This window comes from Streptomyces sp. A0592, from assembly GCF_004795115.1.
Lineage (GTDB): Bacteria > Actinomycetota > Actinomycetes > Streptomycetales > Streptomycetaceae > Streptomyces > Streptomyces erythrochromogenes.
Genome location: NZ_SSBM01000013.1, coordinates 56,806 through 170,343, shown reverse-complemented (window position 1 = coordinate 170,343; position 113,538 = coordinate 56,806). Strand labels below are relative to the sequence as shown.

Genomic DNA, 113,538 nt, shown 5'->3' with positions numbered 1-113,538 from the left:
GCGGCGTTCCAGGAGCCGGCCCCCGTCGTGGACGTAGACGCACCGGACCGGATCCAGGTAGCCCGCCGCGGTCACCACGACGAGTCGGCGGTCCGTCCGGCCGGGGGCGGCCGCCTCCGCGTCGACTCGGGGCTCCGGGCCGTCCGTCCCCGTCGAGAGGAAGCCGGCGAGCAGCATCGCCGGGACGCCGAAGACGAGCACCAGGCCGGCCGGGGGCCCCTGCAGCTGGCACCGCGGCGGGCCCAGCAGGATGGCCCCGGTCAGCGCGGCCAGGGCCAGCCAGCCCAGCAGCACGAGGTGACCGTGCAGCCCGTGCAGCAGGACCAGGCCGCCGTCGCTGCCGGCCTCCACCGCGGCCACGACGGTGCAGCCGAGGCCGACGGTCGTCGCCAGCAGTAGACAGGCCGACGGTCTGCGGAAGCGTGTGAATTCCATGATCCCCCCGAACGATGTGGATCACGCAGCCTAGGCGGGTGGACGGGGCGGCGGCCAGGGCCGATAGGAGCCCGGTGCCCCCGGAGCGGTAGGGTCGCGCAGCGTGATCGAAACCCTTGTCTGGATCGCCCTGGCCCTGGCTGCCATCGGTGTCTACCTCAGCTGGACCGCCGGCCGGCTGGACCGGCTGCACTCGCGGATGGACGCCGCGCGGGCCGCTCTTGACGCGCAGCTCGTCCGGCGCGCCTCCGTGGTTGTGGAGGTGGCCACCTCCGGGGTGCTCGACCCCGCCTCCTCGCTGGTGCTGTACGAGGCCGCGCACGCCGCCCGGCAGGCCGAGGAGGACCACCGCGAGGTCGCCGAGAGCGAGCTGAGCCAGGCGCTGCGGGCGGTCTTCGCCGACGCCGACCAGGTCGAGGTGCTGAAGGCCGCTCCCGGCGGGGCGCAGGCCACCGAGGAGCTCGCGGCGGCCGTCCGCCGGGTGCCGATGGCCCGCCGGTTCCACAACGACGCCGTACGGGCCGCCCGCGCGCTGCGCCGCCACCGCAAGGTCCGCTGGTTCAGACTGGCCGGGCACGCACCGTTCCCGCTGGCCTTCGAAATGGACGACGAGCCTCCGGCGGACCTGGCGGACCGGCCGGCCTAGGGCCACGAGGGACAAATGAAAGAGCCACTGGCTCCACATTGGCCCTTGTAGTGGACTGGTCCCCTGGGGTTTCCTCGGCCCAGTAGTACGCGCAGTACCCCGTCTTCCTTTCGAGTGAGGTCAATCCGTGAGCACGCTTCCCACCTCCCCCCAGTCCGCCGAGTCGGCGATCGGCACCTCGCGCGTCAAGCGCGGCATGGCCGAGCAGCTCAAGGGCGGCGTGATCATGGACGTGGTCAACGCCGAGCAGGCGAAGATCGCCGAGGACGCCGGCGCCGTGGCCGTCATGGCCCTGGAGCGGGTCCCGGCCGACATCCGCAAGGACGGCGGCGTCGCGCGCATGTCCGACCCCAACATGATCGAAGAGATCATCGAGGCCGTGTCCATCCCCGTGATGGCCAAGTCCCGCATCGGCCACTTCGTCGAGGCCCAGGTCCTGCAGTCCCTCGGCGTCGACTACATCGACGAGTCCGAGGTCCTGACCCCGGCCGACGAGGTCAACCACTCCGACAAGTGGGCGTTCACCACCCCCTTCGTCTGTGGCGCCACCAACCTGGGCGAGGCCCTGCGCCGCATCGCCGAGGGCGCGGCCATGATCCGCTCCAAGGGCGAGGCCGGCACCGGCAACGTCGTCGAGGCCGTCCGCCACCTGCGCCAGATCAAGAACGAGATCGCCAAGCTGCGCGGCTTCGACAACAACGAGCTGTACGCCGCCGCCAAGGAGCTGCGCGCCCCGTACGAGCTCGTCAAGGAGGTCGCCGAGCTCGGCAAGCTCCCCGTGGTGCTGTTCTCCGCCGGTGGCGTCGCCACCCCGGCCGACGCCGCCCTGATGCGCCAGCTCGGCGCCGAGGGTGTCTTCGTCGGCTCCGGCATCTTCAAGTCGGGCGACCCGGCCAAGCGCGCCGCCGCCATCGTGAAGGCCACCACCTTCTTCGACGACCCGAAGATCATCGCGGACGCCTCCCGCAACCTGGGCGAGGCCATGGTCGGCATCAACTGCGACACCCTCCCCGAGGCCGAGCGCTACGCCAACCGCGGCTGGTAGTCCCGACATGACGAACACCCCCGTGATCGGTGTCCTGGCCCTCCAGGGCGACGTACGGGAGCACCTGATCGCCCTGGCCGCGGCGGACGCCGTGGCCAGGCCGGTCCGGCGCCCCGAGGAGCTCGCCGAGGTCGACGCCCTGGTGATCCCCGGCGGCGAGTCCACGACGATGTCGAAGCTCGCCGTGCTCTTCGGCATGCTGGAGCCGCTGCGCGAGCGTGTGGCCGCCGGCATGCCCGTGTACGGCACCTGCGCCGGCATGATCATGCTCGCGGACAAGCTCCTCGACGGCCGCGAGGACCAGGAGACCCTGGGCGGCATCGACATGATCGTGCGCCGCAACGCCTTCGGGCGTCAGAACGAGTCCTTCGAGGCGAAGATCGACTTCGCGGGTATCGAGGGCGGCCCGGTCGAGGGCGTCTTCATCCGCGCGCCGTGGGTCGAGTCCGTCGGCGCCGCCGCCGAGGTGCTCGCGACCTACGACGGCCACACGGTCGCCGTGCGCCAGGGCAAGGTCCTCGCGACCTCGTTCCACCCCGAACTGACCGGTGACGACCGCGTCCACGCGTACTTTGTCGAGATGGTGCGCGCCGGGCTGTGACGAGCTCCCGGTAGGATCGAAGACGAACACTGTTGGTGACGCGAAGGAGACAGGCGGATGTCCGGCCACTCTAAATGGGCTACGACGAAGCACAAGAAGGCCGTGATCGATGCCAAGCGCGGCAAGCTCTTCGCGAAGCTGATCAAGAACATCGAGGTCGCGGCCCGTATGGGCGGCGCCGACATCGATGGCAACCCGACGCTTTTCGACGCCATCCAGAAGGCGAAGAAGAGCTCGGTCCCGAACAAGAACATCGACTCCGCGGTCAAGCGCGGCGGCGGTCTCGAGGCCGGCGGCGCCGACTACGAGACGATCATGTACGAGGGCTACGGTCCGAACGGCGTCGCGGTGCTCATCGAGTGCCTCACCGACAACCGCAACCGTGCCGCGTCCGACGTGCGTGTCGCCATGACCCGCAACGGCGGTTCGATGGCCGACCCGGGCTCGGTCTCGTACCTGTTCAACCGCAAGGGTGTCGTCCTGCTGCCCAAGGGCGAGCTCTCCGAGGACGACGTCCTGGAGACGGTCCTCGACGCGGGCGCCGAAGAGGTCAACGACCTCGGCGAGAGCTTCGAGATCATCAGCGAGGCCACCGACATGGTCGCGGTCCGCACCGCGCTCCAGGCGGCCGGTATCGACTACGACTCGGCCGACTCCAACTTCCTGCCGACCATGCAGGTCGAGCTGGACGAAGAGGGCGCGCGCAAGATCTTCAAGCTGATCGATGCGCTGGAGGACAGCGACGACGTGCAGAACGTCTTCGCCAACTTCGACGTCTCGGACGAGGTCATGGAGAAGGTCGACGCGTAACGCCGCGGCGAGCTGAGCGGAACCGGCGGGCCGACAGGACACACCCTGTCGGCCCGCCGTCGCATTGTCAGTGCGGGCGGATAGCCTGACGGCGTCAACCGGGTGTGCGCCCGTTTTCGGACCGCAGCCATCAAGGGAGCAGCCACGACGGTGCTCAGCCACCTCCGCGGGAGCGGCGGCGGTTCAGCCGCAAAGAGGGGGCGCGGTGCGCGTACTGGGCGTGGACCCGGGGCTGACACGGTGTGGCGTCGGCGTCGTCGAAGGAGTCGCCGGCCGCCCCCTCACCATGCTCGGGGTGGGGGTCGTACGGACGCCCGCCGACGCGGAGCTGGGCCACCGGCTCGTCGCCGTCGAGCAGGGCATCGAGGAATGGCTCGACACGCACCGGCCCGAAGTCGTCGCCGTGGAGCGGGTCTTCAGCCAGCACAACGTCAGCACCGTGATGGGCACCGCGCAGGCGAGCGCCGTCGCGATGCTCTGCGCCGCCCGCCGCGGCATACCGGTCGCCCTGCACACCCCCAGCGAGGTCAAGGCCGCCGTCACCGGCAGCGGCCGGGCCGACAAGGCCCAGGTCGGCGCGATGGTCACCCGGCTGCTGCGGCTGGCCGAGCCGCCCAAGCCCGCCGACGCGGCCGACGCCCTCGCCCTCGCCATCTGCCACATCTGGCGGGCCCCCGCCCAGAACCGCCTCCAGCAGGCGGTCGCCCAGCACGCCCAGCACGTCCAGCACGCCTCGAAAGGCCGTACCCGATGATCGCCTTCGTCAACGGCGCGGTCGCCGCGCTCACCCCCACCCTCGCCGTGATCGAGGTCGGGGGAGTGGGCATGGCCGTGCACTGCACGCCGAACACCATCGCCGGCCTGCGCATGGGCGAGCAGGCCCGGCTGGCGACCTCCCTGGTCGTCCGGGAGGACTCGCTGACGCTGTACGGCTTCGCCGACGACGACGAGCGCCAGGTGTTCGAGCTCCTGCAGACCGCGAGCGGCGTCGGCCCCAGGGTCGCGCAGGCGATGCTCGGCGTGCACAGCCCCGATGCCCTGCGGGTGGCCTTCGCCTCCGGCGACGCGAAGGCGCTGACGGCCGTGCCGGGCATCGGGCCGAAGGGCGCGCAGAAGCTGCTGCTGGAGCTCAAGGGCAAGCTGGGTGCCCCGCTGGGCAGCAGCGGCCTGGTGGGCGCCCAGCGTGCCGTCGCATCCGCCCCGGCCCCGTGGAGCGAGCAGCTGTCCGCCGCCCTGATCAGCCTCGGCTACGCCTCCCGCGACGCCGAGGAGGCCGTCGCCGCGGTGACCCCGCAGGCGGAGGAGGCCATCGCCGCCGGTGGCGCGGCCCCCGTGCCGCAGCTCCTGCGAGCCGCGCTCCAGACCCTCAACCGGGCCCGCTGACCGGCTGCGGCTGCGCAGGCCCCGGGGGCGGGCCGCAGCCCCGTACGGGCGTTGCGCGCCGGGAGCGGCGCCGGCGGCGGCCGCCACCGCCCGGCGTCCGCGCGGGAGCCGCGTCCCGCAGGCACCCCGGACCGAATCTCTCCATGACGCAGAAGGCAGACTGACACCGTGAACTGGGACGACGAAACCGACACCACTGAGCCGGACCGGCTGGTAGCGGCGGCAGCAGACGGTGAGGACACCGCCGTCGAGGCGGCCCTGCGGCCCAAGGACCTCGGTGAGTTCGTCGGCCAGGAGAAGGTCCGCCAGCAGCTGGACCTGGTCCTGAAGGCGGCCAAGCAGCGCGGGGCCACCGCGGACCACGTCCTGCTGTCCGGCGCGCCCGGACTCGGCAAGACCACCCTGTCCATGATCATCGCCGCCGAGATGGGGGCGCCCATCCGGATCACCTCCGGGCCCGCCATCCAGCACGCCGGCGACCTCGCCGCGATCCTCTCCTCCCTCCAGGAGGGCGAGGTCCTCTTCCTCGACGAGATCCACCGCATGTCCCGGCCCGCCGAGGAGATGCTCTACATGGCCATGGAGGACTTCCGCGTCGACGTGATCGTCGGCAAGGGGCCGGGGGCCACCGCGATCCCGCTGGAGCTGCCGCCCTTCACCCTGGTCGGCGCCACCACCCGGGCCGGACTGCTGCCCCCGCCGCTGCGGGACCGGTTCGGCTTCACCGGCCACATGGAGTTCTACGCCCCCGAGGAGCTGGAGCGCGTCGTCCACCGCTCCGCCCGCCTCCTCGACGTGGAGATCGACGCCGACGGCGCGGCCGAGATCGCCGGGCGCTCCCGCGGCACCCCGCGCATCGCCAACCGGCTGCTGCGCCGCGTGCGCGACTACGCCCAGGTCCGGGCGGACGGCGTGATCAACCGCGAGGTGGCCGCCACCGCCCTCCAGGTGTACGAGGTGGACGCCCGCGGCCTCGACCGACTGGATCGAGCCGTTCTGGAGGCTCTCCTGAAGCTGTTCGGCGGCGGGCCCGTGGGCCTGTCCACCCTCGCCGTGGCGGTGGGGGAGGAGCGGGAGACCGTGGAGGAGGTCGCGGAACCCTTCCTGGTCCGCGAGGGCCTGCTCGCGCGCACCCCCAGGGGGCGGGTCGCGACCCCCGCCGCATGGGCCCACCTGGGCCTTGTCGCACCGCAGCACGGCGGAAGCGGATCAACGGGGCAACAGGGCTTGTTCAGGGCCTGACGGCGCGGAGGTTCGCCCCCTCAGGAACTGCGGTGCCATGCTGGGCGTTGTTCCATCGGTGCGGACTCGCCTAGACTCCGCCGATGCCGACCCTTCGGGTCGGCGTGCCCACCCCCGTAGAAAAGGCCGCCGTCCGCGTGCGGTCGTGCGAAGGATTTCCGTCCCGTGAATCTCGTGACACTCCTCCCGTTCATCGTGCTCATCGGGGCGATGTTCCTGATGACCCGCTCCGCGAAGAAGAAGCAGCAGGCGGCCGCGCAGATGCGCGACCAGATGACGCCCGGCACCGGGGTCCGCACCATCGGCGGCATGTACGCCACGGTGAAGGAGATCGGTGACGACACGGTCACCCTCGAGGTGGCTCCCGGCGTCCACGCGATCTACGCGAAGAACGCCATCGGCGCCGTACTGGACGACGCGGAGTACAACCGCATCGTCCACGGCATCGACGACGTGACGACCGACACGCCCGTCGTGCCGGACGACGCCTCCTCCCTCACCAAGGACGAGGGCGAGGCGCCGAAGCTGGACCTGGGCAAGAAGGACGAGCCCAAGGGCGACGACAAGCCCGAGGACGGCAAGACGGACGGCGAGGCCGGCGCGAAGTAGCGCGCGGCCGGGGACCGTGCGGGCGCCTGACCGGCGGTCGGCGCGGTCCCCGTCAGTGACACTTCTGCGGGGGGCAGGGGTCCCCACCACACATTTCGTGGCCGTCCGCGCGCTGACCCGGCGCGGGGCGGTTGGACAGGGAGAAACGACAAGGTGGCAGCACCGAAGAAGGGCCGGCGGCCCACGGGGGCTCAGGGGAGGCCGGGGCGTGCCCTGGCGATCATCCTGATCGCGATGGTGGCGCTCACCGCGGGGATGTTCATCTCCAAGCAGACGACTCCCCGGTTGGGCATCGACCTCGCCGGCGGCACGAGCATCACGCTCAAGGCCAAGAGCGAGGCCGGCAAAGAGAACGCCGTCAACGAGACCAACATGAACACGGCGGTCGGCATCATCGAGCGCCGTGTCAACGGGCTCGGCGTCTCCGAGGCCGAGGTCCAGACGCAGGGACGCGACCACATCATCGTGAACATCCCCAAGGGGATGAACGAGAAGCAGGCGCGCGAGCAGGTCGGCACCACCGCCCAGCTCTACTTCCGCCCGGTCATCGCGTTCGCGGACGGCGCCCCCGCCGCTCCCGAGGGCGCCCAGAGCCCGAGCCCCTCCGCGAGCGGCTCCGGCGCCCCCAAGGCCCAGGACGGGAACAAGACCAGCCCGTCCGCCACCCCGTCGTCCAGCGCCACTTCCCAGGGCCGCGCGCTCAGCGAGGGTCTCAAGGCCCCGAACGCGCCCACTCCCACGCCGTCGGCGGGCGAGTCGAAGAAGGCAGACGACAAGGCGGCTCCGTCGCCCTCCGCGAGCGCCCCCGCGCCCGACCCGGCCGCCGCGGACCTGCAGGCCAAGTTCGCCGCGCTCGACTGCACGAACGAGGAGCAGCGCGCCAACGTCGGCAAGGGCGTCAAGCCGTCCGACCCGACGCTCGCCTGCGGCCAGCGCGGTGAGCAGTGGGGCAAGTGGCTGCTCGGACCGGCCGCGGTCGAGGGCAAGGACGTGAAGAGCGCCAAGGGCGAGATCGACCCGCAGTCGGGTCAGTGGATCGTCACGATGAACTTCAACGACCACGGCGCCGACGCCTTCGCGAAGGTCACCGGCGAGCTGGCGGCCAAGCAGATGCCGCAGAACCAGTTCGCGATCGTCCTCGACGGCGACGTCATCTCGGACCCGTCCGTGAGCACCTCGATCACCGGCGGCAACGCACAGATCTCCGGTGGCTTCAACCAGCAGTCCGCGCAGGACCTGGGCAACATGCTCTCGTACGGCGCCCTGCCGCTGGCCTTCCAGGAGGACAGCGTCACCACCGTCACCGCCGCGCTCGGCGGCGAGCAGCTGCGCGCCGGCCTGATCGCCGGTGCGATCGGCCTCCTCCTCGTGGTCGTCTACCTGCTCGTCTACTACCGCGGCCTGGCCTTCATCGCGATCATCAGCCTCCTGGTCTCCGCGATCCTGACCTACACGATCATGGCGCTGCTCGGTAAGGGCATCGGCTTCGCGCTGAACCTGCCGGCCGTCTGCGGTGCGATCGTGGCCATCGGCATCACCGCGGACTCGTTCATCGTGTACTTCGAGCGCATCCGCGACGAGATCCGCGAGGGCCGCACCCTGCGTCCGGCCGTCGAGCGCGCCTGGCCGCGCGCCCGCCGTACGATCCTGGTCTCCGACTTCGTGTCGTTCCTCGCCGCCGCGGTGCTGTTCATCGTCACCGTCGGCAAGGTGCAGGGCTTCGCCTTCACGCTGGGTCTGACCACCCTGCTCGACGTGGTCGTGGTGTTCCTCTTCACCAAGCCCGTCATGACGCTGCTGGCGCGTACGAAGTTCTTCTCCAGCGGTCACCCGTGGTCCGGGCTGGACCCGAAGCGGCTCGGCGCCAAGCCCCCGCTGCGCAGCTCCCGGCGTACCGCCGCACCCGCCCCCGTCGAAGCAAAGGAGGCGTGAGAGATGTCGAAGCTGGGAGATCTCGGCGCCAGGCTGTACCGCGGTGAGGTCGGCTACGACTTCGTCGGAAAGCGCTTTCTCTGGTACGGCGTTTCCATCCTGATCACCATCACGGCGATCGTCGCCCTGGCCGTACAGGGCCTGAACATGGGCATCGAGTTCAAGGGCGGAGCCGTCTTCACCACCCCGAAGACGGCCGTCTCGGTCGCCAAGGTCACGGAGGACGCGGAGAAGGCCTCCGGCCACGACGCGATCGTCCAGGAGCTCGGCACAGGCGGCATGCGCATCCAGATCTCCGGTCTGGACACCGACGCCGCGGCCGACGTGAAGAAGCAACTGGCCGCCGACCTCAAGGTGACCGAGGCCGACATCAACGCCGACCTGGTCGGCCCCAGCTGGGGCGAGCAGATCGCGAACAAGGCCTGGACCGGCCTCGGCGTCTTCATGGTCCTCGTGGTGATCTACCTCGCCATCGCCTTCGAATGGCGCATGGCCGTCGCCGCGCTGATCGCCCTGATCCACGACCTCACCATCACCGTCGGCGTGTACGCGCTCGTCGGCTTCGAGGTCACCCCGGGCACCGTGATCGGCCTGCTGACCATCCTCGGTTACTCCCTCTACGACACCGTCGTCGTCTTCGACGGTCTCAAGGAGGGCTCGAAGGACATCACCAAGCAGACCCGCTTCACCTTCAGCGAGATCGCCAACCGCAGCATCAACGGGACCCTGGTCCGTTCGATCAACACCACGGTCGTGGCGCTGCTCCCGGTCGCGGCCCTGCTGTTCATCGGCGGCGGCTTCCTGGGCGCCGGCATGCTGAACGACATCTCGCTGTCGCTGTTCGTCGGCCTCGCGGCCGGTGCGTACTCCTCGATCTTCATCGCGACCCCGCTGGTCGTGGATCTCAAGGAGCGCGAGCCGGCGATGAAGGCGCTGAAGAAGCGGGTGCTCGCCAAGCGCGCGTCCGCGGCGGCCAAGGGCGAGTCCCCGGACGACGCCCAGGGCTCCGACGGCGAGCCGCAGGTCGTGTCGCAGGGCCGGCAGCAGCCGGGGCGGCGACGTTGACCGCACAGCTGTCGGACGACGTACGGGCCCTCCTGCTCAGCCGGATCAAGGACGTGGCGGACTACCCGAAGCCGGGGGTGATGTTCAAGGACATCACCCCGCTGCTGGCGGACCCCGAGGCGTTCGGTGCGCTGACCGGCGCGCTCGTGGAGCTGGCCGGGCAGTACGGCGCGACGAAGATCGTCGGGCTGGAGGCGCGCGGGTTCATCCTCGCGGCCCCGGTGGCGGTGCAGGCCGGGATCGGCTTCGTGCCGGTCCGCAAGGCCGGCAAGCTGCCCGGGGCGACGCTCGCGCAGTCGTACGAGCTGGAGTACGGCACGGCGGAGATCGAGGTCCATGCCGAGGACCTGTCGGCCGGTGACCGGGTCATGGTCATCGACGACGTGCTCGCCACCGGCGGTACGGCGGAGGCCTCCCTCTCGCTGATCCGGCGGGCCGGGGCCGAGGTCGCCGGCGTGGCGGTCCTGATGGAGCTCTCGTTCCTCCCCGGCCGCGCCAAGCTGGCCGGGTCCCTGGCAGGTGCTCCGCTGGACGCGCTGATCGTGGTCTGAGCGGTCCGACCGCGCCCACCCCGTACGAGACGGCGGGCATCCGGAATCCTCCGGGTGCCCGCCGTCCGCGTGCCCGGGCCGTTGCGAAGGGCTCGGCGAACGGGGTGACCGAACCCTCGCTACGATGGGTTATCCGGACCGGACACGGGCACCGGATCCTCCCCCAGACTCCGTCCGGGGGAACCCCGTGAGGAGCGCTCTTGCCAGACGAGGTCCAGCCAATCTCCGCCGCGCAGCCCGACCCGCAGGCCGAGCCGGCCACGGCGGCCGCCGCCACGCCCCCGCCGGCCCCGCCGGTCAAGCCCGCCCCGAAGCCGGCGCCGGTCAAGCCCGCGCCCGCGAAGTCGGCTGCGTCCTCCAACCGGGTGCGCGCCCGCCTGGCCCGTCTCGGCGTGCAGCGTTCGAACCCGTACAACCCGGTACTGGAACCGCTGCTCCGCATAGTCCGCAGCAACGACCCGAAGATCGAGACGTCGACGCTGCGCCAGCTCGAGCAGGCCTACCAGGTGGCCGAGCGCTGGCACCGCGGCCAGAAGCGCAAGAGCGGCGACCCGTACATCACCCACCCGCTCGCGGTCACCACCATCCTCGCCGAGCTCGGCATGGACCCCGCCACCCTCATGGCCGGTCTGCTGCACGACACCGTCGAGGACACCGAGTACGGCCTGGAGGACCTGCGCCGCGACTTCGGCGACGCCGTGGCGCTGCTCGTCGACGGCGTCACCAAGCTCGACCGGGTGAAGTTCGGCGAGGCGGCCCAGGCCGAGACCGTCCGCAAGATGGTCGTGGCGATGGCGAAGGACCCGCGCGTCCTGGTCATCAAGCTCGCCGACCGGCTGCACAACATGCGCACGATGCGCTACCTCAAGCGGGAGAAGCAGGAGAAGAAGGCCCGCGAGACCCTCGAGATCTACGCCCCGCTGGCGCACCGCCTGGGCATGAACACGATCAAGTGGGAGCTGGAGGACCTCTCCTTCGCGATCCTCTACCCCAAGATGTACGACGAGATCGTGCGCCTGGTCGCCGAGCGGGCGCCCAAGCGGGACGAATACCTCGCCGTCGTCACGGACGAGGTCCAGGTGGACCTCAGAGCCGCCCGGATCAAGGCCACCGTGACGGGCCGCCCCAAGCACTACTACAGCGTCTACCAGAAGATGATCGTCCGCGGCCGTGACTTCGCGGAGATCTACGACCTGGTGGGCATCCGCGTCCTCGTCGACACCGTCCGGGACTGCTACGCGGCCCTCGGCACGGTGCACGCGCGGTGGAACCCGGTCCCGGGCCGGTTCAAGGACTACATCGCGATGCCCAAGTTCAACATGTACCAGTCGCTGCACACGACGGTCATCGGGCCCAGCGGCAAGCCGGTCGAGCTGCAGATCCGCACCTTCGACATGCACCGCCGCGCCGAGTACGGCATCGCCGCGCACTGGAAGTACAAGCAGCAGACCGTGGCGGGCACCTCCAAGGTCCGCACCGACGTCCCGCAGGCCGCCAAGGGCAGCGCCGGCCAGGACACCGTCAACGACATGGCCTGGCTGCGCCAGCTGCTGGACTGGCAGAAGGAGACCGAGGACCCGGGCGAGTTCCTCGACTCGCTGCGCTTCGACCTCTCGCGCAACGAGGTCTTCGTCTTCACCCCCAAGGGCGACGTCATAGCGCTGCCCGCCGGAGCCACCCCGGTGGACTTCGCGTACGCCGTCCACACCGAGGTCGGCCACCGGACGATAGGGGCCCGGGTCAACGGCCGCCTGGTCCCGCTGGAGTCGACCCTCGACAACGGCGACCTCGTCGAGGTCTTCACCTCGAAGGCCGAGGGCGCCGGACCGTCCCGCGACTGGCTGGGCTTCGTCAAGTCCCCCCGCGCCCGGAACAAGATCCGCGCCTGGTTCTCCAAGGAGCGCCGCGACGAGGCCATCGAGCACGGCAAGGACGCCATCGCGCGGGCCATGCGCAAGCAGAACCTGCCGATCCAGCGCATCCTGACCGGCGACTCGCTGGTGACCCTCGCGCACGAGATGCGCTACCCGGACATCTCCTCCCTGTACGCGGCCATCGGCGAGGGCCACGTGGCCGCGCAGGGCGTCGTGCAGAAGCTGGTGGCGGCCCTCGGCGGCGAGGAAGCGGCCAACGAGGACATCGAGGAATCGATCCCGCCCGCGCGGGCCCGCAGCAAGCGGCGCAGCAACGCCGACCCGGGCGTCGTCGTCAAGGGCGTCGACGACGTGTGGGTCAAGCTGGCCCGCTGCTGCACCCCGGTGCCGGGCGACCCGATCATCGGGTTCGTCACGCGCGGCAGTGGCGTATCGGTTCACCGTGCGGACTGCGTCAACGTCGACTCCCTCTCCCAGCAGCCCGAGCGGATGCTGGAGGTCGAGTGGGCGCCCACCCAGTCCTCGGTCTTCCTGGTCGCCATCCAGGTCGAGGCGCTCGACCGGTCCCGGCTGCTGTCGGACGTCACACGGGTCCTGTCCGACCAGCACGTCAACATCCTGTCGGCGGCCGTCCAGACCTCCCGCGACCGGGTGGCCACCTCGCGGTTCACCTTCGAGATGGGCGACCCCAAGCACCTGGGGCACGTCCTGAAGGCCGTCCGCGGCGTCGAGGGCGTCTATGACGTCTACCGCGTCACCTCGGCCCGCAGGCCGTAGGAGACAGAGCGAGGGCCCCGGTACGGATCTCCGTACCGGGGCCCTCGTCGTGCACGGGCGGCCGAATCAGCCGCCGAACTCCTCCAGGCCCTTCAGCGCCTGGTCCAGGAGGGCCTGGCGGCCCTCCAGCTCGCGCGAGAGCTTGTCGGCCTTGGCGTTGTTGCCCGCCGCGCGCGCCGCGTCGATCTGCTCACGCAGCTTGTCGACGGCCGCCTGCAGCTGACCCGTCAGACCGGCCGCACGGGCCCGCGCCTCCGGGTTCGTACGGCGCCACTCGCCCTCCTCGGCCTCCTGGATCGCCCGCTCCACCGCGTGCATCCGGCCCTCGACCTTCGGCCGGGCGTCGCGCGGCACGTGGCCGATGCCCTCCCAGCGCTCGTTGAGGGAGCGGAACGCCGCGCGGGCCGCCTTCAGGTCCGTGATCGGGACGAGCTTCTCGGCCTCGTCGGCCAGCTCCTCCTTGAGCTTCAGGTTCTCGATCTGCTCGGCGTCACGCTCCGCGAACACCTCGCTGCGGGCCGCGAAGAACACGTCCTGCGCACCGCGGAAACGGTTCCACAGGTCGTCCTCGGCCTCGCGCTGCGCCCGGCCCGCCGCCTTCCAGTCCGCCATCAGCTCGCGGTAGCGGGCGGCCGTCGGACCCCAGTCGGTCGACTTCGACAGCGACTCGGCCTCCGAGACCAGCTTCTCCTTGACCTTGCGGGCGTCCTCGCGCTGCGCGTCCAGCGAGGCGAAGTGCGCCTTGCGGCGCTTGGAGAAGGCGGAACGGGCGTGCGAGAACCGGTGCCACAGCTCGTCGTCCGACTTGCGGTCCAGGCGCGGCAGGCCCTTCCAGATGTCCACCAGGGCGCGCAGCCGCTCGCCGGCACTGCGCCACTGGTCGCTCTGCGCCAGCTGCTCGGCCTCGGCGACCAGCGCGTCCTTGGCCGTCCGGGCCTCGTCCGCCTGCTTGGCCTTGGCGACCTTGCGCTCCTCGCGCCGGGACTCCACGGTCTCGACCAGCTTGTCCAGCCGCACGCGCAGGGCGTCCAGGTCGCCCACGGCGTGGTGCTCGTCGACCTGCGTACGCAGGTGGTCGATCGCCGTCTGGGCGTCCTTGGCGGACAGATCAGTGGTCCGCACCCGCTTTTCGAGGAGGCCGATCTCGACCACCAGGCCCTCGTACTTGCGCTCGAAGTAGGCCAGGGCCTCCTCGGGGGTGCCCGCCTGCCACGATCCGACGACCTGCTCGCCATCGGAAGTACGCACGTACACGGTGCCCGTCTCGTCGACTCGGCCCCACGGGTCGCTGCTCACAGCGCCTCCTCCACCTGATGCCTGCGAGGGGTTCACCCCCTGGGCATCGTCCACAGTTTCCTGGGGCGGGCAGCGCCCGCCCTGCACAACGCCAACATAGGCGACCGCCGGGCCGGCTGTCCGCATCCCGCACGACGGAATCTCGGCGCACGGGCGCGGGCCGGCCGGCCCCGGGGTCGCGTCACCCGTCAGTTCTGGGTGACCGTGCCCTTCTCGATCTTGACCTCGTTCTTCGGCGCACCGTCCTGGCCGCCGTCGACCGTGCCGGCCTTGGAGATCTCCTCCAGGACCTTCAGTCCCGCCGCGTCGATCTTGCCGAACGGCGTGTAGGTCGGCGTCAGCGGGCTGTCCTTGTAGACCAGGAAGAACTGGCTGCCGCCCGAGCCGGGCTGGCCGGTGTTGGCCATCGCCACCGTGCCGGCCGGGTAGATCACCTGGCCCTGCTCGTTGGCCTTGCCGAGGGAGTCCAGGTTCTCGTCCGGGATGTTGTAGCCCGGGCCGCCGCGGCCGGTGCCCTCGGGGTCGCCGCACTGGAGCACGAAGATCCCGCCGGCCGTCAGCCGGTGGCACTTGGTGTTGTCGAAGTAGCCCTTGTCGGCGAGCGACTTGAACGAGTTCACGGTCTGCGGGGTCTTCGCCGCGTCCATCGCGAAGTTGATGTCACCGGCGCTGGTCTTCAGCGCGAAGGTGTACTTCCCCTTCTGGTCGATGGCCATCTCCGGCGAGGGGGACTGCTTGGGCTCCGGCGGCGTTGCCGAGGCCGACGGGTCCGCCGCCGCGTCCTTCGTGTCCTTGTCCGAGTCGAAGACGCCGCCCACGATCAGGCCGACCAGCGTCGCGATCACCACGGCGACCACCGCGCCGATCACCGCCGCCCGCTGACGGCCCTTCTTCCGGGCCTCGGCGCGGCGCTTCTGCTGGCGCTCGTACTTCTCCCTGGCGAGCTGTCGCCGCCGCTGATCGCTCGTGACCACCGGGTCGTCTCCTTGTACGTGTCTGATACTGCTGTCCGGGCTGGGATAGGCCGTACCGTATATGGGTTCGCTGTGTAATGAGCGGCGCCGGTAGGCTCTGAGCAGCAGGATTGAAGACCTGCAGCCTCCCGCCGGACGACGATTGAGGACGAACGTGCTGATTGCCGGGTTCCCCGCAGGCGCTTGGGGCACCAACTGCTACGTGGTCGCCCCCGCCGCCGGCGAGGAGTGCGTCATCATCGACCCGGGCCACCAGGCCGCCCAGGGTGTCGAGGAGACGCTGAAGAAGCATCGGCTCAAGCCCGTCGCGGTCGTTCTGACCCACGGCCACATCGATCATGTGGCCTCGGTGGTCCCGGTGTGCGGAGCACACGACGTACCGGCCTGGATCCACCCCGAGGACCGCTACATGATGAGCGATCCGGAGAAGGCCCTCGGCCGCTCCATCGGTATGCCCCTCATGGGCGAGCTGACCGTGGGGGAGCCGGACGACGTCCGCGAGCTGACCGACGGCGCCGCCCTGAAATTGGCCGGAATGGACTTCTCCGTGGCGCACGCGCCGGGCCATACCAAGGGGTCGGTGACCTTCCGGATGCCCGAGCTGACCGACATCCCGCCGGTCTTCTTCTCGGGCGACCTGCTCTTCGCCGGCTCCATCGGACGAACCGACCTGCCGGGCGGCTCCCACGCCGAGATGCTCGATTCGCTGGCCCGCGTGTGCCTGCCGCTCGACGACTCGACCGTGGTGCTGTCCGGCCACGGTCCCCAGACCACCATCGGCCGTGAGCGCGTGACCAACCCGTACCTGCGGGAGGTCGCCGCCGGCCTGGCAGCGGACCCGACAGCCGCTCCACGACGAGGAATGTGACGAAAGCTTCGTGGCTACTTTCAAGGCCCCCAAGGGCACGTACGACCTGATCCCGCCGGTTTCGGTCAAGTATCTGGCGGTGCGCGAGGCCATTTCCGCGCCCCTGCGCAACTCCGGCTACGGCTACATCGAGACCCCCGGCTTCGAGGACGTCGGCCTCTTCGCCCGCGGAGTGGGCGAGTCCACCGACATCGTCTCCAAGGAGATGTACGCCTTCGAGACCAAGGGCGGCGACCAGCTCGCCCTGCGCCCCGAGGGCACGGCCTCCGTACTGCGCGCGGCCCTGGAGGCCAGCCTGCACAAGCAGGGAAACCTGCCGGTCAAGCTCTGGTACTCCGGTTCCTACTACCGCTACGAACGCCCGCAGAAGGGCCGCTACCGCCACTTCTCGCAGGTGGGCGCCGAGGCCATCGGTGCCGAGGACCCGGCGCTGGACGCCGAGCTGATCATCCTGGCCGACCAGGCCTACCGCTCGCTCGGCCTGCGCAACTTCCGGATCCTGCTGAACTCGCTCGGAGACAAGGAGTGCCGCCCGGTGTACCGGGAGGCGCTGCAGGGCTTCCTGCGAGACCTGGACCTGGACGAGGAGACCGTCCGCCGGGCCGAGATCAACCCGCTGCGCGTCCTCGACGACAAGCGGCCCGACGTGCAGAAGCAGCTTGTCGGCGCGCCGGTGCTGCGCGACTACCTGTGCGACGCGTGCAAGGCGTACCACGAGGAGGTGCGGGCGCTGATCACGGCGGCCGGGGTCGCCTTCGAGGACGACGAGAAGCTGGTGCGCGGGCTCGACTACTACACCCGCACCACCTTCGAGTTCGTGCACGACGGTCTGGGCTCGCAGTCCGCGGTGGGCGGCGGCGGCCGCTACGACGGCCTGTCCGAGATGATCGGCGGACCGGCGCTGCCGTCGGTGGGCTGGGCGCTCGGCGTGGACCGCACGGTCCTGGCCCTGGAGGCCGAGGGCGTCGAGCTCGACATCCCGGCGTCCACGTCGGTGTTCGCCGTCGCACTGGGCGAGGAGGCCCGCCGAGTGCTCTTCGGCAAGGTCACCGAGCTCCGCAAGGCCGGTGTCGCGGCCGACTTCTCGTTCGGAGGCAAGGGCCTCAAGGGCGCGATGAAGGACGCGAACCGCTCCGGCGCCCGCTTCGCCGTGGTCGCCGGCGAGCGCGACCTGGCCGACGGCCTGGTCCAGCTCAAGGACATGGAGTCCGGGGAGCAGTCAGCGGTGGCCCTGGCCGAGCTGATCGACACGGTCAAGGCCCGCCTGGCCTGACGGCTGCGGCGGGAACGCGTCAGGACGGGGCCGGGGATCCTTCCCCGGCCCCGTCCGTTCACAGGCTCGTACGGCACAATGGCCCGTGCTTGATCACCTTGCAGATGTGGAGCGGGCGGTATGACGACACGAAGCACGGACGCGGACACCGCCGGGGGGACGACCTTCGGGGCCAGTCGGGCGCTGGCCCTGCTGCTGGTGATCACGGGGGCCGCGGGCCTGCTCGCCGCCTGGGTGATCACGATCGACAAGTTCAAGCTGCTGGAGGACCCGAACTTCACCCCGGGCTGCAGCCTCAACCCGGTCGTCTCCTGCGGCAACATCATGAAGAGCGACCAGGCGGCCGTCTTCGGCTTCCCGAACCCCATGCTCGGCCTCGTCGCCTACGGCATCGTGATCTGCGTCGGCATGAGCATCCTGGCCGGTGCCCGGTTCCGCCGCTGGTACTGGCTCACCTTCAACGCCGGCACCCTCTTCGGCGTCGTCTTCTGCGCCTGGCTCACCTACCAGTCGCTCTACAACATCAACGCGCTGTGCCTGTGGTGCAGCCTGGCCTGGGTCGCCACGATCCTGATGTTCTGGTACGTCACCTCGCACAACGTCCGCGCGGGCCTGCTGCCGGCGCCGGGCTGGCTCAAGAGCTTCTTCGAGGAGTTCACCTGGGTGCTGCCGGCGCTGCACATCGGGATCATCGGAATGCTGATCCTCACCCGCTGGTGGGACTTCTGGACCTCCTGACGGCGGGCGGCCCTGTCGGTGGACTCGCTTAGGCTTCCCATGTGGAACCAGACCTGTTCACCGCCGCCGCCGAAGAGCGCCAGGAGAAGGACCCCGCGAGCTCGCCGCTCGCCGTCCGGATGCGCCCGCGCACCCTGGACGAGGTCGTCGGCCAGCAGCACCTGCTGAAGCCCGGATCGCCGCTGCGGCGGCTGGTCGGGGAAGGGGCCGGCGGCCCGGCCGGTGCCTCCTCGGTGATCCTCTGGGGCCCGCCCGGCATCGGGAAGACGACCCTCGCCTACGTGGTCAGCCAGGCCACGCAGAAACGCTTCGTGGAGCTCTCCGCCATCACGGCGGGCGTCAAGGAGGTGCGCGCCGTCATCGAGGGCGCGCGCCGCGCGGCCGGAGGCTACGGCAAGGAGACCGTCCTCTTCCTCGACGAGATCCACCGCTTCAGCAAGGCCCAGCAGGACTCCCTGCTGCCGGCCGTCGAGAACCGCTGGGTGACGCTGATCGCCGCCACCACGGAGAACCCGTACTTCTCGATCATCTCCCCGCTGCTGTCGCGATCGCTGCTGCTGACGCTGGAACCGCTGACCGACGACGACCTGAGCGCGCTGATGCGGCGCGCGCTCACGGAGGAGCGGGGCCTGGCCGGGGCGGTGACCCTGCCCGAGGACGCCGAGGCGCACCTGCTGAGGATCGCCGGCGGTGACGCCCGGCGGGCGCTGACCGCGCTGGAGGCGGGGGCCGGATCGGCCATCGCCAAGGGCGAGGACGAGATCACCCTCCGGACGCTGGAGGAGGCGGTCGACCGGGCGGCGGTCCGCTACGACCGGGACGGCGACCAGCACTACGACGTGGCGAGCGCGCTGATCAAGTCGATCCGCGGCTCCGACGTGGACGCCGCGCTGCACTACCTGGCGCGGATGATCGAGGCCGGCGAGGACCCCCGGTTCATCGCGCGCCGGCTGATGATCTCCGCCAGCGAGGACATCGGCCTGGCCGACCCCACGGCGCTGCCGATCGCGGTGGCCGCGGCCCAGGCGGTGGCCATGATCGGCTTCCCGGAGGCCGCGCTGACCCTCTCGCACGCCACGATCGCCCTGGCCCTCGCCCCGAAGTCGAACACCGCCACGACCGCGATCGGCGCCGCACTGGCCGACGTACGGGCGGGCCTGGCGGGGTCCGTCCCGACGCACCTGCGGGACGGGCACTACAAGGGCGCGGCGAAACTCGGGCACGCGGTGGGCTACGTGTACCCGCACGACGTGCCGGGCGCCATCGCCGCCCAGCAATACGCCCCGGACGAGATCCACGGGAAGCGGTACTACGAGCCGACCCGCTACGGCGCCGAAGCGCGCTACGCGGACGTGGTGGAGAAGGTCCGCGAGCGCCTGCGGGGGACCGACCGCGGCTGAGGCGTCCCCGGCGGGGCCGCCCCGGCCGGCGGTACTAGGCTGCCCGGGTGACCACGGACCTCCCCACCTGCGCCTGCTGCGGCGACGCGCTCGGCGACGAGCGCCGCATCGACTTCGGTTTCAACCTGCCCGACGCCGCCCTCGGGGCGCCGGAGGAGGACCTCCACCGGCTCGGCGTGCGCGCCCTGCTCCGGGTGGACGGGGTCGGCTCCTTCATCCGCTGCCTGCTGCCCGTCCGGCTGACCCACGACACCGAGCTGGTGCTCGGGGCCTGGGTGGAGGTGGACGACGCCACCCTGCGGCGCGCCCACGAGCTGTGGGAGCAGCCCGGCTACGCGGACCTGTCCGTCGAGGGCACCTTCGCCAACCGGATCCAGCCCTGGGGCGACGATCTGCTCGGCGCCCCGGTCACCGCGAAGGTCGCCGATCCGGAGGAGCTGCCCTGCGTCGTCGACGTGCGCCACCCGGTGGCCTCGCGCGTCCTGACGCGGACCTGGGACCGCGACCACGTCCTCAGCCGCTTCCCGTACCCGCTGCCGGTGGACGTGCGCACCGACCTCGGCGGCCGCTGGTCGGTCCTGCGCACCGCCGGTCTCAGCGCCTCCTTCGCCGACGGCGCGGACCACTTCACGGCCGAGGACCGCAGCGCCTCCGTCAGCCTGATGCGGGACGACGTTCCCGGCCGGGCCCCCGCGGACTTCCTCACCGCGCTGCTGGCCGGCGCCCCCGACACCCGGCCCGCGCAGCGCGTACGGGAACCCCTGGGCGGGGGAGTGCGGTACGCGTTCTGGCTGACCCCGCAGGACAGCGGCCGGCCGCGGCACGAGTTCTACGGCATGGCCGTCACCCCCGGCATCGCCGCCGGGCTCCACTGCTCCTTCGAGGACGCCGCCGACCTGGCCTGGGCCCAGCGGATCTGGCGCTCGCTCGACCACGCCGTGAACACCCTCTAGCCCGGCCCCGGCGCGCCCCGGCCGGGCCGGCGGCACGGGAACCTAGGCTCCCGGCATGGGTCCGTCCCGGCCGCTCGCCGTCGCCGTCGCGCTCGTCCTCGCCGGGCCCGCGGCGGCCGGATGCCATCACGAGGACACCGCCACGGCGCGGGCCAGCGCGGCCGCGCTGGTGGCGCAGGTGCCGCTCACCCGGCCCGGGTTCCCGCCCGACGGGGCGACGGCGAAGGCCCGGCTGGCCGCACTGAAGGTCGAGTGGGGCAGGAACTGGCAGACCTACCAGCGGGAGAAGTTCGGCCGGTACTGGTCCGACGAGACCGATGCCGTCGGCGGGCGCAACGGCTGCGACACCCGGGACGACGTGCTGCGCCGGGACCTGACGGAGCTGCGCGAGGGGGAACGGAACCGGTGCGTCGTCCTGTCCGGGGTGCTGCTCGACCCGTACACGGGCAAGCGGCTCCCCTACACCTACCGGCGCGCTTCGCAGATCCAGACCGACCACGTGGTGGCCCTCGGTGCCGCCTGGCGGGCCGGCGCGTACGCCTGGACCCCGCAGCGCAGGCTGGAGTACGCCAACGACCTGGACGTCCTGCTCGCCGTGGACAAGCAGACCAACCAGGACAAGGGCAGCCGGACCGCCGACAAGTGGCGGCCTCCGCGGCGTGCGTACTGGTGCGAGTACGCCCGCCGCTACACCGGCATCAAGGCCGAGTACGGGCTGTCCGTGACCGAGCCGGAGAAGCGGGCGCTCCAGGAGATGCTGGCCGACTGCCCTCAGTGAGAGGCGGCCGAGAAGAGGGCGCGCATCGCCCGGCGCAGGCCGCAGATGTCCGCCACCGGCTCCGGGAAGTCGAAGCGGGCGTCGAAGGAGGAGCCGGAGGCGCCGCCGGTGAAGCGGACGCGCAGGCCCACGCGGTCCAGGGCGAGCGGCACGGCGGTCATGCCCCGCCCCGCGCGGTCGCCGAGCAGGCCGCACAGCTCGCCGATCCGGTCGCCGTGGGAGGAGTGCAGGTGCTGGAGCAGCTCCGCCTCGTGCGGGGAGACCGGGTCCGGCTCCGCCGCGGCGAGGTCGTCGGGGTCCACCTGCTCGGCGCCCCACAGGTCGTCCACCGTGATCTCGCCGACCTCCAGGCGCAGCATCATCCACGCCGGGCGCCCACCGCCCTGGAGCAGATCCGCCGGGTCGTCGAGGGACTCGCCCAGGCCCAGCAGCTCGCCCACCGGGTGCCGCTCGGCGAGCAGCGCGGCACACCCGGCGCGGTCGTCCCCGCGCACCGGCGTCAGCCACCCGGCCAGCCACGCACGGCCTCGGATACGATGTGGGACGGACACCGGCGCCACATCCGTGATCTCGATCACGGCGGTGAGGTCGTCGTCCTGGGCGTGAGCGGCTGCCCTGGCAGCCGTGGATTCCCCGGAAACAAGGAGAATCACGTCCCCGTCCGGGGTGACGGTCCGCGCGACCGGCATCCCTGCCCCGAACTCCTCGGGCCCGTGACTGTCACGAGCACCGATCAGGGTGAGGGATACTGAGGCGTTGGACTCTACGAGGGTTCGTACGCGTTCGGCTCCGGTGAGCTGCCGAACGCCTTCCCTGGGACGCGGCTGACCTTGCTTATCGTCGGCGCAAGCGGATTCTGTTTCGTTGGAATCCGAACTGCGTTGCGCACTGGGCAGGGGGATCCCATGTGGTCGAGACATTACGTCCTCCTCGCTAAGGTAAGCCTCACCTAACTTACATGGAGGTAGGTTCCCCGTGAACCAGAAGCGACCCAAGGTCAAGAAGTCTCGCGCCCTCGGCATCGCCCTGACGCCGAAGGCCGTCAAGTACTTCGAGGCCCGCCCCTACCCGCCGGGCGAGCACGGCCGTGGCCGCAAGCAGAACTCGGACTACAAGGTCCGTCTGCTGGAGAAGCAGCGTCTGCGCGCTCAGTACGACATCTCCGAGCGCCAGATGGCCCGCGCGTACGACCGCGCCAAGAAGGCCGAGGGCAAGACGGGCGAGGCGCTGGTCGTCGAGCTCGAGCGTCGCCTCGACGCCCTGGTCCTGCGTTCGGGCATCGCCCGCACCATCTACCAGGCCCGCCAGATGGTCGTTCACGGCCACATCGAGGTCAACGGTGGCAAGGTCGACAAGCCGTCGTTCCGTGTCCGTCCGGACGACGTCATCACCGTGCGCGAGCGCAGCCGCGAGAAGGTTCCGTTCCAGGTCGCCCGTGAGGGTGGCTACGCAGGCGAGGGCGAGACCCCGCGCTACCTGCAGGTCAACCTGAAGGCCCTGGCCTTCCGCCTGGACCGTGACCCGAACCGCAAGGAAATCCCGGTCATCTGCGACGAGCAGCTCGTCGTCGAGTACTACGCCCGCTGATCCACCGGCAGGCGTAGCCCTCACAGGCTGGTGGAAACCCGCCGCTCCCTCCATGGGGCGGCGGGTTTTCCGCTTTTCCGGGTGCACGCGTGTGCCCCGGGTGAACCCGGGGCGCGAGGGTGACGGCGGCTACGGCTGGTCCGCCGCAGCCGTGCTGCGCGAGACGCGCGGGCCCGGCACCCCGCCCAGCCCGGCCGGACGCGGCACCCGCGCCGCCCCGCGCAGCGCCCGCACCACCACCGCGTCCCGGCACAGCTCCCGCCCCTCGGCCGCGTACGCCGCGTAGCGCTCGGCGCCCAGCACCTCGCCGGCCCGCTCCCGGCACATCAGCCTCGGGGCGTTGAAGTACCCCGAGCCGAACAGCTGCAGCCCCACCCCGCTCCACATCGGCTCCGCCGCGCCCTGGAGCACCGCGGCCTCGGCCGGATCGCCCTCCGCGACCGTGACCAGCGCGAGCAGCTCCAGTGCGAGGACCAGCCCGACCAGGTCGTTGAAGGCGTGGTTGATCTCCACGCACTCGGTCAGCAGCCGCCGGGCCTCCCGCGTGCCGCCCGCCTCCAGGGCCGCGTAGGCCAGCACGTAGAGGGCGTACGCCTTAGTCCAGCGCTCCCCGCGCTCCTCGCAGATCTCCCGGACCTCCCCGCACAGCGCGAGCGCGCCCGGCAGGTCCCCGAGGAAGGCCAGCGCCATCCCGAGCTCGACCTGGCACATCAGCACGTTGCTGTTCAGCTCGCCGGCCGCCCGGTACTGCTCCAGCGCCTCGCCCAGCAGCTCCCGGGCCCGGTCCATGTCGTCCGAGACCAGGGACAGGCAGCCCAGGCGGTGCACCGCGTACGCGGCCGCCACCCGGCTCCCGCTGCGCGCCGCCCCGTCCCGGCACTCGTACAGGGCGCACATCGAGGCCGTCGCGTCTCCCTGGAGGGCCGCGACATACCCCAGCACCCACAGGGCCTTCAGCCGTGAGCTCTCGTAGTCCGACGCCTGTCCGCCCGGCTGGTCCAGGGTCCGGTCCAGCCAGTGCCGGCCCTCGGTCAGGCGTCCGCAGCCCGCCCAGTAGAACCACAGGGTGCCCGCCAGGTACTGGCCCAGGTGCAGCTCGTCCGGCTCGTCCAGACAGCACTCCAGGGCGAGCCGCAGGTTCGGCAGCTCCGTCTCCACCAGTGCCGCCACCTCGTGCTGCCGGGGGCTGAACCAGTCCAGCTCGCACCAGGTCGCCAGCCCCATGTACCAGTCCCGGTGCCGGCGCCGCAGCCGCACCGCGTCACCCAGCGACTCCAGCCAGCCCGCCCCGTACAGCCGCACGGTCTCCAGCATCCGGAAGCGCACCCCGGCGGCCGTCTCCTCCCGGACCAGCAGGGACTGCGCGAGCAGCTCGCCCACCAGGTCCAGCACGCCCTCCACCGGCATGTCGGGCCCGGCGCACACGTACTCGGCGGCGTCGAGGTCGAACTGCCCCGCGAACACCGACAGCCGCGCCCACAGCAGCCGCTCCGCCGGAGTGCACAGCTCATGGCTCCAGCCGATGGCCGTACGCAGCGTCCGGTGCCTGGGGAGCCCCCCGCGCACACCGCCCGTCAGCAGCCCGAAGCGGTCCTCCAGCCGGGCGAGCACCTGGGCCGGGGACAGTGTCCGCAGCCGGCCCGCCGCCAGCTCCAGGGCGAGCGGGATCCCGTCGAGGCGCGCGCACACCTCCGCGAGCGCCGCCCGGTCGGCTCCGGTGGCCGCGAAGGCCGGATCGGCGGCGGACGCACGCGCCTCCAGCAGCGCCAGTGCCTCCTCCGGGACCGGCGGGGCCAGCGGGAACGTCCGCTCCCCCTCCAGGCCCAGCGGGCGCCGGCCCGCCGCGAGCACCTGCAGGCCGGGAGAGCGCAGCAGCAGCTCCCGTACCAGCCCCGCGGTCTCGTCCACCAACTGCTCGAAGCCGTCCAGGACCAGCAGCAGCCGCTTGTCCGCCAGGTGCTCGGCCAGCACGGTCCGGGGCGGCCGGGTGGTGTGGTCGGTCAGCCCCAGCGCCTCGGAGAGCGCCAGCTCCAGCAGCGCCGGGTCCCGTACGCAGGCCAGCTCGGCCAGCCAGACGCCGTCGCAGTAGCGTTCCTCCGCCGGAGCGTGCGCCCCTGGTGCCCCTGGCACCCCGTGAGCTTTCGGCGCCTCCCGCGCCTCCCGCGCCTCCCGCGCCTCCCGCGCCTCCCCGGCGGCCGACCGGGCCGCCGCGAGGACCAGCCGGGACTTGCCGACCCCGCCCACACCGGTCACGGTCACCAGCCGCGAGACCTCCAGCAGGCCCCCCAGCTCGGCGAGTTCGGCACCCCGCCCGATGAACCCGCTCAGCTCCGAGGGAAGATTGCCCCGGGCGGTACGTCGAAGGGGTCTCTGTCGCATGGGACACGGAGCGTACTGGTCCGGATGCGCTGCGTCCAAGACGCGTCGTCCCGACCCCGAATTCGGGTACGGCCGGGTATCCCCGGCGCGATAGGGTCGGAGGACCATTTGTAGGAATCGCTGCCGCCGGCGGTTCGGGTACAGACAGAGAGCGGTGTGACGTGTCCGGTGTAGAGGTGGCCGGGATCATCGTGGCCGTCTTCTGGGCCATCCTGATCTCCTTCCTCGCCGTCGCCCTGGTGCGGCTGGCGCAGGTGCTCAGGGCGACCACCAAGCTGGTGGCCGAAGTGACCGACCAGGCCGTACCGCTCCTGGCCGAAGCCTCCAGCACCGTCCGCTCCGCGCGCACCCAGCTCGACCGGGTCGACGCCATCGCGAGCGACGTCCAGGAGGTCACCTCCAACGCCTCCGCCCTGTCCTCCACCGTGGCCACCGCCTTCGGGGGACCGCTCGTGAAGGTCGCGGCCTTCGGCTACGGCGTCCGCAAGGCGCTGGGCAAGGGGGACGCCGCCCCGGGCAGCGTGCCGCCGAAGGCATCCCGCCGTACTGTGATCGTTGGCCGAACGGTGCCGGCCGCCCGGCGCCGGAAGCAGAAGGACTGAGACCGCCGATGTTCCGCCGAGCCTTCTGGTTCACCGCCGGCGCAGCCGCCGGCGTGTGGGCCACCACCAAGGTCAACCGCCGGCTCAAGAAGCTGACGCCGGAGAGCCTCGCGGCCCAGGCCGCCGACAAGGCAGTGGAGGCGGGCCACCGCCTCAAGGACTTCGCCCTCGACGTCAAAGCGGGAATGACGCAGCGCGAGGACGAGCTGAACGATGCACTGGGGCTCCACCAGGACCCCGACCGGCCCGACAACGTCACCGCCCTGCCCGGGCCGAGGCGGCTGCGGGCCATCGAGAACCACCAGATCGACAACCGACCAAAGCTTTCGTACAACCGGAATGAGGACCACTGATGGAGTCGGCTGAAATCCGCCGCCGCTGGCTGAGCTTCTTCGAGGAGCGCGGTCACGCCGTTGTCCCTTCGGCGTCGCTCATCGCGGACGACCCGACTCTGCTGCTGGTGCCCGCCGGCATGGTGCCGTTCAAGCCCTACTTCCTGGGTGAGACCAAGCCGCCGGCCCCGACGCTCACCAGCGTCCAGAAGTGCGTCCGTACGCCGGACATCGAAGAGGTGGGCAAGACCACCCGCCACGGCACGTTCTTCCAGATGTGCGGCAACTTCTCCTTCGGCGACTACTTCAAGGAAGGCGCCATCAAGTACGCCTGGGAGCTGCTCACCGGCTCCGTGGCGGACGGCGGCTACGGCCTGGAGCCGGAGAAGCTGTGGATCACCGTCTACCTCGACGACGACGAGGCCGAGCAGATCTGGCGCGACAAGATCGGCGTTCCGGCCGAGCGTATCCAGCGCCTGGGCAAGAAGGACAACTTCTGGTCCATGGGCGTTCCGGGTCCCTGCGGCCCGTGCTCCGAGATCAACTACGACCGCGGCCCCGAGTTCGGCGTCGAGGGCGGCCCGGCCGTCAACGACGAGCGCTACGTGGAGATCTGGAACCTGGTCTTCATGCAGTACGAGCGCGGCGCCGGCGACGGGAAGGAAGACTTCCCGATCCTCGGCGACCTGCCGTCGAAGAACATCGACACCGGTCTCGGCCTCGAACGCCTCGCGATGATCCTGCAGGGCGTGCAGAACATGTACGAGACCGACACCCTGCGCGTCGTCATGGACAAGGCCACCGAGCTGACCGGCGTGCAGTACGGCGCCGCCCAGCACACGGACGTCTCGCTGCGCGTGGTCGCCGACCACATCCGCACCTCGACCATGCTCATCGGCGACGGGGTCACCCCCGGCAACGAGGGCCGCGGCTACGTGCTGCGCCGCATCATGCGCCGCGCCATCCGCAACATGCGCCTCATGGGCGCCACCGGTCCGGTGGTCCAGGACCTGATCAACGTCGTGATCGAGACGATGGGCCAGCAGTACCCGGAGCTCATCACCGACCGCAAGCGCATCGAGACCGTCGCCCTCGCCGAAGAGGCCGCCTTCCTGAAGGCCATCAAGGGCGGCACCAACATCCTCGACACCGCCGTGACCGAGACCAAGGCCGCCGGCGGCACGGTCCTCTCCGGCGACAAGGCGTTCCTGCTCCACGACACCTGGGGCTTCCCGATCGACCTCACCCTGGAGATGGCCGCCGAACAGGGCCTCTCCGTGGACGAGCCCGGCTTCCGCCGCCTGATGCAGGAGCAGCGCGACCGCGCCAAGGCCGACGCCAAGGCCAAGAAGACCGGCCACGCGGACATGTCCGCCTACCGGGAGATCGCCGACGGCTCCGGCGCCACCGAGTTCACCGGCTACGCCACCACGCAGGGCGAGTCCACCATCGTCGGCCTGCTGGTCAACGGCGTCTCCGCGCCCGCCGCCTCCGAGGGCGACGAGGTCGAGGTCGTCCTCGACCGCACCCCCTTCTACGCGGAGGGCGGCGGCCAGCTCGCCGACCAGGGCCGGATCAAGCTCGACACCGGCGCCGTCATCGAGATCCGCGACGTCCAGCAGCCGGTCCCGGGCGTCTCCGTGCACAAGGGGTCCGTCCAGGTCGGCGAGGTGACCGTCGGCGCTTCCGCGTACGCCGCCATCGACGTCAGGCGCCGCCGGGCCATCGCCCGCGCCCACTCGGCCACGCACCTGACCCACCAGGCGCTGCGCGACGCGCTCGGCCCGACCGCCGCCCAGGCCGGTTCGGAGAACAGCCCCGGCCGCTTCCGCTTCGACTTCGGCTCCCCGAACGCCGTCCCCGGCTCGGTCCTCACCGACGTCGAGCAGAAGATCAACGACGTGCTCTCGCGCGAGCTCGAAGTGACCGCCGAGATCATGAGCATCGACGAGGCGAAGAAGCAGGGCGCCATCGCCGAGTTCGGTGAGAAGTACGGCGAGCGGGTCCGCGTCGTGACCATCGGCGACTTCTCCAAGGAGCTGTGCGGCGGCACGCACGTCGGCAACACCGCCCAGCTGGGTCTGGTGAAGCTGCTCGGCGAGTCCTCCATCGGCTCCGGCGTGCGCCGTGTCGAGGCCCTCGTAGGCGTGGACGCGTACAACTTCCTCGCCAAGGAGCACACGGTCGTCGCCCAGCTCCAGGAACTGGTCAAGGGCCGTCCGGAGGAACTGCCGGAGAAGATCGCCTCCATGCTCGGCAAGCTGAAGGACGCCGAGAAGGAGATCGAGAAGTTCCGCGCGGAGAAGGTCCTCCAGGCCGCCGCCGGGCTCGCCCAGAACGCCCAGGACATCAAGGGCGTCGCCCTCGTCGTCGGCCAGGTGGCGGACGGCATCGGTGCCGACGACCTGCGCAAGCTGGTCCTCGACGTCCGCGGCCGCGTCCCTGGCGACCGCCCGGCCGTCGTGGCCCTCTTCACCGTGGCGAACGACCGCCCGCTGACCGTGATCGCCACCAACGAGGCCGCCCGCGAGCGGGGTCTCAAGGCCGGCGACCTGGTCCGTACGGCCGCCAAGACCCTCGGTGGCGGCGGTGGCGGCAAGCCGGACGTCGCCCAGGGCGGCGGCCAGAACCCGGCCGCGGTCCCGGAGGCCATCAGCGCCGTCGAGCGCCTCGTCGTCGAGACGGCCTGACGATGACCCTGCGCCGCGGCCGCCGACTGGCCATCGACGTCGGGGACGCCCGGATCGGGGTCGCGTCCTGCGACCCCGATGGGGTGTTGGCCACACCGGTGGAAACCGTTCCGGGCCGGGACATCCCCTTCGCCCACCGGCGGCTGCGGCAGCTCGTCGAGGAGTACGAGCCCCTCGAAGTCGTGGTCGGCCTCCCCCGCTCGCTCAGCGGGCGGGAGGGGCCGGCCGCGGCCAAGGTGCGCGCCTTCGCGAACGAACTCGCCAAGGGAATCAAGCCGGTGACGGTCCGTCTGGTGGACGAGCGGATGACCACGGTCACCGCCGCCCAGGGACTGCGGGCCTCCGGCAGGAACGCGAAGAAGGGCAGGTCGGTCATCGACCAGGCCGCCGCTGTGGTGATCCTTCAGAACGCTCTTGAGACCGAACGGGTATCAGGTAATCCGCCTGGTGAGTGCGTCGAAGTGGTTGTCTGATCGCGATACGGTAACGTTCCGCGCGATGAGACGGCATTCGAACAGCCGTCGCCCACCGTCAAAGAGGCGGAACCGGGTGGCACGGACGACGGAGTCCGTGGCCTCGCGTCTCGCGGCTCTAGGGGACCGATGACTGAGTATGGCCGGGGCCGTGGCCCCGAACCCTGGCACCCCGAGGACCCCCTGTACGGGGACCAGGGGTGGACCGGGCACCAGACCCAGCAGGGCCAGGTGCCGTACGCCGGTGCCCCGCAGCAGGAGTACCAGCAGCAGCCCCAGTACCAGCAGCAGCACCCCCAGCAGCCGCAGTACCAGGAAAACCAGCAGTACCAGCAGTACCCCGATCACCAGCAGCAGTACGGGCAGCAGCAGTACGCCCAGCAGCCGCAGCAGGGGTACCCCCCGCAGCAGACCCAGCAGCCGTACCCGCAGCAGCAGTACGCGCAGCAGCCGGGCCAGCCCCAGCAGCCGGTGTACGACAGCCAGGGCTGGGACACCGGCCAGGGCCAGTACACGGCCGCGGTGCAGACCGACCCGTACGCGGGAGCGGACTACGCCCAGCACCCGTCCGCCGGGTACCCGGGGGAGGCCCCGGACCTCTACAGCACCGACGAGGCCTTCCCGCCCCCGCAGCCCCCGGGCCGGCGCCACCTGGAGCCGGAACCGGTCGAGCAGGAGGAGGAGCCCGAGAGCCTCCTCCCCGTCGGCGACGACGACGATCGCGACGACGACGGTGACGGCGACGAGCCCACGGGCCGCCGCGGCGGCCGCTCGAAGGGCGGCAAGCCCAAGCAGCGCAGCGGCATGGCCTGCCTGATCGCGGCCGTGGTCATCCTCGGCGTGGTCGGCGGTGGCGGCTACTACGGCTACAACTACATCAAGGCGAGGTTCGCCCCCGCCGAGGACTTCGCGGGCGAGGGCGCCGGCGAGGTCGTCGACGTCGAGATCCCCAAGGGCGCGGGCCTGGGGCAGATGGGCCGCATCCTCAAGGAGGCGGGCGTCGTCGCCAGCGCCCAGGCCTTCGTCGACGCGGCGAACGCCAACCCCAAGGGCAAGTCCATCCAGCCCGGTGTCTACCCGATGAACAAGAAGATGTCGGGTGCGGCCGCCGTCGCGCTGATGATCGACCCCACCAAGCTGAACGTCATCACCGTCACCGAGGGCATGCGCAACTCCAAGGTGTACGAGGCGATCGACAAGAAGCTGGGCAAGCCCGAGGGCACCACCAAGGAGATCGCCCAGCGCGAGGCCAAGAACCTGGGGCTGCCGGCCTGGGCCGGCAACAACCCCAAGCTCATCGACCCGCTCGAGGGCTTCCTGTTCCCGACGCGCTACGACCTCAGCAAGGACAGCACCCCCGAGTCGCTGCTCAAGCTGATGGTCAAGAACGCCTCCGACAAGTACTCGGAGCTGGGCATCGAGGCCAAGGCCAAGGAGCTGGGGCTGGAGAACCCGCTGCAGGTCGTCACGGTCGCCAGCCTCGTCAACGCCGAGGGCAAGAACCACGACGACTTCCGCAAGATGTCCGAGGTCGTCTACAACCGCATGAAGAAGACCAACGACGTCACGAACCAGAAGATCGAGTTCGACTCGACGTACAACTACGTCAAGAACCAGAGCGAGATCAACTTCAACCTCAAGGAAGCCCAGGCGTTCAACAACCCGTACAACACCCACTTCATCAAGGGTCTGCCGGTCGGCCCGATCGGGAACCCGGGCATGGACGCGCTGACCGCTACGCTCAACCCGGACCACGGCGGCTGGATGTTCTTCGTGTCGGTCGACGGCAACACGACGACCTTCACCAAGACCTACGACGAGCACCTCAAGCTCGTGGCCGAGTTCCAGGAACGGCAGAAGCAGAAGAACGGCGGGTAGCAGGACATGACACGGATACGGGCCGCGGTGCTGGGTTCGCCCATCGAGCACTCGCTCTCACCGGTACTGCACCGTGCCGCGTACCGGGAGCTCGGCCTCGTCGACTGGTCGTACGACCGGTTCGAGATCGACGAGGCCGCGCTCCCGGGGTTCGTCTCCGGGCTCGGCCCCGAGTGGGCCGGACTGTCGCTGACCATGCCGCTCAAGCGGGCGGTCATGCCCCTGCTGGACGGCGTCAGCGACACGGCGGCCTCCGTCGAGGCGGTCAACACGGTCGTCTTCACCGAGGACGGCCGGCGCCTGGGCGACAACACCGACATCCCCGGCATCGTCGCCGCGCTGCACGAGCGGGGCGTCGAGAAGGTGTCCTCGGCCGCCGTCCTCGGCGCCGGGGCCACCGCCTCCTCGGCGCTCGCCGCGCTCTCGCTGATCTGCACCGGCGAGGTCACGGCGTACGTCCGCTCGTCGGCGCGCGCCGACGAGATGCGGCAGTGGGGCGAGCGGCTCGGCGTGGCCGTCCGCACGGCCGACTGGTCCGAGGCGGCGGGGGCGCTCCGGGCGCCCCTGGTCATCGCGACCACCCCGGCGGGAGCCACCGACGAACTGGCCGCGGCGGTCCCGGATGCCCCGGGCACCCTCTTCGACGTCCTCTACGACCCGTGGCCCACGGCCCTGGCGGCAGCCTGGTCGCAGCGCGGGGGCAATCTGCTGGGCGGCCTGGACCTGCTGGTGCACCAGGCGGTCCTCCAGGTCGAGCAGATGACCGGCCGCTCCCCGGCGCCGCTCGAAGTGATGCGGCGGGCGGGCCTCGCGGCCCTTTCCGGAGCCCGCTGAGACTCCGTCCCCGCAGGCGGTCCCGCCGTGTCGGCCGATCGTGGCGGGATCTCTTCCACTCGCCGGTAATATCGCCCGCCACCCTGCCCACCTGCACTTTTACAGGGGGTTGGGATGGACGGGGCGGACACGGATCAGGCGCTTGCGTCGAAGTGGGACGTCCCGCCGGCGCTGTTCGGCATGATCAGGGTGGCCTTCGGAGACCTGCCGGTCCGGGCCAAGGCCGTCGTCCTCGGACTGGTGGGTTCCGTCGGCGTCTGGACGGCGATCAGCTGGTTCCGCGGGCGCCGCAGCCGGGTCCGCTGACCGGCAGGGCGTCCGACAGCTGGACCGGGGCCCAAGAAACCGCTCCGGACATGGGAGGATTCGGGTGAGGCGGGTCCGGGCCGCGCACCCGATCGCGCCGTCGCAGTACCAGGCGCGAGCATGAGGAGCATCGTTGAGCAGGTTGCGTTGGCTGACCGCGGGAGAGTCGCACGGACCGGCACTGGTCGCGACGCTGGAGGGTCTTCCCGCCGGCGTCCCGGTCACCACCGAGCTGGTGGCCGATCACCTGGCCAGGCGCCGGCTCGGCTATGGCCGCGGTGCCCGCATGAAGTTCGAGCAGGACGAGATCACTTTCCTCGGCGGCGTCCGCCACGGGCTGTCCCAGGGCGGCCCGGTCGCGGTCATGATCGGCAACACCGAGTGGCCCAAGTGGGAGACCGTCATGTCGGCCGACCCGGTCGACCCCTCGCTGCTCAAGGAAACCGGCCGCAACGCGCCGCTGACCCGCCCGCGCCCCGGCCACGCCGACCTCGCGGGCATGCAGAAGTACGGCTTCGACGAGGCCCGGCCGATCCTGGAGCGCGCCAGCGCCCGTGAGACCGCCGCCCGCGTCGCCCTCGGCGCCGTCGCCCGCTCCTTCATCAGGGAGGTCGCCGGCATCGAGATCGTCTCCCACGTGGTCGAGCTGGCCGCGGCCAAGGCCCCGTACGGCTTCTACCCGACCCCGGCCGACGTCGACAGGCTCGACGCCGACCCGGTGCGCTGCCTCGACGCCGACGCCAGCAAGGCGATGGTCGCCGAGATCGACCAGGCCCACAAGGACGGCGACACCCTCGGCGGCGTCGTCGAGGTCCTCGCCTACGGCGTCCCGGTCGGCCTGGGCTCGCACGTCCACTGGGACCGCCGGCTCGACGCCCGCCTCGCCGCCGCCCTCATGGGCATCCAGGCCATCAAGGGCGTCGAGGTCGGCGACGGCTTCGAGCTCGCCCGCGTACCCGGCTCCAAGGCGCACGACGAGATCGTCTCCACCCCCGAGGGCATCAAGCGCACCTCCGGCCGCTCCGGCGGCACCGAAGGCGGCCTGACCACCGGCGAACTGCTCCGCGTACGCGCCGCGATGAAGCCCATCGCGACCGTCCCGCGCGCCCTGGCCACCGTCGACGTCGCCACCGGCGAGGCGGCCGTCGCCCACCACCAGCGCTCCGACGTGTGCGCCGTGCCGGCCGCCGGCATCGTCGCCGAGGCGATGGTCGCCCTCGTGCTGGCCGACGCCGTCGTCGAGAAGTTCGGCGGGGACTCGGTCCCCGAGACCCGCCGCAACGTCCGGTCCTACCTCGACAACCTGCAGATCCGGTGACGGCCGGACCGCTCGTCGTCCTCGTCGGGCCCATGGGGTCCGGCAAGTCCACGGTGGGGGTGCTGCTCGCCGAGCGGCTCGGCGTCCCCTACCGGGACACCGATGCGGACATCGTCGCGGCCCAGGGCCGGCCGATCTCCGACATCTTCGTCGACGAGGGCGAGCCGTACTTCCGTGAGCTGGAACGGCAGGCCGTCGCGGCCGCCGTCTCCGGGCACACGGGAGTCCTCGCCCTCGGCGGCGGCGCCGTCCTCGACGCGGGCACCCGCGAGCTGCTGACCGGCCTGCCCGTCGCCTACCTCTCGATGGACGTCGAGGAAGCGGTACGGCGCGTGGGCCTCGGCGCCGCGCGCCCGCTGCTCGCCGTCAACCCGCGCCGCCAGTGGCGCGAGCTGATGGAGGCCAGGCGCCCCCTGTACACCGAAGTCGCGCGCGTCGTGGTGGCCACCGACGACCGCACCCCCGAAGAGGTCGCCCAGGCGGTCCTCGACGCTCTGGAGTTGAAGGACGTATGACAGACCAGGTGACGCGGATCCACGTCGGCGGAAGCGCCGGCCATGACCCGTACGACGTGCTGGTCGGGCAGCAGCTGCTCGGCGAGCTCGGCTCCCTGATCGGTACGAAGGCCCAGCGGGTCGCCGTCATCCACCCCGAGGCCCTCGCCTCGACCGGTGAGGCGCTGCGCGACGACCTCGCCGACCAGGGCTACGAGGCGATCGCCATCCAGGTGCCGAACGCCGAGGAGGCCAAGACCATCGAGGTCGCGGCCTACTGCTGGAAGGCGCTGGGCCAGTCCGGCTTCACCCGCACCGACGTCATCGTCGGCGTCGGCGGCGGAGCCACCACCGACCTCGCGGGCTTCGTCGCGGCCAGCTGGCTCCGCGGCGTGCGCTGGGTCGCCGTACCGACCACCGTCCTGGCGATGGTGGACGCGGCCGTCGGCGGCAAGACCGGCATCAACACCGCCGAGGGCAAGAACCTCGTCGGCGCCTTCCACCCGCCGGCCGGAGTGCTCTGCGACCTGGCGGCGCTGGAGTCGCTGCCGGTCAACGACTACGTCAGCGGCCTCGCCGAGATCATCAAGGCCGGTTTCATCTCCGACCCGGTGATCCTTGACCTGATCGAGGAGGACCCGCAGGCGGCCCGTACGCCCGCAGGCCCGCACACCGCCGAGCTGATCGTGCGCTCCATCCAGGTCAAGGCGGACGTCGTCTCCAGCGACCTCAAGGAATCGGGCCTGCGGGAGATCCTCAACTACGGCCACACCCTCGCGCACGCCATCGAGAAGAACGAGCGCTACAAGTGGCGGCACGGCGCGGCCGTCTCCGTCGGCATGGTCTTCGCCGCCGAACTCGGCCGGCTCGCCGGCCGCCTCGACGACGCCACCGCCGACCGGCACAAGGCGGTCCTCGCCTCCGTCGGCCTGCCGCTGACCTACCGGGGCGACCAGTGGCCCAAGCTGCTCCAGACCATGCAGGTCGACAAGAAGTCCCGCGGCAACCTGCTGCGCTTCATCGTCCTCGACGGCCTGGGCAAGCCGACCGTCCTGGAGGGCCCCGACCCGGCGCACCTGATCGCCGCCTACGGCGAGGTGTCGGCGTGAGCCGCCGCGTGCTCGTGCTGAACGGCCCGAACCTGGGCCGGCTCGGCTCGCGCGAGCCCGACGTGTACGGGGCCACCTCGTACGCGGGACTGGTGGACAGCTGCCGCTCGCTGGGCGAGGAGCTCGGCTTCGACGTCGAGGTCCGCGAGACCAACGACGAGGGCGAGATGATCCGCTGGCTGCACGAGGCGGCGGACGGGAAGCTCCCCGTGGTCATCAACCCCGGGGCCTTCACCCACTACTCGTACGGCATGCGGGACGCGGCCGCGCAGCGCACGGCGCCGCTGATCGAGGTGCACATCTCGAACCCTTACGCCCGCGAGGAGTTCCGGCACACCTCGGTCGTCGCGGCCGTGGCGACCGGGACCGTGGCAGGCTTCGGCATCGGCTCCTACCGGCTGGCGCTGCGGGCGCTCGCGGACGAGATCGACGCCTGACACACCCGCCCGGGGGCCTGGTGGACGGCCGGGCCTCCGCGGTCATATAACGTTCTCGCATCAGTCGCAGGAACGAGACGGAGTGGCAGCGGATGCACCAAGGAGTGGGTGGCGGGGCCTGGGGGCAGCCGGGGCAGCGTCCTTCGGCGCCCCCGCAGCCGCCGATACCCCCGGCGCAGGGCTGGCCGGGCTCGCCCCCGACCCCGCCCCCGCCGCCGTCCCAGCAGCAGGCCCCGCCCCCGCCGCAGGTGGCTCCCGTACCGGAGGCCACCGGGCACATCCCGCTGCCGCCCGCGGTGGCGGGAACCGGCGGAGCCGTGCTCTCCGTGCTGCTGATCGGGCCGGCCGGCGCCGGGAAGACCACCGTGGCCCGGCACTGGGCCAGCACCCGGCCCGTGCCGACCGCCCACATCAGCCTGGACGACGTCCGCGAATGGGTCTGCTCCGGCTTCGCAGACCCGCAGGCCGGCTGGAACGAGCACTCCGAGGCCCAGTACCGGCTCGCCCGCCGCACCTGCGGCTTCGCGGCCCGCAACTACCTGGCCAACGGCATCTCCTGCATCCTCGACGACGCCGTCTTCCCCGACCGGCCCGTGGTGGGCCTGGGCGGCTGGAAGCGGCACGTGGGCCCGACGCTGCTGCCGGTCGTCCTCCTGCCGGGCCTGGAGATCGTCCTGGAGCGCAACGCCGAGCGCTCAGGCAACCGGCGGCTCTCCGACGAGGAAGTCGCCCGCATCCACGGCCGGATGGCCGGCTGGTACGGCTCCGGGCTGCCGATCATCGACAATTCCCACCTCGACGTCGAAGGCACCGCCCGCGCCCTCGACGAGGCCCTGGCCAGGGCCATGCCGGCGCCCAGCGGCTGGTAGCCGCCCGGTGGGGGAGCGGGTCCACCGCGCCGCGCCCTCCCGGCCCACCGCACCCCGCCCTCCCGTACCCGCGCCCCGCCTCCGCCCTCCCGTACCGCGCCCCGTCCGGACGCGCTCGCCGGGCCGGATCCGCGGGGCGCTCGTACGCTCGAAGACATGTCAGACGTGTACGCCGCCCGTCGGGGCCTGCTTCGCGACCGATGCGCCGCCGCGGGGAACGCCGCCGCGCTGATCACGCGTCCGGCGAACGTCCGCTACCTCTCCGGGGCGTCACCGCTCGGCGCCGTACTCCTCGTCGGACCGACCGAGGACGCCATGTTCTGCGTCGGCGCACCGACCGGCGAGGCCGACGAGGGCCGCCTCGACGAACACCTCCGCGTCACGGTGCTCGCCGCCCGCGGTGGGGATCCCGCCGTCGCCGCGGCCGACGCCGCATCCTCCGTCCGCGCCGACTCGCTCGCCGTGGAGGAGCACCACCTCACCGTCGCCCGGCACCGGGCCCTGCGCTCCGTCGCGCCCAAGCTGCGCCTCGCGGACCTCGGCACGGCCGTGGAGCAGCAGCGCCTCGTCAAGGACGAGGGGGAGATCGCCTGCCTGCGCATCGCCGCCGAGATCGCCGACCAGGCACTGGGCGAGCTGCTGGAGTCCATCCTCGTCGGGCGCACCGAACGCCACCTCGCGCTGGAGCTGGAGCGGCGCCTCGTCGACCACGGGGCGGACGGCCCGGCCTTCCCGACCTCCGTCGGCACCGGCCCGCACTCCGGGCGCTCCCGGCACCGGCCCTCCGACCGCAGGGTGGAGGAAGGGGACTTCCTCTCGGTCTGCCTGGGCGCCAACTACCGTGGCTACCGTTGCGAGATCGGCCGGACCTTCGTCATCGGCACCACCCCCGCCGACTGGCAGATCGAGCTCTACGACTGCGTCTTCACCGCCCAGCGGGCGGGCCGCGAGGCGCTGCTGCCGGGGGCCGCCTACCGGGAGGTCGACCACGCGGCCCGGTCCGTACTGGACTCCGCCGGGCACGCGGAGGCCCTCGCTCCGTGGACGGGACACGGCGTCGGCCTCGAAATCGACGAGGACCCGCAGCTTGCACCTACGGCAATGGGTAAACTGGACGCTTGCGTGCCGGTCACCGTCGAACCGGGGGTTCACCTCCCCGGCCGGGGAGGTGTCCGGATCGATGACACGCTCGTCGTACGCCCCGAGGCGGACGGCGGTCCCGAGCTACTCACCATTACGACCAAGGAGCTGCTCGCGCTCTAGCCCGCACTGGCGGGTTGTGCGCGCACCCGTGGTCTTCCAGTGCAGGAGATTCCGCAACCGTGGCTTCCACGAACGACCTCAAGAACGGCATGGTGCTCAAGCTCGACGGTGACCAGCTCTGGTCCGTCGTCGAGTTCCAGCACGTCAAGCCCGGCAAGGGCCCGGCCTTCGTGCGCACCAAGCTCAAGCACGTGCTCTCCGGCAAGGTCGTCGACAAGACCTTCAACGCCGGCACGAAGGTCGAGACGGCCACCATCGACCGCCGTGACATGCAGTTCTCTTACATGGACGGCGAGTACTTCGTCTTCATGGACATGCAGACCTACGACCAGCTGATGGTCGACAAGAAGGCTGTCGGCGACACCGCCAACTTCCTCATCGAGGGCTTCACCGCCTCCGTGGCCCAGCACGAGGGCGAGGTGCTCTACGTCGAGCTCCCGGCCGCCGTCGAGCTCGTCATCGAGCACACCGACCCGGGCGTCCAGGGCGACCGCTCCACCGGCGGCACCAAGCCGGCCCGCCTGGAGACCGGCCACGAGATCCAGGTCCCGCTCTTCGTCACCACGGGCGAGAAGATCAAGGTCGACACCCGCACCAGCGCCTACCTCGGCCGGGTGAACAGCTAACCGTGGCTGCCCGGAGCAACGCGCGCAAGCGCGCCTTCCAGATCCTCTTCGAGGCCGACCAGCGCGGGGTGTCCGTCCGCGAGGTCCTCGCGGACTGGATCCGCCACGCGCGGTCGGACGACCGGCAGCCGCCGGTCAGCGCCTTCACGATGGATCTTGTCGAGGGTTACGCCGACAAGGTGAACCGCATCGACGACCTGATCGTCACCTACGCCGTGGACTGGGACCTCGACCGCATGCCGGTCGCGGACCGGAACATCCTGCGGCTCGGTGCCTACGAGCTGATCTGGGTGGACGACACCCCGGACGCCGTGGCCATCGACGAGGCCGTCCAGCTGGCCAAGGAGTTCTCGACGGACGAGTCCCCCTCGTTCGTCAACGGGCTGCTGGCCCGTTTCAAGGACCTGAAGCCGAGCCTGCGGCGCAGCGAGAGCTGACGCGCACGCCGCCGCCCGCAGCAGTACCGGCACCGCCTTACGGAAGGGCCCGCAGCGCACCCGCTGCGGGCCCTTCCGTTGTGTCGCGGGGAACGAAAAAACCGGTGGCTGCCGAACCCCCGCAAGGGTCCGGCAGCCACCGGTAACGTTTCTGCTGGTGTGCAGCGTGAGGATCAGACGTCCTCGTGCGCCACCGCGCGGCGGGCGTCCGCGTCCAGCACGCCCCAGCTGATGAGCTGCTCGGTCAGGACCGAGGGCGACTGGTCGTAGATGACGGCCAGGGTGCGCAGGTCGTCCTGGCGGATCGACAGCACCTTGCCGTTGTAGTCCCCGCGCTGGCTCTGGATCGTCGCCGCGTAACGCTGCAGCGGGCCGGCCTTCTCGGCGGGCACGCCCGCCAGACGCTCCAGGTCGAGGCGCAGCTTCGGCGGCGGCTCGGCCGCTCCGCCGGGAGTCGTGCCCGGCAGCAGTTCCTGCACCGGCACCCCGTAGAAGTCCGCCAGTTCGGCAAGGCGCTGGACGGTCACGGCGCGGTCCCCGCGCTCGTAGGACCCGACCACGACGGCCTTCCAACGGCCCTGCGACTTCTCCTCGACACCGTGGAGGGAAAGGCCCTGCTGGGTGCGGATGGCGCGGAGCTTGGCCCCGAGCTGTTTGGCGTATTCGCTGGACATAACGCTCCCGGACGCTGTGACGCTGTGGCTGCATGGACACTGCGACTACATAACTACGTGCGGCTCCGCCGCGCGGCTGGTAACTCACTGTGAGGTTACGCAGCGTTACTTGGGTGCGTCAAGCCGAATGGTCTCCGTCCCCCCGCGAGGGCGGCGCCAACAGCCCCGTGGACGCCCCCGCACCACCCCCGGGTGCCGACCCACCGCCGCCGCCCTGGTACCGTGGGAGACGTACATCAGACGTCCTTTAAGGTCCGTCCCGTGAGGCGGAGAAGGAGGTCCTTTTCATGGACGCCCAGCAGAACTCCGATTCCGCGCGCCCCGTGCTGGAGGCGCAGGACATCGCACGGGTCCTGACCCGTATCGCCCACGAGGTCGTCGAACGCGCCAAGGGTGCCGACGACGTGGTGCTTCTCGGCATCCCCACCCGCGGTGTGTACCTGGCCCGCCGGCTGGCCGCCAAACTCGAAGAGATCACCGGAACGAAGATCCCGGTCGGCTCCCTCGACATCACCATGTACCGCGACGACCTGCGGATGAAGCCCGCCCGCGCGATCGGCCGCACCGAGATCCCCGGCGACGACCTCGACGGCCGCCTCGTCGTCCTCGTCGACGACGTCCTCTTCTCCGGCCGCACCATCCGCGCCGCCCTCGACGCCCTCGGCGACCTCGGCCGCCCCCGCGCCGTGCAGCTCGCCGTCCTCGTCGACCGCGGCCACCGCGAACTGCCGATCCGCGCCGACTACGTCGGCAAGAACCTCCCCACGTCGCTGCGGGAGACCGTCAAGGTCCAGCTCCAGGAGGAGGACGGCCGTGACGCCGTGCTGCTCGGCCAGCGGACCGCCCGGGCAGCAGGGCAGTAGCCCCACCACGACGACGGACCCCCGCGGGGTCCGCGCCGAGTCCTGCCCTGCCCGCTCGCACCCCTGCACGTCAGTCCGCTGCACGTCAGTCCGCCTGCACCCCGCCCTCCCGACCTACGGAGCCATCCAGATGAAGCGCCACCTCATCTCGGCCGCCGATCTCACGCGCGACGACGCCGTCCTGATCCTCGACACCGCCGAGGAGATGGCCCGCGTCGCGGACCGGCCGATCAAGAAGCTTCCCACCCTGCGCGGCCTCACCGTCGTCAACCTCTTCTTCGAGGACTCGACCCGCACCCGGATCTCCTTCGAGGCGGCCGCCAAGCGGCTCTCCGCCGACGTCATCAACTTCTCCGCCAAGGGTTCCTCGGTTTCCAAGGGCGAATCCCTCAAGGACACCGCGCTGACCCTGGAGGCGATGGGCGCCGACGCCGTCGTCATCCGCCACCACGCCTCCGGCGCCCCCTACCGGCTCGCGACCTCCGGCTGGATCGACTCCGCCGTCGTCAACGCCGGCGACGGCACCCACGAGCACCCCACCCAGGCCCTGCTGGACGCCTTCACCATGCGCCGCCGCCTGGTCGGCCGCGACGCGGGCCTCGGCAAGGACCTCGGCGGCCGCCGCATCACCATCGTCGGCGACGTCCTGCACAGCCGCGTGGCCCGCTCCAACGTCCACCTGCTGCACACCCTCGGCGCCGAGGTCACCCTGGTGGCCCCGCCCACCCTGGTCCCGATCGGCGTAGAGACCTGGCCGTGCGAGGTCTCGTACAGCCTCGACGACGTGCTGCCGAAGTCCGATGCGGTGATGATGCTGCGTGTGCAGCGCGAACGCATGAACGCCGCCTTCTTCCCGACCGAGCGCGAGTACTCCCGCCGCTACGGCCTCGACGGCGACCGCATGGCCAAGATGCCCGAGCACGCCATCGTGATGCACCCCGGCCCGATGAACCGCGGCATGGAGATCACCGCCCAGGTCGCCGACTCCGACCGCTGCACGGCCGTCGAGCAGGTCGCCAACGGCGTCTCCACCCGGATGGCCGTCCTGTACCTGCTGCTCGGAGGCTCCGAGCCCGCCGTCACCACCGCCCGTACCGAGGAGAGCAAGTAACCATGAGCAAGATCCTTATCCGTGGCGCGAAGGTACTCGGCGGCGAGGCGCAGGACGTCCTGATCGACGGCGAGACCATCGCCGCCACCGCCCGGCAGGGCGAAATCGATCTCAGCGGCCTGGACCTGTCCGCCGAGGACGTCACCGTCATCGAGGCCGAGGGCCAGGTCCTCCTCCCCGGCCTCGTCGACCTCCACACCCACCTGCGCGAGCCCGGCCGCGAGGACTCCGAGACCGTCCTGACCGGCACCCGCGCCGCCGCCTCCGGCGGTTACACCGCCGTCTTCGCCATGGCGAACACCTTCCCCGTCGCCGACACCGCCGGCGTCGTCGAGCAGGTCTGGCGCCTGGGCAAGGAATCCGGCTACTGCGACGTGCAGCCCATCGGCGCCGTCACCGTCGGCCTGGAGGGCAAGCAGCTCTCCGAGCTCGGCGCCATGCACGAGTCCGCCGCCCGCGTCACCGTCTTCTCCGACGACGGCAAGTGCGTCGACGACGCCGTGATCATGCGCCGCGCCCTGGAGTACGTGAAGGCCTTCGGCGGCGTCGTCGCCCAGCACGCCCAGGAGCCCCGCCTCACCGAGGGCGCCCAGATGAACGAGGGCATCGTCTCCGCCGAACTCGGCCTCGGCGGCTGGCCCGCCGTCGCCGAGGAGTCGATCATCGCCCGCGACGTCCTCCTCGCCGAGCACGTCGGCTCCCGCGTCCACATCTGCCACCTCTCCACCGCCGGCTCCGTCGAGATCGTCCGCTGGGCCAAGTCCCGCGGCATCGACGTGACCGCCGAGGTCACCCCGCACCACCTGCTCCTCACCGACGAGCTCGTCCGCAGCTACAACGCGGTCTACAAGGTCAACCCGCCGCTGCGCACCGAGCGCGACGTCATGGCCCTGCGCGAGGCCCTCGCCGACGGCACGATCGACATCGTCGCCACCGACCACGCCCCGCACCCGCACGAGGACAAGGACTGCGAGTGGGCCGCCGCCGCCATGGGCATGGTCGGCCTGGAGACCGCGCTCTCCGTCGTCCAGCAGACGATGGTGGAGACCGGGCTGCTCGACTGGGCGGGCGTCGCCGAGCGCATGAGCTTCGCCCCGGCCCGCATCGGCAGTCTCGAGAACCACGGCCGTCCCGTCTCGGCAGGTGAACCCGCGAACCTGACCTTGGTCGATACCTCGTACCGTGGTGTCGTGGACCCCGCACACTTCGCCTCCCGCAGCCGCAACACGCCTTACGAGGGCCGTGAGCTGCCGGGACGCGTCACTTACACCTTCCTGCGGGGCCGGGCAACGGTCGTGGACGGGAAACTGGCGTGACACCTGCAGTAATCCAACTGGCCGCCGAGGCCGCCGAACGACAGTCGGCGGAGGTGACCAACGTGGGCGCCCGCATCGCATGGGTGGTCGGCCTGGTCGTCTTCATCGCGTTCGTGTACTGGCTGATGCGGCAGGGCTGGAAATGGCGAGGGGCCCTGCAGAACGATCTGCCCGAGCTCCCCGCCGCCCCCGACGGACTCCCCGAGCACCGGCTGGCACTCACCGGCCGGTACCACGGGTCCACCACCGCCGGGCAGTGGCTCGACCGGATTGTCGCCCACGGCCTGGGCGTCCGCAGCCGGGTCGAGCTCACGCTCACCGACGCGGGCCTCGACGTGGTCCGACCGGGTGCAGGCGACTTCTTCGTACCGGCCGCGCAGCTGCGCGGCGCCCGCCTCGACAAGGGAATCGCGGGCAAGGTACTCACCGAGGGCGGTCTCCTCGTCGTCACATGGGCGCACGGCGACAAGCTGATCGACTCCGGATTCCGCTCCGACCGCGCGGCCGAGCACGCCGCATGGGTCGAAGCGATCAACCTCATGAACTCATCCATCACGACGGAAGGCGCCGAACGATGACGACCTCCACCAGGGGAGCAGCCAAAGCTCCCGCCGTACTCGTCCTGGAGGACGGCCGCATCTTCCGCGGCCGCGCCTACGGCGCAGTGGGGGAGACCTTCGGCGAGGCCGTGTTCTCCACCGGCATGACCGGATACCAGGAGACCCTCACCGACCCGTCGTACCACCGCCAGGTCGTCGTCATGACCGCCCCCCACGTGGGCAACACCGGCGTCAACGACGAGGACCCCGAGTCCTCCCGCATCTGGGTCGCCGGCTACGTCGTACGCGACCCCGCACGCGTCCCCTCCAACTGGCGCTCCCGGCGCACGCTGGACGAGGAGCTCGTCAAGCAGGGCGTCGTCGGCATCTCCGGCATCGACACCCGCGCCCTGACCCGCCACCTGCGCGAGCGCGGCGCCATGCGCGTCGGCATCTTCTCCGGCGAGGCCTGGGTCGGCATCCGCGACGAGGCCCTGCTGGCCAAGGTCCGCTCCCAGCCCGAGATGAAGGGCGCGAACCTCTCCGCCGAGGTCGCCACCAAGGAGAAGTACGTCGTCCCCGCGATCGGTGAGAAGCGCTTCACCGTCGCCGCCGTCGACCTCGGCATCAAGGGCATGACCCCGCACCGCATGGCCGAGCGCGGCATCGAGGTCCACGTGCTGCCCGCCACCGCCACCGTCGAGGACGTCTACGCCGTCAACCCCGACGGCGTGTTCTTCTCCAACGGCCCGGGCGACCCGGCCACCGCCGACGGCCCCGTCGCCGTCATGCAGGGCGTCCTGGAGCGCAAGACCCCGCTCTTCGGCATCTGCTTCGGCAACCAGATCCTCGGCCGCGCCCTGGGCTTCGGCACCTACAAGCTGAAGTACGGCCACCGCGGCATCAACCAGCCGGTCCAGGACCGCACCACCGGCAAGGTCGAGGTCACCGCGCACAACCACGGCTTCGCCGTCGACGCGCCCCTCGACAAGGTCTCCGAGACCCCCTACGGCCGCGCCGAGGTCTCCCACGTCTGTCTGAACGACCAGGTCGTCGAAGGCCTCCAGCTGCTCGACCAGCCGGCCTTCTCCGTCCAGTACCACCCCGAAGCGGCCGCCGGCCCGCACGACGCCGCGTACCTCTTCGACCGCTTCACGTCTTTGATGAGCACCGCCCAGATGGAGGCCGAGCGTGCCTAAGCGCACCGATATCCAGTCCGTCCTGGTCATCGGCTCCGGCCCGATCGTCATCGGACAGGCCGCAGAGTTCGACTACTCCGGCACCCAGGCCTGCCGCGTCCTCAAGGCCGAGGGCCTGCGCGTCATCCTGGTCAACTCCAACCCCGCGACGATCATGACCGACCCGGAGATCGCCGACGCCACGTACGTCGAGCCGATCACCCCCGAGTTCGTCGAGAAGATCATCGCGAAGGAGCGCCCCGACGCGCTGCTCCCGACCCTCGGCGGCCAGACCGCGCTGAACACCGCCATCTCCATGCACGAGCAGGGTGTGCTGGAGAAGTACGGCGTCGAGCTCATCGGCGCCAACGTCGAGGCCATCAACAAGGGCGAGGACCGCGACCTCTTCAAGGGCGTCGTCGAGGCCGTCAAGGCCAAGATCGGCTACGGCGAGTCCGCCCGCTCGGTCATCTGCCACACCATGGACGACGTCATCCAGGGCGTCGACACCCTCGGCGGCTACCCCGTCGTCGTCCGCCCCTCCTTCACCATGGGCGGCGCCGGCTCCGGCTTCGCCCACGACGAGGACGAGCTGCGCCGCATCGCCGGCCAGGGCCTCACGCTCTCCCCGACCACCGAGGTGCTCCTGGAGGAGTCCATCCTCGGCTGGAAGGAGTACGAGCTGGAGCTGATGCGCGACACCAAGGACAACGTGGTCGTCGTCTGCTCCATCGAGAACTTCGACCCGATGGGCGTCCACACCGGCGACTCGATCACCGTCGCCCCGGCCATGACGCTCACCGACCGCGAGTACCAGCGCCTGCGCGACATCGGCATCGCGATCATCCGCGAGGTCGGCGTCGACACCGGCGGCTGCAACATCCAGTTCGCGATCGACCCGGTCGACGGCCGCGTCATCGTCATCGAGATGAACCCGCGCGTCTCGCGCTCCTCGGCGCTCGCGTCGAAGGCCACCGGCTTCCCGATCGCCAAGATCGCCGCCAAGCTGGCCATCGGCTACACCCTCGACGAGGTCCCCAACGACATCACCGAGAAGACCCCGGCCTCCTTCGAGCCGACCCTCGACTACGTCGTCGTCAAGGCCCCGCGCTTCGCCTTCGAGAAGTTCCCGCTCGCCGACGCCACCCTCACCACGACCATGAAGTCGGTCGGCGAGGCCATGGCCATCGGCCGCAACTTCACCGAGGCCCTCCAGAAGGCCCTGCGCTCCCTGGAGAAGAAGGGCTCGCAGTTCACCTTCGTCGGCGAGCCCGGCGACAAGGACGAGCTCCTCGCCACCGCCGTACGCCCCACCGACGGCCGCATCAACACCGTCATGCAGGCCATCCGCGCCGGCGCCACCCAGGAAGAGGTCTTCGAGTCCACGAAGATCGACCCCTGGTTCGTCGACCAGCTCTTCCTGATCAAGGAGATCGCCGACGAGCTCGCCGGCGCCGAGAAGCTCGAACCCGAGCTGCTCGCCGAGGCCAAGCGCCACGGCTTCTCCGACGCCCAGATCGCCGAGATCCGCGGCCTGCGCGAGGACGTCGTCCGCGAGGTCCGCCACGCCCTCGGCGTCCGCCCGGTCTACAAGACGGTCGACACCTGCGCCGCCGAGTTCGCCGCGAAGACCCCGTACTTCTACTCCTCGTACGACGAGGAGTCCGAGGTCGCCCCGCGCACCAAGCCCGCGGTCATCATCCTGGGCTCCGGTCCGAACCGCATCGGCCAGGGCATCGAGTTCGACTACTCCTGCGTCCACGCCTCCTTCGCCCTCAGCGACGCCGGCTACGAGACCGTGATGGTCAACTGCAACCCGGAGACCGTCTCCACCGACTACGACACCTCCGACCGCCTGTACTTCGAGCCGCTGACGCTCGAGGACGTGCTGGAGATCGTCCACGCCGAGTCCCTCGCCGGCCCCATCGCGGGCGTCGTCGTCCAGCTCGGCGGCCAGACCCCCCTGGGCCTCGCCCAGGCCCTCAAGGACAACGGCGTCCCGGTCGTGGGCACCTCGCCCGAGGCCATCCACGCCGCCGAGGACCGCGGCGCCTTCGGCCGGGTCCTCGCCGAGGCCGGCCTGCCCGCCCCCAAGCACGGCACCGCCACCACCTTCGCCGGCGCCAAGGCGATCGCCGACGAGATCGGCTACCCGGTCCTCGTCCGCCCGTCCTACGTGCTCGGCGGCCGCGGCATGGAGATCGTCTACGACGAGGCCCGCCTGGAGTCGTACATCGCGGAGTCCACCGAGATCTCCCCGACCCGCCCCGTGCTGGTCGACCGATTCCTCGACGACGCCATCGAGATCGACGTCGACGCCCTCTACGACGGCAACGAGCTCTACCTCGGCGGCGTCATGGAGCACATCGAGGAAGCCGGCATCCACTCCGGCGACTCGGCCTGCGCCCTGCCCCCGATCACCCTCGGCGGCTACGACATCAAGCGCCTGCGCGCCTCCACCGAAGCCATCGCCAAGGGCGTCGGCGTCCGCGGCCTGATCAACATCCAGTTCGCGATGGCCGGCGACATCCTCTACGTCCTGGAAGCCAACCCGCGCGCCTCCCGGACCGTGCCCTTCACCTCGAAGGCCACCGCCGTCCCGCTCGCGAAGGCCGCCGCCCGCATCTCCCTCGGCGCCACCATCTCCGAGCTGCGCGAAGAGGGCCTGCTCCCGAAGACCGGCGACGGCGGCACCCTGCCGATCGACGCGCCGATCTCCGTCAAGGAGGCCGTCATGCCGTGGTCGCGCTTCCGCGACATCCACGGCCGCGGCGTGGACACCGTCCTCGGCCCGGAGATGCGCTCCACCGGCGAGGTCATGGGCATCGACGCCGTCTTCGGCACCGCCTACGCCAAGTCCCAGGCCGGTGCCTACGGCCCGCTGCCCACCAAGGGCCGTGCGTTCATCTCCGTCGCCAACCGCGACAAGCGCTCGATGATCTTCCCGGCCCGCGAGCTCGTCGCCCACGGCTTCGAGCTGATGGCCACCTCCGGCACCGCCGAGGTCCTGCGCCGCAACGGCATCAACGTCACCGTCGTGCGCAAGCTCAGCGAGGGCGAGGGCCCGAACGGCGAGAAGACCATCGTCCAGCTGATCCACGACGGCCAGGTCGACCTGATCGTCAACACCCCGTACGGCACCGGCGGCCGCCTCGACGGCTACGAGATCCGCACGGCGGCCGTGGCCCGCGGCGTCCCGTGCCTGACGACGGTCCAGGCGCTCGCCGCGGCCGTCCAGGGCATCGACGCGCTCAACCGCGGCGACGTGGGCGTCCGCTCCCTCCAGGAGCACGCGGAGCACCTGACCGCGGCCCGCGACTAAGCACCCGTACAGCCCGGACAGGGAGAGGGGGACACCGGTTTCACGACGGGTGTCCCCCTCTTCACGAGCGCAGAGGGATCCTCTCGACGATGTACAAGATCTTCTTCAACCTGGTCTTCAAGCGGATGGACCCGGAAGCCGCCCACTACACGGCCTTCCGGTGGATCCGCCTCGCGGCCCGCACGCCCGTGCTGCGCACCTTCGTGGCGGCGGCCCTGGCCCCGCGCTACAAGGAGCTGCGCACGGAGGCCCTGGGCCTGCGCATGCACGGCCCCTTCGGGCTCGCGGCCGGCTTCGACAAGAACGCCGTCGCCATCGACGGCATGTCGATGCTCGGCTTCGACCACATCGAGATCGGCACGGTGACCGCCGAGCCGCAGCCCGGCAACCCCAAGACGCGGCTCTTCCGGCTCGTGCCGGACCGCGCCCTGATCAACCGCATGGGCTTCAACAACGAGGGCTCGGCGGCCGTCGCGGCCCGCCTGGCGGCCCGCGAGGCGGTCTTCAGGACGACCGTCGGCGTCAACATCGGCAAGACGAAGGTCGTGCCGGAGGAGGAGGCCGTGGGGGACTACGTCACCTCCACCGAGCGCCTCGCCGGCCACGCCGACTACCTCGTCGTCAACGTCTCCTCCCCGAACACCCCCGGCCTGCGCAACCTCCAGGCCACCGAGTCGCTGCGGCCCCTGCTGACGGCCGTGCGCGAGGCCGCGGACCGCACCGTGACAGACCGCCGGGTCCCCCTGCTGGTCAAGATCGCCCCCGACCTCGCGGACGAGGACGTCGACGCGGTCGCCGACCTGGCCCTGGAGCTCGGCCTCGACGGCATCATCGCCACGAACACCACCATCGCGCGCGAGGGCCTCGGCCTGAAGTCCTCCCCGGCCCTGGTCAAGGAGACCGGCGGGCTCTCCGGCGCACCCGTCAAGGAGCGCTCCCTGGAGGTCCTGCGGCGCCTGTACGCCCGCGTGGGCGACCGCCTGGTGCTGGTGGGGGTCGGCGGCATCGAGAACGCCGAGGACGCGTGGCAGCGGATCCTGGCCGGCGCCACGCTGGTCCAGGGCTACAGCGCCTTCATCTACGAGGGCCCCTTCTACGCCCGCGCCATCCACAAGGGCCTGGCCGCGCGCCTGGCCGCCAGCCCGTACGCGACGCTCGCCGACGCGGTGGGCGCCGAGACCCGAAAGGCCGCACAGTGACCCTGACCCCGTTCGGCACCCGTCTGCGCGCCGCGATGGACTCCCGCGGCCCGCTGTGCGTGGGCATCGACCCGCACGCCGCCCTGCTGGCGCAGTGGGGCCTCCAGGACGACATCGCGGGCCTGGAGCGGTTCTCCCGCACGGTCGTCGAGGCGCTCGCGGAGTCGGTGGCGGTCTTCAAGCCGCAGGCCGCCTTCTTCGAGCGGTTCGGCTCCAAGGGCGTCGCCGTCCTGGAGCAGACCGTCGCGGACGCCCGGGCGGCCGGGACCCTGGTCGTCATGGACGCCAAGCGGGGCGACATCGGCTCGACGATGGCCGCGTACGCCTCGGCCTTCCTGGACCCGGCTTCACCGCTGTTCTCCGACGCGCTGACGGTGTCCCCGTACCTGGGCTACGGCTCCCTCGCGCCCGCTGTCGACCTGGCGCGCGCGTCGGGCGCGGGCCTGTTCGTCCTGGCCCTGACGTCGAACCCGGAGGGCGCCGAGGTCCAGCGGGCGGTCCGCGAGGACGGCCGGACCATCGGGGCCACGATGCTGGCGCACCTGGCCGCGGAGAACGCGGACGCCTCCCCGATGGGATCCTTCGGCGCGGTGGTCGGCGCCACCCTGGGCGATCTGTCCTCCTTCGACCTGGACATCAACGGGCCGCTGCTGGCCCCCGGCATCGGCGCGCAGGGCGCGACCGCGGCGGACCTGCCAGCGGTCTTCGGCAAGGCGGTGCGCAACGTGGTCCCGAACGTCTCGCGGGGCGTCCTGCGGCACGGACCGGACGTCACGGCGCTGCGTGACGCCGCCCGCCGCTTCGCCGACGAGATCCGCGAGGCCGTTTCCGTGTAAGGAGCGCCGGAAGGGGCCCCGTGAGACTGCCGGGGGACCCCTCTCGGACTCCTGTCGGACCCCTGAGGGACCTCCGGGGGACCTCTGAAGGACCCCGCTCCGCATCCGCGCGGAGCGGGGTCTCGCACTTTCTGACGAAATTCGAACGCTCTTCACCGGACAAAACAGGGGTATTTTGTCCGTGATGTACGGTTCAGCGGAGGCTGACCAGGACTTTTCGTTCGTTCTCGCTGACTGGAGCGGTGTTGGCCGCTAGTCTCCGAGCAGAGTGAACGTGCAGCGAACGAGTTCCATCGCTGTTCGGGAGCTCGCCTGGTGTGGTGCCCTTGGGTTCCCCACCGGTCCGTATCCGACAGTTCGACATCCGAGGTGACGTAGGCGTGGCTCTTCCGCCCCTTACCCCTGAACAGCGCGCAGCCGCGCTCGAAAAGGCCGCCGCGGCTCGCCGGGAGCGGGCCGAGGTGAAGAATCGACTCAAGCACTCCGGCGCCTCGCTCCAAGAGGTCATCAAGACGGGCCAGGAGAACGACGTCATCGGCAAGATGAAGGTCTCCGCCCTGCTGGAGTCCCTGCCTGGCGTGGGCAAGGTGCGCGCCAAGCAGATCATGGAGCGTCTCGGCATCTCCGAGTCCCGGCGTGTCCGAGGTCTCGGTTCCAACCAGATCGCCTCTCTGGAGCGTGAGTTCGGCAGCACCGGCGCCTGAAGCGTCGACTGAAGTTCTCCCGGCGTTCTCAGGCAGTCCTGAGAACCTGGATAATCGCTCTATGGCAGCAGAGGTTCGTCCGCGGCTGACCGTGCTCTCCGGCCCCTCAGGGGTCGGCAAGAGCACGGTCGTCGCGCATATGCGCAAGGTTCACCCCGAGGTATGGCTCTCGGTGTCGGCCACCACCCGCAAGCCGCGGCCCGGTGAGCGACACGGAGTCCAGTACTTCTTCGTCAACGACGACGAGTTCGACAAGCTGATCGCCAACGGCGAGCTGCTGGAGTGGGCCGAGTTCGCGGGCAACCGCTACGGCACACCGCGCGGCGCGGTGCTGGAGCGCCTGGAAAACGGCGAGCCCGTACTGCTGGAGATCGACCTCCAGGGCGCACGGCTCGTCCGCGAGTCCATGCCCGAGGCCCAGCTGGTCTTCCTGGCCCCGCCGAGCTGGGACGAGCTGGTCCGCCGGCTCACCGGCCGGGGTACCGAATCGGCCGAGGTGATCGAGCGCCGACTCGGCGCCGCCAAGATCGAACTCGCTGCCGAGTCGGAGTTCGACGTCACCCTGGTCAACACCTCCGTCGAGGACGTGGCCCGTGAGCTGCTAGCCTTGATGGAAGTTGTCTGAATCGTCGGTAGATCTTCACTGCATCGCCCGACCGCAGACGGCCCAATCTTTCACCCATCTTCGGAAGGTAGAGCGTGTCCTCTTCCATCACTGCGCCCGAGGGCATCATCAACCCGCCGATCGACGAGCTGCTCGAGGCCACGGACTCGAAGTACAGCCTCGTGATCTACGCGGCCAAGCGCGCGCGTCAGATCAACGCGTACTACTCGCAGCTCGGTGAGGGCCTGCTCGAGTACGTCGGCCCGCTGGTGGACACCCACGTCCACGAGAAGCCGCTTTCGATCGCGCTGCGCGAGATCAACGCGGGTCTGCTGACCTCCGAGGCCATCGAGGCCCCGGCCCAGTAAGGCACCGAGAAATCTCTTCACCACAGGCCCGGCAGAACATCTGCCGGGCCTGTGGTGTGTCATGGGTGGGTACGACGATCAGAGCCGAACGCGGCGGACGAGTCGAGAGTGTCAAAAGGGGTGTGCGCGGATGGGTAAGCCGAAGGTCGTGCTGGGCGTCAGCGGCGGGATCGCCGCCTACAAGGCGTGCGAGCTGCTGCGCCGGCTGACCGAGTCCGGGCACGACGTGCGGGTGGTGCCCACCGCGGCCTCCCTGAACTTCGTCGGCGAGGCGACCTGGGCCGCCCTCTCCGGGAACCCGGCCTCCACCGAGGTGTGGGAGACCGTCCACGAGGTGCCGCACGTGCGCATCGGCCAGAACGCGGATCTCGTCGTCGTCGCCCCGGCCACCGCCGACCTGCTGGCCAAGGCCGCCCACGGGCTGGCCGACGACCTGCTGACGAACACGCTGCTCACCGCCCGCTGCCCGGTGGTCTTCGCCCCCGCCATGCACACCGAGATGTGGGAGCACCCCGCCACCCGGGAGAACGTGGCCACGCTGCGCCGGCGCGGCGCCCTCGTCATCGAGCCCGCCGTGGGCCGGCTCACCGGCAAGGACACCGGCAAGGGGCGGCTGCCCGACCCCGAGGAGATCTTCGAGGTGTGCCGGCAGGTCCTGCGCCGCGGCGTCGCCGCGCCGGACCTCGCCGGCCGCCACGTCGTCATCAGCGCGGGCGGCACCCGCGAACCGCTGGACCCGGTGCGCTTCCTCGGGAACCGCTCCTCCGGCAAGCAGGGCTACGCGCTCGCCCGTACGGCCGTCGCCCGCGGGGCGCGGGTCACCCTGATCGCGGCCAACACCGCGCTGGCCGATCCCGCCGGGGTGGACGTCGTACGCGTGGGGACGGCCGTACAGCTGCGGGAAGCCGTGCTCAAGGCGGCGCCGGACGCCGACGTCGTGGTCATGGCGGCGGCCGTGGCCGACTTCCGGCCCGCCGAGTACGCCGGTGGGAAGATCAAGAAGAAGGACGGGGAGGACCCCGCTCCGGTCGCGCTCGTACGCAACCCGGACGTCCTCGCGGAGATCTCCGCCGACCGGGCCCGCGAGGGCCAGGTGATCGTGGGCTTCGCCGCGGAGACCGACGACGTCCTCGACAACGGCCGGGCCAAGCTCCGCCGCAAGGGGTGTGATCTTCTCGTCGTGAATGAGGTCGGAGAGACCCGCACCTTTGGATCCGAGGAGAACGAGGCGATCATCCTCTCCTCGGACGGGTCGGAAATCCCTGTGCCCTACGGTCCGAAGGAAGCCCTCGCCGAAGCGATCTGGGACCAGGTTACGCAGCGGTATACGTCGCGACGCGCCTGAGCCGATTCCCCTTCACTCGGTCACTTCCGTACGTAAGAATGGGAGTGCCGCAGGTCACACGGCTCCCATAAGGCGAGACGGATGGTCCGCGCAACGGTGGCGACCGATAAACTGCACCTGGAACGTGATCGGGCGCAGCCCCCGATGTGGTTCCGCCAAATGATCAGCCAGCAGCCGCTGCAACCCCAGGGAGCGTTGTGTCCCGTCGTCTGTTCACCTCGGAGTCTGTGACCGAGGGCCACCCCGACAAGATCGCTGACCAGATCAGCGACACGATCCTCGATGCACTTCTCACCGAGGACCCGACCTCTCGCGTCGCCGTGGAGACCCTCATCACCACGGGTCTCGTGCACATCGCGGGTGAGGTGACGACGAAGGCCTACGCGCCGATCGCGCAGCTCGTCCGGGACAAGATCCTCGAGATCGGCTACGACTCCTCGAAGAAGGGCTTCGACGGCGCCTCCTGCGGCGTGTCGGTGTCCATCGGCGCCCAGTCCCCGGACATCGCGCAGGGCGTCGACACCGCCTACGAGAAGCGCGTCGAGGGTGACGAGGACGAGCTCGACAAGCAGGGCGCCGGCGACCAGGGCCTGATGTTCGGCTACGCCTGCGACGAGACCCCCGAGCTCATGCCGCTGCCGATCCACATCGCGCACCGGCTCTCGCGCCGCCTGTCCGAGGTACGCAAGAACGGGACCATCCCGTACCTGCGCCCCGACGGCAAGACCCAGGTCACCATCGAGTACGACGGCGACAAGGCCGTCCGCCTCGACACGGTCGTGGTCTCCTCGCAGCACGCCTCCGACATCGACCTCGACTCGCTGCTCGCGCCCGACATCCGCGAGTTCGTCGTCGAGCACGTCCTGGCCCAGCTCGTCGAGGACGGCATCAAGCTCGACACCGAGGGCTACCGCCTGCTCGTGAACCCGACCGGCCGCTTCGAGATCGGCGGCCCGATGGGCGACGCCGGCCTGACCGGCCGCAAGATCATCATCGACACCTACGGCGGCATGGCCCGCCACGGTGGCGGCGCCTTCTCCGGCAAGGACCCGTCCAAGGTCGACCGCTCCGCCGCCTACGCCATGCGCTGGGTCGCCAAGAACGTGGTCGCCGCCGGCCTCGCCTCGCGCTGCGAGGTCCAGGTCGCGTACGCCATCGGCAAGGCCGAGCCCGTCGGCCTCTTCGTCGAGACCTTCGGCACCGCCAAGGTCGAGACGCAGAAGATCGAGGACGCGATCGGCGAGGTCTTCGACCTGCGCCCGGCCGCGATCATCCGCGACCTCGACCTGCTGCGCCCGATCTACGCCCAGACCGCCGCCTACGGCCACTTCGGCCGCGAGCTGCCGGACTTCACCTGGGAGCGCACCGACCGCGTGGACGCCCTGCGCGCCGCCGCCGGTCTGTAAGGATCACCCGCGACAAGGCCCCGGACCGCACGGTCCGGGGCCTTGTCCGTATCCCCGCCTGTCAGCGGGGTTTGGTAAGAATGCTGATGTGAGCAGCGCGAATGATTCCCCGCCGGAGCAGCTCGCGCTGATCCGGGAGATGGTCGCCGAGGCGAAGGCCAAGGCGCCCAAGGCGAAGCCGCGTACCTGGCGGGGGGCCGCCCTCGCCGACGAGCTGCCCGTCGCCCGGGTCCTCGTGAACAAGGGCGTGCTCCACCTCGACCGGACCTTCGACTACGCCGTGCCCGCCGAGCTCTCCGAGGCAGCCCAGCCCGGCGTCCGCGTCCGCGTCCGCTTCGGCGCCGGCTCCCACCACGTACGCGGGGGCCGCCGTGAGGGCGGCGGCCTCATCGACGGCTTCATCGTCGAGCGCCGCGCCGAGTCCGACTACAACGGAGCCCTCGCCGCCCTCGCCCAGGTGGTCTCGCCCGAGGTGGTCCTCGGCCCGGGCATGCTCGCCCTCGCCCGCGCCGTCGCCGACCGGTACGCCGGCAGCCTCGCCGACGTGCTCCAGCTCGCCCTGCCCCCGCGCAACGCCCGCGCCGAGGCCAAGCCCTCCCCGGAGCCGCTTCCGCCACCTGCCGCGCCCGAGCCCGGCGGCTGGGAGCGCTACGCAGCGGGCCCCGGCTTCCTGCAAGCCCTCGCCGGCGGGGGCGCCCCGCGCGCCGTGTGGACCGCCCTGCCCGGCCCCGGCTGGGCCGACGAACTCGCCCGGGCCGTCGCCGCCACCCTCGCCTCCGGCCGCGGCGCCCTCGCCGTGCTCCCCGACGGCCGGACCGCCGGCCGGGTCGACGCTGCCCTGACCGCCCTGCTCGGCGAAGGACGGCACGCCCTGCTGACCGCCGAGTCCGGCCCCGAGAAGCGCTACCGCCAGTGGCTTGCCGTCCACCGGGGCTCGGTCCGCGCCGTCATCGGCACCCGGGCCGCGATGTTCGCCCCCGTCCGCGACCTCGGCCTGGTCGCGATCTGGGACGACGGCGACACCAGCCACAGCGAGGACCGCGCCCCCTTCCCGCACGTCCGCGAAGTGCTCGAACTGCGCGCCGTCAGCGACGGCTGCGCGTTCCTCGCCGGCAGCACCAGCTGCACCGTGGAGGCCGCCCAGCTCGTCGAGTCGGGCTGGGCCCGCCCGCTCGTTGCGGCCCGCGAGACGGTACGCGCCACCGCGCCCCGGATCCGCACCGTCGGCGACGAACTCCTGGCCCGGGACGAGGCGGCCCGCGCCGCCCGGCTCCCCAGCCTCGCGTGGGAGACCGTACGGGAAGGACTGAAGTCCGGTCCCGTCCTCGTCCAGGTGCCGCGCCGCGGCTACGCACCCCGGCTGGCGTGCGAGCGGTGCCGGACCCCCGCCCGCTGCACCGTCTGCGCCGGACCCCTGGAAGCCCCCGACGAGCGGGACCTGACCTGCGGCTGGTGCGGCCGCGGCGAGCCGTCCTGGCACTGCGGGGAGTGCGGGTCCTTCCGCCTGCGCGCCCGGGTCGTGGGCGCCCGGCGCACCGCCGAGGAACTGGGCCGGGTCTTCCCGGCCGTGCCCGTGCGCACCTCAGGACGCGACCACATCCTGGACGAGGTGCCCGACCGGCCTGCCCTGGTCGTCAGCACCCCCGGCGCCGAACCGGTGGCGGCGGGCGCCGGGTACGCCGCGGCGCTGCTCCTCGACGGCTGGGCCATGCTGACCCGTCCCGACCTGCGGGCCGGCGAGGACGCCCTGCGGCGCTGGATCGCCGCGTCCTCCCTCGTCCGCGCGGACGGTCAGGTCGTGGTCGTCGCCGAGCCGACGCTGCGGCCCGTACAGGCCCTCGTCCGGTGGGACCCGGTGGGCCACGCCGTACGGGAGCTCGCGGAGCGGGCCCAGCTCGGCTTCCCGCCCGTCTCCCGGATGGCCGCGGTCGCCGGGCGGGGCGAAGCACTGGAGGCCTTCCTGGCCGGGGCCGGGCTGCCGGCCGACGCCGAGATCCTCGGCCCGGTGCCGCTTCCCGGACGGCGCGGGGCGCCCTCTCCCGGGGAGCGGGCCCTGGTCCGGGTCCCGCCCGGCAGCGGAGCCGCCCTGGCGGCGGCGCTGAAGTCCGCGCAGGCGGCGCGCCTGGCCCGCGGTGTCCCGGCGGCGGACGCGGTACGGGTCCGGATCGACCCGGCGGACATCGGCTGACACCGGCGCGGCGCGTCGCCCTGACGCCGCACCGGGCGCCGTACCGAACGCCGAAGCCCCGGCGGGGACCCGTACGGGCGTCCCGACCGGGGCGGATCCATGCGCGGCGCCCGAGGCGGCCGGCCGTCGGGGGTCGGCGTCCCGGCGGCGGGACAGCGTCAGCCGTTGCGCGGACCGGGGAAGGCGGGGGAGCGCGGCGCGTCCCCCAGGCTCCGCCCGGGAGGACCGCCGGCGGCGGCCTGCGCCTCCTCGCGCACCGGCTGCGGCGGCACCGAACGGGCGGCTGGGACGGTGGGCAGGGGACCCATGGTCCGCGTGGTCGTCCCCTCGGCCAGCGGCTCCGCGGCCTCCGTGGACTGTGCGCGCCGGGCACCGTAGCGGCGGTGCACCGCCTGCTTGGTGACACCGAGCGCCGAACCGACCGCGTCCCACGAGAAACCGAGCGAACGGTCGAAGTCCACCGCGGCGGTGACCAGCGTCTCCACGCTGTCCCGCAGCTCCTGGGCGAGGCGGACGGTGGGCGCGGGCGCCCTGCCGTAGACGACGAAACCCGTGGAGGGACCCGAGCGGCGGGGACGGTACACGTTGCCGAGCTGGGCGGTGAGCGTACGCAGGGCATCCACCTGCCGGCGAACCCGCTCGATGTCCCGCACCAGGAGGTGCAGGCTGGCCCGGGCTTGGGCGTCGTGGGTGGCGTGGTCGGCCATGAAGAAGCCTCTCGAACCGGTGCTGAAGGGCGGATCGGGCCGCAGACATCGTTCACACGCGGCCCGTTTCGGTCAATCTCTCTTGACCAACGCGCCACCCGTCATGCAGGTCACGCTGTGGGGGCGTGTCGGCATATGCGAGTGGCGCGCGCGTGTACGCACGCCCCCTGCACGGGAACCTGCCGCACCACAGGTGGGCCGCCCGGCGGACGCCCCATAGACTGGTGCGCTGCTGACAGCCGACATAGCGAGGTAGGACCCCCAGTGAAGCTCGTCTTCGCAGGCACCCCCGAGGTCGCCGTACCCGCCCTGGACGCCCTGATCGCCTCCGGGCGACACGAGGTCGCGGCCGTCGTCACCCGGCCCGACGCACCGGCCGGGCGCGGCCGCCGGCTCGTCGCCAGCCCGGTCGCCGAACGCGCCGAAGAGGCCGGCATCGAGGTCCTCAAGCCCACCCGGCCGCGTGACCCCGAGTTCCAGGCCCGGCTGCGTGAGATCGACCCCGACTGCTGCCCGGTGGTCGCCTACGGGGCCATCCTCCCCAAGAGCGCCCTCGACATCCCGCGCAACGGCTGGGTCAACCTGCACTTCTCCCTGCTGCCGTCCTGGCGCGGAGCCGCCCCCGTCCAGCACTCGATCATGGCCGGCGACCAGCTCACCGGCGCCTCCACCTTCCAGATCGAGGAAGGCCTCGACTCGGGCCCGGTCTACGGCGTCCTCACCGAGGAGATCCGGCCGACCGACAACAGCGGCGACCTGCTCACCCGGCTCGCCTTCGCCGGCGCCGGACTCCTCGCCGCCACCATGGACGGCATCGAGGACGGCACCCTGCGCGCCGTCGCCCAGCCCCTCGACGGGATCTCCCTCGCACCCAAGATCACGGTGGACGACGCGCGGATCGACTGGACGGCCCCCGCGATGCGCGCCGACCGCGTCGTACGCGGCTGCACGCCGGCCCCGGGCGCCTGGACCGTCTTCCGCGGGGAGCGGCTCAAGCTGATCTCCCTGGGCATGGTGGCCGACCGTACGGACCTGGAGCCGGGCGCGCTCTCCGCCACCAAGAACAACGTCCACGTCGGCACCGGCTCGCACGCCGTCGAGCTGCTCTGGGTCCAGCCGCAGGGCAAGAAGCCGATGCGTGCCGCCGACTGGGCGCGCGGCGTGCGGATCGCCCCCGGCGAGCGGCTCGGCGGGGCCGACGTAGGCTGATCAGTGCGGCCGTGCCGCAGGTCCGGTCCGCGCCCACGCGCGGCCCGTACCGCCCGGCCGCGCCGCCCGCCCCACCGGCGGCCGCACCACCCGTAACACTCGTAGTACTCGTAGCACTCGTACCTCCGGAGCACCTTTCACGTGAGCGAACAGCCCCGCCAGCCCCGTCGCAAGCCCGCTCCCGCAGGAGCGGGCGGCAAGCAGGCCAAGCCGTATCGTCGGCCCCAGAAGGACCCCGTCCGGCTGCTGGCCTTCGAGGTGCTGCGGGCGGTGGACGAACGCGACGCCTACGCCAACCTCGTCCTGCCGCCGCTGCTCAGGAAGGCCCGCCAGGACGAGAAGTTCGAGGCGCGCGACGCCGCGCTGGCCACCGAGCTCGTCTACGGGACGCTGCGCCGCCAGGGCACGTACGACGCGGTCATCAAGGCCTGCATCGACCGCCCGCTGCGCGAGGTCGACCCGCCGGTCCTGGACGTCCTCTCCCTCGGCGCGCACCAGCTGCTGGGCACCCGGATCCCCACCCACGCCGCCGTCTCGGCGAGCGTGGAGCTGGCCCGGGTGGTCCTCGGGGACGGGCGCGCCAAGTTCGTCAACGCCGTGCTGCGCAAGATCGCCGCGCACGACATGGACGGCTGGCTGGAGCGGGTCGCGCCTCCGTACGAGGACGACGCTGAGGAGCACCTCGCCGTCTACCACTCGCACCCCAGGTGGGTCGTCAGCGCCCTGTGGGACGCGCTGGGCGGCGGGCGCGCCGGGATCGAGGACCTGCTGGAGGCCGACAACGAGCGGCCCGAGGTGACGCTGGTCGCCCGGCCCGGCCGGTCCACGACCCAGGAGCTGCTGGAGGCGGTCGGCGAGGAGTCGGCGCTGCCCGGGCGCTGGTCGCCCTACGCGGTCCGGATGGCCGAGGGCGGTGAGCCTGGCGCGCTGGAGGCGGTGCGCGAGGGCCGCGCCGGCGTGCAGGACGAGGGAAGCCAGCTCGTGGCGATGGCCCTGGCGGCCGTGCCCGTCGAGGGCCGCGACGAGCGCTGGCTCGACGGCTGCGCCGGCCCGGGCGGCAAGGCGGCGCTGCTCGCGGCCCTCGCTGCCGAGCGGGGGGCGTTCCTGCTGGCTTCGGAGAAGCAGCCGCACCGGGCCCGACTGGTGGAGCGGGCCCTCGCGGGCAACCCGGGCCCCTACCAGGTCATCACGGCGGACGGCACCCGTCCGGCGTGGCTGCCGGGCTCCTTCGACCGCGTCCTGATGGACGTGCCGTGCTCCGGCCTGGGCGCGCTGCGCCGCCGCCCGGAGGCCCGCTGGCGCCGCCGCCCGGAGGACCTGGAGGGCTTCGCGCCGCTCCAGCGCGGGCTGCTGCGGCAGGCGCTGTCGGCGGTGCGGGTCGGCGGGGTCGTCGGCTACGCGACGTGCTCGCCGCACCTGGCGGAGACCCGCGTCGTGGTGGACGACGTCCTCAAGGGCCGCGGCTCCGGCAACGCGCCGGTGTCCGCCGAACTCATCGACGCCCGGCCGTTCATGGCGGGCGTCCCCGGCCTCGGCGACGGCCCGGACGTCCAGCTGTGGCCGCACCTGCACGGGACGGACGCGATGTACCTGGCCCTGCTGCGCCGCACGGCGTAGCCGAAGCCCCGGCCCCCGACCCTCGACACCCCCCGCGACGATGTCTGTCGCGGGGGGTGTCGCGTATCCGCGGGCTGTCCTGGCCTGCCGTGTCCTGCTGTGGCCCTGCCGTGGCCCTGCCGTGGCCCTGTCAGTGGGCGACGGCAGCCCGATGCCATGGCTCCCTCCTCGCCCTCCGCCGGCGCACAGGCCCTTGTACGGGCGGACGAGCCGGCCACCACCTGCTACCTGCCCGCGTTCCGGGCCTTCCTGCGCCGGCCGGCCGCCGACTCCGCCACGGAGTGGGAGGAGTGCGGCACGTGGGCGTCGGGCGGTCCGGCCGTGCTCATGGATTCGGCCGCAGCGGGGGCCGAACTGAACGTCGAGTACCCCGACGCCGGGATGCCCGCCCAGGCTCCGGCTCCCCAGCCCGCCCGCCGCTGGAAGGTCCGGGCCGTCCACACGGAGGCGGACGAGAGGAACCGGGCCGGACCTGGTCCAGCTCCTGCCGGGCCGTTTGTCACAACTCCGCGACAGGGATGGCCGACAGCAGGGAATGAACCCCATTCGCTTTGCAGACGTCAATGCCAGGTTGATAGAAATGGATCACCCGTGCGGGCGGGCGGCGCCGTCGTGGGCCACGGCAATACGGACGGGAAACGACGCATGGACGAGCGATTCGAGCGGTTCGTCGGGACGTATCTCAACCACGTGGAAGGTTATGACACGAGCGGTTACCTGAGGCCCACGCTGCTGGGATTCAACGAGCCGTTCGTCGAAGCGGTTCGTTCGGGTTTCAGCCGGGCTCTGGCGGACGACGCCTTCGGGCCGGCCGAATATGAGCGCCTGACCGATATTGAGTTCCCCGACAAGGAGAGTCTGAATGCCTACCTCCGGGCGATGTGCGCCTACCTGTTCGGCGGCGGGCCGGAGCAGCCGATGCCGCCGGGGTGACCGAGTTGCGGTGGTGCGGCGGTGAGCTTTTCGCTCCAGGCCGGCTGCCCGGCCGTTCGCAGGTGCGGCTCGGCCACCGACATGGCTGACGCGGTCGGTGAGATGTACCCCTCCGAGGGCGAGGACGCCCTTCTCGTCTGGAACCTGGTACCGGTCCGGCTGTCGTACAGCCATGACCTGGCTGCCCTTCTCGACGACCTGGTGCCCCTGCTCGAGCAGATCCGGCGGCCGGCGTTCTCGGAAGCCGAGGTCTTCTGGGGGTCGGACACGTTCTCGGCCCAGTGGGCAGTCCTCCGCGAGGGCGATTCCCTGAGGATCCGGGCGCGCTGGCACAGCACGCTGGGCAACTACGAGTCGCTGCTGGCCGCGCGGGGCGATGCCAGTGTCTCCGTGGAGGAGTTCATCGGCCAGTGGGCGAAGGTCCTGCGGCGGATCGTCACCGACATCGACGCGGAGCGCGTGGAGTTGGAGGACGACGACCTCCTCCTTCGCGCCAAGGCTCTGCTCGCCTCCTGAGCCGGCAGCACGACACCTGTGGTGGGCCTGCCGCCTCCCTTCCGCCTTCCTTCCGCCTTCCCGCAGTGACGCTGCCCCGACGTAGGAGAGTTTGCAGACGATGCTGATGCGCGCGCCCGAAGAGAGCGGCTCGTGGACCTGGGATCTGGACGAGGTGGCGGCGCCCGGCCTGGAGTCCTTGCACGTGATCGCTGGGCGTATGAGCGCGGTGCTGTTGGCTCACGACCTGTTGGCGCCGGCCTCACTTGAGTGGGACTGGTCCCTGGCGGGCAAGGGCATCCTCAACGTGACCAGTCGCCTGAACATCGGCGCGCGCCCGCTCGGCGATCCGGCCTTGCCTGATCGGCTCCACGCCTGCCGACCGACCGGCAACCCGCAGGCGGACATCGGTGGAGTCCTCGTGCTGGGTTCGGGCGCCTGGATCGACGCGAACGGTGCACGGCACGAGGAATACCGCCTGGTGGAACTGCTGCTGACTTCGAATGAGCTGGGAATCTGGGACGAACTGTCCGTTTTCCATGACGTTTGGGCCGAGTGTGATTTCCGGGGTGTGCCGCAGCCGCTCATCCACGCCAACAACGCACCGCGGCTCGCCGCGGCCCTGCAGGAACTCGAGCAGGTGCTCGGAGTCGCGGCGGAGCCCGGCGAGCCGACGTACTACGGGCGGGCCGAGGGGTACGGACTCGGGGCTCCCGACCTCATCGACGGGCTGGGACCGGACGTCACCGATGCGGCGCTCGGCTAGTGGGCGGGTTGGTGCCCGGCTGTCGTGAACTGCCCGGTACGGATTTCGACGGACGGCCCACGGACGACATCGACGACGTCATCCACGACGCCTTCGAGAGTTCCCGTCACCTGACCCGCGTCCCCGGCCTCGTCGCCTTGATGAACGATCCCGGCACACCCGAGATCGAGCGGCTCCTGGCGTGCGCGGTGCTGACGACCTGGGGCGAGGCGGCGGGCTACGAGGCAGTCGTCAGCGCCGCTGCGAATCCCAAGAAGGCCCCCTGGTAGGACTTCTCGATCGACCGGAAGTTCTCTGTGGACAGCACGTTCGCGCAGCTCGCCGATGCGGTCGCCGAGCGGGACCTGTCACGGGAGAAGGGGACCGAGGCCCTTCGGCTGGACGCTGCCCGTGCACTGGTCCGGCTCGCCGACAGCGAGTACTTCGATGACAAGCTGGGCGAGTTGTTCGACACAGACACGCTCCGGGTGCTGCTGGACGACGTCAGGGACGTCATCGGCCGGGGCGTGCGGTCCCTGGCGGCGGAGGAGGAGTGCCCGTTCGACCTGGCCACGCAGCTGGTGGACCTGGCGTCCGGTGTTTCCGCGGTCGACGGGTGTCTGGGCGTGGAGTCGGTCATGAGGGTGCTCGACATCAGCTGCTCGTCACGTGCGCTGATCCATGCCTTGCCCATCGTCTCCCGCGCGCAGGCGCTGAGCGTCCTGGCCGGACTGCTCGCGGGCGGCCCGGACCTGCTGGTCGAGTCCGCCGGAGAGGGCGCAGTGGTCCAGCTCTGAGACACCGCGAGCGGACGCCGCTCACACAACGCCCGGTGCAGCTGGGCGCGAGGGCCGGCCTGGGCCGCCTTGGAGGGACTGCTGCGCCACTTGCGCGGCGCGTCGGCCACCATTTCTACTGAAAGATTTCCATGGACCCGCTTTTCAGAAACTTCTTCCAGGCTCAGCTGAGCCTGGACAGGGCTACTTCGTTGATGGCGATCTGAGGTCAACCCTGCTGAGCTTCAACGACAACTACGGGGAATTGATCCGCACAGGACTCGCACAGATCATCTCCGATGATTCCTTTGGTCCGGCCGAATACGAGCGGCTGACCGATATCGAGTTCCCTGATGGCGAAGGCCTGAAGGCCTACCTTCGAGCCATGTACGCCTACCGGTTCGAGGGCGCCCCACAGCAGCCGATGCCGCCGGGGCGGGGGTGGGAGGCGCGGGGGCGATGAGGGTGCGGTGTTCCGGCGGGGCGGGATGACGAAGCGCGGGGCGGTGGTGGCGGGAAAGCGGGGTTCCGCCGCGGCGGGGGTGGCGCGGCGGGGGTGGTGCGGGACTGGGTTTCGCCGGGGCGGGGGTGGGAGGCGCGGCGGTGGTGTGGGGGCGGGGTCTGAGCGGGGCGGTATCAGAGTTGTGCTGGGGGTTTCCCGTCCGTCCTATCGTCTTCCGTGTCGGGCCGGTCCCTCAAGGGCGCTCCTTTGTCGCGTCGCTTCGCGATGTCGCTGCGCTCCACCCTTGACCGCCCGTCCCGCCCCGGAAAATCGAGGACAGCCGGGAAGCCCCCAGAAGAACGGGCCGGGGGGAGGGATAGAGGGACGGGCACGTCAGTGAGGGGCGGGGTGGTCGGGGGACGCCTCAGATCGCTACACGGCCCTGCCGGACGGCGTCTGCGGGCCTCTGTGGCTGGGCATAGGCCGCCTCAGATCGCTTCGTGCTTTTCGATCGCGCGACTGCAGACCGTCTGGGGCTGGTCATAAGCCGCAGACGCTCTGATGCGCCCGCCTCGGACGGCGTCTGCGGGCGGTTTGGGGGGGAGGAAAGGCGTCAGATGACGGCTGAGGCGATGCCCATCCAGGTCTGGGAGGGCAGGGACCCCAAAGGGGCTTCCATTTGCACCAATTGCCCTTGTTTGGGCGTGTGGTTGTGACCTTGCTTTGGTCTTGATGGGGGTTGGCATCGGCTGGGCCGATGGATCGGCCCTCCGTCCCTCGAATCTGCCCCTCTCAGCCCCGAACGAGGGGCGGACGCCGTCTCGGAGAAGCACGTGACGATCGATGGCAGCTTATGTCCAGCCCAGGAGGCCTGCAGGCGCCGTCTCGGAGACGCGTGTAGCGATCGATGGCGGCTTATGCCCAGCCACAGAGGCCTGCGGACGCCGTCCGGCAGGACCGCGTAGCGATCTGGGGCGCGCGGGCTCTGCCCGGGCCTCTCCGACGCCCCGATGGCGTCTTCTCCCCCGGCCCGTTCTTCTGGGGGGTTCCCGGTTGTCCTCGATTTTCCGGGGCGGGACGGGCGGTCAAGGGTGGAGCGCAGCGACATCGCGAACGACGCGACAAAGGAGCGCCCTTGAGGGACCGGCACGAACCGGAAGACGATAGGACGGACGGGAAACCCCCAGCACAGCTCTGATACCGCCCCGCTCAGACCCCGCTCCCAGCCTCCCGCCGTACATCCCGCCCCGGCCCCGTCGGTTTCCGCCGTGCGTGGACCCCGCCGCCCCTTGGGGCTGGGTGGGCAGCCATCGGCTCGGGGTGCGGGGGCGCGGGGGGTGAAGGCCCCGGGGTATGGCGTCCGGCCGCCAGGAGAGTGGTGGGGAGAGCGGGGTGAGGGTCGTGGTGTGGTGGTGTCGACGTGGGTGTGGGAGTCCTGATCGGGCCAGGGGGCCCAGCGGGGAGGAGTGGGGGCTCCGGAGGGGTTGGGGGTGGCGTCCGGGGTGGGGGTGACATGGGCTGGGCTGGGCCGGGGTCGATCTGTAAGAGAAGGTTAAGCATTGTCCGGTATTGTTTTAGTGTGGCTGTGGGAATCCTGACTTGCGGGGTAGTGGCCGGAACCGGCTGCAGGCATGGCAGGCTTGGGGCATGGCCGCTCAGATCTATCCCAGCATCCTGTCCGCCGACTTCGCCCGTCTCGCCGAGGAGGCGAAGGCCGTCGAGGGGGCCGACTGGCTGCATGTCGACGTCATGGACAACCACTTCGTCCCGAACCTCACCCTCGGCATGCCGGTCGTGGAGTCCTTGAGCCGTGCCACGGACATCCCGCTGGACCTGCACCTGATGATCGAGGACCCGGACCGCTGGGCCCCGCAGTACGTGGAGGCGGGCGCGGGCTCGGTCACCTTCCACGCCGAGGCCGCGGCGGCGCCCGTACGCCTCGCGCGGGAGATCCGGGCGAAGGGGGCGCGGGCCTCCATGGCGCTCAAGCCCGCCACGCCGATCGAGCAGTACGAGGACATCCTCCCCGAGCTCGACATGCTGCTGATCATGACGGTCGAGCCGGGCTTCGGTGGCCAGCCCTTTCTCGACATCATGCTCCCCAAGATCCGCCGCACCCGGGAGCTGATCGCCAAGCACGGCCTGGAGCTGTGGCTCCAGGTCGACGGCGGGGTGTCGGCCTCGACCATCGAGCGCTGCGCCGAGGCCGGCGCGGACGTCTTCGTGGCGGGCAGCGCGGTCTACGGGGCCGTCGATCCGGCGGCCGCCGTCCGCACGCTGCGTGACCAGGCGGGCGCGGCGATCGCGGCGGCGCCGTGGGCTTGCGACCACTGAGCCAAGGGTTGATGAACAGCTCGGTGAACGGGAGCTGTCCAGGCTGATCAACGGCCGTCGGATCTGACAGGATGAACGGCGAGTCGAGAGTGTGAACACGAGAGTGTGAACAGCAGTGAGGAGAACGCGGTGTCTGCAATGTCGGCGGGACGGTCAGCCCTGCGGATGGGACCCGCGGAGCTGGTGCAGGCGGCGGCCATGGCCCGCCGCTTCTACCTGGAGGGCAAGTCCAAGATCCAGATCGCCGAGGAGTTCGGCGTGAGCCGCTTCAAGGTGGCCCGGGTCCTGGAGACCGCCCTCGAACGCGACCTCGTACGGATCGAGATCCGGGTCCCTGCCGAGCTCGACGCGGAACGGTCGGACGCGCTCCGGGCCCGGTACGGGCTCCGGCACGCCGTCGTGGTGGAGTCGCCGGCCGACGCCACCGAGGACGCCCCGGATCCGGAGAACCTGGGCGCCGTCGCCGCCGACCTGCTGGGCGAACTGGTCAGCGAGGGTGACGTGCTGGGCCTCGCGTGGGGCCGGTCGACCATCCACATGGCGGCCTCCCTGCACCGACTGCCGCAGTGCACCGTGGTCCAGCTGACCGGGGTGTACGACGCGGGGACCGCGGAGCGCGGATCGGTCGAGGCCGTACGCAGGGCCGCGCAGGTCTCGGGCGGCGACGCGCACCCGATCTACGCGCCCATGCTGCTGCCCGACCCGGCGACCGCGGCCGCGCTGCGCAGCCAGACCGGGATCGCCCGGGCCTTCGACTACTTCGACAAGGTGACGGTCGCGGCCGTCTCCATCGGCTCGTGGGAGCCGGGCATCTCGACCGTCCACGACATGCTGACGGACGAGGAGCGGGCCCACTACGCCTCGCTGGGCGTCGCGGCCGAGATGTCCGCCCACCTCTTCGACGCCGAGGGCCGGCGGGTCGGCCGGGACCTCGGTGAGCGGTGCATCACGGTCGAGGCGGACCGACTGCGCCGGATCCCCGAGGTCGTGGCGATCGCCGGCGGGCTGCGCAAGGCCTCCGCGATCGGTGCGGTGCTGCGGTCGGGGCTGGTGACCAGCCTGGTCACGGACACGGCGGTCGCCGACTACCTGCTGACCGAGTCCGCCCCGGGGCTTCGGCCGGCGCTGGACCGGGCCGACCCGGACGACCTGTAGGGCCCCGTACGGGGCCGCTGCGCCGCGTACGGAGTAGTGCGGGCCCGGCCCGGGGCCCGTGGTGCGTCGGGTCGCTCCTGTGCGCCCGGAGGGACGGTTCGGAGCGGGTTCCGGGCGGGTTCGGGGCGGACGTACACCGGCTCGGGGGTGCCCGTGATGCGGATGTTGCCCGGATCGAGATCCGAAGGGCCGCCGCGCGGCGGCCCGCGGGGCGCATACTGAATCCAATGACAAAATCAGCAGTTCCTCGCCGCCATTTGCCGTCCAGCCCGTTCAAAGCCCCCGTGGAGCAGCCCATCCGGCAGTTCAGCGTCGGCGATCGGGTCACTCACGACGAGCACGGCCTCGGCCGTGTCGTCGGAATCGAGGAGGGGATCGCCGTTCTCGTCGACTTCGGTTCGGTCCAGAAGCGCATCTTGAGTCCCTACAGCAAGATGGCCGCGCTCTGACGCGACCGAACGATTCGCGGGCGAATCGGATATTTGGCACCATCGGCGCATGATCTTCCGGAACGTGCCCCGATGGTTGCTGTGTTCACTGGGGGCCGTGTTCCTCTGTGTCGCGCTCGTCGCGACGGCGGGCTGTGGTGCGCAGAAACCCGGCCCCGCCGTCGCCAGCGGCAGCGCCGAGCTCAGTGCGGCTCCCAGCGCCGCGCCCGACGCGGCTCCGGGCTGGGCGCGGGGGATGGCCGCCGTGCGCGCCGACGCGCTGCCGAGGCAGGCGCAGGACGTCCTCGCGCTCATCGACAAGGGCGGCCCGTACCCGTACCGGCAGGACGGCACTGTCTTCGGGAACTTCGAGAAGGTCCTGCCGCGCCAGAAGCGCGGCTATTACCACGAGTTCACGGTGCGCACGCCGGGGGAGCGGGACCGCGGGGCCCGGCGGATCGTGACGGGTGAGGGCGGGGAGTTCTACTACACGGACGACCACTACCAGACCTTCAAGGCGGTTCTCCGATGACCCTGCATCCGCAGCCGCTCGCCCCGGCGCTCGCTGCCGCCGAGGCCGCGGGCTGGACGACCGTACGGCTGGACCTGGACGGCGTACGGGCCAAGGCCGGGCTGATGAGGCGGTGCGGGGAGGCCCTGCGGCTGCCGGAGTGGTTCGGCGGGAACTGGGACGCGCTGGTCGATGTCCTGCAGGACCTGTCCTGGTTGCCGGAGGCTCCGGGGCGGCTGGTCGCGGTGACGTCGTGGCACGGGTACGCGGGGGCACGGCCCGCGGAGTGGGAGACGTTCGTGGAGGTCCTGGAGGAGGCCGTGGACCACTGGCGGGGGCTGCAGGACGGCGAGCCCGGGCTCACGGTGGTACTGGCCGAGCCCGAGGCCGAGCCGGAGCCCGAGCGAGGGCCGGCTGCCGGGGCTCCGCCCCGGACTCCGCGCCGCGAACGCCGACGGGGCTGAGAGGGCGGGGCTTGCCGGCGGAGGGAACCGGGTGGTCCCGAGCCACCCGGTTCCGTCGTCGTCAGTCCGTCTTCGGGATCCAGGGCGGGGTCTGGCCCCAGGACCAGACCGGGATCTTGGCCGCGTCGACGGGCGGGGGATGGGGGCCCGAGTAGATCAGGGCCATGCGGGTGCCCCACTCGATGTAGTAGGCGAAGACCCCGCGGAACTCGGGGTCCGTCGGGAGGCCCACCTCGTCGGCCGTGTCCATGAGCAGGTCCACCCAGCGGCGGCGCTGCTTCTCGGTGATCGCCCGGCCCAGGTGCTTGGTGGCCATGTGCTGGTGGCCGCCGTGGTGGTCGGTGTAGTCCGCCGGGCCGCCGAAGACCTCCGACAGCCAGACGGCGACGTGCTGCGGGTGCTCCGAGTCCATCCCCGCGAAGACCGGGGCCAGGATCTCGTCCCGGAGGGCGTGGGCGTAGAAGGCGTCGGTGAGGCGGTTCATCGCCTCCGCCCCGCCCATCCACTCGTAGATGGTGGGTGTGGTGCTCATCGCTGTCCGGCGCCCTTTCCCGTGCCCACGACGCCCGTCACGAGGTAGTGCTGCATCTCCTCGATGGCGGTCACGTACGGGCGGATCGCGGCGAAGAAGGCCGGGAAGTGCTCCCCCTTGCGGAACCCGCCCAGGTGGGCCTCGATCGAGGTCCAGCGGATCCGGAGGATGTAGCGCTCCTTCTCCTCCTCGCACCGGGCGAGTTCGTAGTCGATGCACTCGGGCGAGGCGGCCAGGGACTCGGCCGCCCGGGCGTACGCGTCCTCGAAGGCCTGCTGGTCGTCCAATGCGATCCGGTAGCGGATGTATTCGACGGTGGTCGTCATGGTGCGTACCTCTCCCTGGGTGTCGGTCTCGGCCAGCCTTACGCGATCACACGGCGCCGTGGGGCGGATTCGTCATTCGGACCCGGACTTCATGGGGTCGGTCGCACCGGAGACGTCGGGACCCTGCGCGCGGACCCGGCCGACCTGGTCCAGGGAGTCGCGCAGCTCCGTCAGCCAGCTGTCGGTGTTGCGCCCGACGAGGCGGACGCACCAGGCCAGTGCGTCGGCCCGGCTGCGGGCCACGCCGCCGGCGACCAGGGTGTCGAGGACCTGGCGCTCGGACTGGCGCAGCCGGGTCATGACGGGGACGGCGAGGTGGGTGAAGAGGGTCGTCTCGTCACCCACCCGTACGCCCCAGGCGACCTTGCGGCGGTAGAGCTCCTCGGCCTCGCGGGCCACTTCGATGCGCTGTTCGCGGGTGCGTTCGCGGAACTCCCGGACCGACTCGGTCGCCGGGACGGTGCCGACGACCGTGATCTCCTCGCGGTCGGCGGTGACCGAGTCGAGGGACGCGTACACGTCCACCGGCAGGCGCTCGGCGAACCACGCGCGGAGCTGTTCGCTCTGTTCGGCTGTAATCATGTAATCAACGTTGCATCCGCTGTGCCCTTGATCACAAGGGCACAGCGTTCGCTCTCAGCCCATCGAGCGGTAGCGGTGGATCAGCGAGACGGCCATCGCCCCCTCGCCCACGCCCGACGCCACCCGTTTGACCGAGTGGGCGCGGACGTCGCCCGCCGCGAAGACGCCGGGCACGCTCGTCTCCAGGGGGTAGGGGGCGCGCTCCAGGCTCCATTCGGCCGGGAGCTCGCCGCCGTTCGCGATCAGGTCCGAACCGGTGAGGACGAAGCCGTACTCGTCCCGCTCGACGACGCCCGCGAGCCAGTCGGTGTGCGGGCGGGCCCCGATGAAGGTGAACATGAAGCGCGCCGGGACCTCGGTGTCCCGGCCCGTCTCCGCGTCGTGGAGGGTCAGCCGTTCGAGGTGTTCCCCGCCGTCCAGCCGGACCACCGTGGTGCGCACCTTGACCTCGATGTTCGGAGTGCGTTCGATCTCGTCGATCAGGTAGCGGGACATGCTCGCGTCCAGGGAGGACGCGCGGACCAGGATGGTCACGCGGGCGGCGTACTTGGCGAAGTGCACGGCGGCCTGCCCCGCCGAGTTGGCCCCGCCGACGATGAACACGTGCTGGGAGATGCAGGCCGAGCTCTCGGTGGTCGCGGCGCCGTAGTAGAGGCCGGCCCCCTCGAAGCGGTCGGCACCCGGGGCGTCCAGCCGGTTGTAGGAGACGCCGGTCGCCAGCAGGACCGTCTCGGCGGAGATCTCCGTGCCGTCGGCGAGGGTCAAGATCTTCGCCGGGTCGTCGCGGGTCAGCGAGACCACCTCCACCGGGTGCAGGATCTCGGCACCGAACCGGGAGGCCTGGATGGTCGCCCGGCGGGTCAGGTCGCCGCCCGAGAGTCCCGAGGGGAACCCGAGGTAGTTCTCGATCAGGCTGGAGGTGCCGGCCTGGCCGCCCGGGGCGCGGGAGTCCAGCATCAGCGTGGACAGGCCCTCGGACGCCGAGTAGACGCCGGCCGCGAGGCCCGCCGGGCCCGCGCCGACGATGACGCACTCGTAGTGCGGGCGCGAGGCGGTGGTGGCCAGGCCCAGGTGCTGGGCGAGCTGGGTGTCGGTCGGCGCCGAGAGCACCGCCCCGTCCGGGAAGCGGACCAGGGGCAGGGCGCCGTCGGGCTGGGCGGCGATGAGGGTCAGAGCTTCGGGGTCCCGCTCGACGTTGAGGAAGCGGAACGGCTGGCCGTTGCGGGTGAAGAAGTCGCGTACGGCGTGGGTGCCGGGGGAGACCAGGTGGCCGGCGACGATGATCCCGTCGTAGGCGGGGCGGTAGGTCGCCAGCCAGTCCGAGAGCAGGTCGTCCAGGACGGGGAAGAGCCGTTCGTGCGGCGGGTCCCACGGCTTGAGCAGGTAGTAGTCCAGGCGGACCCGGTTGATCGCGGTGATCGCCGCGTCGGTCTCGGCGTACGCGGTCAGCAGCACCCGGCGGGCGTCCGGGAAGCGGCTGACCGCCTCCAGGAGGAACTCCACTCCGGTCACGTCCGGCATGCGCTGGTCCACGAGGAACAGCGCCGGGTCGTGGCCGCGCTCGTCGAGGGAGTCGAGGATCTTCAGGGCGTCGGCGGCCGAGGAGGCGCCGAGGACCCGGTAGCGGTCGCCGTAGGCGCTGCGCAGGTCGCGGCGGACGGCGCGCAGCACCTGCGGGTCGTCGTCGACGGCCAGGATCACCGGCTTGCGCCTCTCCGCGCGCTCGGCGGCGGCCGCGGACGCCGCCGGGGAGGCGGACGCCGCCGGGGAGGCGGGTGCGGCGGACGAGGCGGGTGCGGGGGAGCTCTCCCGGGCCGTACTCATGCCGGGTCCAGCATCAGCTGGTCGGCGTAGCACCAGGCCCAGTCCTCGCCCGGTTCGTGGGAGGCCGCGATCGGGTGCTCGGTGCTCCGGTAGTGCCGGGTGGCGTGACGGTTCTTCGACGAGTCGCAGCACCCGACGTGTCCGCAGCTCAGGCACAGCCTCAGGTGCACCCACGTGTCGCCGGCGACGAGGCACTCCTCGCAGCCCACCGCGGTGGGCTTCACCGGACGTATCTGATCGGTGTGTGTGCACAAAAGGTCCATCGTCATCGTCGCCGTCCCTCTCCTCGTGCTCATGCTCTTCACAGCAACACGGCTCGCGCGCCCGCGATTCACGGCGCGTCCAGACAGTAGGACGGGCCCCGTGAAATGGTTCACCGATTCGGCCGAAGTCACGTAGTCCTGCGACTACTTCATGATGTCCGCGAACGACTTCCTGAGGTGCCCCGGTCGGCTGTCCCGCTACCTCACGAAGTCGCATGCCAGCGCTTTGACGAAGACCCGGGGCCCGGCCAGTGTGGGGGACGCCAACGACAACAGGCGGCGCTGGAGGAATACGTGAGCAGAAAGATTCTGGTCATTGTCTCCGAACACGGTTACTGGGCCGAAGAACTGATAGGCCCCGTCTCGAAGTTCGACGAGCGGGGATACGAGGTCATATTCGCCACGCCGACCGGAAAGCGTGCACACGCTCTTCCGCCGAGCCTCGACGCGCACTACGTCGACCCCCCGCTCGGGCGGTCGGTGACCACGGAGGAGAACGCCCGGCTGGGGCGGGAGTTCGAGCAGTCGAGTCGGCTGGACTCGCCGCTCGACATCGAGGCGTGGGTGCCCGAACGCCCGTACACGAGCGACTCGGCCTACCTGCCCAAGCTGGAGCAGTACCACCGCGATCTCGACAAACTCGACGCCGACGTCGCCGGATACGACGCGATCCTCATCGTCGGCGGCAGCGGACCGATCGCCGACCTCGCCAACAACGAGCGCGTGCACGCCCTGATCCTGGCCTTCCGGAAGGCCGGCAAGGTCGTGGCGGCCGAGTGCTACGGGGTCGCCTGCCTGGCCTTCGCCCGCGACTGGGACGACCGCAAGAGCATCATCTGGGGCAAGCACGTGACCGGCCACTGCAAGGAGTACGACTACAAGGACGGCACCGGATTCCTCGGTACCGACTTCAACATGGGCCCGCCGCCGTATCCGCTGGAGTACATCCTGCGCGACGCGACGGGACCGCGCGGCGCGTACCACGGGAACTTCGGCAAGCCGGTCTCGGTGATCGTGGACTTCCCCTTCGTCACCGGACGTTCCACCCCCGACTCCTATCTGACGGGGCAGAAGATCGTGGAAGTCCTGGAGGACGGGCTCACCCGGTTCGGCTGGTAATCCCGGAATCCGCCGGGAAATCGGACAGGCGAGGGGGAACTCATGGAAGCCACTCCCGGACGGGAAAGGCTGATCGAGCAGTTCAAGGCCGACGGCCTGAATGTGATGTTCGGAAATCCGGGGACGGTGGAACAGGGATTCCTCGACGCGGTGGACGCGGCGGAGGACTTCCGGTACGTCCTCGCCCTCCAGGAGACCGTGGCCGCCGGCATCGCCGACGGGTACGCACGGGCGACCGGCGGCGCGGCCCTGCTCCAGCTGCACTCCGGGGTGGGTCTCGGCAACGGCATCGGGATGCTCTACCAGTCGCTGCGCGGCCACACCCCGCTCGTCGTCGTCGCCGGCGACGCCGGGGTGCGCTACGACGCCATGGACGCGCAGATGGCGTCCGACCTGGTGGCGATGGCCAGGCCCGTCACCAAGTACGCGACCCGCGTCACCGATCCGCGGTCCGTGCTCCGCACCGTCCGGCGGGCCGTGAAGATCGCGCTCACCCCGCCGCGCGGGCCGGTGTTCGTCGCGCTGCCCATGGACGTGCTGGACGAGCTCAACTCCGAGCCCGTCCTGCCGGCCACGGTCCCGCTCACGGACGTGGCCCCCTCGCCGGCATCGGTGGGCCGGGCGGCCGAGCTGCTGGCGTCCGCCGAGCGGCCGGTCGTCCTGGTCGGGGACGGGGTGGCGCTCTCCGGGGCGCAGCGAGAGCTCGCCGCCGTCGCCGAGCTGCTGGGCGCCGACGTGTACGAGGTCGACTCCTCCGAGGTGAACATCGCGGCCTCGCACCCGCTGCGGCGCGGCCAGACCGGCCACATGTTCGGCCCGCACAGCAAGGAGCTGGTGGGCGACGCCGACGGTGTGCTGATCGTCGGCACCTATGTCTTCCCGGAGGTGTTCCCCGAGCTGGAGAGCCCCTTCCGGGCCGGCGCCAAGGTCGTCCACATCGACCTGAACGCCTACGAGATCGCCAAGAACCACCCGGTGGACCTGGGCCTCGCCGCGGATCCGCGGCAGGCGCTGCGCGCGCTGGCCGGCGTACTGGAGTGGCAGCTGACCCCGCAGCGGCGGGCCGCCGCGGCCGCCCGGCTCGACGTACGGACCCGGGAGCGGGCCCGGTCGGCGGGCGCGGCCGCCGAGGACGACGGCACGCCGATGGCCGTCTTCCTGCGGACCCTGGCCGAGCGCACCGGCGGGGACCTGATCGTCTTCGACGAGGCGCTGACCACCTCGCCGCTGGTCACCCGGTACCTGCCGGCGGAGCGCCCCGGTGACTACCACCTCACCCGGGGCGGTTCGCTCGGCGTGGGCTTCCCCGGCGCGGTCGGGGCCAAGCTGGCCCGCCCGGACCGGCTCGTCGTGGGCTTCGCGGGCGACGGCGGGTCCATGTACACCTACCAGGCGCTGTGGACCGCGGCCCGGCACGGCATCGACGCCAAGTTCGTCGTCTGCAACAACCGCAAGTACCGGCTGCTGGACGACAACATCGCCCAGTACTGGCGGGAGCGGCACATCCCGGAGCACGGCTTCCCGGGCTCCTTCGACCTCTCGCACCCCGAGATCGACTTCGCCGGCCTGGCCCGCTCGCTCGGCGCCGGCGGGATGCGCGTGGAGAAGCCGGACGAGGCGGTCGCCGCGGTGGGCCGGATGCTGTCCCACCCCGGACCGTTCCTCGTCGACGTGCAGATCTGACCGCACCCCTGCCCTGCCCCCGACCGACCAGTCACCCAGCACGGAAACGGAACAGGAGGAGACCGCATGCCCGCCGAGCGGCAGCTGACCGAGGACACGATCCGCAGTTTCGCCGAGAACTGGTACGTGGCGCTGGACCAGCACGTGGGCCCGGCCGATGTGCTCGCCCTGATCACCGAGGACCTGGAGTTCAAGGTCCCCGAGGACACCTTCCTCGGACACGAGGGGTTCGGCCGCTGGTACGAGGCCGTCACCCACCGCTTCTTCGACGAGGTGCACACGGTCACGAAGGTGGAGCCCGTCATCGAGGGCGACCGTGCGGTCGTCCGGGTCCTCGTCAACTGGCAGGCCAGGATCTGGGACCCGCCGGCCGCCCGCAGCCAGTGGCTGGGCTTCGACGCCGACCAGACCTGGATCGTGGTCGCCGGCCCCGACGGACCGCGGATCAAGCAGTACACCGTCAACGACCTGGCCCCAATGCCCGGTTCAGGCTCGCTGTGACCGCGGTGAAGGAGGACCGACGATGACCGAAGTGACACGGGAGCGGGTACGGGAGGCCTACGCCGCCCTCGGCTCCGGCGACCGGGCGCGGATCCTGGAGTACTACTCCGAGGACCTGCGCTGGCTGGTGCCGGGCAACCACCCCCTGGCCGGCTGGTACGAGAGCCTGGACGCCTTCCTGGAGCTGATGGGGCAGACCCACAAGCTCACAGGCGGCACCTTCCGGATGGACCTGGAGGCGGTGCTGGTCGGCGAGGACTGCTCGGCGGACGTGTGCCGCAACGTCGCCCTGCGGGCCGGTGCGGCCGAGGCGAGCGGGTCCCCGTACGAGCGGATGGACTACCCGGTCTTCCACTACATGCGGTGGCAGGGCGGCCGGATCGTCGAGGGCCGCGACGGGCTCTTCGGGGACTCGGCGACCGCCTTCAGCCAGTTCTGGGCGCCGTTCGCGCCGGACGGAACCCGCAGGGACCGATAGGGGGATGAGCGCGATGGACGCACGACAGATCCTGCAGAAGTACTACGAGTACGCCAACGCCGGGGACTGGGACCGCTGGTGCGACCTGTTCGCCGACGACCAGGTCATGGACGAGCAGCTCGCCGGCCACATCGAGGGCCTGGAGGTGCTCCGGTCGATGATGAAGGGCATGGGGGCGATGTACCGGGTCTTCCGCAACGAGCCCGTGCACTTCCTCGTCGACGGTGAGAAGGCCGCGGCCGTCTCCCACCTGAGCGCGGTCAGCGCTTCCGGCGAGCCCATCGAGGCCGAGGTCATGAACTTCTTCCGGATCGTGGACGGAAAGATCGCCTACATGGCGAACTACCACGACACGGTCCCCTTCCAGGCGCTGAGCCAGGACTGAGGGGGCAGAGGTGAGCGTGGAAGAGTACGACTACATCGTCGTGGGATCGGGCACCGCGGGCAGCGTGCTGGCGGGCCGCCTCTCCGAGGACCCGGACGTCTCCGTCCTCGTCCTGGAGGCGGGCGGCTCCCGGATCCCGCCCGAGGTGGACGATCCGTCCTCCTGGTACAAGCTCCTCGGCGGGCCCGTGGACTGGGGCTACACCAGCACACCGCAGCCCGGGCTCGACGGACGCCGCACCTACGAGCCGCGCGGCAAGGCCCCCGGCGGCAGCAGCAACCTCTACATCATGATGCACATCCGGGGCCACGCCTCGGACTTCGACAACTGGGCCTACCAGGGCGCGGCCGGCTGGACGTACGAGGACGTGCTCCCGTACTTCGCCCTGCTGGAGGGCCAGGAGGACGTCACCGCGGCCACCACCGGCACCCGCGGCCCCCAGCGGGTCACCAACGCCGGGCTGCACGGCCCCAACCCGGTCTCCCGCGCCTTCATCGACGCGGCCGTGGAGCTGGGGCACGAGGAGATCGCCGACTTCAACACCGACGGGCCCCGGCGCGGCCTCTTCGGCACCGGCTGGCACCACATCGACGTGGCCGACGGCCGCCGCCAGGGCGCCCTGGCCGCCTATCTGGAGCCCGCGCTCGACCGGCCGAACCTGACCCTGCGCACCAGCGCGCAGACCAGTCGGCTGCTCTTCGACGGGAACACCTGCACGGGCGTGGAGTACGTGCAGCTCGAACCGCCATCGGAGTTCCCCGGCCGGACCGTCCGGGACGGCCACAGCAGCGTCGCGGCGCCCGGGCCGCACACCGTACGGGCCCGGCGCGAGGTGGTCGTGGCCGCCGGGGCGATCGAGTCGCCGAAGCTGCTGCTGCTCTCCGGCATCGGCCACCCCGAGCAGCTGCGCGAGCACGGCATCGGTGTCACCGCGGCCCTCCCCGGCGTCGGCGAGAACTTCCACAACCACGTCCTGACCGGGCTGATGGCGGAGGTCACCCAGGAGCTCCCGCCGCCGGCGCAGAACCTGTCGGAGAGCGCTCTGTTCCAGTCCTCGCAGCCGGGTCTGCCCGCCCCCGACCTGCAGATCGCCTTCGTCCACGTGCCGTTCGACGTCATCGTCGGCAAGGACCACCCGAACACGGTGAGCATCCTGCCCGGTGTCGTACGCCCGGTCTCGCGCGGCTGGATCAGGCTGGCGAGCGCCGATCCGCTGGCCCACCCGCTGATCAACCCGAACTACCTGGGCGACCGGTGGGATGTGGAACGCATGGTGCAGGGCGTCAAGATCGCCCGGGACCTCTTCGCGACCTCGGCGTTCTCGCCCTGGTACAAGCAGGAGCTGCAGCCGGGCCCCGGATACGCGAGCGACGACGAGCTGCGGACCTTCGTGAAGCAGAAGTCGGAGAGCTACCACCACCAGGCCGGCTCCTGCCGCATGGGCATCGACGACCTCGCCGTCGTCGACCCGGAGCTGCGGGTGCACGGCGTACGCAACCTGCGCGTGGTGGACGCCAGCGTGATGCCCGCGGTCCCGTCGGGCAACTGCCACACCGCCATCGCGATGATCGCCGAGCGCGCGGCGGACTTCCTGAGGGGGACCTCCCGTGCCTGATGCCGTCCTGCGCGAGGGAGCTCTGTCCGGGACCCGGATCGCGGTCCTGGTCGAGAGCGACTACTACGAGCCGGAGATCTTCTACTACCAGCACCGGTTCGCGGAGGAGGGCGCCGAGGTGGACTTCCTGACCCGGCTCTGGGGCAACGGCTCCATCACCTTCACCGGGCACGAGTACCGGGCGCCCTTCACCGTGAACCGGTCCCTGGAGGGCCTGGGCGACGAGGAGCTGCGCCGATACGCGGCGATCATCGTGCCCTCGGGCATGGTGGCCGACCGGCTGCGCTACACCGAGGACGTGGACGTCCTCGCCCCGGCGACCGAGCTGCTGCGCCGCGCCTTCGAGGAGCCGACGGTCCTCAAGGGGATCATCTGCCACGGCATGTGGCTGGCCTCCTCGATCCCGGGGAAGATCCGCGGCCGCAAGGTGGTCTGCCACAACAACCTGATCGGCGACGTCCGCAACATGGGCGGGGAGTACGTCGACGAGGACGTGGTGGTCGACGGCGACCTGGTCACCGGCCGTACCGGGGCGCACCACCACCTGTTCGCCCGCCGGATCATCGATCTGATCGCGGCCGGGCGGGGCCGGGGGACCGGCTGATGGCCGCCGGGCTGCGGTGGTCGCACGTGGGCCTGAACTGCGTGGACCAGAAGGCCACCGAGGACTTCTACACCCGCTGCTTCGGCTTCTCCCGGGCCAGGGTGGTCGATCTCGGGGACGCGCAGATCGTGTTCCTGCGCAAGGGGGACGCGTACCTGGAGCTCTTCGCGGCCGCCGCCGACCCGGCCCGGCCGGCGCCCGGCGACGGGCCGCAGGCCCCGGGCCGGATGCGCCACCTGGCGTTCCAGACCGACAGCGTGGACGCGTTCCTGGCCGAGCTGGGCGACGCGGCGGAAGTGACCCTGGGGCCGCTGGACTTCGACGACTTCATCTGCGGCTGGCGGACCGTGTGGGTCCGAGACCCCGACGGGGTGATCGTCGAAGTGAGCCAGGGATACGAGGACGACAGCACTCACGACAAGGACGGTGCATGACATGGCGGACGCCGTGAGCTTCTCCTTCTCCGACACCATCGCGGGCTACGTCGTCCGCTTCGACTCCGGTACGCGCCTGCTGCGGCTGAAGACCTCCGACGGCCGCGAGTTCGAGGTCTCGCTGGCCGGCGACCCCAGCGCCGAACTGGTCCGCAACCTGGACGAGCCCTACATCGACGCCTCCGGGCACATCGACGAGATGCTCTCGCCGGGCCGGTTCCTCTTCGTCTACGGCGTGCACTATCCGGAGCACGGCGGCCGCTTCGACGCCAAGCGCCTGGTGTTCCTGGGCCGCGGCGCCGAGGACTACCGCTTCGAGGAGGGCAGCTGGTGGATCAAGCAGATCGAGTCGCTGGCCGACTTCTACAAGCGGGCGCAGTTCGGCGACGGCCCGGTGGACTTCACCGAGTACCGCACCGAGATCAGGCTCGGTGGTGACAAGACCGCCAGCCACGTCCAGGAGACCGACACGATCTCCCGCCTGGTCTACGGCATGGCCTCGGCCTACCTGCTGACCGGCAAGGACGAGTACCTGGAGGTCGCCGAGCGCGGCACCGAGTACCTGCGCAAGCACATGCGGGTCGTGGACGGCGAGGAGGACGTGGTCTTCTGGTACCACGGCATCAGCGTCGACGGGGACAGCGAGCGCAAGCTGTTCACCTCGGAGTTCTCCGACGACTACGACGCGATCCCGATGTACGAGCAGATCTACGCGCTGGCCGGCCCCATCCAGACCTACCGGGTCACCGGCGACGTCCGGATCAAGAACGACGCGGACGCCACGATCCGGCTGTTCGACAAGTTCTTCTTCGACCCCGAGCAGGGCGGCTACTACTCCCACATCGACCCGATCCTCTTCAGCGCGGACCACGAGTCCCTCGGCGAGAACGCCGAGCGCAAGAACTGGAACTCCGTCGGCGACCACGCCCCCGCCTACCTGATCAACCTGTACCTGGCGACGGGCGACCAGAAGTACGCCGACTTCCTCGAGTACACCTTCGACACCATCGCGGACAAGTTCCCGGACTACAAGAACAGCCCCTTCGTCCAGGAGCGCTTCATGCGCGACTGGTCCCACGACAAGGCGCACAGCTGGCAGCAGGACCGCGCGGTCGTCGGCCACAACCTGAAGATCGCCTGGAACCTGATGCGGATGAACTCGCTGAAGGCCAAGCCGGCGTACGAGGAGCTCGCCAGGAAGATCGGCGAGATCATGCCGGCCGTCGGCAGCGACGTGCAGCGCGGCGGCTGGTACGACGTCGTGGAGCGCGTGAAGGAGGGCGACCAGGAGACGTATCGTTTCGCCTGGCACGACCGCAAGGCCTGGTGGCAGCAGGAGCAGGCGATCCTCGCCTACCTCATCCTGAACGGCACCGTCGGCGGCGACGCGAACCAGCGCGAGGCCCGGCAGGCGCAGGCCTTCTACAACACCTTCTTCCTCGACCACGACGAGGGTGCCGTCTACTTCAACGTCCTCGCCAGCGGTACGCCGTACCTGCTCGGCACCGAGCGGCTCAAGGGCAGCCACTCGATGTCCATGTACCACTCGGCGGAGCTCTGCTACCTCGCCGCCGTCTACAACAACCTGCTCATCAACGGCCGGGAGATGGACTTCCACTTCCAGCCCGACCCGACCGGCCTGCCCGACCGCATCCTGCGCGTCTCGCCCGACCTGCTGCCCGCCGGCTCGGTGCGGATCGCGTCCGTGGAGATCGACGAGAAGCCCTACACCGACTTCGACGCGGAGGCGCTCACCGTGCGCCTGCCCGACGTCCAGGGCCGGGTCAAGGTCAAGGTCCGGCTGCGGCCGACGGCCAAGAAGTAGCGCTCAACGGGGGGCGCCCCAAACAGAGGGGAAGGCAATGACTCTCAACGTCAAGGAACGCCGGAACAAGACGGGCACCGTGCTCGTCGCCACCGGCGAGATCAACAGCGAGACGTCCGGCACGCTGCTCCAGTCCCTGCTGCCGCTGGTCCGCGAGGGCAAGCCGCTGCGGATCGACCTCACCGCGGTCACCTACGTCTCCAGCGCGGGCCTGCGCACCCTGCTCGTCGTCTACCGCGAGGCCCAGCACGCCGGCGTGGCCGTCACCCTCTACGGGGTGAGCGAGGAAGTCCGGTTCGTCATGTCGGCCACCGGCTTCCTCGACTTCTTCGAGACCGGGGAGGCCGCCGCGGCCGCCGCCAGGGCCAAGGCCGCGCGATGAGCGAGACCCGGTCCGAGCAGGTCCTGCGCGTCGACGCGTACCCGACCCACGAGGTGGGCGGGTACCGCGTCCGCGCCGGCAAACCGTTCCCCTTCGGGGCCAACGTGGTCCCCGGCGGGGTCAGCTTCTCCGTCTTCTCCGACCAGGCCACCTCCATGACCCTGGTCATCTACAAGTGCGGAGAGCCCGAACCGATGGCCGAACTGGAGTTCCCCGAGGAATTCCGCACCGGCAGCGTGTTCGCCATGACCGTATTCGGCCTCGACCACGAGAACATCGAATACGGCTACCGGGCCGACGGACCCTACGACCCGGTCACCGGCCACCGCTTCGACGCCCGCCAGGTCCTCTCCGACCCCTACGCCCGGCTGATCGCCGGCCGTGACGTGTGGGGCGTCGAGCCGGACTACAGCCGCGGCTACCAGTACCGCTCCCGCGTCTGCCTCCAGGACTTCGACTGGGCCGACGACACCCCGCTGGGCATCCCCGCCGAGGACCTCGTGGTCTACGAGGCCCACGTGCGCGGCTTCACCCGGCACCCCAACTCGGGCGTCACCGCGCCCGGCACGTTCGCCGGGCTGCGCGAGAAGATCCCGTACCTGAAGGAGCTCGGGGTCAACTGCATCGAGCTGCTGCCGGTGTTCGAGTTCGACGAGAGCGACAACCCCCGCTCCAACCCGGAGACCGGCGAGAAGCTCTTCGACTACTGGGGCTACAACACCGTCTCGTTCTTCGCGCCCAAGGCCGGCTACGCGGCCACCGGACGCTACGGAATGCAGGGCGACGAGTTCCGCACGCTGATCAAGGACCTGCACGCGGCCGGCATCGAGGTCATCCTCGACGTCGTCTTCAACCACACCGCCGAGGGCAACGAGCAGGGGCCGACGATCTCCTTCAAGGGCCTCGACAACGCCACCTACTACATGCTCACGCCCGAGGGGTACTACTTCAACTTCAGCGGCACCGGCAACACGGTCAACTGCAACCACCCCGTCGTACGCAACTTCGTCCTCGACTGCCTGCGCCACTGGGTCGCCGACTACCACATCGACGGGTTCCGCTTCGACCTCGCCGCCATCCTCGGCCGGTCCCTGGACGGCACCCCGCTGCCCAACCCGCCGCTCCTGGAACTGCTCGCCTACGACCCGGTCCTGCGCCACACCAAGCTCATCGCCGAGGCCTGGGACGCCGGCGGCCTCTACGAGGTCGGCAACTTCCCGGCGTACGGCCGCTGGGCGGAGTGGAACGGCAAGTACCGCGACACCGTGCGCCGCTTCCTCAAGGGCGACCCCGGAGTCACCGGCGAACTAGCCACCCGCATCGCCGGCTCACCCGACCTCTACTCCAGCCGCGGCACCGCCGCCTCGGTCAACTTCCTGACCGCGCACGACGGCTTCTCCCTCGCCGACCTGGTCTCCTACAACGACAAGCACAACGAGGCCAACGGCGAGGGCAACAACGACGGCGCCAACGACAACAACAGCTGGAACTGCGGCGCCGAGGGCCCCACCGACGACCCGGCGGTCAACGCCCTGCGCACCCGGCAGATGAAGAACGCCCTCGCCGTCCTCCTCACCAGCCAGGGCATCCCGATGCTCCTCTCCGGCGACGAGGTCGGCAGGACCCAGCAGGGCAACAACAACACCTACTGCCAGGACAACGAACTGTCCTGGTTCGACTGGGACCAGGTCGACGACAACGCCGAACTGCTCCGCTTCACCCGCGAGATGATCGCCTTCCGAAAGCGCCACCGCGAGCTGCGCTCCACCTCCCACCCCACCGGACGGGTCCGCGAGCACCTCGGCCTGCCGGACATCAGCTGGCACGGCGAGAGGGCCTGGCAGCCCGACTGGTCGGCGGAGAGCCGCCTGGTGGCGGTCGCCCGCTGCGGCGCCGGCGACGACGACGTGGTGTACGTGGCCATGAACGCGCACTGGGAGTCCCACGACCTGGAACTGCCCGCCCTGCCCGGCGGACGCAGCTGGCACCTGTTCGCCGACACCGGGGCCGAGGCACCGCACGACATCCGCACCCCGGGGACCGAGCCGGAGCTGGACAACGCCGGCAAGTACCTGATCGGCCCGCGGTCGGTGGTGATCCTCGTGGGCCGCACGAACGACCCCGACGAATCCGACACGCCCTGACCGAAGGAGACCTGACATGCCGCTTTCCGTGTCCCTGAGCATCGAGGGCGACACCACCGTGATCGACCTGTCGGGCGAGCTGGACGCCAAGACCGCGCCGGACTTCCACCGGACCATCGAGAAGGCCGCCGGACACGGCACCACCATCGTCGAGATCAGGATGGCCGGCGTCGGCTACATGGCCAGCGCCGGACTGCGCTCCCTGGTCTTCGCCCAACAGAAGATCGCCGACCACGTCACCATCAAGGTGGTCGGCGCCATCGAGCCCGTCTCCCGGACCATCCGGACGGCCGGCCTCGACCGCAGCATCGTCCTCTCCGACGAGTGACGACCGTGAGTGACATGGTCGAACTGGCGAGGACGCCCTCCGTCCTGGAGGTGCCCGCGACGGTGCAGGCACTGGGCGACATCGCCGCGTTCGTCCTGCGGCTGGCCGGACGGGCGGGGCTCGGCAAACGGGCCGCCTACCGGCTCCGGCTGGCCGTGGACGAACTGGCCACGAACATCGTCATGCACGGGTACCGGGGCGGTGACGGACGGATCACCGTCCGCGGCCGCTCCGGCCCGGGCGGGGTGCAGATCACGATCGAGGACTCCGCCCCCGCCTTCGATCCCGTCGCAGGCCGCCTGCCGCCCTGTCCCGGGGTCCCCCCGCAGGACCGGCGGATCGGCGGCCTCGGCATCCACCTCGCCCTGACCAGCGTGGACGAGTTCGCCTATGCGCGCAGGGACGGCCGCAACATCAGCACGCTGACTGTGAAGGCTGAGGGGACGGACCCATGCCCTCCACGACCGTGATCATCCTCGACGCGCATCCGGCACCGCCGCCAGAACTGCTCGACGCTCTGCGGACGATGGACGCCTCCCTCGTCACCCGTACGCTGACGGAGCTGCGCGAAGGCCCGCTGGAGCTGCTGCCCGTCGCGGACGTGCTGCTCGCCCCGGCCGAGTGCGACGGGGAAGCGGTACGGATGGCCGTACGCCGGCTGCGCCGCTGGGCCGGGGCCCCCATCGTGGTCGTCTGGACCGTGACGGAGTTCGCCTCCCTGGAGGAGCACGTCCGGATCGGGCACGACTACCTCGTACCCCCCTTCCTCCCCGCCCTCGTCGGGGCCCGGCTGCACAGCTGCTCGGAGCGCGCCGGACTCGGCCGCACCCTGCGCGAGGCCGACGCCCGTGCCGAACTCATGGGCTACGAGAAGGAACTGGAGATCGGCCGCGAGATCCAGGCGGGCTTCCTGCCCGAATCGCTGCCCGTCCCCGACGGCTGGGAGATCGACGTACGCTTCCGGCCCGCCCGACAGGTCGCCGGCGACTTCTACGACGTCTTCGAGATCTCCCGCGGCCGCCGACTGGCCTTCGTCGTCGCCGACGTCTGCGACAAGGGGGTCGGCGCCGCGCTCTTCATGGCGCTCATCCGCTCCCTGCTCCGCCACACCGCACAGAACAGCGGACTGCAGCACCTGGTCGCCGCCGGCCGGGCCGGCGGCAGCCGGCGGATCCCGGTCGTCGGCGCCACGCCCCTGCTCAACGCGGTCACCGCCACCAACGGCTACCTCACGAGCAACCACCTCCGGCAGGGCTACTTCGCCACCCTGTTCTTCGGGGTGCTGGACCCGCTCACCGGCAGCCTCGTCTACATCAACGGCGGCCACAACCCGCCCCTGCTCCGGCCTGCCGACGGCAGCCCGCCCGCCGCCCTGGACATCACCGGACCGGCCGTCGGGGTCCTGCCCGACTGCGTCTACACCCTCGGCTACGCCCAGCTGGACCCGGGCGACACCCTCTTCGTGTTCACCGACGGCGTGCCCGAGGCCCGCTGTCCGAACGGCAGCTTCCTCGGCGACGAACGGATGCTGGAACTGCTCGCCGGCCCCCTGGCGAGCGGCAAGGACTTGGTCGACCGGATGGACCTGGCGGTGCGCGAGCACACCGGCACCGCCGAGCAGCACGACGACGTCACCATGCTCGCCCTGCACCGGCCACGTACGGCGCGGGGGCCGTACGCGGACGGCCCCCGCCACCGGGTGGTGGCCTAGATGGCCCGCACCATCGTGGTGCACTCGCACCGCGGCGGGACGGGCAAGTCCTCGGTCCTGGCCAACCTCGCGCTGCTCATCGCGGCCGGGGGGCGCCGAGTGGGGGTGGTGGACACCGACATCCAGTCACCCACCCTGGACCTGCTGTTCCGGCTCGGCCCCGGACCCTCCCTGGCCGACTACCTGCTCGGCCGCTGCGAGATCGAGGCCGCCGCCCAGCCGGCCGGCGTGCCCGGGCTGTACGTCGTACCGGCCCGGACCGGGACGGCGGCCCTGCGGGAGCTCATGGCCGGCGGCTACGACGTGGGCCTGCTGCCGGAGGGCTTCGACCGGCTGGCCGAGCACTACGCGCTGGACGTGCTGCTGCTCGACACCCACGCCGGGCTCAACAACGAGTCCGTGACCGCGATGGCGAGCGCCGACGTACTGATGATCATGGCCCGTGCCGACCGGATCGACCTCTCCGGGGTCGAGGAGACCATCGCCCTCGCCGGGCGCCTGGCCTGCCGGCGGACCCTGGTGCTGAGCATGGCGCCCGCGGGCATCGACCGGGACTCGGCCCGGCGGCGCTCGGAGGAGGTCTACGGCGCACCCGTGGCCGGAATCCTTCCCTACTCGCCGGAAATGGCCTCCCTGTACGGGGAGCGCATATTTGCAGAAGCCCATCCCGACCATCCGCTGGTCGGTGAATTCCGCACCATCATCTCGGCGTTGGACGCACGTGACGAAGTATCGCGGGCCTGACGTCACCCCCTTACGCCCCCTGCGGGTGGCGTGTTGAATCGGCAGCGAATCCAGAACAAGGAGAGAATCATGAAGATTCTCGTCGTCATGACGGCCAAGGCGACCCTGCACCTGCTGGACGGCGAACAGCATCCCTCGGGATTCTGGGCAGAGGAATTCGTCGTTCCCTTTTCGCTCTTCAAGGCGGCCGGGCACGACGTGGACGTGGCGACCATCGGGGGCCGCGCGCCCACGGTCGACCTGACGAGCATCGACCCCCAGTTCCTCCAGTGGGTCCGCCCCCAGGGTTCCCCCGACGAGGACGCGGCCAACGCCGCCGAGTACGTCCGGGTCATCGAGAACACCCCCCAGCTGAGAGCTCCCCTGGCCCTGGAGACCCTCACCGAGAAGGACGTCGCCGACTACGACGGCGTCTACGTCAGCGGCGGCCACGGCGCGATCGGCGACCTGCCCAAGTCCGACGAACTCGCCCAGATCCTGCGCTGGATCATCGCCCAGGACAAGCCCCTCGCCACCGTCTGCCACGGCCACACCTCGCTGCTCGCACTGCGCGACGGCGAAGGCCGCTGGCCGTTCGAGGGCTACCGGATGACGGCCTTCTCGCACGACGAGGAACTGGTCACCAACATGGCCGGCCGGCTCCCGCTGATCCTCGAGGTCGAACTCACCCGGCTCGGCGCCCGCTACGAGAAGGCGGACGCGATCTGGGACTCGCACGTGGTCGTCGACCGCAAGCTGACGACCGGCCAGAACCCGTATTCCTCCAAGGCCCTCGCGGAAACGTTCTTGTCGCAGCTCGCGAAGGGCTGACCCCCTGCCCGCCCCGCATCCGACACCGGAAGGCAGCCATGACCAAGCGTGAGCTGAGCGGCCCGCCCCTCGCCAACCCCGGGAAACTGTTCATCGGCGGCAAATGGGTCCCGGCCCAGGACGGCCGGACCGAGCCGGACGTCAGCCCCGTGGACGGACAGGAGATCGTGCCGGTCGCCCAGGCCGCCGCGGCCGACGCGGACGCGGCCGTCGCCGCCGCCCGCACGGCGTACGAAGAAGGTCCGTGGAGCAGACTGTCCGCCCAGGAGCGGGCGCTGCGGCTGAACCGGGTCGGCGAGCTCATCGAGCGCGACCTGGAGGAGATCGCCCTGCTGGAGACCGTGGACATGGGCAAGCCGTTCGCCTTCTCCAGCACGGTCGACGCCCCCATGGCCGCCCAGCTCATGCACTACTACGCGGGGGCCGTGACCCGCGTCGACGGCTCCTCGCGCGCCCCGGCCGGCGGGCAGCTCGCCTACACCCTGCGCGAACCGCTGGGCGTGGTCTGCGCGATCACCCCGTTCAACTTCCCGCTGCTGCTGTCGATGACGAAGATCGCACCGGCGCTGGCGGCGGGCAACACGGTCGTCCACAAGCCCTCCCCGGCCACCCCGCTCACCGCACTGAAGATCGCCGAACTCTTCCAGGAGGCGGAGATCCCCGACGGGGTGCTGAACGTGGTCACCGGCCCCGGCGTGGAACTGGGCGAGACGCTCACCGACCACCCCGGCATCGACAAGATCGCCTTCACCGGCTCCACCGTCGTCGGCCAGTCGATCATCCGCAAGGCGGCCGGCACCCTGAAGAAGGTGACGATGGAGCTCGGCGGCAAGTCCGCCAACATCGTCTTCGCCGACGCCGACCTCGACGCCGCCGAAGAGCTCGCCTTCTTCGGCATCTACTACAACAAGGGCGAGATCTGCACCGCCGGATCCCGGCTGCTGCTCCAGCGCCCCATCCACGACGAGCTGGTCGAACGCCTCGTGCGCCGGGCCGCCGCCCTCAAGCCCGGCGACCCGCGCGACCCGGCCACCCTCTTCGGGCCCCTCGCCCACCGCGCCCAGTTCGACAAGGTCAGCTCCTACATCGAGGTCGGCGAGAAGGAGGGCGCGGTCCTGCGGACCGGCGGCACCGGGTGGACCCCGGAGGGAGCCTCCGCCGAGGGCCTGTACTTCCTGCCGACCGTCTTCACCGGCGTCGACAACGGGATGCGCATCGCCCAGGAGGAGATCTTCGGCCCGGTCCTGTCGATCATCCCCTTCGACACGGAGGAGGACGCCGTACGCATCGCCAACGACAGCGCGTACGGCCTCGCCGCCGGCGTCCACACCAAGGACCTGCGCCGCGCCCACCGCGTCGCCTCGCAGATCAAGGCCGGCACGGTCTGGGTCAACTGCTACAACCAGTACGACCCCGCGGTGCCCTACGGCGGCTACAAGGCCTCCGGATTCGGGCGCGAGTGCGGGCCCGAATCCCTCGAGAGCTACACCCAGACCAAGTCGGTCTGGATCGGCATGGACTGAGCAGGCCGGACCGGAACGAACACCCCATTTTCGAGGAGCGTCAATGCGGACAGGCATCATCGGCACCGGCCGGATCGGCACGGTCCTCGCGAGGATCCTCGTGGCGGCGGGCCACCACGTGGTCCTCGCAGGCGCCCGGGGCCCGCAGACCCTCGGCCCGCTCGTGGCCGAACTGGGAGCGGCGGCCTCGGCGGCGCACCCCGCCGAGGCCGCCTCCCAGGCCGAACTCCTGGTGCTGATGGTGCCCTTCGAGCGCGTCCGCGGACTGCTCCCGCCGCGCGTCGTGCAGGACAAGGTGCTGGTGGACGCGACGAACGCGTTCGGCGGCCCCGGCGCGCCCGCCGACCTCGGCGGGCGCGGCTCCAGCGACCTCGTCGCCGAGTGGTACCCGGACGCCCAGGTCGTGAAATCACTGAACACCATGCATTTCGAAACCCTCGCCGTCGCGGGAACCGCACCCGGAGAGCGCCTGGCGCATTTCACCGCGGGCGACGACGTGAAAGCGAAGGAAATCGTCGCGGGAATCATCACGGATCTCGGATTCGCACCCGTCGACACCGGCCCGCTGCACTCCGGTGGAATTCTCCAGCAACCCGGCGGGCCCCTCTTCAACCGGCCGCTCACGGAAGCGCAGGCGCTGGCATGGATATCACACTGAACGTGAACGGAAGACCCGAGCAGTTCTCGGCACAGCCGAACGAACTGCTCGTCGAACGGCTCCGCGACGGCCTCGGCCTGACCGGCACCAAGGTCGGCTGCGACACCGGCCAGTGCGGCTCCTGCGTGGTCCGCCTCGACGGCCGCTCCGTCAAGAGCTGCCTGGTCCTCACCGCCTCCGCCGCCGGCGCCGAGGTCGCCACCATCGAAGGGGTCACCACCCGGGGCGGGGAACTGTCCGGCCTCCAGGAGGCCCTGCGCCAGGAGCACGGCACCCAGTGCGGCTTCTGCACCCCCGGCATGGTGATGGCCCTCGGCGAACTCGTCGACGCCACCGCCGACGGCCCGGCCCCCACCGAGCCCGAGATCCGCGAGTGGCTCACCGGCAACCTGTGCCGCTGCACCGGCTACCACAGCGTCGTACGGGGGGTGCAGCGCGCCTGCGCCGCCACCCGCGACGAGGTGCCCGCCGGCTCCGCCGCATCCACCGCAGCCGCACCGGAGGTGTGAGGGACATGACCACAGTGACGGGGGAGGCCCCGGCCGACCGGGGCGGAGTGCTCGGCAAGCCGATGGACAGCCGCGAGGACCCGCAGCTGCTGCGCGGCGAGGCCACGTACGTGGCGGACATCGACCTGCCGGGCACCGCGCACATGGCCATCCTGGGCAGCCCGGTCGCCCACGCGAGGATCCTGTCCATCGAGACCAAGGCGGCCGAGCAGCTGCCGGGTGTGCTGAAGGTGGCCACCGCCGCCGACTTCACCGACGTCATGCCGCTGCCCTGCATCTGGATCCCCGGCGGGGTCGAGAGCCACTTCCCGCCGCACCCCTACGGACTTCCGGGCGCCCGCCCGGTGCTGACCGGCGACACCGTCCGCCACGTCGGCGACCCCATCGCCGTGGTCGTCGCCGAGACCCCCCGGCAGGCCGCCGCCGCGCTGGCCGCCATCGCCGTCGAATACGAGCCGCTGCCCGTCGTCACCCGCGCCGACGAGGCCCTCGCCGACGGCGCGCCCCAGCTCCACGAGGCCGTCCCGGGCAACCTCAACGCGTACTGGACCTGCGGCGACAAGGACCGCACCGACGCGGCCATCGCCGCGGCCGAGGTCACCGTCGAGCTCGACCTGGTCAACCAGCGCACCATCAACAGCCCCATCGAGCCGCGCGGCGCGGTCGGCGACTACGACCCGGCCACCGGCGAGTACACCCTCTACGCCTCCACCCAGGGCCCGCACAACCACCGCTTCCTGCTCGCCGCACTGGTCCTCGGCATCCCCTTCAACAAGCTCCGGGTGATCGCCCCGACCGTCGGCGGCAGCTTCGGCACCAAGGGCTACCTGTACCCCGACATGCCCCTGGTCCTGCTGCTCTCCAAGGCGCTCGGCCGACCCGTGAAATGGGTGGACACCCGCACCGGGCTGATGAACTCCACCGTCCAGGGCCGCGACCACCGCCAGCACGTCACCCTCGCCGGCACCCGCGACGGCCGCATCACCGCCGTGCGCTGCACCAGCTACGCCAACCTCGGCGCATACCCCTCGACGATCGGCCCCGGCGTCGCCACCGCCCTCATGGGCCGCTCCATCAGCGGCATGTACGACATCGACGCCGCCTTCTGCGAGGTGTACGCCGCCTTCACCAACACCGTCTCGCTCGGCGCCCAGCGGGGCAGCGGACGCGCCGAGGCCGCCTTCCTCATGGAGCGGCTCGTCGACCGGTACGCCTCCGAGATCGGCATGGACCCGGCGGCGGTGCGGCGCAGGAACCTCGTGCCGAAAGAGAAGTTCCCCTACGACAACGGCCTCGGCTGGACCTACGACTCCGGCGACTACCGGCTGAACTTCGACAAGGCCATCGAGCTGTCCGGCTACGCCGACATGGCCTCCCGCAAGACCGAGGCCCGCACCCGCGGCAAGCGCCTCGGCGTCGGCATCGCCACCTACGTCGCGATCTGCGGCGTCGGCCCCTCCACCCGGATGTCCCAGGAGGGCATGCTCGGCGGCACCTGGGAGAGCGCCAACATCCGCGTCCACCCCACGGGCGAGGTCACCGTCACCGTCGGCTCCGCCTCCACCGGCCAGAGCCACGGAACGGTCTTCGCCCAGGTCGCCGCCGACGAGCTCGGCATCGACCCCGAGACCGTCCAGGTCCACGAGGGCGACACGCAGAAGGCCCCGTACGGGCAGGGCACCTACGGCTCCCGCTCCTACAGCATGGCGGCGCCCGCCGTGGCCCTCACCGCCCGCAAGCTCAAGGCCAAACTGGTCCGGGCCGGCGCCGTCTTCCTGGGCGTGCCCGAGGACAAGGTCGTCTACGAGGGCGGCGCGATCCACGAAGAGGGCAACCCCGAGAACACCAAGACCTTCGCCGAACTGGCGATGGCCATGTGGTACGGCTGGGGGCTGCCCCCGGAGATCGAGCCGGCCCTCGACGAGACCACCCACTTCGACCCGCCGGACTTCAACTACCCCTTCGGCACGCACGTCGCCGTCGTCGAGATCGACGAACTGACCGGCGAGACCGAAGTGGTCGCCTACACCGCCGTCGACGACGCCGGGAACATCGGCAACCCGAAGATCGTCCAGGGGCAGATCGAGGGCAGCATCGTGCACGGCCTCGGCCAGGCCCTCCTGGAAGCGGCCGAATACGACGAGAACGGCCGGCTGGTCAGCGCCGACCTCGGCCACTACGCCCTGCCGCGCGCGGCCGACGTGCCCTTCTTCGCGCTCGACAAGACCGTCACGCCCAGCCCGCACAACCCGCTCGGCGCCAAGGGAGCGGGCGAGATCGCCACCGTCCCGCCCGCCGCCGCCGTCGTCAACGCCGTCGTCGACGCCCTCCGCGACCTGGGCGTCCGGCACATCGACATGCCGCTCACCCCCGAGAAGGTCTGGCGCCGCCTGAGAGGGGAATCCCAGTGATCCTCACCGAGTTCGACTACGCCCGCCCCGCCGGCCTCGACGAGGCGCTGGCCCTGCTGTCCGGGACCCGCGGCGCCCGGGTCCTGGCCGGCGGCCAGAGCCTGCTGCCCGACCTGCGCAGCGGAGCCGACAGCGCCCGCCTGCTCGTCGACATCCGCCAGCTCGCGGACCTGCGCGGCACCGGCCGCACCCCCGACGGCCGGCGCCTGCGCATCGGGGCCCTCACCACGCTCGCCGACCTCGCCGCCGACCCGCTGGTACTCGCCGAAGCACCGGAACTGGCCGCCGCGGCCCGCTCCAACGGCGACCCGCAGGTCCGCAACCTCGGCACCGTCGGCGGCAACCTGGCGGCCGCCGGACGCGCCACCGACCTGCCGGTCGCCGCCATCGCCGCCGACGCCGTCGTCGAACTGGCCGGCCCGGGCGGGCGCACCACCCTCCCGGCCGAGGAGTTCGCCGCCGGCACCGCACCCGCCGGCCAGGTCCTCACCGCGCTGCTCGTACCCGCCGCCGGCCCGGCCGCCGCCTTCGAGAAGTCCGCCGACCGCGCCACCCGCTACCCGGTCTGCGCCGCCGCCGTACGCATCACCCCCGACGGGCCGCGCATCGCCGTCACCGGAGCCACCTCCCGGCCCCTGCGCCTGCGCGGCGTCGAGGACCGGCTGCGCGCGGGCCCGTACAGCACCGAAGCCGTACTCGCCGCCTTCCGGGCCGAACCCCGGGAGCTGTTCGTCCCCGGGCGCGGCACCTCGGCCGAATACCTCGGCCACCTCGCGGGAGTCCTCACCGCCCGAGCGCTGCAGAGGGCCGAGCGGGCCCTCGCCTGACCGACCGACCACATGGCCCGCCCGGGCCCCTCACGGGGGAGTTGAGTGAAGCAGTGGCCGAACCGTCCAGAACGACCGCGGGGTTGACCGTGCCCCCAGCCGCCCACGCGGCCCGTGCGCCCAGCGCCTCCGGCTTCTGGGTGGTGGGCGCCGTCCTCGTCCTGCTGATGCTCTCCTCCTCCGTGCCCTCCGCCCTCTACGTGCTCTACCAGCAGGAGTGGGGCCTGTCCTCCGGCACGATCACGGTGGTCTTCGCCCTCTACGCGGTCACCGTGCTGGCCGGGCTCCTGCTCTTCGGCTCCCTCTCCGACACCGTGGGCCGGCGCCCCGTCCTGGGCGCCGGACTGGTCCTGGCGATCGTCTCGATGGCCCTCTTCGCCGGGGCCCAGGGGCTCGGACTGCTCCTCGCCGCCCGCGCCGTGCAGGGGCTCGCCGTGGGGCTCGCCACCGGCGCGATGGGCGCGGCCCTGCTGGAACTCGGCCCCGCCGCCAAGCCCGCCCTCGGAGCCCAGGTCAACAGCGCCGGACCGACCGTCGGCATCGGGCTCGGCGGGATCGGGGCCGGCCTGCTCGTCCAGTACGCGCCCGCACCGACCGTCCTCAGCTACCTGCTGCTCATCGGGGCCTTCGCCGTCACTCTGGTGGGCGTCGTCCGCATGCGAGAGAGCGCTCCCGGCGCCGGCGGCCGGCTGCGCGTGGTCCCGCACCGGATCCACGTACCGGCGGGCGCCCGGGGCCGCTTCGCCGTCCTCGTCCTGACCATCGTGGCCGTCTGGTCCGTGGGCGGCTTCTACCTCTCCCTCGGCCCGCACCTGGCCCTGTCCCTGCTGCGGTCCACCAACTACCTCGTCGGCGGGGCCACGGTCGCGCTGCTCGCCGGCGCCGCCACCGCCGCCCAGCTGATGCTCGGCCGCACCGCGGCGCTGCGCACCGCCGTGCTCGGGCTGCTCGGCCTGCTCACCGGTCTCGCGCTGGTGCTGCTCGCTCTGGGCCTCGGTTCGGCCCCCGTGTTCCTGGTGGCCACGGCCGTCCTCGGCAGCGGCTGGGGAGCCGCTTTCCTGGGCTCCTTCCGGGCGCTGAGCGGGCTGGCCGACCCGGCCCATCGCGGTGAACTGACCGCCGCCGTATACGTCTTCGCGTACCTCGCGATGAGCGTGCCGGCCGTACTCGCCGGGATGCTCACCAACATCCACGGGCTGCACCGCACCTCGGTCGGCTTCATGGCCGCCGTCGCCGCGGTGTGCGTGGTGGCGCTGCTGGCCACCCTGCGCCTGGCCGCCCGTACCAAGGCCGAGGGGAGCACCGCATGAACCCGCCGGACATGACCGCACCGGAGCTGCGCTCCGCCCTGCGCGGACTGGAGGTCTTCGCGGGGATCACCGAGGACCAGCTGGACTGGCTGGTCTCGGTGTCCCGGCCGCAGGTCCTCTCCGACGGGGAGGTGCTCTTCCGGGACGGCGAGGAGGCCACCGGCTTCCACGTGCTGCTCTCGGGCGGGCTCGTCGTCACCAAGGTCGTCGACGGCCGGGAGGAGGTCCTCACCCGGCACTCCACGCAGGAGGAGAGCGCCGCCGCCGAGGACCACGACGGCAAGCCGTCGGCCGCCCACCGGTTCACCGGTGAACTGCCGCTGCTGACCGACGGGGCGTACGTGGCCACCGCCGCCGCGAGCGGGCCCTCGACCACGGTGGTGGCGTACCCGAAGCCGGTCTTCTTCGAGATGCTCACGCGCTGCCACGGGGTGGCCGCCGTACTGATCCCCGTTCTTGCCTGGCGCATCAAGTCCTCCGAGGTGCAGGCCCGCAAACGGGCCACCGTGGAGGCGCTGGGCACGCTGGCCGCCGGGCTCGCGCACGAGCTGAACAATCCGGCGGCCGCCGTGGCCCGGGCCGCGCAGGAACTGGCCCCCGCCCTGGACCGGCTCACCCGGACCGCCCAGGACTGGGGTGCGGCGGCCACCGCCGCCGAGCGCTCCGTCCTCGACCGGCTCACCGGGGAGCTGGACGCGCTGCCGCCGCCGGCCACCACCGATCCGCTGGCCCAGGCCGACGCCGAGGAGGAGATCGCCGACTGGGCCGAGGGGGCCGGCGCAGAACGCTCCGGTCTGCTCGGCTCGGGCGTCTCCGACCTCGGACTGGAACTGGGCTGGCTCCTGGACCGGGTGGAGGGCGTCGGCAAGGAGTCCCTCGCCCGCGCCCTCGATCACCTGGCGGCGCTGCTGGAGATCCGTTCGCTCGCCGCCGAGCTGCGGGCGGCGGGTCCCAGGATCTCCCAACTCGTCTCCGCCACCCGGGATTACGCCAATCTCGACCGGGCGCCCGAGCAGCGCTTCCCGGTGACCGAGGGACTGGAGAACACGCTGGTCGTGCTGCGTGCCAAGCTCGACGGCATCAGCATCGTGCGTGCGTACGAACCGGACCTGCCCGAACTGACGGGCTATCCGAGCGAGTTGAACCAGGTGTGGACCAACCTGGTAGACAACGCCGTCGAGGCCATGGAGGGCGCCGGCGTACTGACGCTGACCGCCCGGTCCGAGGGCGACTGCATGGTCGTGGAGGTCGCCGACACCGGCCGGGGGATCCCCGCGGAGTCCCTGCCGCGGATCTTCGAACCCTTCTACACGACCAAGGACGTGGGCAAGGGCACGGGCCTGGGGCTGCACCTCAGCTACCGCATCGTGACCCAGCGCCACCGCGGGTCGCTCACCGCCCGCTCGCGTCCCGGCGAGACCCGGATGGTCGTGCGGCTGCCCTTCGCGGGCAGCGCCCAGTCCTGCGTCTCACCTGTGCAAACACCCGATACCGCAGTGGAAACCGCACCTGCCGAGGGCACCTCTCCCCAGTGAAACGGAGTCGACATGGCCACGTACGACATCTCCACGCTGCACCCGGTGTTCGTCCGCCAGATGGAGGCCCTGGCCGCCCTGGACATCGAGGCGGTGATGAAGAACTACACCGACGACGCGGTGCTGTTGCGGTTCGAGGGCGTCTCGGTGGGCATCGAAGCGGTTCGTGAGACGTTCACCGGCTACCTCACCGTCAAGCCCACGCTGGTGGAACTCCAGGAGTACATCGAGACCGAGGACACCATCTTCTACCGGGCGATCATGAACCTGAACGGCGAACCGGAGCACGCGTTCGGGACACTTGTGGTCCGCGATGGCCGAATCTGGCGCCAGACGGCAGGCTTCGGCGGCTGAGACCGGAAATCTGGGTAGCGTGTGCGGGGAGAGCGGATGAACGCGCTCTCCCCGTATGCGCGGCCCGCGGTGCGCGCGTCGGGAAACGGTAAAGGGGAGGTCATGGAAAATGAAACCGGGCGGGTCGAGGCATTCAGTGATGGTGTATTTGCCATCATCATTACGATCCTCGTCCTGGAATTAAAGGTTCCGGAAGAATCCGGGTCGGCCTTCTGGCACGGAGTCCGTGAGCAATGGCCCCATTACGCCGCCTATGTGGTGAGCTTCCTCATCATCGGCGTGATGTGGGTGAACCACCACACCATCTTCAGTCACCTCAAGCGGGTCGACCGCCCGCTGTTGTTCCTGAATCTCATGGTGCTGATGGTGGTATCGGTGATCCCGTACACCACCAACGTCCTCGCCGAGCACCTCACCGAAGGCGGCGACGCCAACCCCGCCGCAGTCCTCTACAGCCTCGTGACCGTGGCCTACGCCTTGGCGTTCCTGCTGTTCTGGTGGTACGTGACCCGGGTCGGGCACCTCTTCCACGAACAGGTGGACAAGGACGGGGCGCGGGCCACCAGGGTGCGCTTCGGCCTCGGTGCCATCGCCTACCCCTGCACGGTGCTCCTGGCCTTCTTCTCCGCACCGCTCACGCTTGTCGCACACTTCCTGATCGCGATCTACTATGCGGCGAACCAGATCCCCATCCCCCTCGTGGTAGAGGAAGAGCGGCTCCAATCTGCCAGCGACCTCAGGAAGTAGCCGCAGGGGCCTACGGCCGTTCTCCGCGGTCAAGTAGGGTATTGGATCTAGCTGGTCGCGGGGGAGGCCCAGATGGCTCGCGCAGTCCTGCCGGAGGATTCCGTCGAGGAAGTCTCCGAATTGATCGATGTCATGATCTCTCTTCTCTTTGAGTCCTTACCCCGGCGGGACCAGCGAAACTGGGCCCGCGTTTATCTGAACGGCCTCGTGCGGACCAACGGGAAGAAAACAATCCGTAACATCGCCGGAACCGGAGCGAGTTCCGTCGAGCAGAGCCTGCAGCAGTTCATCAGCAAGTCCCCCTGGGACTGGACGCCTGTACGGCGCTCCCTCGCCCAGCACCTCGAACGCACCGCACAGCGCCCGCTGGCCTGGGTGCTCCAGCCCATGGTCATAGAGAAGGCGGGCGACCGCTCGGTCGGCGTCGGCCGGCAGTTCGTCCCCCAGCTCGGCCGCACCGCCAACTGCCAGCAGGCCGGCGGCATCTGGCTCGCCTCCAGCGAAGCCAGCTTCCCCGTCGAATGGACCCTCACCCTCCCCGGGCCCTGGACCAGCGAACTCATGCGCCGCCGACGGGCCGGCATCCCGGACACCGCACGCTCCCTCACCCCCGCCCAGGACGCCGTACACGCCGTCCAGCGGATGGCCGCCACCTGGCAACTCCAGCGCCGGCCCGTGGTCATGGAGGTCGCCAACTGCGACCTGCCCCAGAGCATCGACTCGTTCGCCCTCCAGGACATCCCCTTCGTCTTCAAGGTCGACGGCTCGCTGCCCGTCTCCTTCGGCGGGGCGGGCCGGCACAAACCCGGCCCGCACACCGCACCCGCCCGCGAACTGATCGACTCCCTGCGCTCCCAGCGCCGCGTCGTCGAATGGACCCGGCACGGCCGCGCCGAAGGAGCGGTGACCCTGCTGACCTCCGCCCCGATCTTCGCGACCCCCTGCGAGGACCGCCCCGCGCCCGCCGCACCCACCCCGCTGCTGCTCGTCGGGGCCTGGACCGAAACGGCACTGCTCCCCTCCGAGTTCTGGATCACCAACATCGGGGACCGGCCGCTCGCCCAGCTCTTCCTGCTCGCCAAACTCACCGACCGGGTCGCCCTGGACTTCGCCGAGACCTGCGAACCGGTCGGCATCCGCGACTTCGAGGGCCGCTCCTTCCGCGGCTGGCACCACCACGCCACCCTGGCGAGCGTCGCCCACGCCGCGAAACTGCTCGGCGCCCGCCCGCCCGCACGCGACCACTACCCCGGCCCCGCGCGCCCCGCACCCCTCACCCGGCCGGCCACCGCCCTGTCCCTGCCCGCCACAGCCCGCCCGGCCACCCCGGCCGTGCTGCCGCCGCACCCGCACCTGCCCGGACAGACCCCGCGCCGCGAATACATCCGCTGATGCTCGACATCGCCGAGGAGCTACGCGCGTGGTGCGCCGCGCGCCGGGAATTCGCACTGGCCACCGTGGTCGCCGTCAGCGGCAGCGCACCGCGCGGCCCCGGTGCCTCGCTCGCCGTCGACGACCGGGGCACCGCGCTCGGCTCCGTATCCGGAGGCTGCGTGGAATCCGCCGTGCACGAGCTCTGCCTCGACGCGCTCGCCTCCGGCGAGGGCGGCCTGCACCGCTTCGGCTACAGCGACGACGACGCCTTCGCCGTCGGCCTGACCTGCGGCGGAGTCCTCGATGTCCTGGTCACCCCGGTGCGCGGCCGCGATCCGGTGCGGCCCGTCCTCGGCTCGGTCCTCGACGCCGCCGCGGACGGCACCCGGGCCGCGCTGGCCCGCGTGGTGTCCGGCCCGCCGCGCCAGCTCGGCCGGGCGCTCGCCGTCCACGCCGACGGCTCCTACGAGGGCGGACTCGCCGGCGGCACCGCCCTCGACCGGGCCGCCGCCGACCGGGCCCGCGCCCTGCTGCTCGCAGGGCGCACCGGCACCACCGAACTCCGCACGGCCGGGGGGCTGTGCGGGGAGCCCCTGACGCTGCTCGTCGAGTCCGCCGCCGAACCGCCCCGACTGCTCGTCTACGGGGCGATCGACTTCGCCGCCGCCCTGGCCCGGATCGGCGCCTTCCTCGGCCACCGGGTCACGGTGTGCGACGCCCGGCCCGTCTTCGCCACCCCGGCCCGTTTCCCCGACGCCGACGAGGTGGTCGTCGACTGGCCGCACCGCCATCTGGCCGCGCAGTGGGAGGCGGGCCGACTGGACCCCCGTACCGCCGTCTGCGTCCTCACCCACGACGCGAAATTCGACGTACCGCTGCTGGAGCTGGCCCTGCGGCTGCCGCTGGGCTACGTGGGCGCCATGGGATCACGGCGCACCCACGCGGAACGCGAGAGACGGCTGCGCGAGGAAGGGGTGACGGACTCAGCTCTGGCCCGCCTGCGCTCGCCCATCGGCCTCGACCTCGGCGGCGCCACCCCCGAGGAGACCGCCCTGGCCATCGCCGCCGAGTTCACGGCCTTCCGGCACGGCGGATCGGCGCTCCCGCTCACCGGCGGCGCCGCCCCCGTCCACCGAAGACCGGCGCCCGCAGCGCTCCGCTCCGCCGCTCTCAGGACGCCCCGCCCCTGACGTGCTCCACGACGCGGTGGAACTCGGCGCTGGGGGAGAAATCGACGTACTCGGTGTCGGCGAGCGCCACGGGGATGTGCCCCGGACCCCAGTAGAAGGCCTGCCCCTCCTCGTACACCTGCTCCCCGTCCGCGGTCCGCATCAGCAGCCTGCCCTTGAGGAGGTAGCCCCAGTGCGGGCACGGGCACATGTCGTCGGGAAGCCCCTTGAGCGCCTCCGTGAAATCGGTGCCCTTCGGAAGGCGGAAGAACCCCACGCTGAGGTCGCCGCCGATCTCCTGCACGCGCACCTCCAGCCCGCCGCCCTCCACCGCGATGGGTGCCTCGTTCCGCGTCGTCGCCGCCATGGATCCTCCAACGCTGCTCGGCCCGGACACGCCGGGACTCGTCCGGACCCTTCCACTGTGACCCCGACCGCTGCCTCCTGCCCCTGCGGGAACGGACCGCAGCGCTCCGTGGGACCGAGGTCCCGTAGGAAGCCACCACCCGGCCCGGAATGCCTTGGACGATCGGCCCGGGCGGTGTGAACGCCAGGTCGTGGGAGAATGAAGTACGTGCGTTTCCTCGGCTGCACCCTGTCGAGGCACCTCCGATTGACTGGGATGTTCAGCACGTGCGTTTCCTCAATGACCTGAAGCCGCCGTACGACCTGACGTACGACGATGTGTTCATGGTGCCGAGCCGCTCCGCGGTCGGTTCCCGCCAGGGCGTCGACCTCTCCTCGCCCGACGGGACCGGCACCACCATTCCCCTGGTCGTGGCGAACATGACCGCGATCGCCGGCCGCCGGATGGCCGAGACCGTCGCCCGCCGCGGCGGCATCGTCGTCATCCCCCAGGACATTCCGATCGAGGTCGTCACCGACGTCATCTCCTGGGTGAAGACCCGCCACCTCGTGCTCGACACCCCGATCACGCTGGCGCCCACCCAGACCGTCGCGGACGCACTGTCCCTGCTGCCCAAGCGCGCCCACGGCGCCGGCGTGGTCGTCGACGGCGAGGGCCGCCCCGTCGGCGTCGTCACCGAGCACGACCTGACCGGCGTCGACCGCTTCACCCAGCTCTCCGAGGTCATGTCGAAGGAGCTGCTGCTCATCGACGCCGACATCGACCCCCGCGAGGCCTTCAACAAGCTCGACGCCGGCCACCGCAAGCTCGCCCCGGCCGTCGACAAGGACGGCAGGCTCGTCGGCATCCTCACCCGCAAGGGCGCCCTGCGCGCGACCCTGTACACCCCGGCCACCGACGCGAACGGCAAGCTGCGCATCGCGGCCGCCGTCGGCATCAACGGCGACTTCGTGGCCAAGGCCAAGCAGCTCCTCGACGCGGGCGTGGACACGCTCGTCATCGACACGGCGCACGGCCACCAGGAATCGATGATCAGCGCGATCAAGGCCGTCCGCGCCCTGGACCCGCAGGTCCCGATCGTGGCTGGCAACATCGTCGCCGCCGAGGGCGTCAAGGACCTCATCGACGCCGGCGCGGACATCATCAAGGTCGGTGTGGGCCCCGGCGCCATGTGCACCACCCGCATGATGACCGGCGTGGGCCGCCCGCAGTTCTCCGCGGTGCTGGAGTGCGCGGCCGAGGCCAAGAAGTACGGCAAGCACGTCTGGGCCGACGGCGGCGTCCGCCACCCGCGCGACGTGGCGATGGCGCTGGCCGCCGGCGCCTCCAACGTCATGATCGGCTCCTGGTTCGCCGGCACGTACGAGTCCCCGGGCGACCTCCAGCAGTCCGCCGAGGGCCGCCTCTACAAGGAGTCCTTCGGCATGGCCTCCGCCCGCGCGGTGCAGAACCGCACGAGCGAGGAGTCGGCCTACGACCGCGCCCGCAAGGGCCTGTTCGAGGAGGGCATCTCAACCTCGCGCATGTTCCTCGACCCGGCCCGCCCGGGCGTCGAGGACCTGATCGACTCGATCATCGCGGGTGTCCGCTCCTCCTGCACCTACGCCGGTGCCGGCTCCCTCGCGGAGTTCGAGGAGAAGGCCGTGATCGGTATCCAGTCCGCCGCCGGCTACGCCGAGGGCAAGCCGCTGCACGCCAGCTGGAGCTAGGCCCCGTCCCGCGGCCCCCGGTCCCGTCCACCACGGACGGCACCGGGGGCCGCGGGCGTTCAGGAACGGGGCGGCGGGACCTGCCCCGACGGCGAACTGTGGACACCCGCCCGGTACTTGGGGATCCGCACGGTCACCTTCATGCCGGCGCCGACCCCCGTCTCCATCACCGGGCCGTACGCGTCCCCGTACACCTGCCGGATCCGCTCGTCGACATTGGGCAGCCCCACCCCCGACGAGGACCCCGTGCGCTCCCCGGCCAGGATCCGGCGCAGCACGGCCGGATCCATCCCCACCCCGTTGTCCTCGACGGTGATCACCGCGTCGGGGCCCGCGTCCTGCGCCGTGATCGTGATCCGGCACTCCCCGGTGGAGTCCTCCAGCCCGTGCTTGACGGCGTTCTCCACCAGCGGCTGCAGACACAGGAACGGCAGCGCCACCGGCAGCACCTCCGGCGCCACCTGCAACGTCACCTTCAGCCGGTCACCGAACCGGGCCCCGGCCAGCGCCAGATACTGCTGGATGGAACGCAACTCCTCGGCCAGCGTGGTGAAATCCCCGTGCCGCCGGAAGGAGTACCGCGTGAAGTCCGCGAACTCCAGCAGCAGTTCCCTCGCCCGCTCCGGATCGGTCCGCACGAACGAGGCGATCGCCGCCAGCGAGTTGAAGATGAAGTGCGGGGAGATCTGCGCCCGCAGCGCCTTGATCTCCGCCTCCATCAGCCGGGTCCGCGAACGGTCCAGCTCGGACAGCTCCAGCTGCACCGACACCCACCGCGCCACCTCCGTCGCCGCGCGCACCAGCACCGCCGACTCCCGGGACCCGTACGCCACCAGCGCCCCCAGCACACCGTCCTCGCCGGTCAGCGGCGCGAACACCGCCCACTTCAGTGGACAGTCGGGCCGCTGGCACTCGGTCCGCACGCTCTGGCTGCGCCCCGACTCCAGCAGCACCGCCACCCGGGCCATCGCCCGCCGCTGGTGGTGGTCGGCGCCCGGACCGTCCCACGCCAGCACCGCCTCCCGGTCCGTCAGGCACAGCGCCTCCGTCCCCAGCAGCGACCGCAGCCGCCGGGCCGCCTTGCGGGCCGCGTCCTCGGTCAGCCCGGCGCGCAGCGGGGGAGCGGCCAGCGAAGCCGTGTGCAGCGTGTGGAAGGTGGCCCGCTCCACCGGAGTGCCCAGGTCCAGACCCGCCAGGCGTTCCCCGCGGCGCGCGTGCCAGCGTCCCGCCGCCCAGCCGACGCCCAGCATCACGGCCGCAGCCGCCACCGCCAGCACGACACACAGCGCCTGGCCGGCCCCGGTCACCGCCGGCCCCCCGCCCGGTCCCCGGCCACGACCTCCGGCAGGTGCAGCCGGGCCAGGGTGGCCGCCGTCCCCGCCGGGATCCGGGACCGGGTGGCCAGCGACACCACCACCATCGTCAGGAAGCCGAGCGGCACCGACCAGGCCGCCGGCCAGGCCAGCATCGTGTGGATCCAGCCCTCCGGAGCCAGCCCGGCCCGCGTCGCCAGCACCGCGCTCAGCGCCGCCCCGCCGCCGGTGACCAGCCCGGCCACCGCACCCGGCGGAGTCAGCCCGCGCCACCAGATGCCCAGTACCAGCAGCGGGCAGAACGACGACGCCGACACGGCGAACGCCAGCCCCACCGCATCCGCCACCGGCACCTCCGCGACCGCCACACTCCCGCCCAGTGGCACCAGGATCGCCACCAGCGCCGCCCAGCGGAAACTGCGCGCCCCGCACTTCGGCAGCACGTCCTGGTGCAGCACCCCGGCCACCGCCATGGTCAGCCCCGAGGCCGTCGACAGGAACGCCGCGAAGGCACCCCCGGCCAGCAGCGCCCCCAGCAGCTCGCCCAGCACCCCGCCGAGCATCCGCTCGGGCAGCACCAGCACCGCCGCGTCCGCATCGCCCGTCAGCACCAGCTCGGGGGCGTAGATCCGGCCCAGCGCCCCGTACACCGGCGGCAGCAGGTAGAAGGCGCCGACCAGACCCAGCACCGCCAGCGTGGTGCGCCGCGCCGCCCGCCCGTTGGGGCTCGTGTAGAACCGCACCGCCACGTGCGGCAGCCCCATCGTCCCCAGGAACGTCGCCAGGATCAGCCCGTAGGTGGCGTACAGCCGGTACTCCCGCAGTTCCCCGGACGGCGGTTCCGACCACGTGCCCACCCCCGCCCCCGGCTCCGCCCGGGCATCCGGGACCGGCGTGCCCGGGGCGAACTCCAGCCGCGCGTGGGCCCGTACGGAATGCTCACCGGCGGCCAGCACCAGCGGCACCGACACGTGCGTGCGCCCGTCCACCTGACCGGTCACCGTCACCGCGAGCGGCTCCTCCACCGACAGCCGCACGTCCTGCGCGAGCGTCACCGACGTGGCCTGCCGGAAGACCGCCGGCGCGTCGAAGACGGCCCGCGGAGCGCCGTCCCCGGCCCACGCGCCGATCAGGAAGAACGCCGGGACCAGCAGGGCAGTGAGCTTGAGCCAGTACTGGAAGGCCTGCACGAAGGTGATGCTGCGCATCCCCCCGGCGGCCACGGCCACGCTCACCACACAGGCCACGACCAGCCCGCCGACCCAGTGCGGGGCCCCCGTGAGGATCTCCAGGGTCAGCCCGGCCCCCTGCAGCTGCGGCAGCAGGTACAGCCAGCCGACCCCGACCACGAACAGCACCGCGATCCGGCGCACCGCCCGGGACTCCAGCCGCCCCTCCGCGAAGTCGGGCAGCGTGTACGCGCCGGAGCGCCGCAGCGGGGCCGCCACCAGGGCCAGCAGCACCACGTACCCGGCGGTGTAGCCCACCGGGTACCAGAGCATCCCGGGCCCCTGGAGCAGCACCAGCCCGGCCACCCCGAGGAAGGACGCCGCGGAGAGGTACTCCCCGCTGATGGCCGCCGCGTTCAGCCGCGGCCCCACCGTGCGCGAGGCCACGTAGAAGTCGGAGGTGGTCCGCGATATCCGCAGGCCCAGCGCGCCGAGCAGCAGCGTGACCAGGACGACGACGGCGACCGCGGTCAGCGCGTACGTCTGGTTCACCAGGGCGGTCCTTCGGACGGGGAGCGGGGTGACCGGAGTCTACGCACGCCCCTGACCGGGCGACAGGCACGATTCGGACCCCGGGCGTCCGCCGCTTTCAGACGGCCGGGTCCCGGTGCTCGGCGCAGTCGCGCAGGGCGATCTCCAGCTCCACGTACGACTCCTCCGCACGCCGGAAGGCCAGCGTCAGCGCCGCCTCCGCGCGCGGCGGGACCTGATCGCGGACGCCCTCGCCGGCCTCGTACAGGATGTCCGCCCAGCGGGCGGCAGCACTGCGCAGCAGGGCGAGCAGCGCCTCGGCCTCGGCGGGCCCCGCCGGGCGCCTGCGCGGCAGGCCGCTCAGGGCGTCGACCAGCGCCTGGACCTCGGACATCTCGCTCCTCCCGCGCCGGGAAGATCCACGATACGCAGCGGCGACGGCCTCGGCGGGCCGTTCGCAGGCCGGTGCGGCAGGCGGCCCCCGTGGGTCGCCGTACGCCCCTCCCGGTGCGGTGAACGGCATCCGGGTGCGCCCGGCGGTCGTCGTAGGCCGGGCCCGGCCGGGCCCTCCCGGCGACCGGTTTCAGCCGGTCGCGTGCCGCATCAGGAGGTCGCGCAGCTCCCGCGCATGCCTGCGGCTCACCTGGAGTTCCGCCGGGCCGACCCGGACCGTGGTGGTGCCCGAGTCCATCCGGAGCTCGTCGATCCGGGCCAGCGCCACCAGATGGCGGCGGTGGATCCGCACGAACCCGCGCGCCGCCCACCGCTCCTCCAGCGTGGACAGCGGGATCCGCACCAGGTGGCTGCCCTCGTCGGTGTGCAGGCGGGCGTAGTCGCCCTGCGCCTCGACGTAGGCGATGTCGGCGATCGCCACGAACCGGGTGACACCGCCCAGTTCGACCGCGATCTGCTCCGTGCCGCGGTCGGCGACGGCGGCCTCCGGGGCCGGGCGGGGCGCCGGGACCCCCGCCGGCGGGCCCGACCGCGCCGCGCCGGCCGCCGGAACCTCCGCGGCCCGGCCCAGCTGCGCGCAGGCCCGCCGGACGGCCTCGGCCAGCCGCTCCGGGCGCACCGGCTTGAGCACGTAGTCCACGGCCTTCAGGTCGAAGGCCTGCACGGCGAAGCCCTCGTGGGCGGTGACGAACACGATCAGCGGCGGCTGCGCGAACCCGGCCAGCAGCCGGGCGATGTCCAGCCCGGTCAGACCGGCCATATGGATGTCGAGGAAGACCACGTCGATGCCGTCGGGCCCGTCCGGACCCGACTCCAGCGCCCGGGTGACCCGGCGCAGGGCCTCGGTGGCGTCCGAGGCGCCCTCCGCGCTGTGCACGCGGGGGTCCGAGCGCAGCAGGTAGAGGAGTTCCTCCAGGAGCGGCTTCTCGTCGTCGACAGCGAGCACTCGCAGCATGCGGCCGAGTCTATGGCGTGTCCGGCGCGCTCCGGAGGGCCACCGCAGTGCGCGGCCCCTGCCCGGGGGGAGGTGGGGCAGGGGCCGCGCGGACCGTGGTGGGGGGTCGGGGGTCGGGGGACCGGGCCGGCTACTGGACGGTGATCAGCTTGCCGTCGGGGGAGACGGCGTACCAGGTGCCGCCCACGCCCTGCCCGTTGGTGTCACCGGGCTTCTTGTCGCCCGAGAAGGTGTAGACGGGCCAGCAGTCGACGGTCTGCTGCTTCTTGCCGTCGGGGCGGTCCATGACCCGGTAGTTCTTCTCCGTGATGCCCTTGGCGTTGGCCTTGTCCACCGGGGGCACGACCGGCCACTTGGCCAGGCAGTCGCCGACGCAGTTGGAGACCATCGGCCAGGCGGTGTCCTTCTTGAAGCGGTAGACCGTCATCCCCTTGCCGTCGACGATGTGCTCGCCCAGCTTCGGGTCCTTCGCCACCGACAGGCCGGGAGCCGCCTCGGCCGCCCCGGCGGGGGCCCCCTCTGCGGGGGCGGCGGGGGCGGGGGCGGCCTCTGCGGGGGCGCCCTCGGCCGGGGCCGCCTTCGCCGCCTTCTTGCCGTCCGGGCCGAACGCGAACCACACCCCGCCGACGCCCTGTCCGTTGACGTCGCCCGGCTTGGCGTCCTTGTTGAACCGGTACGCGGGCCAGCCGGCCACCGTCAGCTGCTTCGTGCCGTCGCTGCGCACCACCTCGCCGAGCAGCGACGGGTCCATGCCCGACGCGGCGGTGACGTCACCGGCGGCGACCACCGGCCAGGTCTTCGCGCAGTCCCCCTCGCAGTTCGACTTCGGGGGCTTCGCGGTGTCCTTGTCGAAGCGGTAGAGGGTCAGGCCCGCGCTGTCGGTGAGGACGGAGCCGAGCTGCTCGGTGACGGATGCCGCCAGCTGGCCGCCGGGCTGGTTGCCCGGGCCGGCCGCCGCCGGGGCGGCCTCGGCCGCGGCTCCGGCGGGCTGCGTCGAGTCGGAGGCCTTGTAGTCCGAGGGGCCGCAGGCGCTGGCCGCCAGGACGACGGCTACGGCGGCCGCGGCGAAGGTGGTTGCGCGCTTCATGCCCATGTTGATCTCTCCCACGTCGTGTCTGTCTGTGCCGTCGCCCCCAGCGGCGGCAACTGTGCACAGGACACGCCCTGGTGGGCGGGATCTGTTCACCGGGCGCGGTGTGGGCTGTTTCACTCACCCCGTGCCGAACCCGGTGCGCCGCAGGGCCGTGGCCACAGCGAGGCCGAGCACCTGGTGTCCGGAGTCGTTGGGGTGCAGCCCGTCCGCGAGGTGCTCGGGTCCGAGCAGGTCACGGCCCGGGAGGACGGCGAGGCGGTCGTCGCCGGCGGCTATCCGGTCCCGGGTGGCGCGCTCCATCGCGTCGCGCAGCGCGCCCAGGGTGGCGCCGAGCTTGTTCGGGGTGCGTTCGGCGTCGGGCCGCAGCACGGGGGAGACCAGCAGCAGAGGGGTCCGCGGGTGCCCCTGGCGGACCAGTTCGAGGAAGGCGCGCGTGGTCTCGTACAGCAGCGGCGCCGAAAAGGGCACCCGGGACCAGCAGTTGGTGCCGAAGGCGAGGGTCAGGACGTCCGCCGGCAGGCCCGCGAGCTGTTCGGCGGTGGCCAGTTCACCACGTGCGGCGCCCGCGTAGCCGAGGTTGACGGTGTCCCAGCCGAGGGCCCGGCCGGCGACGGCGGGCCAGCCGTGGGCGGGACGGGTGGACCACCAGCCCTCCGTGATGGAGTCGCCGTGCACCACCCAGCGCGGCGCCGGCGGTGCGGGGGTGAGGGCGCCGCCGATCCCGCGCAGGCCGAGGACGAGGGGCGACTGGTTCTCGGGCGGGTGGATGGTGAAGGGGCCGTGGAAGGGGCCGTCGCCGGCTCCGAGCCCGATGCGGACGACGGCCTCCGCGGCCGGTTCGGTGAACACCTCGTTGACCACTCCATGGCGGTCCCACAGGGCGAAGCCGTGCGCGAGGTCGCGCAGGGCGTCCGTGGGGCCGGGCACGGTGGCCCGGTAGCGGATCTCGACGGCCGTCGCGGTCTCGGTGCTGAACTCCAGCCGGACCCCGATGGGCAGGGTGGCCCGCTCGCCGGTGTCCCAGGGCAGCCGCATCGTGTCGGCGGGGTCGGCGCGCACGGGGCGGCCCTCGTCCAGCCAGGCGACCCCGCGCAGGAAGGGCTGCGGATCCTGCCACCCGCCGGGCACCTCGATCCACCCCTCGCCCCGTCGCTGTTCCGGCCACGGCGCCTGTCCCCACCGGCCGGTCCGCTCCTGCCACGGCCCGGGGCGGCCCTCGTCGTGCACCGGTGCGCTCATCCTTCGCCTCCGATCGTCGGATACGGGAACTGCCTGGCGGCCCCGCCGTCGCCCACGAGCGTGTGCTCCGTCACGTACGGGGACGTCGGCGGGGCGGGGGAGTGCGGGCGGCCGGCCAGGGGTCCGGGCGACGCCGGGGCCATCGCGTTCACCCGTACCCCGCGGCGTTCGCCCGTACCCCGCACGGGCCCGGTTCCACCGCGGAGGTCCGGATCCATGGCGGCACGCTGCGGCAGATCTGACGAAGTGTCAATAAACGCGGTCTTGGGCGGGCTGCGCAGCGATCGATCATCCATACGCAACAAACGACTGTCAGTGACCGATCCGCGCAATGATCGTGCGCCAATGTGCAAGGATGGTCCATTACGGGCGGTATCACTCAGCTCGTAGGCTCACTCGCTGTACGTGGAGTGGCGCGGATCGCCTGCTCGGCGGTCCCCCATGTCAGGCCCTTCCCCCGTCGGGCCCTGTCCTGCTCCGGACCGTCGCGGTCGACGCCTCATCCCCGACCTCTGTCGATCCGCAGTGACAAGGAGTCCCCTCGTGCTCGACCACGGCCAGGCGCCGCCGCTCGCCTCCGAGCCCCGTAGGCCCGCCAACCCGCTGCTCCGCCGCAAGCCGGTCGAGCAGCTGGTCGCCGAAGGCGGCCAGGGTGAGGGCGGCGCGCTCAAGCGTTCGCTCACCATGTGGCAGCTGACCATGATCAGCATCGGCGCGACCCTGGGCACCGGCATCTTCGTCGTCCTCGGCGAAGCCACCCCGGTCGCCGGCCCGGCCGTCTTCATCGCCTTCATCGTCGCGGGCCTGACCGCGCTGTTCTCGGCGCTCTCCTACGCCGAGCTCGCGGGCTCCATCCCCGTCTCGGGCTCCTCGTACTCCTACGCCTACGCCACCATGGGCGAGCTCATAGCCTGGGTCTGCGGCTGGTGCCTGGTCCTGGAGTACGGCGTCTCCGTCGCGGCCGTCGCCGTCGGCTGGGGCCAGTACCTCAACGAGCTCCTCGACGGCACGCTCGGCCTCACCATCCCCGAGGGCTTCTCCGCCCCGCTGGGCGAGGGCGGCTACATCAACCTCCCCGCCCTCGTCGTGGTGCTCCTGTGCATGGTCTTCCTGCTCCGCGGAGCCAAGGAGAGCGCCCGGATCAACACGATCATGGTCGCCGTCAAGATCGTGACGCTGGTGCTCTTCATCGTCATCGGCTTCATGGGCATCAAGGCCGGCAACTACACCCCGCTGGCCCCGCTCGGCATCACCGCCATCAGCACCGCCGCCTCCATGCTCTTCTTCTCGTACATCGGCTTCGACGCGGCCTCCACCGCCGGTGAGGAAGCCAAGAACCCGAAGAAGGACCTGCCGCGCGCGATCATGCTGTCGCTGGTGATCGTCACCGCGATCTACTGCCTCGTCGCCCTGGTCGCCGTCGGCGCCATGCCGTGGCAGGAGTTCGAGGGCAGCGAGGCCGCCCTGGCCCAGATCATGGAGAACGTCACCGGCCACTCCTTCTGGAGCGTCATCCTGGCCGCCGGCGCTGTCGTCGCCATCGCCAGCGTCGTCTTCGCCGTCCTCTACGGCCAGACCCGCATCCTCTTCGCCATGTCCCGCGACGGCCTGATGCCGAAGGCCTTCGCCAAGGTCGACGAGAAGACCGGCACCCCGAAGATCAACACGATCATCGTCTGCCTCTTCTGCGGACTGCTCGCCGCGTTCATCCCGCTGGGTGAACTGGCCAACGCCACCAGCATCGGCACGCTCTTCGCCTTCGGCCTCGTCAACGTGGCCGTCGTCATCCTGCGCTACACCCGCCCCGAGATGAACCGCACCTTCCGGGTCGCCCTCTTCCCGGTCACCCCGATCCTGGGCTTCCTCTTCTGCGCGTACCTCATGATCGAGCTGCCGATGGCCACGTGGCTGTGCTTCGGTGGCTGGATGGCGGTCGGGCTCGTGATCTACTTCTTCTACGGCATGCGCCGCTCCAGCCTGGCCACTGTGGCCGACGTGGCCGACCCGGCCGCGGAGGTCGCTGAACAGAAGTGATTCACCCCCCGTGCGACTGAACGATCTCGACGAACGCATCGTGCACGCCCTCGCCGAGGACGCCCGCCGCTCCTACGCGGACATCGGCTCCGAGGTCGGGCTCTCCGCACCCGCCGTCAAGCGGCGCGTGGACCGGCTGCGCGCCGAAGGCGCCATCACCGGCTTCACCGTCCGCGTCGACCCGGCCGCCATGGGCTGGGAGACCGAGGGCTTCATCGAGATCTACTGTCGCCACAACACCTCGCCGGACGACATCCGGCGAGGACTGGAGCGATACCCCGAGGTGGTGTCCGCGTCGACCGTCACCGGCGACGCGGACGCCCTCGTCCAGATCTTCGCCTCCGACATGCGCCACTTCGAGCGGGTCCTGGAACGCATCGCGGGCGAGCCCTTCGTCGAACGCACGAAGTCCGTCCTCGTCCTCTCCCCGCTCCTGCGCCGCTTCACCTCGGGCGCCCCGGCGTAACCCCCGGCGCACGGCCGGGTCCCACGCCGGGTTTCCGGCGTCAGGCGTGCTGCGGCGCCTCGTCCTTCAACATGCCGCGCAGCGAGCCCCGGAACTCCGGAGTGTCCTCGTGGCCGTGCACGGCGGCGGCGTGCTGGGCGGCCGCTGCGACGACCTCTTCCTCCTCGCCAGAGATCGCGAGGGTGCAGTTCATCTCGCTGGGGTAGTCCCTGCAGTCCATGACCTTGCGCATGACAAGCCTTCCGGGACGGGTGTCCGCCGACGCCGACGCCGGACGGAGCACCTCCCACGATCCTCTTTTCGGGGGCAGGGCGAAACCCGGGCCGGAGCGCGCGCCGCCGCCTCCCGCAGCCCGACCGGAAAACCGGATGCCCGGAACACCCCTGCCGTGGACAGTGTCCGGGTGAACCGAGAAACGATCTCCCACCTGGCCCACACCCACCACCCCGTCGCGGCCCCGCTGAGCGACGCCGCCGTGGCCCGGCTCCTGGACCGCGCACTGCCCCGCGGCACCGAACGCGTCCTCGACCTCGGCTGCGGCCCCGGCGAATGGCTGCTGCGAGCCCTGCACGACCGCCCCGGCGTGCACGCCGTCGGCGTCGACACCTCCCGCACCGCCCTCGACCGGGCCGCGGGCGCCGCACAGGCGCTCGGCGTCGCCGACCGGCTGTCCCTCCACCAGAAGCCCGCCGCGGACCACACCGACCCGCACCCCTACGACCTCGTCCTCAGCATCGGCGCCAGCCACGCCTTCGGCGGGCTCCTGCCCACCCTCGACGCGGCCCGCGCCCACCTCGCCCCCGGCGGCCACGTCCTCGTGGGAGACGGCTACTGGGAGCACCCGCCCACCCCCGGCGACCGTGAGGACTTCGGCCCCCTCGCCGACCTGCCCACCACCGTCGACCAGGTCACAGCGGCCGGCTGGACCCCGGTGTACGGTCACCTCAGCACCCGCGAGGAACGAGACGACTACGAGTGGTCCTGGACCGGCTCGCTGGCCGCCTGGGCCCTCGACCACCCCGACCACCCGGACAGCGCCGAAGCACTCGACGCAGCGAACGGCCACCGCACCGAATGGCTCCGCGGATACCGCGCCACCTGGGGTTTCGCCACCTTCCTGCTGCGCCGGACCGCCGACTGAGCGACCTCCCGGGCGTGGGCGCGCAACGAATCGCCGCCAGGGCCCCGTAACGCGCAACGAATCGCACACCAGCGCGCAACATCGGCGCCTTGTTGCGTCGGGAGGGCGAAACGTACCGTTCATAGGACCGCACACACCCCTCCTGCCACAGAGGTATGCCCATGCCCCCGCTGCGCACCGCCCTCCTCCAGAGCTCCGGAGTCCTCGGCGACGTCGCCGAGAACCTCAAGGCGCTCGACGAGGCCGCCGAGCGCGCCGCACAGGCGGGGGCCGGGCTGCTGGTCACCTCCGAGATGTTCCTGACCGGCTACGCGCTCGACCTCGAGGATGTCCCCGGCCTCGCCGAGGCGAGCGACGGCGACTCCGCCCGGGCCATCGGCGAGATCGCCCGCCGCCACGGACTCGCGGTCCTCTACGGCTACCCCGAGCGCGACGGCGGCACGGTCTACAACTCCGCCCAGCTCATCGGCCCCGACGGCGCCTCCCTCGCGAACTACCGCAAGACCCACCTCTTCGGCTGCTTCGAGCAGGACGCCTTCACCCCCGGCGACACCCCCGTCGTCCAGGCCGAGCTCGGCGGCATCCGCATCGGCATCATGATCTGCTACGACGTGGAGTTCCCCGAGAACGTCCGCGCCCACGCGCTCGCCGGCACCGACCTCCTCCTGGTGCCGACCGCCCAGATGCACCCCTTCCAGTTCGTCGCGGAGCACCTCGTCCCCGTCCGGGCCTTCGAGAACCAGATGTACGTCGCGTACGTCAACCGCACCGGACCCGAGGGCGAGTTCGAGTTCGTCGGCCTCAGTTGCCTGGCGAGCCCCGACGGCACCACCCGCACCCGCGCCGGCCGCGGCGAGGAAATGGTGTTCGGCGAGGTCGACCCCGAGCTGCTCAGCGTCTCGCGCGAGAACAACCCCTACCTGCGCGACCGCCGGCCCGGCCTCTACGCCTCGCTCGTCTGACCCGCACCAGCACCCCGCGCCCCACCCCGCCCCCACCGCTCCACCCCCGAGCCCTGCCCGCAAGGAGTCGTACCCCATGACGTCCACGGTGCCCACCACCGCCGTCCCGCACAGCGACGGACAGCCGCCGATCACCATGTTCGGTCCGGACTTCCCGTACGCCTACGACGACTTCCTCGCCCACCCGGCGGGCCTCGGGCAGATACCCGCGACCGAATTCGGCACCGAGGTCGCCGTCATCGGCGGCGGACTCTCCGGCATCATCTCGGCCTACGAGCTCATGAAGATGGGCCTCAAGCCCGTCGTCTACGAGGCCGACCAGATCGGCGGCCGCCTGCGCACCGTCGGCTTCGAGGGCGCCGAGACCGAGGGCCTCACCGCCGAGATGGGCGCCATGCGCTTCCCGCCCTCCTCCACGGCGCTGCAGCACTACATCGACCTCGTCGGCCTGGTCACCGAGCCCTTCCCGAACCCGCTCGCCGAGGCCACCCCCTCCACGGTCGTCGACCTCAAGGGTGAGAGCCACTACGCCGAGACCATCGCCGACCTCCCGCAGATCTACCGCGACGTCGCCGAGGCCTGGAACGCCTGCCTCGACGAGGGCGCCGACTTCTCCGACATGAACACCGCGATGCGCGAGCGGGACGTCCCGCGCATCCGCGAGATCTGGGCCAAGCTCGTCGAGAAGCTCGACGACGAGACCTTCTACGGCTTCCTGTGCAAGTCGGAGGCCTTCAAGTCCTTCCGCAAGCGCGAGATCTTCGGCCAGGTCGGCTTCGGCACCGGCGGCTGGGACACCGACTTCCCGAACTCCATCCTGGAAATCCTGCGCGTCGTCTACACCGAGGCCGACGACCACCACCGCGGCATCGTCGGCGGCTCCCAGCAGCTGCCGCTGCGCCTGTGGGAGCGCGAGCCCGAGAAGATCGTCCACTGGGCCCAGGGCACCTCGCTGTCCACCCTGCACGACGGCACCCCGCGCCCTGCGGTGACCCGTCTGCACCGCACGGCGGGCAACCGCATCACCGTCACCGACTCCTCCGGCG

Annotated in this window: 113 protein-coding genes and 2 pseudogenes (2 of these 115 cut by a window edge); 94 read left to right on the top strand and 21 right to left on the bottom strand. The window is 71.3% G+C overall.

What is annotated here, in order from left to right; translation table 11 throughout:
• Window positions 1–435, bottom strand: the 5' portion of a protein-coding gene (locus E6U81_RS20665; protein ID WP_136231584.1) for a hypothetical protein. 162 nt of this gene lie to the left of the window's left edge; the window shows 435 of its 597 coding nt (coding positions 1–435); it begins with the start codon at window positions 433–435; its stop codon lies beyond the left edge, outside the window.
• A 103-nt stretch (window positions 436–538) separates the two neighbouring features.
• Here E6U81_RS20665 and E6U81_RS20660 point away from each other — a divergent pair, with 103 nt between their 5' ends.
• The 12 genes from E6U81_RS20660 to E6U81_RS20605 all read left to right on the top strand — a co-directional run bounded on the left by E6U81_RS20660 (window position 539) and on the right by E6U81_RS20605 (window position 12,970).
• Window positions 539–1,081 (top strand): LemA family protein, encoded by a 543-nt coding sequence (locus E6U81_RS20660; protein WP_136231583.1) that lies wholly within the window; start codon window positions 539–541, stop codon window positions 1,079–1,081.
• 127 nt (window positions 1,082–1,208) lie between these two features.
• The gene (gene pdxS / locus E6U81_RS20655) at window positions 1,209–2,126 is read left to right on the top strand and encodes a pyridoxal 5'-phosphate synthase lyase subunit PdxS (RefSeq protein WP_030656154.1); all 918 of its coding nucleotides are present in this window, start codon (window positions 1,209–1,211) and stop codon (window positions 2,124–2,126) included.
• A gap of 7 nt (window positions 2,127–2,133) precedes the next feature.
• A complete protein-coding gene (pdxT, locus tag E6U81_RS20650; RefSeq protein ID WP_031150241.1) occupies window positions 2,134–2,727 on the top strand; it encodes a pyridoxal 5'-phosphate synthase glutaminase subunit PdxT in 594 nt (197 codons plus the stop codon).
• A 57-nt stretch (window positions 2,728–2,784) separates the two neighbouring features.
• A complete protein-coding gene (locus tag E6U81_RS20645) occupies window positions 2,785–3,537 on the top strand; it encodes a YebC/PmpR family DNA-binding transcriptional regulator (RefSeq protein ID WP_136231582.1) in 753 nt (250 codons plus the stop codon).
• Between the two features lie 205 nt (window positions 3,538–3,742).
• Window positions 3,743–4,291 carry a crossover junction endodeoxyribonuclease RuvC gene (ruvC, locus tag E6U81_RS20640; RefSeq protein WP_136231581.1) on the top strand — a complete coding sequence of 183 codons (549 nt, stop codon included), beginning with the start codon at window positions 3,743–3,745 and terminating at the stop codon, window positions 4,289–4,291.
• Entirely contained in the window at window positions 4,288–4,920 is a 633-nt protein-coding gene (gene ruvA, locus E6U81_RS20635) for a Holliday junction branch migration protein RuvA (protein WP_136231580.1), read from the top strand. Before ruvC ends, ruvA begins: the two co-directional genes overlap by 4 nt.
• A 168-nt stretch (window positions 4,921–5,088) precedes the next feature.
• The gene (gene ruvB, locus E6U81_RS20630) at window positions 5,089–6,162 is read left to right on the top strand and encodes a Holliday junction branch migration DNA helicase RuvB (protein WP_136231579.1); all 1,074 of its coding nucleotides are present in this window, start codon (window positions 5,089–5,091) and stop codon (window positions 6,160–6,162) included.
• A gap of 165 nt (window positions 6,163–6,327) precedes the next feature.
• Window positions 6,328–6,771: a preprotein translocase subunit YajC gene (gene yajC / locus E6U81_RS20625; RefSeq protein WP_136231578.1), complete on the top strand. Its 444-nt coding sequence runs from the start codon at window positions 6,328–6,330 to the stop codon at window positions 6,769–6,771.
• A 153-nt stretch (window positions 6,772–6,924) separates the two neighbouring features.
• Window positions 6,925–8,703, top strand: coding sequence for a protein translocase subunit SecD (gene secD, locus E6U81_RS20620; RefSeq protein WP_136231577.1), 1,779 nt, complete (start codon window positions 6,925–6,927; stop codon window positions 8,701–8,703).
• Between the two features lie 3 nt (window positions 8,704–8,706).
• Window positions 8,707–9,768: a protein translocase subunit SecF gene (gene secF, locus E6U81_RS20615; RefSeq protein ID WP_136231576.1), complete on the top strand. Its 1,062-nt coding sequence runs from the start codon at window positions 8,707–8,709 to the stop codon at window positions 9,766–9,768.
• Complete coding sequence (locus tag E6U81_RS20610; RefSeq protein ID WP_037632259.1) at window positions 9,765–10,319, top strand: adenine phosphoribosyltransferase; 555 nt, start codon at window positions 9,765–9,767, stop codon at window positions 10,317–10,319. The genes secF and E6U81_RS20610 overlap by 4 nt, the downstream gene beginning before the upstream one ends.
• 200 nt (window positions 10,320–10,519) lie before the next feature.
• Window positions 10,520–12,970 carry a bifunctional (p)ppGpp synthetase/guanosine-3',5'-bis(diphosphate) 3'-pyrophosphohydrolase gene (locus tag E6U81_RS20605; protein WP_136231575.1) on the top strand — a complete coding sequence of 817 codons (2,451 nt, stop codon included), beginning with the start codon at window positions 10,520–10,522 and terminating at the stop codon, window positions 12,968–12,970.
• Between the two features lie 66 nt (window positions 12,971–13,036).
• Here E6U81_RS20605 and E6U81_RS20600 read toward each other — a convergent pair whose 3' ends face one another.
• Window positions 13,037–14,266 carry a DUF349 domain-containing protein gene (locus E6U81_RS20600; RefSeq protein ID WP_136231574.1) on the bottom strand — a complete coding sequence of 410 codons (1,230 nt, stop codon included), beginning with the start codon at window positions 14,264–14,266 and terminating at the stop codon, window positions 13,037–13,039.
• Window positions 14,267–14,454: 188 nt separating this feature from the next.
• Window positions 14,455–15,240, bottom strand: a complete 786-nt coding sequence (locus E6U81_RS20595; RefSeq protein ID WP_136231573.1) for a peptidylprolyl isomerase — start codon at window positions 15,238–15,240, stop codon at window positions 14,455–14,457.
• A 154-nt stretch (window positions 15,241–15,394) separates the two neighbouring features.
• On the opposite strand from E6U81_RS20595, the gene E6U81_RS20590 reads away from it, so the two are divergent.
• The 6 genes from E6U81_RS20590 (at window position 15,395) to E6U81_RS20565 (ending at window position 21,250) form a co-directional block, all read left to right on the top strand.
• Entirely contained in the window at window positions 15,395–16,108 is a 714-nt protein-coding gene (locus E6U81_RS20590) for an MBL fold metallo-hydrolase (protein WP_136231572.1), read from the top strand.
• 10 nt (window positions 16,109–16,118) lie between these two features.
• Complete coding sequence (gene hisS, locus E6U81_RS20585; protein WP_136231571.1) at window positions 16,119–17,381, top strand: histidine--tRNA ligase; 1,263 nt, start codon at window positions 16,119–16,121, stop codon at window positions 17,379–17,381.
• Between the two features lie 120 nt (window positions 17,382–17,501).
• Window positions 17,502–18,119, top strand: coding sequence for a vitamin K epoxide reductase family protein (locus tag E6U81_RS20580; protein ID WP_136231570.1), 618 nt, complete (start codon window positions 17,502–17,504; stop codon window positions 18,117–18,119).
• A gap of 41 nt (window positions 18,120–18,160) precedes the next feature.
• Window positions 18,161–19,519, top strand: coding sequence for a replication-associated recombination protein A (locus E6U81_RS20575; RefSeq protein ID WP_136231569.1), 1,359 nt, complete (start codon window positions 18,161–18,163; stop codon window positions 19,517–19,519).
• A 47-nt stretch (window positions 19,520–19,566) separates the two neighbouring features.
• The gene (locus tag E6U81_RS20570) at window positions 19,567–20,472 is read left to right on the top strand and encodes a DUF2199 domain-containing protein (RefSeq protein WP_136231568.1); all 906 of its coding nucleotides are present in this window, start codon (window positions 19,567–19,569) and stop codon (window positions 20,470–20,472) included.
• Between the two features lie 55 nt (window positions 20,473–20,527).
• Window positions 20,528–21,250, top strand: a complete 723-nt coding sequence (locus tag E6U81_RS20565; protein ID WP_136231567.1) for an HNH endonuclease family protein — start codon at window positions 20,528–20,530, stop codon at window positions 21,248–21,250.
• On the opposite strand, the gene E6U81_RS20560 is transcribed toward E6U81_RS20565, so the two are convergent.
• Window positions 21,244–21,939, bottom strand: coding sequence for a DUF2470 domain-containing protein (locus E6U81_RS20560; protein WP_136231566.1), 696 nt, complete (start codon window positions 21,937–21,939; stop codon window positions 21,244–21,246). The two genes, E6U81_RS20565 and E6U81_RS20560, sit on opposite strands and share 7 nt — an antisense overlap.
• A 286-nt stretch (window positions 21,940–22,225) precedes the next feature.
• On the opposite strand from E6U81_RS20560, the gene rpsD reads away from it, so the two are divergent.
• Window positions 22,226–22,837, top strand: coding sequence for a 30S ribosomal protein S4 (gene rpsD, locus E6U81_RS20555; protein WP_030294564.1), 612 nt, complete (start codon window positions 22,226–22,228; stop codon window positions 22,835–22,837).
• A 129-nt stretch (window positions 22,838–22,966) separates the two neighbouring features.
• On the opposite strand, the gene E6U81_RS20550 is transcribed toward rpsD, so the two are convergent.
• Window positions 22,967–25,216, bottom strand: coding sequence for an AAA family ATPase (locus E6U81_RS20550; protein WP_240803921.1), 2,250 nt, complete (start codon window positions 25,214–25,216; stop codon window positions 22,967–22,969).
• 161 nt (window positions 25,217–25,377) lie between these two features.
• On the opposite strand from E6U81_RS20550, the gene E6U81_RS20545 reads away from it, so the two are divergent.
• The 15 genes from E6U81_RS20545 to nusB all read left to right on the top strand — a co-directional run bounded on the left by E6U81_RS20545 (window position 25,378) and on the right by nusB (window position 38,884).
• On the top strand, window positions 25,378–25,818 hold the full coding sequence (locus tag E6U81_RS20545; RefSeq protein ID WP_136231565.1) for a DUF948 domain-containing protein: 441 nt from the start codon (window positions 25,378–25,380) through the stop codon (window positions 25,816–25,818).
• Between the two features lie 8 nt (window positions 25,819–25,826).
• Window positions 25,827–26,171 carry a DUF6167 family protein gene (locus E6U81_RS20540; RefSeq protein ID WP_136231564.1) on the top strand — a complete coding sequence of 115 codons (345 nt, stop codon included), beginning with the start codon at window positions 25,827–25,829 and terminating at the stop codon, window positions 26,169–26,171.
• Window positions 26,171–28,840 carry an alanine--tRNA ligase gene (gene alaS / locus E6U81_RS20535; protein WP_136231563.1) on the top strand — a complete coding sequence of 890 codons (2,670 nt, stop codon included), beginning with the start codon at window positions 26,171–26,173 and terminating at the stop codon, window positions 28,838–28,840. The genes E6U81_RS20540 and alaS overlap by 1 nt, the downstream gene beginning before the upstream one ends.
• 2 nt (window positions 28,841–28,842) lie before the next feature.
• The gene (ruvX, locus tag E6U81_RS20530; protein ID WP_030028999.1) at window positions 28,843–29,313 is read left to right on the top strand and encodes a Holliday junction resolvase RuvX; all 471 of its coding nucleotides are present in this window, start codon (window positions 28,843–28,845) and stop codon (window positions 29,311–29,313) included.
• Window positions 29,314–29,442: 129 nt separating this feature from the next.
• Entirely contained in the window at window positions 29,443–31,191 is a 1,749-nt protein-coding gene (mltG, locus tag E6U81_RS20520) for an endolytic transglycosylase MltG (RefSeq protein WP_136231562.1), read from the top strand.
• A 6-nt stretch (window positions 31,192–31,197) separates the two neighbouring features.
• Window positions 31,198–32,025: a shikimate dehydrogenase gene (locus E6U81_RS20515; protein ID WP_136231561.1), complete on the top strand. Its 828-nt coding sequence runs from the start codon at window positions 31,198–31,200 to the stop codon at window positions 32,023–32,025.
• A gap of 114 nt (window positions 32,026–32,139) precedes the next feature.
• Complete coding sequence (locus E6U81_RS20510; protein ID WP_136231560.1) at window positions 32,140–32,331, top strand: hypothetical protein; 192 nt, start codon at window positions 32,140–32,142, stop codon at window positions 32,329–32,331.
• Between the two features lie 133 nt (window positions 32,332–32,464).
• The gene (gene aroC, locus E6U81_RS20505) at window positions 32,465–33,649 is read left to right on the top strand and encodes a chorismate synthase (RefSeq protein WP_136231559.1); all 1,185 of its coding nucleotides are present in this window, start codon (window positions 32,465–32,467) and stop codon (window positions 33,647–33,649) included.
• The gene (locus E6U81_RS20500; RefSeq protein ID WP_136231558.1) at window positions 33,646–34,164 is read left to right on the top strand and encodes a shikimate kinase; all 519 of its coding nucleotides are present in this window, start codon (window positions 33,646–33,648) and stop codon (window positions 34,162–34,164) included. Before aroC ends, E6U81_RS20500 begins: the two co-directional genes overlap by 4 nt.
• Complete coding sequence (aroB, locus tag E6U81_RS20495) at window positions 34,161–35,252, top strand: 3-dehydroquinate synthase (RefSeq protein ID WP_136231557.1); 1,092 nt, start codon at window positions 34,161–34,163, stop codon at window positions 35,250–35,252. Before E6U81_RS20500 ends, aroB begins: the two co-directional genes overlap by 4 nt.
• Complete coding sequence (gene aroQ, locus E6U81_RS20490) at window positions 35,249–35,689, top strand: type II 3-dehydroquinate dehydratase (protein ID WP_136231556.1); 441 nt, start codon at window positions 35,249–35,251, stop codon at window positions 35,687–35,689. The genes aroB and aroQ overlap by 4 nt, the downstream gene beginning before the upstream one ends.
• Before the next feature lie 92 nt (window positions 35,690–35,781).
• Window positions 35,782–36,558 carry an AAA family ATPase gene (locus E6U81_RS20485; RefSeq protein WP_136231555.1) on the top strand — a complete coding sequence of 259 codons (777 nt, stop codon included), beginning with the start codon at window positions 35,782–35,784 and terminating at the stop codon, window positions 36,556–36,558.
• 156 nt (window positions 36,559–36,714) lie between these two features.
• Window positions 36,715–37,821 (top strand): aminopeptidase P family protein, encoded by a 1,107-nt coding sequence (locus E6U81_RS20480; protein WP_031150188.1) that lies wholly within the window; start codon window positions 36,715–36,717, stop codon window positions 37,819–37,821.
• A 59-nt stretch (window positions 37,822–37,880) separates the two neighbouring features.
• A complete protein-coding gene (gene efp, locus E6U81_RS20475) occupies window positions 37,881–38,447 on the top strand; it encodes an elongation factor P (RefSeq protein ID WP_136231554.1) in 567 nt (188 codons plus the stop codon).
• Window positions 38,448–38,449: 2 nt separating this feature from the next.
• Window positions 38,450–38,884, top strand: a complete 435-nt coding sequence (gene nusB, locus E6U81_RS20470) for a transcription antitermination factor NusB (protein WP_136231553.1) — start codon at window positions 38,450–38,452, stop codon at window positions 38,882–38,884.
• A gap of 173 nt (window positions 38,885–39,057) precedes the next feature.
• Here nusB and bldD read toward each other — a convergent pair whose 3' ends face one another.
• Window positions 39,058–39,558 (bottom strand): transcriptional regulator BldD, encoded by a 501-nt coding sequence (gene bldD / locus E6U81_RS20465; protein WP_030026184.1) that lies wholly within the window; start codon window positions 39,556–39,558, stop codon window positions 39,058–39,060.
• A gap of 287 nt (window positions 39,559–39,845) precedes the next feature.
• Here bldD and pyrR point away from each other — a divergent pair, with 287 nt between their 5' ends.
• From pyrR to E6U81_RS20395, 14 genes and pseudogenes are all read left to right on the top strand, one after another.
• Complete coding sequence (gene pyrR / locus E6U81_RS20460) at window positions 39,846–40,421, top strand: bifunctional pyr operon transcriptional regulator/uracil phosphoribosyltransferase PyrR (RefSeq protein ID WP_136231552.1); 576 nt, start codon at window positions 39,846–39,848, stop codon at window positions 40,419–40,421.
• Between the two features lie 130 nt (window positions 40,422–40,551).
• Window positions 40,552–41,532 carry an aspartate carbamoyltransferase catalytic subunit gene (locus E6U81_RS20455; RefSeq protein WP_136231551.1) on the top strand — a complete coding sequence of 327 codons (981 nt, stop codon included), beginning with the start codon at window positions 40,552–40,554 and terminating at the stop codon, window positions 41,530–41,532.
• A gap of 2 nt (window positions 41,533–41,534) precedes the next feature.
• Window positions 41,535–42,848, top strand: coding sequence for a dihydroorotase (locus tag E6U81_RS20450; protein ID WP_136231550.1), 1,314 nt, complete (start codon window positions 41,535–41,537; stop codon window positions 42,846–42,848).
• The gene (locus E6U81_RS20445) at window positions 42,845–43,426 is read left to right on the top strand and encodes a hypothetical protein (RefSeq protein WP_136231549.1); all 582 of its coding nucleotides are present in this window, start codon (window positions 42,845–42,847) and stop codon (window positions 43,424–43,426) included. The genes E6U81_RS20450 and E6U81_RS20445 overlap by 4 nt, the downstream gene beginning before the upstream one ends.
• Window positions 43,423–44,586, top strand: coding sequence for a glutamine-hydrolyzing carbamoyl-phosphate synthase small subunit (carA, locus tag E6U81_RS20440; protein ID WP_136231548.1), 1,164 nt, complete (start codon window positions 43,423–43,425; stop codon window positions 44,584–44,586). Before E6U81_RS20445 ends, carA begins: the two co-directional genes overlap by 4 nt.
• Complete coding sequence (gene carB, locus E6U81_RS20435; RefSeq protein WP_136231547.1) at window positions 44,579–47,887, top strand: carbamoyl-phosphate synthase large subunit; 3,309 nt, start codon at window positions 44,579–44,581, stop codon at window positions 47,885–47,887. Before carA ends, carB begins: the two co-directional genes overlap by 8 nt.
• Before the next feature lie 89 nt (window positions 47,888–47,976).
• Window positions 47,977–49,086, top strand: a complete 1,110-nt coding sequence (locus E6U81_RS20430) for a quinone-dependent dihydroorotate dehydrogenase (RefSeq protein WP_136231546.1) — start codon at window positions 47,977–47,979, stop codon at window positions 49,084–49,086.
• A complete protein-coding gene (pyrF, locus tag E6U81_RS20425) occupies window positions 49,083–49,922 on the top strand; it encodes an orotidine-5'-phosphate decarboxylase (protein ID WP_136231545.1) in 840 nt (279 codons plus the stop codon). The genes E6U81_RS20430 and pyrF overlap by 4 nt, the downstream gene beginning before the upstream one ends.
• Before the next feature lie 380 nt (window positions 49,923–50,302).
• On the top strand, window positions 50,303–50,626 hold the full coding sequence (locus tag E6U81_RS20420) for an integration host factor (RefSeq protein WP_030008746.1): 324 nt from the start codon (window positions 50,303–50,305) through the stop codon (window positions 50,624–50,626).
• A gap of 61 nt (window positions 50,627–50,687) precedes the next feature.
• Window positions 50,688–51,251, top strand: coding sequence for a guanylate kinase (gmk, locus tag E6U81_RS20415; RefSeq protein ID WP_136231544.1), 564 nt, complete (start codon window positions 50,688–50,690; stop codon window positions 51,249–51,251).
• 74 nt (window positions 51,252–51,325) lie between these two features.
• Entirely contained in the window at window positions 51,326–51,598 is a 273-nt protein-coding gene (gene rpoZ / locus E6U81_RS20410) for a DNA-directed RNA polymerase subunit omega (protein ID WP_004948662.1), read from the top strand.
• A gap of 77 nt (window positions 51,599–51,675) precedes the next feature.
• Window positions 51,676–52,943, top strand: a pseudogene (gene coaBC / locus E6U81_RS20405) (bifunctional phosphopantothenoylcysteine decarboxylase/phosphopantothenate--cysteine ligase CoaBC).
• A gap of 197 nt (window positions 52,944–53,140) precedes the next feature.
• Window positions 53,141–54,349, top strand: coding sequence for a methionine adenosyltransferase (gene metK / locus E6U81_RS20400; protein WP_030656249.1), 1,209 nt, complete (start codon window positions 53,141–53,143; stop codon window positions 54,347–54,349).
• 88 nt (window positions 54,350–54,437) lie between these two features.
• Window positions 54,438–56,537: a primosomal protein N' gene (locus tag E6U81_RS20395; RefSeq protein ID WP_136231542.1), complete on the top strand. Its 2,100-nt coding sequence runs from the start codon at window positions 54,438–54,440 to the stop codon at window positions 56,535–56,537.
• Window positions 56,538–56,695: 158 nt separating this feature from the next.
• Here the strand turns inward: E6U81_RS20395 and E6U81_RS20390 are convergent, their stop codons facing one another.
• Window positions 56,696–57,244, bottom strand: a complete 549-nt coding sequence (locus tag E6U81_RS20390) for a hypothetical protein (RefSeq protein WP_136231541.1) — start codon at window positions 57,242–57,244, stop codon at window positions 56,696–56,698.
• 264 nt (window positions 57,245–57,508) lie between these two features.
• Between E6U81_RS20390 and fmt the strand changes: the two genes are divergently transcribed.
• The 13 genes and pseudogenes from fmt (at window position 57,509) to E6U81_RS20315 (ending at window position 68,353) form a co-directional block, all read left to right on the top strand.
• On the top strand, window positions 57,509–58,453 hold the full coding sequence (gene fmt / locus E6U81_RS20385) for a methionyl-tRNA formyltransferase (RefSeq protein WP_136231540.1): 945 nt from the start codon (window positions 57,509–57,511) through the stop codon (window positions 58,451–58,453).
• Between the two features lie 141 nt (window positions 58,454–58,594).
• Entirely contained in the window at window positions 58,595–60,070 is a 1,476-nt protein-coding gene (locus E6U81_RS20380) for a transcription antitermination factor NusB (RefSeq protein WP_136231539.1), read from the top strand.
• A gap of 156 nt (window positions 60,071–60,226) precedes the next feature.
• Window positions 60,227–60,469 (top strand): annotated as a pseudogene (locus E6U81_RS41115) (Imm21 family immunity protein); the annotation flags it as partial.
• 246 nt (window positions 60,470–60,715) lie between these two features.
• The gene (locus E6U81_RS20370; protein WP_136231538.1) at window positions 60,716–61,003 is read left to right on the top strand and encodes a hypothetical protein; all 288 of its coding nucleotides are present in this window, start codon (window positions 60,716–60,718) and stop codon (window positions 61,001–61,003) included.
• A gap of 81 nt (window positions 61,004–61,084) precedes the next feature.
• On the top strand, window positions 61,085–61,519 hold the full coding sequence (locus E6U81_RS20365; protein ID WP_206309975.1) for a hypothetical protein: 435 nt from the start codon (window positions 61,085–61,087) through the stop codon (window positions 61,517–61,519).
• Between the two features lie 100 nt (window positions 61,520–61,619).
• Complete coding sequence (locus E6U81_RS20360) at window positions 61,620–62,264, top strand: hypothetical protein (RefSeq protein WP_136231536.1); 645 nt, start codon at window positions 61,620–61,622, stop codon at window positions 62,262–62,264.
• A gap of 11 nt (window positions 62,265–62,275) precedes the next feature.
• Entirely contained in the window at window positions 62,276–62,533 is a 258-nt protein-coding gene (locus E6U81_RS20355) for a hypothetical protein (protein ID WP_136231535.1), read from the top strand.
• A gap of 27 nt (window positions 62,534–62,560) precedes the next feature.
• Complete coding sequence (locus E6U81_RS20350; protein ID WP_136231534.1) at window positions 62,561–63,040, top strand: hypothetical protein; 480 nt, start codon at window positions 62,561–62,563, stop codon at window positions 63,038–63,040.
• 2,068 nt (window positions 63,041–65,108) lie between these two features.
• Complete coding sequence (gene rpe / locus E6U81_RS20335; RefSeq protein ID WP_136231533.1) at window positions 65,109–65,795, top strand: ribulose-phosphate 3-epimerase; 687 nt, start codon at window positions 65,109–65,111, stop codon at window positions 65,793–65,795.
• A gap of 105 nt (window positions 65,796–65,900) precedes the next feature.
• Window positions 65,901–66,950 carry a sugar-binding domain-containing protein gene (locus tag E6U81_RS20330; protein WP_173675211.1) on the top strand — a complete coding sequence of 350 codons (1,050 nt, stop codon included), beginning with the start codon at window positions 65,901–65,903 and terminating at the stop codon, window positions 66,948–66,950.
• Window positions 66,951–67,177: 227 nt separating this feature from the next.
• Window positions 67,178–67,399, top strand: a complete 222-nt coding sequence (locus E6U81_RS20325; RefSeq protein ID WP_030841491.1) for a CarD family transcriptional regulator — start codon at window positions 67,178–67,180, stop codon at window positions 67,397–67,399.
• A 49-nt stretch (window positions 67,400–67,448) separates the two neighbouring features.
• Entirely contained in the window at window positions 67,449–67,910 is a 462-nt protein-coding gene (locus tag E6U81_RS20320) for a ribonuclease domain-containing protein (protein WP_136231532.1), read from the top strand.
• A complete protein-coding gene (locus tag E6U81_RS20315; protein WP_136231531.1) occupies window positions 67,907–68,353 on the top strand; it encodes a barstar family protein in 447 nt (148 codons plus the stop codon). The genes E6U81_RS20320 and E6U81_RS20315 overlap by 4 nt, the downstream gene beginning before the upstream one ends.
• A gap of 61 nt (window positions 68,354–68,414) precedes the next feature.
• Here E6U81_RS20315 and E6U81_RS41950 read toward each other — a convergent pair whose 3' ends face one another.
• The 5 genes from E6U81_RS41950 to E6U81_RS20290 all read right to left on the bottom strand — a co-directional run bounded on the left by E6U81_RS41950 (window position 68,415) and on the right by E6U81_RS20290 (window position 71,880).
• Window positions 68,415–68,885, bottom strand: coding sequence for a group II truncated hemoglobin (locus E6U81_RS41950; RefSeq protein WP_136231530.1), 471 nt, complete (start codon window positions 68,883–68,885; stop codon window positions 68,415–68,417).
• The gene (locus tag E6U81_RS41945; RefSeq protein WP_060178492.1) at window positions 68,882–69,211 is read right to left on the bottom strand and encodes an antibiotic biosynthesis monooxygenase family protein; all 330 of its coding nucleotides are present in this window, start codon (window positions 69,209–69,211) and stop codon (window positions 68,882–68,884) included. Before E6U81_RS41945 ends, E6U81_RS41950 begins: the two co-directional genes overlap by 4 nt.
• 72 nt (window positions 69,212–69,283) lie before the next feature.
• A complete protein-coding gene (locus tag E6U81_RS20300) occupies window positions 69,284–69,793 on the bottom strand; it encodes a hypothetical protein (RefSeq protein WP_136231529.1) in 510 nt (169 codons plus the stop codon).
• Window positions 69,794–69,847: 54 nt separating this feature from the next.
• Complete coding sequence (locus E6U81_RS20295) at window positions 69,848–71,617, bottom strand: FAD-dependent oxidoreductase (protein ID WP_136231528.1); 1,770 nt, start codon at window positions 71,615–71,617, stop codon at window positions 69,848–69,850.
• Window positions 71,614–71,880 carry a UBP-type zinc finger domain-containing protein gene (locus tag E6U81_RS20290; RefSeq protein ID WP_136231614.1) on the bottom strand — a complete coding sequence of 89 codons (267 nt, stop codon included), beginning with the start codon at window positions 71,878–71,880 and terminating at the stop codon, window positions 71,614–71,616. The genes E6U81_RS20295 and E6U81_RS20290 overlap by 4 nt, the downstream gene beginning before the upstream one ends.
• A gap of 294 nt (window positions 71,881–72,174) precedes the next feature.
• On the opposite strand from E6U81_RS20290, the gene E6U81_RS20285 reads away from it, so the two are divergent.
• The 27 genes from E6U81_RS20285 to E6U81_RS20155 all read left to right on the top strand — a co-directional run bounded on the left by E6U81_RS20285 (window position 72,175) and on the right by E6U81_RS20155 (window position 99,081).
• Complete coding sequence (locus tag E6U81_RS20285) at window positions 72,175–72,999, top strand: type 1 glutamine amidotransferase domain-containing protein (RefSeq protein WP_136231527.1); 825 nt, start codon at window positions 72,175–72,177, stop codon at window positions 72,997–72,999.
• A gap of 42 nt (window positions 73,000–73,041) precedes the next feature.
• Entirely contained in the window at window positions 73,042–74,682 is a 1,641-nt protein-coding gene (locus tag E6U81_RS20280; RefSeq protein ID WP_136231526.1) for a thiamine pyrophosphate-binding protein, read from the top strand.
• A gap of 66 nt (window positions 74,683–74,748) precedes the next feature.
• On the top strand, window positions 74,749–75,183 hold the full coding sequence (locus E6U81_RS20275; protein ID WP_136231525.1) for a nuclear transport factor 2 family protein: 435 nt from the start codon (window positions 74,749–74,751) through the stop codon (window positions 75,181–75,183).
• Between the two features lie 22 nt (window positions 75,184–75,205).
• Complete coding sequence (locus tag E6U81_RS20270) at window positions 75,206–75,661, top strand: nuclear transport factor 2 family protein (protein ID WP_136231524.1); 456 nt, start codon at window positions 75,206–75,208, stop codon at window positions 75,659–75,661.
• Window positions 75,662–75,674: 13 nt separating this feature from the next.
• Entirely contained in the window at window positions 75,675–76,046 is a 372-nt protein-coding gene (locus E6U81_RS20265; protein WP_168714688.1) for a nuclear transport factor 2 family protein, read from the top strand.
• 10 nt (window positions 76,047–76,056) lie between these two features.
• Window positions 76,057–77,661: a GMC oxidoreductase gene (locus E6U81_RS20260; protein WP_136231522.1), complete on the top strand. Its 1,605-nt coding sequence runs from the start codon at window positions 76,057–76,059 to the stop codon at window positions 77,659–77,661.
• Complete coding sequence (locus E6U81_RS20255) at window positions 77,654–78,265, top strand: DJ-1/PfpI family protein (RefSeq protein WP_136231521.1); 612 nt, start codon at window positions 77,654–77,656, stop codon at window positions 78,263–78,265. The genes E6U81_RS20260 and E6U81_RS20255 overlap by 8 nt, the downstream gene beginning before the upstream one ends.
• Window positions 78,265–78,699: a VOC family protein gene (locus tag E6U81_RS20250; RefSeq protein WP_136231520.1), complete on the top strand. Its 435-nt coding sequence runs from the start codon at window positions 78,265–78,267 to the stop codon at window positions 78,697–78,699. The genes E6U81_RS20255 and E6U81_RS20250 overlap by 1 nt, the downstream gene beginning before the upstream one ends.
• Before the next feature lies 1 nt (window position 78,700).
• Entirely contained in the window at window positions 78,701–80,524 is a 1,824-nt protein-coding gene (locus E6U81_RS20245; RefSeq protein WP_136231519.1) for an AGE family epimerase/isomerase, read from the top strand.
• A 37-nt stretch (window positions 80,525–80,561) separates the two neighbouring features.
• Window positions 80,562–80,906 (top strand): STAS domain-containing protein, encoded by a 345-nt coding sequence (locus E6U81_RS20240; RefSeq protein WP_030769751.1) that lies wholly within the window; start codon window positions 80,562–80,564, stop codon window positions 80,904–80,906.
• The gene (gene glgX, locus E6U81_RS20235) at window positions 80,903–83,050 is read left to right on the top strand and encodes a glycogen debranching protein GlgX (RefSeq protein WP_136231518.1); all 2,148 of its coding nucleotides are present in this window, start codon (window positions 80,903–80,905) and stop codon (window positions 83,048–83,050) included. The genes E6U81_RS20240 and glgX overlap by 4 nt, the downstream gene beginning before the upstream one ends.
• Window positions 83,051–83,066: 16 nt before the next feature.
• Window positions 83,067–83,378: an STAS domain-containing protein gene (locus E6U81_RS20230; protein ID WP_136231517.1), complete on the top strand. Its 312-nt coding sequence runs from the start codon at window positions 83,067–83,069 to the stop codon at window positions 83,376–83,378.
• 14 nt (window positions 83,379–83,392) lie between these two features.
• The gene (locus tag E6U81_RS20225; protein ID WP_240803926.1) at window positions 83,393–83,848 is read left to right on the top strand and encodes an anti-sigma regulatory factor; all 456 of its coding nucleotides are present in this window, start codon (window positions 83,393–83,395) and stop codon (window positions 83,846–83,848) included.
• Window positions 83,830–85,089, top strand: a complete 1,260-nt coding sequence (locus tag E6U81_RS20220; RefSeq protein WP_136231516.1) for a PP2C family protein-serine/threonine phosphatase — start codon at window positions 83,830–83,832, stop codon at window positions 85,087–85,089. Before E6U81_RS20225 ends, E6U81_RS20220 begins: the two co-directional genes overlap by 19 nt.
• Window positions 85,090–85,833, top strand: a complete 744-nt coding sequence (locus tag E6U81_RS20215) for a MinD/ParA family protein (protein ID WP_136231515.1) — start codon at window positions 85,090–85,092, stop codon at window positions 85,831–85,833.
• A 69-nt stretch (window positions 85,834–85,902) separates the two neighbouring features.
• Complete coding sequence (locus tag E6U81_RS20210; RefSeq protein WP_136231514.1) at window positions 85,903–86,643, top strand: type 1 glutamine amidotransferase domain-containing protein; 741 nt, start codon at window positions 85,903–85,905, stop codon at window positions 86,641–86,643.
• Between the two features lie 38 nt (window positions 86,644–86,681).
• Complete coding sequence (locus E6U81_RS20205) at window positions 86,682–88,166, top strand: aldehyde dehydrogenase family protein (RefSeq protein ID WP_136231513.1); 1,485 nt, start codon at window positions 86,682–86,684, stop codon at window positions 88,164–88,166.
• Window positions 88,167–88,209: 43 nt separating this feature from the next.
• On the top strand, window positions 88,210–88,824 hold the full coding sequence (locus E6U81_RS20200; protein ID WP_136231512.1) for an NAD(P)-binding domain-containing protein: 615 nt from the start codon (window positions 88,210–88,212) through the stop codon (window positions 88,822–88,824).
• On the top strand, window positions 88,809–89,333 hold the full coding sequence (locus tag E6U81_RS20195) for a (2Fe-2S)-binding protein (protein WP_136231511.1): 525 nt from the start codon (window positions 88,809–88,811) through the stop codon (window positions 89,331–89,333). Before E6U81_RS20200 ends, E6U81_RS20195 begins: the two co-directional genes overlap by 16 nt.
• A gap of 5 nt (window positions 89,334–89,338) precedes the next feature.
• On the top strand, window positions 89,339–91,744 hold the full coding sequence (locus E6U81_RS20190; RefSeq protein WP_168714687.1) for a xanthine dehydrogenase family protein molybdopterin-binding subunit: 2,406 nt from the start codon (window positions 89,339–89,341) through the stop codon (window positions 91,742–91,744).
• On the top strand, window positions 91,741–92,571 hold the full coding sequence (locus E6U81_RS39935; RefSeq protein WP_168714686.1) for an FAD binding domain-containing protein: 831 nt from the start codon (window positions 91,741–91,743) through the stop codon (window positions 92,569–92,571). The genes E6U81_RS20190 and E6U81_RS39935 overlap by 4 nt, the downstream gene beginning before the upstream one ends.
• A gap of 89 nt (window positions 92,572–92,660) precedes the next feature.
• Entirely contained in the window at window positions 92,661–93,881 is a 1,221-nt protein-coding gene (locus tag E6U81_RS20180; RefSeq protein WP_240803925.1) for an MFS transporter, read from the top strand.
• Window positions 93,878–95,416 carry an ATP-binding protein gene (locus E6U81_RS20175; RefSeq protein ID WP_136231508.1) on the top strand — a complete coding sequence of 513 codons (1,539 nt, stop codon included), beginning with the start codon at window positions 93,878–93,880 and terminating at the stop codon, window positions 95,414–95,416. The genes E6U81_RS20180 and E6U81_RS20175 overlap by 4 nt, the downstream gene beginning before the upstream one ends.
• A gap of 12 nt (window positions 95,417–95,428) precedes the next feature.
• On the top strand, window positions 95,429–95,770 hold the full coding sequence (locus tag E6U81_RS20170; protein ID WP_136231507.1) for a nuclear transport factor 2 family protein: 342 nt from the start codon (window positions 95,429–95,431) through the stop codon (window positions 95,768–95,770).
• A 36-nt stretch (window positions 95,771–95,806) separates the two neighbouring features.
• On the top strand, window positions 95,807–96,517 hold the full coding sequence (locus tag E6U81_RS20165; RefSeq protein ID WP_240803920.1) for a DUF1211 domain-containing protein: 711 nt from the start codon (window positions 95,807–95,809) through the stop codon (window positions 96,515–96,517).
• Between the two features lie 72 nt (window positions 96,518–96,589).
• Entirely contained in the window at window positions 96,590–97,909 is a 1,320-nt protein-coding gene (locus tag E6U81_RS20160) for a transposase (RefSeq protein WP_136231506.1), read from the top strand.
• Window positions 97,909–99,081 (top strand): XdhC/CoxI family protein, encoded by a 1,173-nt coding sequence (locus E6U81_RS20155; protein WP_136231505.1) that lies wholly within the window; start codon window positions 97,909–97,911, stop codon window positions 99,079–99,081. The genes E6U81_RS20160 and E6U81_RS20155 overlap by 1 nt, the downstream gene beginning before the upstream one ends.
• Here the strand turns inward: E6U81_RS20155 and E6U81_RS20150 are convergent.
• The gene (locus E6U81_RS20150; protein ID WP_136231504.1) at window positions 99,062–99,427 is read right to left on the bottom strand and encodes a hypothetical protein; all 366 of its coding nucleotides are present in this window, start codon (window positions 99,425–99,427) and stop codon (window positions 99,062–99,064) included. The two genes, E6U81_RS20155 and E6U81_RS20150, sit on opposite strands and share 20 nt — an antisense overlap.
• Before the next feature lie 266 nt (window positions 99,428–99,693).
• On the opposite strand from E6U81_RS20150, the gene E6U81_RS20145 reads away from it, so the two are divergent.
• Entirely contained in the window at window positions 99,694–101,136 is a 1,443-nt protein-coding gene (locus E6U81_RS20145; RefSeq protein WP_206309974.1) for a GuaB1 family IMP dehydrogenase-related protein, read from the top strand.
• Between the two features lie 59 nt (window positions 101,137–101,195).
• Here the strand turns inward: E6U81_RS20145 and E6U81_RS20140 are convergent, their stop codons facing one another.
• From E6U81_RS20140 to E6U81_RS20110, 7 genes are all read right to left on the bottom strand, one after another.
• On the bottom strand, window positions 101,196–102,443 hold the full coding sequence (locus E6U81_RS20140; RefSeq protein WP_136231503.1) for a histidine kinase: 1,248 nt from the start codon (window positions 102,441–102,443) through the stop codon (window positions 101,196–101,198).
• Window positions 102,440–104,170, bottom strand: coding sequence for a cation acetate symporter (locus E6U81_RS20135; protein WP_136231502.1), 1,731 nt, complete (start codon window positions 104,168–104,170; stop codon window positions 102,440–102,442). Before E6U81_RS20135 ends, E6U81_RS20140 begins: the two co-directional genes overlap by 4 nt.
• 97 nt (window positions 104,171–104,267) lie before the next feature.
• A complete protein-coding gene (locus tag E6U81_RS20130) occupies window positions 104,268–104,543 on the bottom strand; it encodes a hypothetical protein (protein ID WP_136231501.1) in 276 nt (91 codons plus the stop codon).
• A gap of 189 nt (window positions 104,544–104,732) precedes the next feature.
• The gene (locus E6U81_RS20125; protein ID WP_136231500.1) at window positions 104,733–105,557 is read right to left on the bottom strand and encodes a LytTR family DNA-binding domain-containing protein; all 825 of its coding nucleotides are present in this window, start codon (window positions 105,555–105,557) and stop codon (window positions 104,733–104,735) included.
• Window positions 105,558–105,687: 130 nt separating this feature from the next.
• Complete coding sequence (locus E6U81_RS20120) at window positions 105,688–106,665, bottom strand: SCO0930 family lipoprotein (RefSeq protein WP_240803919.1); 978 nt, start codon at window positions 106,663–106,665, stop codon at window positions 105,688–105,690.
• A gap of 102 nt (window positions 106,666–106,767) precedes the next feature.
• Window positions 106,768–107,889, bottom strand: coding sequence for a GDSL-type esterase/lipase family protein (locus E6U81_RS20115; RefSeq protein ID WP_136231499.1), 1,122 nt, complete (start codon window positions 107,887–107,889; stop codon window positions 106,768–106,770).
• Window positions 107,886–108,107, bottom strand: a complete 222-nt coding sequence (locus E6U81_RS20110) for a hypothetical protein (RefSeq protein WP_136231498.1) — start codon at window positions 108,105–108,107, stop codon at window positions 107,886–107,888. The genes E6U81_RS20115 and E6U81_RS20110 overlap by 4 nt, the downstream gene beginning before the upstream one ends.
• Before the next feature lie 325 nt (window positions 108,108–108,432).
• On the opposite strand from E6U81_RS20110, the gene E6U81_RS20105 reads away from it, so the two are divergent.
• On the top strand, window positions 108,433–109,923 hold the full coding sequence (locus E6U81_RS20105) for an amino acid permease (RefSeq protein WP_240803918.1): 1,491 nt from the start codon (window positions 108,433–108,435) through the stop codon (window positions 109,921–109,923).
• Window positions 109,924–109,933: 10 nt separating this feature from the next.
• Window positions 109,934–110,389 carry an Lrp/AsnC family transcriptional regulator gene (locus E6U81_RS20100; RefSeq protein WP_030027017.1) on the top strand — a complete coding sequence of 152 codons (456 nt, stop codon included), beginning with the start codon at window positions 109,934–109,936 and terminating at the stop codon, window positions 110,387–110,389.
• A gap of 40 nt (window positions 110,390–110,429) precedes the next feature.
• On the opposite strand, the gene E6U81_RS20095 is transcribed toward E6U81_RS20100, so the two are convergent.
• On the bottom strand, window positions 110,430–110,621 hold the full coding sequence (locus E6U81_RS20095) for a DUF1059 domain-containing protein (protein ID WP_136231496.1): 192 nt from the start codon (window positions 110,619–110,621) through the stop codon (window positions 110,430–110,432).
• Between the two features lie 171 nt (window positions 110,622–110,792).
• Here E6U81_RS20095 and E6U81_RS20090 point away from each other — a divergent pair, with 171 nt between their 5' ends.
• The 3 genes from E6U81_RS20090 to E6U81_RS20080 form a co-directional block, all read left to right on the top strand.
• Window positions 110,793–111,530, top strand: a complete 738-nt coding sequence (locus E6U81_RS20090) for a class I SAM-dependent methyltransferase (RefSeq protein WP_136231495.1) — start codon at window positions 110,793–110,795, stop codon at window positions 111,528–111,530.
• 161 nt (window positions 111,531–111,691) lie between these two features.
• A complete protein-coding gene (locus E6U81_RS20085; RefSeq protein WP_136231494.1) occupies window positions 111,692–112,492 on the top strand; it encodes a carbon-nitrogen hydrolase family protein in 801 nt (266 codons plus the stop codon).
• 76 nt (window positions 112,493–112,568) lie between these two features.
• A protein-coding gene (locus E6U81_RS20080; protein ID WP_136231493.1) for an NAD(P)/FAD-dependent oxidoreductase crosses the window boundary here: on the top strand, window positions 112,569–113,538 show its 5' portion. Its footprint extends 728 nt past the window's final position; only the first 970 of its 1,698 coding nucleotides appear in the window; it begins with the start codon at window positions 112,569–112,571; its stop codon lies off the right edge, out of view.

Excerpts from the sequence above, each read along its gene's own strand:
- E6U81_RS20190 (WP_168714687.1), top strand. The coding sequence starts at position 89,339 with ATGACCACAGTGACGGGGGAGGCCCCGGCCGACCGGGGCGGAGTGCTC.
- secF (WP_136231576.1), top strand. The coding sequence starts at position 8,707 with ATGTCGAAGCTGGGAGATCTCGGCGCCAGGCTGTACCGCGGTGAGGTC.
- ruvX (WP_030028999.1), top strand. The coding sequence starts at position 28,843 with ATGACCCTGCGCCGCGGCCGCCGACTGGCCATCGACGTCGGGGACGCC.
- E6U81_RS20210 (WP_136231514.1), top strand. The coding sequence starts at position 85,903 with ATGAAGATTCTCGTCGTCATGACGGCCAAGGCGACCCTGCACCTGCTG.
- E6U81_RS20370 (WP_136231538.1), top strand. The coding sequence starts at position 60,716 with ATGGACGAGCGATTCGAGCGGTTCGTCGGGACGTATCTCAACCACGTG.
- E6U81_RS20240 (WP_030769751.1), top strand. The coding sequence starts at position 80,562 with ATGACTCTCAACGTCAAGGAACGCCGGAACAAGACGGGCACCGTGCTC.
- gmk (WP_136231544.1), top strand. The coding sequence starts at position 50,688 with ATGGCAGCAGAGGTTCGTCCGCGGCTGACCGTGCTCTCCGGCCCCTCA.
- E6U81_RS20125 (WP_136231500.1), bottom strand. The coding sequence starts at position 105,557 with ATGCTGCGAGTGCTCGCTGTCGACGACGAGAAGCCGCTCCTGGAGGAA.
- E6U81_RS20275 (WP_136231525.1), top strand. The coding sequence starts at position 74,749 with ATGCCCGCCGAGCGGCAGCTGACCGAGGACACGATCCGCAGTTTCGCC.
- E6U81_RS20485 (WP_136231555.1), top strand. The coding sequence starts at position 35,782 with ATGCACCAAGGAGTGGGTGGCGGGGCCTGGGGGCAGCCGGGGCAGCGT.
- E6U81_RS20225 (WP_240803926.1), top strand. The coding sequence starts at position 83,393 with ATGGTCGAACTGGCGAGGACGCCCTCCGTCCTGGAGGTGCCCGCGACG.
- E6U81_RS20315 (WP_136231531.1), top strand. The coding sequence starts at position 67,907 with ATGACCCTGCATCCGCAGCCGCTCGCCCCGGCGCTCGCTGCCGCCGAG.
- E6U81_RS20360 (WP_136231536.1), top strand. The coding sequence starts at position 61,620 with ATGCTGATGCGCGCGCCCGAAGAGAGCGGCTCGTGGACCTGGGATCTG.
- E6U81_RS20115 (WP_136231499.1), bottom strand. The coding sequence starts at position 107,889 with ATGAGCGCACCGGTGCACGACGAGGGCCGCCCCGGGCCGTGGCAGGAG.
- E6U81_RS20265 (WP_168714688.1), top strand. The coding sequence starts at position 75,675 with ATGGACGCACGACAGATCCTGCAGAAGTACTACGAGTACGCCAACGCC.
- alaS (WP_136231563.1), top strand. The coding sequence starts at position 26,171 with ATGGAGTCGGCTGAAATCCGCCGCCGCTGGCTGAGCTTCTTCGAGGAG.
- E6U81_RS20220 (WP_136231516.1), top strand. The coding sequence starts at position 83,830 with ATGCCCTCCACGACCGTGATCATCCTCGACGCGCATCCGGCACCGCCG.
- E6U81_RS20480 (WP_031150188.1), top strand. The coding sequence starts at position 36,715 with ATGTCAGACGTGTACGCCGCCCGTCGGGGCCTGCTTCGCGACCGATGC.
- E6U81_RS20290 (WP_136231614.1), bottom strand. The coding sequence starts at position 71,880 with ATGGACCTTTTGTGCACACACACCGATCAGATACGTCCGGTGAAGCCC.
- E6U81_RS20205 (WP_136231513.1), top strand. The coding sequence starts at position 86,682 with ATGACCAAGCGTGAGCTGAGCGGCCCGCCCCTCGCCAACCCCGGGAAA.
- E6U81_RS20155 (WP_136231505.1), top strand. The coding sequence starts at position 97,909 with ATGCTCGACATCGCCGAGGAGCTACGCGCGTGGTGCGCCGCGCGCCGG.
- aroB (WP_136231557.1), top strand. The coding sequence starts at position 34,161 with ATGACAGACCAGGTGACGCGGATCCACGTCGGCGGAAGCGCCGGCCAT.
- E6U81_RS20245 (WP_136231519.1), top strand. The coding sequence starts at position 78,701 with ATGGCGGACGCCGTGAGCTTCTCCTTCTCCGACACCATCGCGGGCTAC.
- mltG (WP_136231562.1), top strand. The coding sequence starts at position 29,443 with ATGACTGAGTATGGCCGGGGCCGTGGCCCCGAACCCTGGCACCCCGAG.
- E6U81_RS20515 (WP_136231561.1), top strand. The coding sequence starts at position 31,198 with ATGACACGGATACGGGCCGCGGTGCTGGGTTCGCCCATCGAGCACTCG.
- E6U81_RS20550 (WP_240803921.1), bottom strand. The coding sequence starts at position 25,216 with ATGCGACAGAGACCCCTTCGACGTACCGCCCGGGGCAATCTTCCCTCG.
- carA (WP_136231548.1), top strand. The coding sequence starts at position 43,423 with ATGACGACCTCCACCAGGGGAGCAGCCAAAGCTCCCGCCGTACTCGTC.
- pdxT (WP_031150241.1), top strand. The coding sequence starts at position 2,134 with ATGACGAACACCCCCGTGATCGGTGTCCTGGCCCTCCAGGGCGACGTA.
- E6U81_RS20130 (WP_136231501.1), bottom strand. The coding sequence starts at position 104,543 with ATGTCCGAGGTCCAGGCGCTGGTCGACGCCCTGAGCGGCCTGCCGCGC.
- E6U81_RS20320 (WP_136231532.1), top strand. The coding sequence starts at position 67,449 with ATGATCTTCCGGAACGTGCCCCGATGGTTGCTGTGTTCACTGGGGGCC.
- E6U81_RS20390 (WP_136231541.1), bottom strand. The coding sequence starts at position 57,244 with ATGGCCGACCACGCCACCCACGACGCCCAAGCCCGGGCCAGCCTGCAC.
- ruvA (WP_136231580.1), top strand. The coding sequence starts at position 4,288 with ATGATCGCCTTCGTCAACGGCGCGGTCGCCGCGCTCACCCCCACCCTC.
- E6U81_RS20110 (WP_136231498.1), bottom strand. The coding sequence starts at position 108,107 with ATGGATCCGGACCTCCGCGGTGGAACCGGGCCCGTGCGGGGTACGGGC.
- E6U81_RS20645 (WP_136231582.1), top strand. The coding sequence starts at position 2,785 with ATGTCCGGCCACTCTAAATGGGCTACGACGAAGCACAAGAAGGCCGTG.
- E6U81_RS20325 (WP_030841491.1), top strand. The coding sequence starts at position 67,178 with ATGACAAAATCAGCAGTTCCTCGCCGCCATTTGCCGTCCAGCCCGTTC.
- E6U81_RS20510 (WP_136231560.1), top strand. The coding sequence starts at position 32,140 with ATGGACGGGGCGGACACGGATCAGGCGCTTGCGTCGAAGTGGGACGTC.
- E6U81_RS20195 (WP_136231511.1), top strand. The coding sequence starts at position 88,809 with ATGGATATCACACTGAACGTGAACGGAAGACCCGAGCAGTTCTCGGCA.
- E6U81_RS41950 (WP_136231530.1), bottom strand. The coding sequence starts at position 68,885 with ATGAGCACCACACCCACCATCTACGAGTGGATGGGCGGGGCGGAGGCG.
- E6U81_RS20095 (WP_136231496.1), bottom strand. The coding sequence starts at position 110,621 with ATGCGCAAGGTCATGGACTGCAGGGACTACCCCAGCGAGATGAACTGC.
- E6U81_RS20150 (WP_136231504.1), bottom strand. The coding sequence starts at position 99,427 with ATGGCGGCGACGACGCGGAACGAGGCACCCATCGCGGTGGAGGGCGGC.
- E6U81_RS20175 (WP_136231508.1), top strand. The coding sequence starts at position 93,878 with ATGAACCCGCCGGACATGACCGCACCGGAGCTGCGCTCCGCCCTGCGC.
- E6U81_RS20560 (WP_136231566.1), bottom strand. The coding sequence starts at position 21,939 with ATGCCGGTCGCGCGGACCGTCACCCCGGACGGGGACGTGATTCTCCTT.
- E6U81_RS20170 (WP_136231507.1), top strand. The coding sequence starts at position 95,429 with ATGGCCACGTACGACATCTCCACGCTGCACCCGGTGTTCGTCCGCCAG.
- rpe (WP_136231533.1), top strand. The coding sequence starts at position 65,109 with ATGGCCGCTCAGATCTATCCCAGCATCCTGTCCGCCGACTTCGCCCGT.
- E6U81_RS20085 (WP_136231494.1), top strand. The coding sequence starts at position 111,692 with ATGCCCCCGCTGCGCACCGCCCTCCTCCAGAGCTCCGGAGTCCTCGGC.
- E6U81_RS20565 (WP_136231567.1), top strand. The coding sequence starts at position 20,528 with ATGGGTCCGTCCCGGCCGCTCGCCGTCGCCGTCGCGCTCGTCCTCGCC.
- E6U81_RS20230 (WP_136231517.1), top strand. The coding sequence starts at position 83,067 with ATGCCGCTTTCCGTGTCCCTGAGCATCGAGGGCGACACCACCGTGATC.
- E6U81_RS20270 (WP_136231524.1), top strand. The coding sequence starts at position 75,206 with ATGACCGAAGTGACACGGGAGCGGGTACGGGAGGCCTACGCCGCCCTC.
- E6U81_RS20540 (WP_136231564.1), top strand. The coding sequence starts at position 25,827 with ATGTTCCGCCGAGCCTTCTGGTTCACCGCCGGCGCAGCCGCCGGCGTG.
- glgX (WP_136231518.1), top strand. The coding sequence starts at position 80,903 with ATGAGCGAGACCCGGTCCGAGCAGGTCCTGCGCGTCGACGCGTACCCG.
- E6U81_RS20300 (WP_136231529.1), bottom strand. The coding sequence starts at position 69,793 with ATGATTACAGCCGAACAGAGCGAACAGCTCCGCGCGTGGTTCGCCGAG.
- E6U81_RS20165 (WP_240803920.1), top strand. The coding sequence starts at position 95,807 with ATGAACGCGCTCTCCCCGTATGCGCGGCCCGCGGTGCGCGCGTCGGGA.
- E6U81_RS20215 (WP_136231515.1), top strand. The coding sequence starts at position 85,090 with ATGGCCCGCACCATCGTGGTGCACTCGCACCGCGGCGGGACGGGCAAG.
- E6U81_RS20450 (WP_136231550.1), top strand. The coding sequence starts at position 41,535 with ATGAGCAAGATCCTTATCCGTGGCGCGAAGGTACTCGGCGGCGAGGCG.
- E6U81_RS20430 (WP_136231546.1), top strand. The coding sequence starts at position 47,977 with ATGTACAAGATCTTCTTCAACCTGGTCTTCAAGCGGATGGACCCGGAA.
- bldD (WP_030026184.1), bottom strand. The coding sequence starts at position 39,558 with ATGTCCAGCGAATACGCCAAACAGCTCGGGGCCAAGCTCCGCGCCATC.
- E6U81_RS20580 (WP_136231570.1), top strand. The coding sequence starts at position 17,502 with ATGACGACACGAAGCACGGACGCGGACACCGCCGGGGGGACGACCTTC.
- E6U81_RS20160 (WP_136231506.1), top strand. The coding sequence starts at position 96,590 with ATGGCTCGCGCAGTCCTGCCGGAGGATTCCGTCGAGGAAGTCTCCGAA.
- E6U81_RS20365 (WP_206309975.1), top strand. The coding sequence starts at position 61,085 with ATGGCTGACGCGGTCGGTGAGATGTACCCCTCCGAGGGCGAGGACGCC.
- E6U81_RS20295 (WP_136231528.1), bottom strand. The coding sequence starts at position 71,617 with ATGAGTACGGCCCGGGAGAGCTCCCCCGCACCCGCCTCGTCCGCCGCA.
- E6U81_RS20280 (WP_136231526.1), top strand. The coding sequence starts at position 73,042 with ATGGAAGCCACTCCCGGACGGGAAAGGCTGATCGAGCAGTTCAAGGCC.
- E6U81_RS20455 (WP_136231551.1), top strand. The coding sequence starts at position 40,552 with ATGAAGCGCCACCTCATCTCGGCCGCCGATCTCACGCGCGACGACGCC.
- pyrR (WP_136231552.1), top strand. The coding sequence starts at position 39,846 with ATGGACGCCCAGCAGAACTCCGATTCCGCGCGCCCCGTGCTGGAGGCG.
- E6U81_RS20250 (WP_136231520.1), top strand. The coding sequence starts at position 78,265 with ATGGCCGCCGGGCTGCGGTGGTCGCACGTGGGCCTGAACTGCGTGGAC.
- E6U81_RS41945 (WP_060178492.1), bottom strand. The coding sequence starts at position 69,211 with ATGACGACCACCGTCGAATACATCCGCTACCGGATCGCATTGGACGAC.
- E6U81_RS20200 (WP_136231512.1), top strand. The coding sequence starts at position 88,210 with ATGCGGACAGGCATCATCGGCACCGGCCGGATCGGCACGGTCCTCGCG.